General features: G+C 45.2%; 92 protein-coding genes (2 of these 92 running past the window's edge). 38 read left to right on the forward strand and 54 right to left on the reverse strand.

Going from position 1 to position 115343, the window contains the following annotated elements:
- The 3 genes in view from J4N44_RS07065 to J4N44_RS07075 are tightly spaced (at most 55 nt apart) and all read right to left on the reverse strand, a layout consistent with a single transcriptional unit that may run on beyond the window.
- On the reverse strand, positions 1-312 hold the 5' end (the start) of the coding sequence (locus J4N44_RS07065) for an Hsp70 family protein (RefSeq protein ID WP_252045008.1). 2499 nt of this gene lie to the left of the window's left edge; 312 of the gene's 2811 nt are visible here — the first part of the coding sequence; its start codon is at positions 310-312; its stop codon lies beyond the left edge, outside the window.
- A gap of 55 nt (positions 313-367) precedes the next feature.
- A complete protein-coding gene (locus J4N44_RS07070) occupies positions 368-2332 on the reverse strand; it encodes an Hsp70 family protein (protein WP_252045009.1) in 1965 nt (654 codons plus the stop codon).
- Positions 2332-2964 (reverse strand): DUF2760 domain-containing protein, encoded by a 633-nt coding sequence (locus tag J4N44_RS07075; protein ID WP_005434042.1) that lies wholly within the window; start codon positions 2962-2964, stop codon positions 2332-2334. Before J4N44_RS07075 ends, J4N44_RS07070 begins: the two co-directional genes overlap by 1 nt.
- A gap of 287 nt (positions 2965-3251) precedes the next feature.
- Here J4N44_RS07075 and J4N44_RS07080 point away from each other — a divergent pair, with 287 nt between their 5' ends.
- Both J4N44_RS07080 and J4N44_RS07085 read left to right on the forward strand, forming a co-directional pair.
- Entirely contained in the window at positions 3252-4793 is a 1542-nt protein-coding gene (locus tag J4N44_RS07080) for a sensor domain-containing diguanylate cyclase (RefSeq protein ID WP_045488391.1), read from the forward strand.
- A gap of 82 nt (positions 4794-4875) precedes the next feature.
- On the forward strand, positions 4876-5406 hold the full coding sequence (locus J4N44_RS07085; protein ID WP_005451835.1) for a 3'-5' exonuclease: 531 nt from the start codon (positions 4876-4878) through the stop codon (positions 5404-5406).
- Between the two features lie 203 nt (positions 5407-5609).
- On the opposite strand, the gene J4N44_RS07090 is transcribed toward J4N44_RS07085, so the two are convergent.
- The 3 genes from J4N44_RS07090 to J4N44_RS07100 form a co-directional block, all read right to left on the reverse strand.
- Complete coding sequence (locus tag J4N44_RS07090; RefSeq protein ID WP_005451837.1) at positions 5610-6050, reverse strand: tellurite resistance TerB family protein; 441 nt, start codon at positions 6048-6050, stop codon at positions 5610-5612.
- A 143-nt stretch (positions 6051-6193) separates the two neighbouring features.
- On the reverse strand, positions 6194-8134 hold the full coding sequence (locus J4N44_RS07095; RefSeq protein ID WP_252045010.1) for an alkaline phosphatase D family protein: 1941 nt from the start codon (positions 8132-8134) through the stop codon (positions 6194-6196).
- Positions 8135-8156: 22 nt separating this feature from the next.
- Positions 8157-8507, reverse strand: coding sequence for a VC1380 family protein (locus J4N44_RS07100; protein WP_005451841.1), 351 nt, complete (start codon positions 8505-8507; stop codon positions 8157-8159).
- A gap of 290 nt (positions 8508-8797) precedes the next feature.
- Between J4N44_RS07100 and J4N44_RS07105 the strand changes: the two genes are divergently transcribed.
- The 6 genes from J4N44_RS07105 (at position 8798) to J4N44_RS07130 (ending at position 15787) form a co-directional block, all read left to right on the forward strand.
- Entirely contained in the window at positions 8798-10111 is a 1314-nt protein-coding gene (locus J4N44_RS07105; protein ID WP_252045011.1) for a MipA/OmpV family protein, read from the forward strand.
- A 522-nt stretch (positions 10112-10633) separates the two neighbouring features.
- Positions 10634-13081 (forward strand): DmsA/YnfE/YnfF family dimethyl sulfoxide reductase, encoded by a 2448-nt coding sequence (locus J4N44_RS07110; RefSeq protein ID WP_199450091.1) that lies wholly within the window; start codon positions 10634-10636, stop codon positions 13079-13081.
- Positions 13081-13710, forward strand: a complete 630-nt coding sequence (locus tag J4N44_RS07115) for a DMSO/selenate family reductase complex B subunit (RefSeq protein WP_005433785.1) — start codon at positions 13081-13083, stop codon at positions 13708-13710. Before J4N44_RS07110 ends, J4N44_RS07115 begins: the two co-directional genes overlap by 1 nt.
- Entirely contained in the window at positions 13710-14561 is an 852-nt protein-coding gene (locus tag J4N44_RS07120) for a dimethyl sulfoxide reductase anchor subunit family protein (protein ID WP_005451844.1), read from the forward strand. Before J4N44_RS07115 ends, J4N44_RS07120 begins: the two co-directional genes overlap by 1 nt.
- A gap of 130 nt (positions 14562-14691) precedes the next feature.
- Positions 14692-15303, forward strand: a complete 612-nt coding sequence (locus tag J4N44_RS07125; protein ID WP_252045012.1) for a TorD/DmsD family molecular chaperone — start codon at positions 14692-14694, stop codon at positions 15301-15303.
- Entirely contained in the window at positions 15290-15787 is a 498-nt protein-coding gene (locus tag J4N44_RS07130; RefSeq protein WP_069687060.1) for a 4Fe-4S binding protein, read from the forward strand. The genes J4N44_RS07125 and J4N44_RS07130 overlap by 14 nt, the downstream gene beginning before the upstream one ends.
- Positions 15788-15842: 55 nt before the next feature.
- On the opposite strand, the gene J4N44_RS07135 is transcribed toward J4N44_RS07130, so the two are convergent.
- A complete protein-coding gene (locus tag J4N44_RS07135) occupies positions 15843-16427 on the reverse strand; it encodes an FMN-dependent NADH-azoreductase (protein WP_005451854.1) in 585 nt (194 codons plus the stop codon).
- Between the two features lie 196 nt (positions 16428-16623).
- Between J4N44_RS07135 and hrpA the strand changes: the two genes are divergently transcribed.
- From hrpA to J4N44_RS07150, 3 genes are all read left to right on the forward strand, one after another.
- Positions 16624-20640: an ATP-dependent RNA helicase HrpA gene (hrpA, locus tag J4N44_RS07140; RefSeq protein ID WP_026000101.1), complete on the forward strand. Its 4017-nt coding sequence runs from the start codon at positions 16624-16626 to the stop codon at positions 20638-20640.
- Positions 20641-20853: 213 nt separating this feature from the next.
- A complete protein-coding gene (locus tag J4N44_RS07145; protein WP_005451857.1) occupies positions 20854-21333 on the forward strand; it encodes an outer membrane beta-barrel protein in 480 nt (159 codons plus the stop codon).
- Positions 21334-21528: 195 nt separating this feature from the next.
- Entirely contained in the window at positions 21529-22044 is a 516-nt protein-coding gene (locus J4N44_RS07150) for an outer membrane beta-barrel protein (RefSeq protein WP_009698056.1), read from the forward strand.
- A gap of 91 nt (positions 22045-22135) precedes the next feature.
- Here J4N44_RS07150 and J4N44_RS07155 read toward each other — a convergent pair whose 3' ends face one another.
- The 4 genes from J4N44_RS07155 to metA form a co-directional block, all read right to left on the reverse strand.
- The gene (locus J4N44_RS07155) at positions 22136-22543 is read right to left on the reverse strand and encodes a hypothetical protein (RefSeq protein WP_005451861.1); all 408 of its coding nucleotides are present in this window, start codon (positions 22541-22543) and stop codon (positions 22136-22138) included.
- Positions 22527-24104: a S41 family peptidase gene (locus tag J4N44_RS07160; RefSeq protein ID WP_252045013.1), complete on the reverse strand. Its 1578-nt coding sequence runs from the start codon at positions 24102-24104 to the stop codon at positions 22527-22529. Before J4N44_RS07160 ends, J4N44_RS07155 begins: the two co-directional genes overlap by 17 nt.
- A 305-nt stretch (positions 24105-24409) precedes the next feature.
- Positions 24410-25138: a type IV pilus biogenesis/stability protein PilW gene (pilW, locus tag J4N44_RS07165; RefSeq protein ID WP_009698053.1), complete on the reverse strand. Its 729-nt coding sequence runs from the start codon at positions 25136-25138 to the stop codon at positions 24410-24412.
- Positions 25139-25286: 148 nt separating this feature from the next.
- Positions 25287-26228 (reverse strand): homoserine O-acetyltransferase MetA, encoded by a 942-nt coding sequence (gene metA, locus J4N44_RS07170; RefSeq protein WP_005451864.1) that lies wholly within the window; start codon positions 26226-26228, stop codon positions 25287-25289.
- Between the two features lie 583 nt (positions 26229-26811).
- Between metA and J4N44_RS07175 the strand changes: the two genes are divergently transcribed.
- From J4N44_RS07175 to J4N44_RS07185, 3 genes are all read left to right on the forward strand, one after another.
- Entirely contained in the window at positions 26812-27213 is a 402-nt protein-coding gene (locus tag J4N44_RS07175) for a DUF6559 family protein (RefSeq protein WP_009698050.1), read from the forward strand.
- A 306-nt stretch (positions 27214-27519) separates the two neighbouring features.
- Positions 27520-28200: a hypothetical protein gene (locus tag J4N44_RS07180; RefSeq protein ID WP_230850146.1), complete on the forward strand. Its 681-nt coding sequence runs from the start codon at positions 27520-27522 to the stop codon at positions 28198-28200.
- A gap of 153 nt (positions 28201-28353) precedes the next feature.
- Positions 28354-28686 (forward strand): DMT family transporter, encoded by a 333-nt coding sequence (locus J4N44_RS07185; protein WP_005451868.1) that lies wholly within the window; start codon positions 28354-28356, stop codon positions 28684-28686.
- 95 nt (positions 28687-28781) lie between these two features.
- On the opposite strand, the gene J4N44_RS07190 is transcribed toward J4N44_RS07185, so the two are convergent.
- Entirely contained in the window at positions 28782-30209 is a 1428-nt protein-coding gene (locus J4N44_RS07190) for an APC family permease (RefSeq protein WP_252045014.1), read from the reverse strand.
- 613 nt (positions 30210-30822) lie between these two features.
- The gene (locus J4N44_RS07195) at positions 30823-31452 is read right to left on the reverse strand and encodes a LysE family translocator (RefSeq protein WP_009698046.1); all 630 of its coding nucleotides are present in this window, start codon (positions 31450-31452) and stop codon (positions 30823-30825) included.
- A gap of 481 nt (positions 31453-31933) precedes the next feature.
- Between J4N44_RS07195 and J4N44_RS07200 the strand changes: the two genes are divergently transcribed.
- From J4N44_RS07200 to J4N44_RS07215, 4 genes are all read left to right on the forward strand, one after another.
- Positions 31934-32872 carry a LysR family transcriptional regulator gene (locus tag J4N44_RS07200; RefSeq protein WP_009696983.1) on the forward strand — a complete coding sequence of 313 codons (939 nt, stop codon included), beginning with the start codon at positions 31934-31936 and terminating at the stop codon, positions 32870-32872.
- 242 nt (positions 32873-33114) lie between these two features.
- Entirely contained in the window at positions 33115-34062 is a 948-nt protein-coding gene (locus J4N44_RS07205) for an LpxL/LpxP family Kdo(2)-lipid IV(A) lauroyl/palmitoleoyl acyltransferase (protein ID WP_009696982.1), read from the forward strand.
- A 104-nt stretch (positions 34063-34166) separates the two neighbouring features.
- A complete protein-coding gene (gene thpR / locus J4N44_RS07210) occupies positions 34167-34697 on the forward strand; it encodes an RNA 2',3'-cyclic phosphodiesterase (protein WP_017188111.1) in 531 nt (176 codons plus the stop codon).
- Positions 34698-34746: 49 nt separating this feature from the next.
- Complete coding sequence (locus J4N44_RS07215; RefSeq protein ID WP_017188110.1) at positions 34747-35319, forward strand: hypothetical protein; 573 nt, start codon at positions 34747-34749, stop codon at positions 35317-35319.
- Between the two features lie 91 nt (positions 35320-35410).
- On the opposite strand, the gene J4N44_RS07220 is transcribed toward J4N44_RS07215, so the two are convergent.
- Positions 35411-35848: a MarR family winged helix-turn-helix transcriptional regulator gene (locus J4N44_RS07220; RefSeq protein WP_017188109.1), complete on the reverse strand. Its 438-nt coding sequence runs from the start codon at positions 35846-35848 to the stop codon at positions 35411-35413.
- Positions 35849-36051: 203 nt separating this feature from the next.
- On the opposite strand from J4N44_RS07220, the gene J4N44_RS07225 reads away from it, so the two are divergent.
- A complete protein-coding gene (locus J4N44_RS07225; protein WP_005451880.1) occupies positions 36052-36354 on the forward strand; it encodes a DUF3861 domain-containing protein in 303 nt (100 codons plus the stop codon).
- Between the two features lie 131 nt (positions 36355-36485).
- Here J4N44_RS07225 and J4N44_RS07230 read toward each other — a convergent pair whose 3' ends face one another.
- The 8 genes from J4N44_RS07230 to J4N44_RS07265 all read right to left on the reverse strand — a co-directional run bounded on the left by J4N44_RS07230 (position 36486) and on the right by J4N44_RS07265 (position 44861).
- Positions 36486-37964, reverse strand: coding sequence for a carboxypeptidase M32 (locus tag J4N44_RS07230; protein WP_009696978.1), 1479 nt, complete (start codon positions 37962-37964; stop codon positions 36486-36488).
- Between the two features lie 236 nt (positions 37965-38200).
- The gene (locus tag J4N44_RS07235; RefSeq protein WP_017188108.1) at positions 38201-38869 is read right to left on the reverse strand and encodes a response regulator transcription factor; all 669 of its coding nucleotides are present in this window, start codon (positions 38867-38869) and stop codon (positions 38201-38203) included.
- Positions 38870-38976: 107 nt separating this feature from the next.
- Positions 38977-39849 carry a hypothetical protein gene (locus tag J4N44_RS07240; RefSeq protein WP_222325463.1) on the reverse strand — a complete coding sequence of 291 codons (873 nt, stop codon included), beginning with the start codon at positions 39847-39849 and terminating at the stop codon, positions 38977-38979.
- Positions 39839-42322 carry a fimbria/pilus outer membrane usher protein gene (locus J4N44_RS07245; RefSeq protein ID WP_252045015.1) on the reverse strand — a complete coding sequence of 828 codons (2484 nt, stop codon included), beginning with the start codon at positions 42320-42322 and terminating at the stop codon, positions 39839-39841. Before J4N44_RS07245 ends, J4N44_RS07240 begins: the two co-directional genes overlap by 11 nt.
- Positions 42306-42992, reverse strand: a complete 687-nt coding sequence (locus J4N44_RS07250; protein WP_009696975.1) for a fimbrial biogenesis chaperone — start codon at positions 42990-42992, stop codon at positions 42306-42308. Before J4N44_RS07250 ends, J4N44_RS07245 begins: the two co-directional genes overlap by 17 nt.
- Before the next feature lies 1 nt (position 42993).
- Positions 42994-43698 carry a fimbrial biogenesis chaperone gene (locus J4N44_RS07255; protein ID WP_252045016.1) on the reverse strand — a complete coding sequence of 235 codons (705 nt, stop codon included), beginning with the start codon at positions 43696-43698 and terminating at the stop codon, positions 42994-42996.
- A 76-nt stretch (positions 43699-43774) separates the two neighbouring features.
- Positions 43775-44269 (reverse strand): hypothetical protein, encoded by a 495-nt coding sequence (locus tag J4N44_RS07260; protein WP_005451888.1) that lies wholly within the window; start codon positions 44267-44269, stop codon positions 43775-43777.
- Positions 44270-44357: 88 nt separating this feature from the next.
- Entirely contained in the window at positions 44358-44861 is a 504-nt protein-coding gene (locus J4N44_RS07265) for a hypothetical protein (RefSeq protein WP_223295806.1), read from the reverse strand.
- Between the two features lie 403 nt (positions 44862-45264).
- Between J4N44_RS07265 and J4N44_RS07270 the strand changes: the two genes are divergently transcribed.
- The 5 genes from J4N44_RS07270 (at position 45265) to J4N44_RS07290 (ending at position 52156) form a co-directional block, all read left to right on the forward strand.
- Complete coding sequence (locus J4N44_RS07270; RefSeq protein WP_252045017.1) at positions 45265-45900, forward strand: LysE family translocator; 636 nt, start codon at positions 45265-45267, stop codon at positions 45898-45900.
- Entirely contained in the window at positions 45900-46466 is a 567-nt protein-coding gene (locus J4N44_RS07275; protein ID WP_005451891.1) for a hypothetical protein, read from the forward strand. Before J4N44_RS07270 ends, J4N44_RS07275 begins: the two co-directional genes overlap by 1 nt.
- Before the next feature lie 691 nt (positions 46467-47157).
- Complete coding sequence (locus J4N44_RS07280; RefSeq protein ID WP_045488420.1) at positions 47158-47928, forward strand: efflux RND transporter periplasmic adaptor subunit; 771 nt, start codon at positions 47158-47160, stop codon at positions 47926-47928.
- Complete coding sequence (locus tag J4N44_RS07285) at positions 47925-50972, forward strand: efflux RND transporter permease subunit (protein WP_252045018.1); 3048 nt, start codon at positions 47925-47927, stop codon at positions 50970-50972. The genes J4N44_RS07280 and J4N44_RS07285 overlap by 4 nt, the downstream gene beginning before the upstream one ends.
- Before the next feature lie 212 nt (positions 50973-51184).
- Complete coding sequence (locus tag J4N44_RS07290; protein WP_005451897.1) at positions 51185-52156, forward strand: TAXI family TRAP transporter solute-binding subunit; 972 nt, start codon at positions 51185-51187, stop codon at positions 52154-52156.
- Positions 52157-52253: 97 nt separating this feature from the next.
- Here J4N44_RS07290 and J4N44_RS07295 read toward each other — a convergent pair whose 3' ends face one another.
- The 4 genes from J4N44_RS07295 to J4N44_RS07310 form a co-directional block, all read right to left on the reverse strand.
- On the reverse strand, positions 52254-53024 hold the full coding sequence (locus J4N44_RS07295) for a sulfite exporter TauE/SafE family protein (protein WP_252045019.1): 771 nt from the start codon (positions 53022-53024) through the stop codon (positions 52254-52256).
- Between the two features lie 153 nt (positions 53025-53177).
- Positions 53178-54704 (reverse strand): tripartite tricarboxylate transporter permease, encoded by a 1527-nt coding sequence (locus J4N44_RS07300; protein WP_005451899.1) that lies wholly within the window; start codon positions 54702-54704, stop codon positions 53178-53180.
- Between the two features lie 20 nt (positions 54705-54724).
- Positions 54725-55219 carry a tripartite tricarboxylate transporter TctB family protein gene (locus J4N44_RS07305; RefSeq protein ID WP_005451900.1) on the reverse strand — a complete coding sequence of 165 codons (495 nt, stop codon included), beginning with the start codon at positions 55217-55219 and terminating at the stop codon, positions 54725-54727.
- Between the two features lie 230 nt (positions 55220-55449).
- Positions 55450-56424: a tripartite tricarboxylate transporter substrate binding protein gene (locus J4N44_RS07310; protein WP_009696966.1), complete on the reverse strand. Its 975-nt coding sequence runs from the start codon at positions 56422-56424 to the stop codon at positions 55450-55452.
- Between the two features lie 284 nt (positions 56425-56708).
- Between J4N44_RS07310 and J4N44_RS07315 the strand changes: the two genes are divergently transcribed.
- Positions 56709-57107, forward strand: a complete 399-nt coding sequence (locus J4N44_RS07315; protein ID WP_199449777.1) for a GFA family protein — start codon at positions 56709-56711, stop codon at positions 57105-57107.
- A gap of 158 nt (positions 57108-57265) precedes the next feature.
- Here J4N44_RS07315 and J4N44_RS07320 read toward each other — a convergent pair whose 3' ends face one another.
- Positions 57266-57715: a GNAT family N-acetyltransferase gene (locus tag J4N44_RS07320; protein ID WP_005451904.1), complete on the reverse strand. Its 450-nt coding sequence runs from the start codon at positions 57713-57715 to the stop codon at positions 57266-57268.
- A 92-nt stretch (positions 57716-57807) separates the two neighbouring features.
- Positions 57808-58293 (reverse strand): type II secretion system protein, encoded by a 486-nt coding sequence (locus J4N44_RS07325; RefSeq protein ID WP_009696964.1) that lies wholly within the window; start codon positions 58291-58293, stop codon positions 57808-57810.
- A gap of 281 nt (positions 58294-58574) precedes the next feature.
- Here J4N44_RS07325 and J4N44_RS07330 point away from each other — a divergent pair, with 281 nt between their 5' ends.
- Positions 58575-61721 carry an HD domain-containing phosphohydrolase gene (locus tag J4N44_RS07330; RefSeq protein ID WP_252045020.1) on the forward strand — a complete coding sequence of 1049 codons (3147 nt, stop codon included), beginning with the start codon at positions 58575-58577 and terminating at the stop codon, positions 61719-61721.
- A 26-nt stretch (positions 61722-61747) separates the two neighbouring features.
- On the opposite strand, the gene J4N44_RS07335 is transcribed toward J4N44_RS07330, so the two are convergent.
- The 19 genes from J4N44_RS07335 to J4N44_RS07425 form a co-directional block, all read right to left on the reverse strand.
- Complete coding sequence (locus J4N44_RS07335) at positions 61748-62464, reverse strand: protein kinase domain-containing protein (protein WP_252045089.1); 717 nt, start codon at positions 62462-62464, stop codon at positions 61748-61750.
- A gap of 2 nt (positions 62465-62466) precedes the next feature.
- Positions 62467-65856, reverse strand: coding sequence for a type VI secretion system membrane subunit TssM (tssM, locus tag J4N44_RS07340; RefSeq protein ID WP_252045021.1), 3390 nt, complete (start codon positions 65854-65856; stop codon positions 62467-62469).
- Positions 65853-67106 (reverse strand): type IVB secretion system protein IcmH/DotU, encoded by a 1254-nt coding sequence (gene icmH, locus J4N44_RS07345; RefSeq protein WP_252045022.1) that lies wholly within the window; start codon positions 67104-67106, stop codon positions 65853-65855. Before icmH ends, tssM begins: the two co-directional genes overlap by 4 nt.
- A 6-nt stretch (positions 67107-67112) precedes the next feature.
- Positions 67113-68444: a type VI secretion system baseplate subunit TssK gene (tssK, locus tag J4N44_RS07350; protein WP_252045023.1), complete on the reverse strand. Its 1332-nt coding sequence runs from the start codon at positions 68442-68444 to the stop codon at positions 67113-67115.
- Between the two features lie 26 nt (positions 68445-68470).
- Positions 68471-68953: a type VI secretion system lipoprotein TssJ gene (gene tssJ / locus J4N44_RS07355; protein WP_005451918.1), complete on the reverse strand. Its 483-nt coding sequence runs from the start codon at positions 68951-68953 to the stop codon at positions 68471-68473.
- A complete protein-coding gene (locus J4N44_RS07360) occupies positions 68953-69891 on the reverse strand; it encodes a type VI secretion system-associated FHA domain protein (RefSeq protein WP_045416614.1) in 939 nt (312 codons plus the stop codon). The genes tssJ and J4N44_RS07360 overlap by 1 nt, the downstream gene beginning before the upstream one ends.
- Before the next feature lie 3 nt (positions 69892-69894).
- A complete protein-coding gene (locus tag J4N44_RS07365) occupies positions 69895-70698 on the reverse strand; it encodes an ABC transporter substrate-binding protein (RefSeq protein WP_217706692.1) in 804 nt (267 codons plus the stop codon).
- A 12-nt stretch (positions 70699-70710) separates the two neighbouring features.
- Complete coding sequence (gene tssH / locus J4N44_RS07370; RefSeq protein WP_252045024.1) at positions 70711-73314, reverse strand: type VI secretion system ATPase TssH; 2604 nt, start codon at positions 73312-73314, stop codon at positions 70711-70713.
- A 57-nt stretch (positions 73315-73371) separates the two neighbouring features.
- The gene (locus J4N44_RS07375; protein ID WP_252045025.1) at positions 73372-74310 is read right to left on the reverse strand and encodes a type VI secretion system baseplate subunit TssG; all 939 of its coding nucleotides are present in this window, start codon (positions 74308-74310) and stop codon (positions 73372-73374) included.
- Positions 74311-74322: 12 nt separating this feature from the next.
- Positions 74323-76074, reverse strand: a complete 1752-nt coding sequence (gene tssF, locus J4N44_RS07380) for a type VI secretion system baseplate subunit TssF (RefSeq protein WP_252045026.1) — start codon at positions 76072-76074, stop codon at positions 74323-74325.
- Entirely contained in the window at positions 76067-76489 is a 423-nt protein-coding gene (gene tssE / locus J4N44_RS07385) for a type VI secretion system baseplate subunit TssE (protein ID WP_252045027.1), read from the reverse strand. The genes tssF and tssE overlap by 8 nt, the downstream gene beginning before the upstream one ends.
- Positions 76489-77883, reverse strand: a complete 1395-nt coding sequence (locus J4N44_RS07390; protein WP_252045028.1) for a type VI secretion system contractile sheath domain-containing protein — start codon at positions 77881-77883, stop codon at positions 76489-76491. The genes tssE and J4N44_RS07390 overlap by 1 nt, the downstream gene beginning before the upstream one ends.
- Positions 77884-78114: 231 nt before the next feature.
- Positions 78115-79593 (reverse strand): type VI secretion system contractile sheath large subunit, encoded by a 1479-nt coding sequence (gene tssC, locus J4N44_RS07395; protein WP_005426542.1) that lies wholly within the window; start codon positions 79591-79593, stop codon positions 78115-78117.
- Positions 79593-80096: a type VI secretion system contractile sheath small subunit gene (gene tssB, locus J4N44_RS07400; RefSeq protein ID WP_005443648.1), complete on the reverse strand. Its 504-nt coding sequence runs from the start codon at positions 80094-80096 to the stop codon at positions 79593-79595. The genes tssC and tssB overlap by 1 nt, the downstream gene beginning before the upstream one ends.
- A gap of 20 nt (positions 80097-80116) precedes the next feature.
- Positions 80117-80638, reverse strand: coding sequence for an Hcp family type VI secretion system effector (locus J4N44_RS07405; RefSeq protein ID WP_005443647.1), 522 nt, complete (start codon positions 80636-80638; stop codon positions 80117-80119).
- 32 nt (positions 80639-80670) lie between these two features.
- On the reverse strand, positions 80671-82140 hold the full coding sequence (locus tag J4N44_RS07410) for a type VI secretion system protein TssA (RefSeq protein ID WP_252045029.1): 1470 nt from the start codon (positions 82138-82140) through the stop codon (positions 80671-80673).
- 201 nt (positions 82141-82341) lie between these two features.
- Positions 82342-82644 carry a PAAR domain-containing protein gene (locus J4N44_RS07415; RefSeq protein WP_005426629.1) on the reverse strand — a complete coding sequence of 101 codons (303 nt, stop codon included), beginning with the start codon at positions 82642-82644 and terminating at the stop codon, positions 82342-82344.
- Complete coding sequence (locus J4N44_RS07420) at positions 82641-83249, reverse strand: DUF6931 family protein (protein ID WP_252045030.1); 609 nt, start codon at positions 83247-83249, stop codon at positions 82641-82643. The genes J4N44_RS07415 and J4N44_RS07420 overlap by 4 nt, the downstream gene beginning before the upstream one ends.
- A complete protein-coding gene (locus J4N44_RS07425; protein ID WP_252045031.1) occupies positions 83249-85231 on the reverse strand; it encodes a type VI secretion system Vgr family protein in 1983 nt (660 codons plus the stop codon). Before J4N44_RS07425 ends, J4N44_RS07420 begins: the two co-directional genes overlap by 1 nt.
- A gap of 134 nt (positions 85232-85365) precedes the next feature.
- On the opposite strand from J4N44_RS07425, the gene J4N44_RS07430 reads away from it, so the two are divergent.
- The 8 genes from J4N44_RS07430 to J4N44_RS07465 all read left to right on the forward strand — a co-directional run bounded on the left by J4N44_RS07430 (position 85366) and on the right by J4N44_RS07465 (position 96136).
- Positions 85366-86256 carry a hypothetical protein gene (locus J4N44_RS07430; RefSeq protein WP_005426534.1) on the forward strand — a complete coding sequence of 297 codons (891 nt, stop codon included), beginning with the start codon at positions 85366-85368 and terminating at the stop codon, positions 86254-86256.
- Between the two features lie 277 nt (positions 86257-86533).
- The gene (locus tag J4N44_RS07435; RefSeq protein ID WP_009696948.1) at positions 86534-87253 is read left to right on the forward strand and encodes a GntR family transcriptional regulator; all 720 of its coding nucleotides are present in this window, start codon (positions 86534-86536) and stop codon (positions 87251-87253) included.
- A gap of 12 nt (positions 87254-87265) precedes the next feature.
- The gene (prpB, locus tag J4N44_RS07440) at positions 87266-88162 is read left to right on the forward strand and encodes a methylisocitrate lyase (protein ID WP_009702732.1); all 897 of its coding nucleotides are present in this window, start codon (positions 87266-87268) and stop codon (positions 88160-88162) included.
- Between the two features lie 120 nt (positions 88163-88282).
- Complete coding sequence (prpC, locus tag J4N44_RS07445; protein WP_005443640.1) at positions 88283-89425, forward strand: bifunctional 2-methylcitrate synthase/citrate synthase; 1143 nt, start codon at positions 88283-88285, stop codon at positions 89423-89425.
- A gap of 132 nt (positions 89426-89557) precedes the next feature.
- Positions 89558-92167 carry a Fe/S-dependent 2-methylisocitrate dehydratase AcnD gene (gene acnD, locus J4N44_RS07450; protein ID WP_252045032.1) on the forward strand — a complete coding sequence of 870 codons (2610 nt, stop codon included), beginning with the start codon at positions 89558-89560 and terminating at the stop codon, positions 92165-92167.
- Between the two features lie 23 nt (positions 92168-92190).
- Entirely contained in the window at positions 92191-93378 is a 1188-nt protein-coding gene (gene prpF, locus J4N44_RS07455; RefSeq protein ID WP_252045033.1) for a 2-methylaconitate cis-trans isomerase PrpF, read from the forward strand.
- Between the two features lie 240 nt (positions 93379-93618).
- A complete protein-coding gene (locus tag J4N44_RS07460; RefSeq protein ID WP_252045034.1) occupies positions 93619-95499 on the forward strand; it encodes a propionyl-CoA synthetase in 1881 nt (626 codons plus the stop codon).
- Positions 95500-95659: 160 nt separating this feature from the next.
- Positions 95660-96136 carry a GNAT family N-acetyltransferase gene (locus tag J4N44_RS07465; RefSeq protein ID WP_252045035.1) on the forward strand — a complete coding sequence of 159 codons (477 nt, stop codon included), beginning with the start codon at positions 95660-95662 and terminating at the stop codon, positions 96134-96136.
- Between the two features lie 113 nt (positions 96137-96249).
- Here J4N44_RS07465 and J4N44_RS07470 read toward each other — a convergent pair whose 3' ends face one another.
- Both J4N44_RS07470 and J4N44_RS07475 read right to left on the reverse strand, forming a co-directional pair.
- Entirely contained in the window at positions 96250-97296 is a 1047-nt protein-coding gene (locus J4N44_RS07470; protein ID WP_252045036.1) for a Solitary outer membrane autotransporter beta-barrel domain, read from the reverse strand.
- 759 nt (positions 97297-98055) lie between these two features.
- Positions 98056-98997, reverse strand: a complete 942-nt coding sequence (locus J4N44_RS07475; RefSeq protein ID WP_033007670.1) for a CorA family divalent cation transporter — start codon at positions 98995-98997, stop codon at positions 98056-98058.
- Between the two features lie 428 nt (positions 98998-99425).
- Between J4N44_RS07475 and J4N44_RS07480 the strand changes: the two genes are divergently transcribed.
- The gene (locus J4N44_RS07480) at positions 99426-100859 is read left to right on the forward strand and encodes a bifunctional NUDIX hydrolase/phosphatase PAP2 family protein (protein ID WP_114320900.1); all 1434 of its coding nucleotides are present in this window, start codon (positions 99426-99428) and stop codon (positions 100857-100859) included.
- A 54-nt stretch (positions 100860-100913) separates the two neighbouring features.
- On the opposite strand, the gene J4N44_RS07485 is transcribed toward J4N44_RS07480, so the two are convergent.
- A complete protein-coding gene (locus J4N44_RS07485) occupies positions 100914-101723 on the reverse strand; it encodes a Cof-type HAD-IIB family hydrolase (RefSeq protein ID WP_009696940.1) in 810 nt (269 codons plus the stop codon).
- Positions 101724-101887: 164 nt separating this feature from the next.
- Here J4N44_RS07485 and queE point away from each other — a divergent pair, with 164 nt between their 5' ends.
- Both queE and queC read left to right on the forward strand, forming a co-directional pair.
- Positions 101888-102538 (forward strand): 7-carboxy-7-deazaguanine synthase QueE, encoded by a 651-nt coding sequence (gene queE, locus J4N44_RS07490; protein ID WP_029789727.1) that lies wholly within the window; start codon positions 101888-101890, stop codon positions 102536-102538.
- 14 nt (positions 102539-102552) lie between these two features.
- Positions 102553-103251: a 7-cyano-7-deazaguanine synthase QueC gene (gene queC, locus J4N44_RS07495; protein ID WP_005451968.1), complete on the forward strand. Its 699-nt coding sequence runs from the start codon at positions 102553-102555 to the stop codon at positions 103249-103251.
- On the opposite strand, the gene J4N44_RS07500 is transcribed toward queC, so the two are convergent.
- The 4 genes from J4N44_RS07500 to J4N44_RS07515 all read right to left on the reverse strand — a co-directional run bounded on the left by J4N44_RS07500 (position 103208) and on the right by J4N44_RS07515 (position 107760).
- On the reverse strand, positions 103208-105175 hold the full coding sequence (locus tag J4N44_RS07500) for a GGDEF domain-containing protein (RefSeq protein ID WP_252045037.1): 1968 nt from the start codon (positions 105173-105175) through the stop codon (positions 103208-103210). The genes queC and J4N44_RS07500 overlap by 44 nt on opposite strands.
- A gap of 191 nt (positions 105176-105366) precedes the next feature.
- On the reverse strand, positions 105367-105720 hold the full coding sequence (locus J4N44_RS07505; RefSeq protein WP_005451971.1) for a DUF2750 domain-containing protein: 354 nt from the start codon (positions 105718-105720) through the stop codon (positions 105367-105369).
- A 106-nt stretch (positions 105721-105826) separates the two neighbouring features.
- A complete protein-coding gene (locus tag J4N44_RS07510; protein WP_005451972.1) occupies positions 105827-106447 on the reverse strand; it encodes an OmpA family protein in 621 nt (206 codons plus the stop codon).
- Positions 106448-106449: 2 nt separating this feature from the next.
- Positions 106450-107760, reverse strand: a complete 1311-nt coding sequence (locus tag J4N44_RS07515; protein ID WP_009696936.1) for a TolC family outer membrane protein — start codon at positions 107758-107760, stop codon at positions 106450-106452.
- Between the two features lie 404 nt (positions 107761-108164).
- On the opposite strand from J4N44_RS07515, the gene J4N44_RS07520 reads away from it, so the two are divergent.
- A protein-coding gene (locus tag J4N44_RS07520) for an Ig-like domain-containing protein (RefSeq protein ID WP_252045038.1) crosses the window boundary here: on the forward strand, positions 108165-115343 show its 5' portion. Its footprint extends 7797 nt past the window's final position; 7179 of the gene's 14976 nt are visible here — the first part of the coding sequence; its start codon is at positions 108165-108167; its stop codon lies off the right edge, out of view.

Genomic DNA, 115343 nt, shown 5'->3' on the forward strand with positions numbered 1-115343 from the left:
TACCTGACGTCCTTCTACCTTTGCGCCTAATTCACGAGCCCATTCACCCACGATCACATTACTAATGTCGCCAGATACAGGTTCGTTTTCCCAAGGAAGTGTCAGGTCAGAAGGGGATATTTGACCAATCGCAGGGTGGTAGCGGAAAGAGGGCAGCAGTGGCTTACGAACCACTTCACCCGGACCAATCAATTGGTCGATGTCGAATAGGGATACTTCGGATTGTTCAAGGTTGTCGGTGATTTCACAGTACGCCACCACAGTGTTTGTGGTGCCAAGGTCAATACCAACAAGAAAACGAGGAGATGCCATACAAACCTTCGTGTATTTAAAAACGGCACCCGATTGGATGCCGTTTGATTTCTATTTATTCTTCTTCGTTTGAGTTGCTTTTCGCGTCTTCGCGCACATCGAACTCAACATGCCATTTTTGACCGTTATCAGCGGCAATGGCTTCTAAGTAAAGCGTACCAAGCTCTGTCACGCGAGAGGCTAGGGTTACCGGAACCACTTCACCTTCACGGCGACCTTCAGATACTGGCAGCGTTACTTGGATTTCTGGAAGCTCTTCAAGCTCTTCTGGTGCCCAGTAGTCTAGGTGGGTACCCGCTAGGTCATCACGACGAACCGTTGAGCCGAAGAATTGGAAGTTAACTGGCTGACCGATGATCAAACCAAACTCTTGGCTTGGTACGTCAACGCTTGAACCTTCTTCCATACCAAATGGCGCAACACAAAGTGCTTCCATTGGAGGCGCCATACCCGGAATCGCTGGCATTGCACTTTCGATACCCACGTAGTACGCCGAAGCAATACCACCACGGATGCGAACGCCTTGACCACGACGTACAGAGCCGTAGTAAGCCGCACCGCTAGCAACCGCAAGGTCTAGATCCACACCTGTTAGGCGTTTTGCCATTTCTGCATCTGCTTCAATTAGCCATTCGTTGATCGTGTCTTCTAGACGAGTTGCTAGAAGTTTCGATTTCAGAACACCACCGTTGAATAGGATTGCGGTTGGCTTGATGAAGTCAGCCGATTGCGCGGCATCCGCATCTGGCATACCAGGCATGTTAGCGAATGGGTTGAAATCTTGAGCCGCTGCTTCGCCGCCATTTCCTGACGCAGAAAGAGCATTGGCTTGCTTAGACAAGAACGCTGCAATGTGACGAGTAATGCCTGCATCTTGTGCGTAAGGCAGACCCATTTGCGTTAGTGCACCACGGTTACGTTGAACAGGGTGGTCAGTAATCGCAACTTGAGGGAAGAAGCCGTCAACTAGTGTTTGTTGTACTTCTTCTTGAGTCAGTTCTGTTTTCAGCGTTGCGCCAAGCAGTTTAGAACCACGGCTTGGTACTACGATTGGCACTGACTGAAGTTCGCTGTCGTTCAATAGCGCTTCTTTCGCGTCACGACATGCGTGCGTCATTGCCTGAACTTGCCATGGCTGTAGCTCTTTGCCTTCTTGCGCTAGCTTCATCTTCAAGCGGTACGCAAGTGCAAGGTCCATGTTGTCACCGCCAAGTAGGATGTGTTCACCTACCGCGATGCGGTTCAGAGTTAGGTTGCCGTCGTCTTCAGTTACTTCAACCAAAGAAAGGTCGGTTGTACCACCACCGATATCGACCACAAGTACGATGTCGCCAACTTCAACTTCGTCGCGCCATTTGTCGTTGCTGTTATCGATCCAGTTGTAAAGCGCAGCTTGTGGCTCTTCTAGAAGTGTTAGGTGCACGAAACCAACGTTGCGTGCTGCTTCTGCAGTTAGGTCACGAGCAGCAGGATCGAAAGAAGCAGGAACCGTAATAGTCACGTCTTGATCGGCAAGGTTGTGATTTGGATTTGTGTGATTCCAAGCGTCTTTTAGGTGCTCTAGGTAAAGCTCTGTCGCGCGAAGAGGGGATACTTTTTCTACTTCCTCTGGGCTACCTGCTGGCAGGAATGCATCACGGCGGTTCACTCCAGCGTGGCAAAGCCAAGATTTCGCACTTGCAACAAGACGAATTGGTGTTTTTGAACCTAGGTTACGTGCAATTGCACCAACTAGAGCTTTTGGCTCGCTCGACCATGGAAGTACGCGTGATTGCGGGTTCATTTCGTGTTCGTGTGGTTGGTAAAGGAAAGAGCCTAATTGGCTACGAGTCTCTACCGTGCCCGGCGCAGTCAACTGCGGGATAGGCATTACTTCAACGCGAGCGTCTTCGTCGTGAGTATCAACAAAAGACATGACACAGTGTGTTGTACCTAAGTCGATACCAACACTGAATTTAGGCGTCTGTTGAGTTTCAACAGACGCTTCTTGAGAATGGTTTTCTTGGTTCATGTGTTCCATTACAGCTCAACCTCAGCTGGAGCGATCACAGATGCATCGTAGTTCTCAGCCAGTTTAGGCAACGTCATTGATGTTGCCTTCCAACCTTTGTGAACTAGCGTGCCGTTGAATGGCGCGCTGCCTGTTACGTTGCCAGTTAGGCGGATTTCTTGTGGGTTGAAGCCTTCTTCAACCGTAATGCGAGTTTCTTCGTCTTCGTTACGAACGTGCGCTAGCGTCACGTAGTCGTTCAGTACTTTCTGACCGCCAGTGTGGATTACGCGAGCGGCTGCGCCGACTTCTTCATCAGAGAATGACGTTAGGTCTTCTTTTAGAAAGTCAATCAGACGAGCTTCTTGTTGCATGATAGAAAGCAGCTGCATTGCAGAGTCCGTTGACGCTGTCGCAAGTTTTGATTCAACTTCTACAACACGCTCTACGACTTTCTCAACTTCCACTACTTTTTCTACTTCAACGATCTTCTCAACTGGTTTCTCAACCTCGACGATTTTCTCGACTGGTTTTTCTACCACTTTCTCAATCACTTTAGATTTACGAGATACTGCGATCAGAAGAAGCAAAACGCTCGAAGCCGCTAGACCTGCGTGAAGCATATCGAACGTTTGAGGAATTAGGTTCAAATCAATGTTCATGACATTTTTCTCTTTCTATTGATTTATTGGCGCTTAGTATTGGCTCACACATGTTTACTAAAGAGATCGGCTTTGCGACCTGCACCAAGTTTAGACATTAAAATGATGGTGGATGGTAGCATATTCAAGGCTTAAGACTGTAATAATTCGTGAATATACCGCATGATTAGCATGAAAAATCAACGATTAGATGGGGACGCAAACGTTGTTGCTTGATGTTTACCCACATGTGGCGCAGTATTTCCATCATTATCGAAGCATGACACGCAAAAAACGTGGAACAGTAAATGACATATAGCACGGCTCAACAGAGCATTTTCAAACGGTACTCTGCTTCTATTGTAGCTTTTATTGCAGTCGTTATTGTCACTGCGGGCATGGTTGGTGTCGCTTATAAAATACAACAGCGTTACACCATGACCATTTTCGATACCCTGGCAGATCGCCAAGCGGAATCTCTTAAACTGGCAGTAGAAAACGATCTTGAGTTCATCGGCGCTGGTGCAAACTTTTTCCATTCCGTTGATAAGTCATACTGGACACAATTTCCTTACTACGCAAAACAAGTCGTCGAAAGTTCACAGAGCTTGGTTGGCTTGCAATGGATGCAACGTGTTGAACCAAGTGAGCTCGACGTCTATTTGGCGAAAACTCGTCAAATTTTCCCTGATTTTGACATCTTTACAGTACCGAAAGATGGTGAGAAGACGTTTGGTTACATCTTGAAAGACCAAGCTCCTGCATACATAGCGACTGATATTTATCCAAGAACTGAAACTAACTTGTCTTTGCTTGGCTTTTATTCTTCACGTTTGCGTTTCGAACTGATCCTAGATGACATTATTACCCACGATCGAGCCAATATTTCAGACAAAGTCCGATTACTTCAAGACGGATACGACAAGTCATTAGAGAAAAGTGGTCTGTTGGTTTACCACCCGGTATTTAGCTATGACAAACACGAGCTACTTGGTGTCGTTGTTGGGGTAGTGCGCAGTACTGTCTATTTTGATCAATTGATTACCAAAACCGCGACGGAATTGGATATGTCTGTAAAAGTTGAAGACAAGGGCTTTGATGCTTACGACGACCCTCTATTGTTCAAAAGCTCAAACTGGGATGAGCTGCACGGCAAAGTTATTAGTCGCACGATTCAACTGCCAAATCGCGAATGGCGTGTTGAGTTTAAGCTGTCTGAATCCGTTTCGGCGTGGGAGCGTTCTGTCCTTTATGGGACCGGTATTGCGGGTTTAGTCATTGCTATCTTGATCAGCTATATCGTCAATCTTCAATCACGTGAAAAAGAACGTCTTGCGGTGATGCTTGATAACAAAACGGTTGAGCTAAAACGCATGGCGGAGTTGGATCCATTGACCCAATTGCTTAACCGACGCGTATTTAACGATAACTTACTGCACTACATTAATAGTGGCGTTGAGTTTTCTTTAGTGGGTTTCGATATTGACCGCTTTAAAGTGATTAACGATAAGTACGGTCATTTAGCCGGAGATGAAGCGTTATTGCACGTAACCAAGCTTGTGAATGCTAACTTGCTCGATGGTGATCGTTTCTACCGAGCAGGTGGCGATGAGTTCTGCATTTTATCTAGAGTGACGGACAAGGAAGAACTAGCCGCCTATCTGGAGAAGTTGCGCGGTATTGTCGCAAGTTCGCCATTTGAATATGAAAGTACACCGATCATTTGTTCTTTGAGCATTGGCGCTGCGGTACATAACAACGAAGATCCTGAGAGCTTATTCCATAAAATGGACGTGCAACTTTACCAAAGTAAGAAAAATGGTCGAAACTCTGTATCGATCGGCGATTAATTCAGCGAGCAAATTCGAGTTTTGAGATTCGTTACGGTAGAATCTCACGCTTTCAAATTTACGTTAGGAATCAAGACAAACTATGAACCATAACCGTATCGTCTGCTTCGATTTAGAAATGTGCTGCTGGAATGAAAACGGCGTGGGTCGTACAGGCGAGATCATTGAAGTTGGTTTGGCGGAAATAGATTTGTCGAAAGGTGAAATCGTTAAGCGCGCGCAATACTACGTGAAACCTGAGCATGATGAAGTGTCCCTGTTTTGTGCAGAGTTAACTGGCATCACACCACGTAAGATTGAAAAGCAAGGTCGACCATTAGAAGAAGTGCTTAAGTCGATGCTAAAGAACTTTGGTGGTCGTAATAAGATCTATGCTTCATGGGGGCGCGATGATCTTATCTTGCTTGAAGAATGCCAACAAAAGGGCATTGACGCGCCATTTACCGAGTTCATCAACTTAGCGACGTTGTACCGAATCCAAAACCGTCTTAAAGATAAGCGCATTGGTCATAAAGCGGCGCAAGAAGCAAAAGGCATTGAGTGGGAAGGTCGCCAGCACTCGGGCTATGTTGACGCTTACAACTTGGCGAAACTAGCACTGACCATGCTATAAGTTTCTGTTTTCATAAATCTTTCATTGGATTTCAGTCTGCGCGTCATAAGCCAGTACTAAGTTAGTTTTAAATAACAACAATGTTGGCTAGTCTCTTGCGGAGATGACGATGTTTGATTCGACCTAATCCAGACTAGAGACACAAAAAACGCGCTCATGTAGCGCGTTTTTTATTGATTCTTACTGTTTATGGAGACTGGGCTTCACTGAGATTGCAATTTCGCTCGAATAAAATCGCTGTGGTCTACATAGAGCAGCTCCGCTGTTTTGCGAATTACGGCATCTTCCAATGGGTCAATTTCACCGTCAGCGTACGCCACTTCCCACATACTCTTGATCAGTTCATAGCGGGTTTCTTGTGAAAGCTCACGCAGTTGGGACGTAAAGTCATAAAGGGAAGTCGACTCACTCGATCTGTTTTGAGCCTGATTCAGTAGGGTGTCGGTCTCTTCTTCTGTTAGGGAAAGCAATTTCATGATCAAAGAGCGTTTGGTTGCTTGCTCTCTTTCATCGATTTGATGGTCCGCACCAGCTACTTCACAAAGCAAACATGCTATCGCCATATTGGGTGACAGTGTGTTGGATTGGCTAAGGTCCGAGCCTTCTATAAGTTGTTTAAATAATGAAGTAAGCGAATTAAACATGTTGAGCACCAAGCTGTTATCTATTTATTTAAGATGGTAATGGTTTGAGCAAATCTCAAGGTCTTGATTGAATTTGATCAAGATCTCATACGATTGAGATGACATTTTTGCTCAATACAGTATTTGACCGCCAAAAAGCGGATTTATTCCTCAACCTTTGTAGGCGGGAAATGTATTGAATCACCTTCACCAGTTAAAATACTGATATTGCTTGGCTTTCCGTCCTCATCCAATCTCAGCTCGCCAATTGCACTTTGGTTCACTAATCGGTAAAAATTGTGGTTACTTGGCGCACGCTTAAAAATCTTCAAACGCTTACGTTTTGTGAAGAAGTTTAGCGGTGAACGGGGGCTATAAAGCAAACGGTCCATGGCATCACACGCTGTCAGCAGTTGCGCTGGGAACTGGTTCTTGATCCCACTACATGTGATTTGATAGATATTTGGACTATTGCGACGGAAACGCAACTTGATGTCATAAGCGAAAGAGTAGTGCACATCACCAGACAGAATGACAAAGTTAGTCGGGGTTTTGGTGTGAGTGAAAATACTGATCAAGGTATTCGCACTGCCTGGATGCGCCATCCAGTTTTCTGCGTCAATCAGCAACGGCTGACCAAAACTGGTCATGATGCGTTGCAATGTTTCAATAAACTTCACACCAAACATGGGTGCGGCAGAGACGATGATCACTTTGTCTTGATGCATCAGCTCTTGTTGGAACTCAATCAAGGCTTCCCAATCCATCAAACCCGATGGTTTATTCATGCGTGATTCTGAACGCCAGCGGCGAGTACGTGTATCCAAAACAACTACTTTCGGTGACGTGTGGATGGTGTAATGCCAATCTTCGAATCGATATAGGTATTGGATGAAGTCATCTTGGTACTCTGAAGTCAGTTCTTCAAAGTAACGACGAGCGTGCTCCATAAAAGGGGCGTTAAATTTTTCTGGCGCGTTACCCCAACCTTGGCACAACCAATAAGCGATCAGACTGTTGCCGATGATTCGGCGCGAGAAGAGATTTTCAGTCGCTGCTTTTTCCCAGCCAACCGTTAGGTTCCAATCGTCGGTGACGTCATGGTCATCAAAGATCATGTAGGTCGGTACGTGAGCTAGTAAACGCTGAACTTTATCTAACCCTTCGACAAATGCATTGATGTGAACTTTCTCATCGCGCCAATGTTGTTGCCATTTCGGCTCTAAAGCTTTTCCGCCGGTCGTGAATTTTCTATCCAATAAACGTTCACGATTGACTAATGTCCAAGGTACTGGAGACCAAACGAGTAGGTACATCGCAAAAAGCTCGGCAAAGCTGATGAGGTGGTTTTCACATTCGCGTGAGCTAAAAATAGGTTTGCCACGATGCGGGAAGAGCTTGGTGAGTATGCTTCCATCGTCAACATAGTGGGGAAGAATGTTATCCCTGCCATAAAAACAATCTGGGCTTTGATACAGCTCTTGCGTGTTTTTAATTGGCGCTTGGTCGAACTCTTCATCAGGCAAGCCTAATAATTTGACCAATTGTTCAATGGCATCAAGCATCGGACCTGCGACATGATCGGCATAGATTTGGTCGCCGCTCATGATGAGCATATCAGGGCGGTCTTCTATCGGTTGGCTAGCAACTTTTGCGTCAGCTTGGACCAGAGTGTCTTTACTAAAATGATGTGGGTTACGACAAGAGCCATGCAGAACATAATCGGCTTTTTCACTGATTAGGAATTCGACACCTTGCACTGAATCTGTGTCTTCACCGTAGACCAATTGGGGCATCAATTCGGTCAATAAACCGGATTGAGTATGGAGTTGATAACGCAATGCTTTATGGGTAGGAAATTCGCCTTGTAACGTCAGCATGCAAACCCAAGCACGTTTGCCTACTTGCAAAAGATGTTCTGCTGATACGGGCTTGGAATAGTATTGTTCACCAGTGTTCGCATCGCTGATTTCAACCAAACCTTCGAGAGGTTGCGTGGTCACCAACCAAATATTCACTTCCGTCGCGGTAACTTTTCTTAAAATTGGACCGGCAACAACCAGAGGAAGGGAGGAAAGTTCGTTGGTATTGAGCGATGTTGGCAAAGTGGTACCTTACTATTCTGGATCAGTGTTCTGAGTCTTCTTCGAGTATTTCGATAACTTGTGAGCTGCTAAGTTCATGTCCCATCAGAAATAAACCTAACATTGCGTCGGCTTTTGAAGCATTGTCGCTGTCTTCATCGAGAATTTGTTGTAGGCGAGTTCGAATCAAGTCAATTTCGTGCTCAACGAAGCCGCGACCTTCTTCTTCACCCTGACCATCTTCCGGTGCATTATCGAAGTGTAAAAACAGCATATCACCATCGAGTGTGGTGTTTTCCAAGCGTTCTGGTAGCCATTCTTCACCCATCACGATATCGGGGTCGCTACCTTCCGGCAAGTTGTTGATAATGGAGATGAGTTCAGATGCTTTCACGATTAACTGCGGCTTTGATCATTGGTTTTCTATTGTATCGGCGAATCTCGCAAAAATCTAAATCTCATTGACGAGAGAAGAGAGAAATTTGACCGTTTCCCGTTTGATTGTGTGCAGAGTAATCAACTTAGCCAAAAGTGCAGTGTGTAGGAGGTTAACTTATTGCCAGTGTTAACTGGTAGGGCTTGCTCTTTGGTGTATAAAGCAAAATTTTCACGGATAGGCGGGTAAAGTCAGATATACTCTTTCTCATTCGAGACCTTCTCAAATAACAGTGACATAGAGGAACTATGAAACACGTATTAACAGTATCGCTGGCATGTTCTGGTTTATTGCTTAGTGGTGCTGCTTTAGCGGAGTCAAAAAACGCAGAGCAAGAGTGGGGGATTGCAGCGATGTACCGTACTGCTTCAATTCCATTTTATACTGCCAATGACGACTCAACAGTGAGCACGTTTGTGCCGATGATGTTCTTTGAAAACGAGCATCTCTACATCGACGGTATCGAAGGTGGGGTGTTCTTGTATGATGAGAGTGACTCCGATTGGCGTGCAAGTGCGATTATGCGCCTGCGCTTTGTAGATATCCCGAAGTCCATTCAAAATGCCTTCGAAGGGGATCGCGTCGATTTTGGTGGTCAGATTCGTTACAACTTTGACGAAAACTGGCGTGCTGAATTTGAAGTGATGGCGGATGACGAATTCCAGTTTCATTCTAACTACCGAATCGCTGCTAACTATGAGTTTGGCGATTGGGAATTAGAGCCCTCTTTTACAATTCGTTATAAAGACGCCGACTTCAATAGCTCGTACTACTCATTCAAAGACGCGACGGGAGAGAAAATTGGTGCGGGTATTGATGCTAACTTAGGTATCAAAGCACGTTACCACGTGATTTCTAACTTGTATCTCTTGGGGGAAACTAGCGTTACTCGCCTAGACAGTGAAGCATACCATAGCCAAATCGTAGAAGACCGTTACCAAGGTGAAGTCTTTGTTGGCTTTGGTTTCTTCAACGATAAAGGCAAAAAACGTAAGTCTGATTTACGAAATCGCCCATATCTAAGAGTCGCACACGGTTGGGCTACGCCTTCTAATATGGGGGACATCTTCAAACTTAATGCCAAGAAAGATGAGTACAATAACCAAATGACCTCTTTCTTCTACGGGCACCCATTGACGGATGAGTTGTTTGGCTTACCTTTGGATATTTACCTAACGCCAGGTCTTGTTCATCACTGGTCTTCTGATGTGCAATCCTCCAGTACCGAATATGTTGTGGCGATTAAGGCTTACTACACCTTCAATTGGCCGACGAAGTGGCGATTTGGTGTGGCAGAAGGTATGTCTTACATCGATAATATTACTTACATAGAAGCAACAGAAATGGAAGAGAAGGGTTATACGCCAAGTAACTTACTTAACTATTTAGATTTTTCAGTTGATGTGAACGTTGGCGACCTGTTCAACCAAAAAGATTGGGAGAACATGTGGGTGGGTTACTCATTGCATCATCGCAGTGCGATTTTCGAGAACGCTTCCCAGTTTGGTCGCATTAAAGGCGGGAGTAACTACAATACGATCTACTTCCAGTACGATTTTTAATCTCAGCTCAAAATAAATACCAAAAGCCTCATATTGACATGAGGCTTTTTTAATTTTATTAATTGGTAATTATTCTTATTCCCATTCTTCTGTATTTGTATTTTTTATTTATTTAATTCAAAAATCATTTTTATATTTAATCGAATTGACATCCTTCTGACCTATTAATATTCCATTAATAAAAAAGCTCGAAATGAAATATAAGATTACGTTTAATCGTTTTTATAAATTGATGGGGGTCAAACTTATTAACCATTAAATCTACAAGGATATCGATAGTGGTAGCTCGTCATGCCTTAGTTGCTCAAGGCTTATGCGTTCTGGCTTAATTAATGGTTTTGTAGAAATGTTATTTTGATTTGCTTTGTGTATTAATCAAAATGAAATTAGATATTTTCAATGAATGCCTATTTTGAAAATACAATCTCTATGTCATTTATTTCTAATGAGTGTTCTTTCCCCACTTATAGCCATTAATTAAGCGCCACTACCAAATTCAAAAACGTAATTTAGGAAAAAACCATGAGTCAAAATGGTAAGTTTAATATTACTCGGCGTGATGCTTTAAAGGGTGGTTCTGCACTTGGCGCTTTAGCGTTAGCAGGAAACGCACTTTCTCTCCCGTTTGCAACTAAAGCAGTTGCCAAAGAAACGCCAGCGAAACCAAATGAAAAAATTGTCTGGTCGGCATGTACCGTTAACTGCGGTTCGCGTTGTCCGCTTCGTATGCACGTGGTCGACGGTGAAATCAAATGGGTAGAAACCGATAACACGGGCGATGATGTGTATAACCACAACCATCAAGTTCGTGCTTGTTTGCGTGGTCGCTCTATGCGTCGCCGTGTTTACTCGCCAGACCGTTTGAAATACCCACTTCTTCGCGTTGGTAAACGTGGTGAAGGTAAGTTTAAACGCATCACTTGGGACGAAGCCTTTGACCTCATTGGTGACAACCTGAAACGCATCATTAAAGACTACGGCAATGACGCGGTTTACCTAAACTACGGTACGGGTACCTTGGGTGGTACAGTAACTAAGAGTTGGGATCCAAGCGCGACGTTGGTTGCACGTATGATGAACCTGTGTGGTGGCTACCTGAACCACTATGGTGACTACTCAGCAGCGAACATTGAATGTATGTCTGAGTACTTCTACGGCACTTGGGTAGACAACAACTCGATTGACGACGTACAGAACGCAGATCTTTGTCTGATGTTTGGTAACAACCCTGCAGAAACTCGTATGTCGGGCGGTGGTCAGGTTCATAACTACGTGGACGCAAAAAATATCAGTCACACACGTACGATCTGTATCGACCCTCGTTACACCGATACTGCCGCGGGTCGTGAAGACCAATGGGTACCAATCAAGCATGGTACTGACGCTGCACTGATCGCTGCTATCGCACATGTATTGATTAGCGAAGATAAAGTCGACCAAGACTTCCTTGACCGTTACTGTGTGGGTTACGACCGCAAAACTCTGCCAGCGTCAGCGCCAGAAAACGGCAGCTACAAAGATTACATCATGGGCACAGGTCCGGATGGTATCGAGAAAACGCCAGAGTGGGCACAGCCAATCACCGGTATTCCTGCTGATGTGATTTTGAAACTTGCGCGTGAAATCGGTGATGCAAAACGCATTTACATCACCCAAGGTTGGGGTCTACAACGCTCAGCAAACGGTGAGCAAGCGTGTAAAGCGATCATGATGCTGTCTCTGCTTCGTGGTCAGGTTGGTCTACAAGGTGGTGGTACTGGTGCTCGTGAGGGTAACCATTCTTACCCATTCCAACGCTTCCCTAAAGTACCAAACCCGATCAGCGCTTCCATCCCAATGTTCCTTTGGACAGACGCGATTTACCGCGGTACAGAAATGACAGATCTGACCGACGGCATCAAAGGCGTTCAGAAGCTACAAAACAACATCAAGTTCATCTGGAACTACGCAGGTAACTGTCTGATTAACCAACACTCAGACATCAACCGCACACACGACATTCTTCAAGATGAAAAAGCGTGTGAAATGATTGTGGTGATCGACAACCACATGACGTCTTCTGCGAAGTATGCCGATATCGTACTGCCAGACTGTACAACGTCAGAACAATCGGATTTCTGTATGGATGGTGCGGCGGCATCAATGCCTTACTTCATCTTTGCAAGCCAAGCGATTAAACCTCGTTTCGAATGCAAGCCTATCTACGACATCATGTCTGGTGTGGCGAAGCGCATGGGCGTGTTTGATGAGTTTACTGAAGGTCGCACTCAAGAAGAGTGGCTACAGTGGATGTACGCTCAGACCGTTAAACAGAACAACGATCCAAACCTGCCGTCTTACGATGAGATGAGAAAGCAGGGCATCTACAAGAAGCAATTCGACCGCCCATATGTGGCGTTTGAAGACTTCCGTCGTGACCCAGAAGCGAACCCACTACCATCGCCATCGGGCAAGATTGAAATCTACTCAGAGACGTTAGCGAAGATCAACGAAGAATGGGAGTTGGATGAAGATGAGTCCATCAAGCCATTGCCTGAATACGTATCGACGTTCAACGGCTGGGATTCACCAGATCGTAAAGAGTACCCACTTCAGTTAACGGGTTTCCACTACAAAGCTCGTGCGCACTCTACGTACGGTAACGTGGACATCCTAAAAGCAGCGGCACCACAGGAACTTTGGATTAACCCGATTGATGCAGCGTCACGCAACATCGATAACGGTGACTTGGTTAGCGTGCGCAGCAAGTTCGGTGAAATGAACGTTCGTGTAAAAGTAACCCCACGCATCATGCCGCATGTGGTTGGCTTAGGTGAGGGCGCATGGTACGCACCAAACGCAAAAGGTGTTGACCAAGCGGGTTCAATCAACGTGCTGACAACACAACGTCCAAGCCCGTTGGCAAAATCGAACCCGAGCCATACCAACCTCGTTGAAGTGACGCTAATTAAGAAAATGGGGGCTAAATAATGAGCACAGCGAAGCAGTATGGCTTTTACATTGATTCAAGCAAATGTACTGGCTGCAAAACATGTCAGCTCTCTTGTAAAGACAACAAAGATCTGGGTATCGACCGCAATTTCCGTCGTGTTTACGAATACGTAGGCGGCAACTGGACGGAAGAAAACGGCGCGTTCCGTCAAAACGTGTTCGCGTACTACCTATCGATCTCTTGTAACCATTGTACTAACCCAGCGTGTACCAAGGTTTGTCCATCAGGTGCAATGCACAAGCGTGAAGAAGACGGCTTTGTCGTTGTCGATGAAAGCGTGTGTATTGGCTGTAAATCTTGTCATATGGCATGTCCTTACGGCGCGCCTCAATACAGCGAAGAAAAAGGTCACATGACTAAGTGTGATGGCTGTTACGAACGTGTCGCTGAAGGCTTAATGCCAGTGTGTGTTGATAGCTGTCCATTGCGTGCGATTGAGTTTGGTCCAATTGATGAGCTACGCGCGAAATACGGTTCAAACGCGGATGTGGCACCACTGCCAGATTCTCGCATTACGAGCCCGAACTTGATCGTGAAGCTAAATCCAAATGGTCGTCCAACCAATGACCGCACTGGTTTCCTACAGAATCCAAGAGAGGTGAAATAATGTTATACGAAGCACCATTAGTTGCCTTTACGGTTCTTGCTCAAACAGCGGTTGGCGCGCACCTAACGGTTAATGCGTTCGAGAAATTCGGCAAGCCACCACGCGTGACAGAACCTCGTATGAACATCGCACGTTTCGCTATCTTGGTTGTAATGGGATTGGGTTTCTTGTTCTCAACCACTCACTTAGGTAGTCCACTTCGTGCCTTTAACGCATTAAACCGTATTGGTAGTGCGGCGCTGTCTAACGAGATCTTAACGGGTGCAAGCTTTCTGTCTCTAGCGGGTTTGTACTGGTTGCTGACGATTCTAAAAATCGGCAGCGAAGGCGTTCGCAAAATTGTGAACTGGTTGTCTATCGCAGTTGGCGTGATTTTCATGTTCGCGATGGCGAATGTTTACCAAATCGAAACGGTACCAGCATGGTACTCACCAATGACAACGGTTGCGTTTTGGTTCACGGTCGTGACTTCGGGTCTGATGTTTGGTTACACGCTGATCAATGTGTTGGACGTGACGGCTGAGAAAACCAATCGTCGCCTAATGTGGGCTGGTGTGAGCTTGATAGCGCTGAACCTAGCGTTCTCAGTGATGCAGACGATTTACTTCGCAGGTATCTCAACGGCGATTCACAGTGGCTTGGATCAAATCACAATGCTATCTGGCTATGTTGCCGGTCACGTGCTGTTGCTTGTGGTTGCTGCTGCTCTTTGGGTATTCGCTGAGTTGTTTACCGCAGAAGGTCGTCAGAAGAACTTGCTGGTTATCGTGGCATTCGTTGCCTTGTTCGTCGCAGAGATTCTGGGTCGCAACGTGTTCTACGGCATGCACTTTACATCTGGTTTGTACTAATAACCGTTATTTGTGCTGATAACCATTATTTGTACTGATAACAATTAGCAGAGTGGGGCGAGTGTTCGTCCCACCTCTTTTCCGTTTTACTTTATCGAAGAACAAAAACACCAGTCATCAAAGGTACTTCATGCAAATTTCTCAACTTGAACCACAAGATACCAGCATCGTTCTTAAGCTGTTTGGTGCACTGTTTTACTACCAGCCAAAAGATTACCCGGCGGCAAATCTCGATACGTTGCTGAGCAATACTGATACGCCAATCGAAGCGCTCAATGACATGCTGCGCAGCTTTCAAAACGAGAGCGAAGAGGCACTGCAAATGGAGCACGATCGCATGTTTGCGGGTATTGGTGAGATGCCAGCGCCACCTTGGGGCTCGGCTTATCTGGATAAAGAAGCGGTGTTGTTTGGTGAATCAACCATTGAATATCGTTACTTCTTGCAGCGTTGTGGTTTTGCTTTGGAGTCTGACCAACGTGAGCCAGAAGACCAGATCGGCTTGATGCTGATGGTGTTAGGCATGTTAATTGAAACTGATCAACAAAAACTGGCGGCTGAAATGCTGCGCGAGCACTTGATGACGTGGTTTGGTTTTTTCAACAAGCGCTTCAAAAAAGCAGTGACTCTTGCGCCTTACTCAAAATTGTCGAGCCTTACTGAAGAATTGCTTCAATCCTTGAGTGAGCAATACCAAGTCGTTGTACCAGCAAAAAGAGATTACTCGGATGCGCCAGTCTGAATCGGTTGATCTAAGCAAGCGACGTCTGTTTTCATTTCGTCGCGCGCCAGTAGAGCAAGCTCAAGAGCCTCGTGTTAAAGCGAGACCGCCTTATGCGGTGGAAGAGTCGATGTTCACTCGGCTATGTGATGGATGCGGAAAGTGCGCTTCTGCATGTCCAAGCCAAATCATAGAAATGGTTGATGGCGTTGCCGCGTTAGACATCAGTTACTCGGCATGTGATTTATGCGGCGCGTGTAAGTCGGCGTGCCCTACATTAGCGCTTTCAAACCAAACAGAGTCTACAGGCTTGATAGCAACTATCTCGAACAGCTGCGAAAACTTATACGGTTATTGCGGCAGTTGCGAGGACAGTTGCCCTTATGATGCTTTGCAATGGCAAGATGATGTCAAACCTAAAATTGACGCCGCCAAGTGCAAAGGTTGCGGACAATGCGCGCAAAGCTGCTACAACAGCATGATCAGCTTTGACTTAAAACGATAAAAAAGGGATTGGCGCGAACCAATCCCTTTTTGTTTGTATTCAATGCTATTCAATCTTACGCCAAGGTTGCCAATTGGCTTTGCGCGTCTGAAATGCCTTTCGCTGCTGCGTCATCACCCATGTTTAGCGCTTCTGCGTAAACAAACTCCACATCCGTGATACCAACAAAGCCCAATACTGTGCGTAAGTATGGAGTCATGCTGTCGGTTGGGGAGTCTTTATGAAGACCACCACGAGTGGTGACTACGATTGCCTTCTTACCTTCAATCAGACCTTGAACGCCGTTTTCTGTGTATTTGAATGTCACGCCAGCACGAGCAATCAAATCAATCCAGTTTTTCAGCTGAGTTGGAATCGTAAAGTTGTACATTGGTGCTGCGATAACCAAAGTATCTGCTGCTTTGATTTCTTCAATTAAGGTATCAGATAGGTCAACCACCGCTTGTTGCTCTTGTGAAAGATCTTCTGTTGCGCGAAGTGCTGTCGCAACGGAAAAGTCTAAAACTGGCAGTGGATTTGCAGCTAAGTCACGAACAGTTAGCTTATCTTGGTCTACATTTTTGATGAAGTCTTCAACCAGTTTGTTTGATTGAGAGTAATCGCCAAGGATGCTTGATTTAAGAGCTAGTACACGAGACATATGGATTTCCTTTAATAAGTGCTTTCGGCTATGTGATGCATTATAGGCAATGCTCAGCGACTCAAAACCTGATGGATTCGCTTAAGTTGTTCGAAAAAATTGAATGATTGCCGGATGCTGGTTTCCGTTATCTTGTTCTAGCCCTTATGTGCTACAATCCGCGCAGTTTTATGTAATGAAAAGAATAGGAAACGCTTTGACTTCGTCACAGCCCCCAAAAAAAAATCCCGCTGAAGAGCAAGCGGCACCGTCAAATGGTGCGCAAAATGCCAAAGCGAAGCAGGCTAATGCATCTCAAGCACAAGCTTCTCAGAATGCTGCGCCTCAGGCTCAAGTAAATAACGCGGCGTCACTACGCAAGGCACTTAACCAGTGCATGATGCGTGACCGCTTCCGCTTGAGTAAACGAATCTCTGGTGCAAGCAAAATCAAAAAAGACGCAGCACGTAATGCTGTGTTTGATGAAATCGCATTAGACATCGCCAAATCCATGATGGTTGTGGAGCAACGTAGTAGCTACAAACCAACGATTGAATACCCTGAAATCCTGCCAGTTAGCCAAAAACGCGACGACATTGCGAAAGCGATCGAAGAGAACCAAGTGGTTATCGTTGCGGGTGAAACCGGTTCAGGTAAAACCACTCAGCTACCAAAAATCTGTGCTGAGCTTGGTCGCGGTAAATTCGGTCTGATTGGTCATACTCAGCCTCGTCGTCTTGCGGCGCGTTCGGTTGCAAACCGTATTGCTGAAGAGATGGAAACCAAGCTTGGTGAGTTTGTTGGTTACAAGGTTCGATTCAACGATCAGATCTCTGAAAATACCCAAATCAAATTGATGACGGACGGTATCTTGCTGGCTGAAATTCAGCATGACCGTTTCTTGAATCAATACGACACCATCATTATCGATGAAGCGCACGAGCGCAGCCTGAACATCGATTTCATCTTGGGTTACTTGAAAGAACTGTTGCCACGTCGTCCTGATCTGAAAGTGATCATCACGTCGGCAACCATCGACCCTGAGCGTTTTTCAAAACACTTCAACAACGCACCAATCATTGAAGTGTCAGGTCGTACTTACCCAGTAGAAACGCGTTACCGCCCACTAAGTGGTGATGACGATAATGATCGTGACCAACTTGAAGGTATCTTCGAAGCGGTAGACGAACTGTGCGATGAAGGTTTAGGTGACATTCTGATCTTCATGAACGGTGAGCGTGAAATCCGTGATACCGCTGATGCACTGTCTAAACGTAATCTGAAGAGCACGGAAATTGTGCCACTTTACGCGCGTTTGTCGGCGGGTGAACAGAACAAGATTTTCCAACCTCATGCTGGTCGCCGAATTGTACTGGCAACCAACGTAGCAGAAACCTCGTTGACGGTTCCTGGCATCAAGTACGTTATCGACCCGGGTACGGCGCGTATCAGTCGATACAGCTACCGTACTAAGGTTCAGCGTCTTCCAATCGAGCCAGTTTCTCAGGCGAGTGCGAACCAGCGAAAAGGTCGTTGTGGTCGTGTGGAAGAGGGTATCTGTATCCGTCTGTACTCAGAGGAAGATTTTGAGTCACGTCCGGAGTTTACCGATCCTGAGATCCTGCGTACCAACCTAGCGTCGGTTATCTTGCAGATGACGGCACTTGGTTTGGGCGATATTCAAGCCTTCCCGTTTGTGGAAGCACCTGACAAACGTAACATTCAAGACGGTGTTCGCTTGTTGGAAGAGCTGGGTGCAATTAACGCAGAAGCGAAGGACCCGAAAAAACGCCTAACCAGCATTGGTCGTCAACTTGCACGTCTTCCAATCGACCCACGTTTAGCGCGTATGGTATTGGAATCACCAAAGCAAGGCGCATTGAAAGAAGTGATGATCATCGCGGCTGCATTGTCGATTCAAGACCCGCGCGAGCGTCCAAGTGACAAGCAGCAATCATCAGATGACAAACACAAACGTTTCTTCCATGAAGACTCAGATTTTCTGACGTTCGTGAACCTGTGGAATTACATCCAGAAGCAGCAGAAAGCGCTGACGGGCAACCAGTTCCGCAAGCAATGTAAACAAGATTACTTGAACTACTTGCGCGTGCGTGAGTGGCAAGATGTGTACTTCCAAATTCACCAGTCGATGCGTGAAATGGAATTCAAACTGAACGATGAGCCTGCGTCTTACCATGGCGTACACAGCTCAATCTTGGTCGGTTTGTTGTCACACATCGGTATGAAAGATCAAGAGAAGAATGAATACCAAGGCGCGCGTAACGCTCGGTTCCATATCTTCCCTGCATCAGGTCTATTCAAGAAACAGCCTAAGTGGATCATGTCTGCTGAGTTGGTGGAAACCTCAAAACTTTGGGGTCGCATCATTGCTAAGATTCAGCCTGAGTGGATTGAACCATTAGCGAAGCACTTGATTAAGCGCAGCTACAGCGAGCCGCATTGGTCGAAGAAACGTGCAGCAGTCATGGCACACGAGAAAGTGATGCTTTACGGCGTGCCAATTGTACCGAAGCGTTTGGTGAACTACGGCAGTATCGATCCAACCGTCAGTCGTGAGCTGTTCATTCGTAGTGCGCTGGTGGAAGGTGAGTGGGAAACCAAGCACGCGTTCTTCAAGCAAAACCGTAAGCTTCTTCAAGAAGTGGAAGAGCTTGAACACAAATCTCGTCGCCGTGACATCTTGGTGGATGACGATGAACTGTTTGATTTCTACGACCAACGCGTTGGCACTGAAGTGGTCTCTGGCAAACACTTCGATACGTGGTGGAAGAAAGCATCGAAAGACAACAAAGAACTGCTGAACTTCGAGAAAGAGATGCTGTTCAAGGGCGATGCAAGCCACGTTACCGATTTGGATTACCCGAACTTCTGGCATCAAAACAACCTGAAACTTAAGCTGAGCTACCAGTTTGAGCCGGGTGATGACAGTGACGGTGTGACGGTACACTTGCCGCTGCCGATCTTGAACCAAGTCGAGCCTGCGGGTTTTGACTGGCAGATCCCAGGTTTACGCCATGAGCTTGTAGTGAGTTTGATTAAATCGTTGCCGAAGACAGTGCGTAAGAACTTTGTTCCTGCGCCAAACTACGCCGATGCTTTCTTGGCTCGTGCAACACCGATGGAAGCGCCGCTGCTTGACTCATTAGAGAAAGAGCTGCGTCGAATGACGGGTGTAGAAGTTCTGCGCGAAGATTGGAATATGGATCAAATTCCGGAGCACTTGAAGGTGACTTTCCGCGCGGTTGACCATAGAAATCGCAAGTTGAAGGAAAATAAAGACCTTCACGAATTGAAAGAGAGCTTGAAAGACAAAGTTCAAGAAACCCTTTCAAAAGTAGCGGATGACGACATCGAGCAAGAAGGTCTGCATACGTGGAGCTTTGGCGAACTACCTAAGGTATACCAACAAAAACGCGGTGGTTACGACGTTAAGGCGTACCCAGCGATTGTGGATGCCAAAGACAGTGTTGAAATCAAACTGTACGAGACCGAATACGAACAGGTCACGGCAATGCAAGCGGGTCAGCGTCGTCTGATCTTGTTGAACGTGCCGTCGCCAATTAAATACCTGCACTCTAACTTACCGAATAAGTCGAAGCTGGGTCTGTACTTTAACCCTTACGGTAAAGTGTTGGATCTGATTGATGACTGTATCGCGTGTGGTGTCGATAAGCTTATCGAAGAGCAGGGCGGTTTGGTTTGGGAGCCAGAGAAGTTTGATGCACTGAAAGAACACGTTCGTGCTGAGCTTGGTGATACGGTGGTGGACATTGCACAGCAAGTGGAAACCATCCTGACGACCGCTTTCAATATCAATAAGAAGTTGAAAGGCAAGATCGATTTCACCATGGCGTTCGCATTATCGGACATCAAAGCACAAATCGAAGGATTGATCTTCAAAGGCTTCGCAACAGAATGTGGTTGGAAACGTCTGCCAGATATTCTGCGTTACATGCGTGCGATTGAGCGTCGTATGGAGAAGCTGCCGATCGATCCAAACAAAGACCGTTTGCACATGCTGAAAGTGGAATCCGTTACGAGTGACTACAAAGAGCTGCTCAACAAAATTCCGAAAGGTATGGTGATTCCAGAGAACGTGAAAGAGATCCGTTGGATGATCGAAGAGCTTCGAGTGAGCTTCTTTGCTCAACAATTGGGCACGCCGTATCCGGTTTCTGATAAACGAGTCAAAAATGCGATTGATGCTTGCTGATCGATCAGTACAATAGCGGCAGTTTTTCTTGTGGGGTTTACTGACTAATCAATTGTTTGTCCAGTGATAGACGCGATTGGTACAGTAATTGCAAATATTTTCCCACAAGTGTTTTTAAGTCATAAGGGAGGCAATGGTTCGCCTCCCTTATGTTTGCAGTACCAACCTCTGCGTGACGCAGAAGTGGGTAATAATAAAGAGTAAAGGTTGATGATGAAGAAAACTCTATTGGCAGTGGCACTTCTAAGTGCTTCTTCTGCAGCAATGGCAGATTCATGGATTTATGGTGGTGCTTCTGTAGGTCAGTCTGACTTCAAAGGTGAAACAGACACGTCTTACTCTGTGCACGTAGGTACAGGTATCCTGCCAATTATCGGTATCGAAGCAGGTATTACTCAGCACGGTGAATTCAAGATTGCAGGTCAAGAAACTAAGCTGACTTCATACTATGCAGCGCTTAAACCAAGCATCGACTTCGGTCCTCTGCACGTTTACGCGAAAGGCGGTATTCACCAGTGGGATAAGAAAGTATCTGGCGGCAAAGATGACGATGATCTAGATCTAATGTACGGTGTAGGTGCGGAATACTTCATTTTCGGTCCTATGTCTGTTGGCGCAAGCTACATGAACTACACAGCGGGCAAAGACGACATCGGTACGTTCTCTCTAAACGCGACACTGCACTTCCTATAATCGGCGAGTCTTTCGAAGGTTTGATAAACACCGGCAATATGCCGGTGTTTTTTTGTCTGTAAATCACACAAATAGACATTGAACAAAAATTATTCGTTTCTTGACCTTAAAACCATCAATCTTTCGCATATAGTAATTACCTGACTATGCATCACGTGATGTTCCGTTCTGGAATCGAACAGGAAAGGTATAACTATGAAAACAAAACTCTCGTTATTGGCTTTGGCGCTATGCTCATCTTCCGCGTTTGCTGACTCTTGGATTTATGCTGGTGGTCAAATCGGTCAGTCTGATATCGACAGCGAAAACGATACGACTTATGGCGTACATGTGGGTACTGGCATCTTGCCGCTCATTGGTCTCGAAGTGGGTTACTTCAACCATGGCAAGGTAGATTTAAATTTAGCGGGTAGCCGTGGTGATGTGGATCTCTCATCCTTTTATCTAGCGGCAAAACCAAGTATCGACTTTGGTCCTCTGCACGTTTACGCGAAAGGTGGCATCAACGCCTTTAACGTTGAATACAATGGCAACTTAAGCAACCTAGATAAAGACGATGGTGTGTCTTACATGTATGGTGTCGGCGCAGAGTACTTCTTGTTAGATAACATCTCTGTTGGGGCGAGCTATCAAGCTTTTGGTGTTGATATCAATGGTGACAGTGACACCGTAAGTAGTATCACGGGTAACGTGACTTTCCATTTCTTATAAGCGAAACAGTGGGAAGTGCTTCAACGTATTTGAAGGCTTAGAACGAAAAAAGCACGCTGGTACGTACATGAGGTAACAGCGTGCTTTTTACTTAGTCCTGAATCGGATTTGGTCGACACTGTATGTTGGTCAGAGGAATAAACTTATCGCTCTTCTCGTAATACACTCCGCAATCTTCACCTCGTAGTTGCAACGTATATTGATCAGGCAACTCGGTTTCAGCTCCGTTCAATGACACACCTTGTTCATCCATTAATTGTCCAGATACGATCAAAAGATGAGAGTTGGTTTCAAACGTATTTGACGCGATCTTGGGTGGAACTTGATTGCCTTGAATCGTAGTTATTGCGCGCTGAATCTCCGTTACTGTGTCACCAGAAGTCTTGATGCTCAATGCGTTCACCATATCATCGTTGTTACTTGATGATGAGCAACCCAATAGCATCACACTCATACCCGCTCCGGTAAGCAAGGTCATTGTTTTAGTTAATGTTGACATGAATAGCCTCTTGTCGAAGTGGATCAATCCCTTGATTAAGTGGAGTACCACCTAGCATTGGCATTGCTCTAGGAGCAGGAGCCACTGAAGGCGCAGCAGGGCAGTTACCTGTCGCCATATAGTTGAGAGCGGCAGAAAGCATACCTTCAGAGATATCACCTAACGGTGCATTCATGTCATCTGCCACAACACAGCCTTCCACTTTGTCATCTATACCAATATTAGACGATACAAGATTTTTTGCCGTAGGGATGAAGCCATCTGCAAAATCACCAAAGCCTTTTGCGTTGATCGATTTAAACTGAATAGTGTAGTAAACGCTGCCACAGTTTGCTTCAGGCGAAAACCCGTAAGGTTTACCAGTGGTCGTTGTTCCGATTTGAATTACGTCGACATCGATACCACGAAGTGCGTTGATCAGAAGCTCGCTGGAAGACGCTGTGTTGTCGGTGGTTAGGACATAAACACGTTTGGCGCTTAATGTCGGCAAAGATTTGCTTGTTAATCTGCGTGTCGCCCAGTTAATTTCTTTATCAACGAAATTGTAAACTTTACCGCCTTGACCTGACTTTGTGATTTTGTCGTTGTAAACCAATTGCCCAAAGACTTGATTCTGATTTGCCCCCGATAGCATGTAACCGACTTGTGCCGACTGCCAAATCAAACCGCCGCCGTTGTAACGTAAATCCATCACGACTTCGTCGACATTCGACGAAGACAGGCGATTAAACGCATTTATTAATGGTTGTTGAGCTGTTGCTTCGAATGCGTTGAACTGCATATAGCCAACCGTCTTATCTCCGTAGTTGAACACTTTAACGTTTTTAACCGGAGACGTTGCTACATCTTGCGCTTTGATGGTGACAACTTTCACAGCACCGTTCTTATCAAGAAACGTAAAGGTGTAGTCTTGATTGTTATTTGGAGAGAATAGGGTGTTGTTGATGTAATCAACGTCGGTTTGAAGTGGTGAATTAACCACGTCGACGTGATCAATCTTAATCAGTTTGTCGCCGCGCTCGACACCTTTAAGAGCGGCAGGAGAGTTGTCTTCGGTGTAGGCAATTCGAATATCTCGTGGCTCTGTCCCTTGAATAAACTTCCAATTAAAGCCAAACCCAGACACTAAACCAGATTGTTGAGATTTCATGAAAGCATCATAAGAACGAATGTAGTGAAAACGGTCTTTCTTTTGACCCGTTGCGGTTCTTGCTGGCGTTACTAGCGACTTAAAGTAATCGGAAACAGACGCATAGTTGCTTGGATTATTATCTGGAATTTCGTCATACCATAGATAGGTCTCGTGGCTGAAAGCGCGTAAGAACATTTTTTCGTACATGCTTGAGCCAGCTTGGTCCGGGTACGCTTTGCCTGTGTATGGATCAATCCCCGTCCTTACGTTATTACATTGATTGGCATAGCTACTTGCTGATTGAGAAAAATCGCCTGCTGTCCAAGCCGCGCTGCTGGCAGTTGTCGTGCCGTCTCCACCACCGCCACAACCCTGTAACAGTAAAATAGGGAGAGCTGCCAATACTGCTGTGTTTTTATACTTAAACATGGTTTCCCTTACATCTGTGTTAATTGTATACATAAGTCATTCGCGTTGAGCCAAGGATCTTGAGGTCGCTTGGATATAAACATTGACCTTGTATATAAATTCCTTTTACTGAGGCTTGAATGTATAAATAACTGGTTGCATACCGCAAATGGGAATCATCGCAATGTGGGGACGATCACACTCGTTTATGTTGGAAAATCAACGAGCTTCTGTGTGATACAGAAGCTGCTGAATGAAAGGGAGATCGTTATTCTGAGAGGTGGGTGGATGAATGACTCAGGGCGAAGTATAGAGTTCACTACCCATCAAGACATTCTGTCCAATTGGTACTGATATTTCTTTTCTAACGCTTCGTTTCCTGCTGCACGTTCGAGTTCTACCATGAGGCGAAGGGAAGGCTTTTTAACACCGTACATTTGGTTAAAGCGCATTAAGCGAATTCGCGCATCGGTGTAGTTGCCACTATCGATTTCAAGTTTAGCCAGTTGAAGAATAGACTTAGGACGGTGAGGGTCATGATCGATTGCGCGAGTGAAATAGTATTTCGCCTTTTCTACATCGTCTGACTTAAGCGCACAAAAACCGGCGTTCTCATAACTTGCAGGGATAAGGTAGTAATAAGGCTGCTCAATTGCACGATTAAACATTTTGTCGGCTTGTTTGTACTCCCCTTGTTTACAAAGGAATGTGCCGTAGTTATTGAGTACGTTTCCGTTCTTCGCGTTTTGGCGTAATGAGCGTTTGTACATTTGTTCCGCTTTGACATCTTCTCCGACAGTTTCGTAATAATGCGCCATCGAGAGTTGTGCACGGTAATAGCTAGGTGCATGGGTTAAAGCTTGTTGAAGGTTATCGTGAGCACGAATCATACTTCCGCTTTCAAGGTAACCTAGACCTAAAGCGATACGTGATTCAGCCATAGCGACAGGATCTGCTTTAACGACAGGGCTTTTACCGTCTTCATTTACGGTCACACATCCCATCAATCCCATCTGTATGACGAGAACTGCTGCACCAAGCTTTACGATTTTCATTTATTTTTCCTGCGTCCCTGTTCCACAGAGCATGATATGAATTACAGTGCAAAAGCCTAATGAGGAAAAATTACTATGCGATCAGGTTAGCAAACTGATACAAAAAAGCCGCCAGTTGGCGGCTTAGTTCACATTCTAATTCAGCGACTTAATCGTCTTTTGTAAATGCATCTTCACTGAAGTGGTCCAGATCATAAGGCGTTTGTTGGTAAACGCAGTAGTTAAGCCAGTTAGAGAATAGTAAGTGACCATGACTACGCCAACTCGCGCATGGCGGATTATCTGGATTATTATTTGGGTAGTAATTGATTGGAATTGCAGGTTCCATGCCTTCACCCAGATCGCGAATGTACTCGTTATGAAGAGTATGGGAATCGTATTCAGGATGACCGGTCACAAAGACATTACGTTTGTCTTTGGTTGTTGCCAGATAAACGCCAGCAACATCAGATGTCGCGAGAATATCAAGATCAGTGTGCTCTTCTAAAAACTCCGGTGAAAAATCTGCATAGCGAGAGTGCGGCGCTAAAAATGTATCATCGAAGCCTCGTAAAAGGGGATGGTACTGGTGGTGAATGTTATGGTGATATACACCGGACAGTTTTTCTTTACGTGTTTTCTTTGGCAAGTTGTAGAGAAGCTTCAAACCAGCTTGCGCTGCCCAACACACGTAAAGAGTCGAAGTGACGTGGTCTTTTGCCCACTCCATAATGGTTTTCAAGTGGTCCCAATAGATGACATCCTCGAACTGAACCAAGCCTAGCGGCGCTCCCGTGATGATAAGACCATCGAAGTTTTTACCTTTTACCATCTCAAACTGGCGGTAGAAGGTATCAAGGTGTTCAGTCGGTGTATTCTTGCTTGGACGATTGTCGATTCGAAGTAGCTCAACATTAACTTGCAAAGGGCTATTGGAAAGTAGGCGAAGAAACTGCGTTTCGGTCTCAATCTTTTTTGGCATCAAATTGAGAATAAGCACTCGCAATGGACGGATTTCCTGACTCGCCGCTCGACTCTCGCTCATCACAAAGATGTTTTCTGTCCTTAATACATCACTAGCGGGTAATTGATCTGGAATTCTAATTGGCACGGCTTTCTCTCCCTAAGCTTAACTTTTTAGACGTCTATACTTCTAAAGCTAACGTAATTGCTTGCGGATGTCGACATGAAATGTGACTTTGAGCGGGATTTCTTTTCATATGGCTATGGCTCAACCTCAGCAGAAGCTTGCGTTGTAAACCCAAGTGACTCGTTGCCGATTCTTGACTTAGACCCACTAGACCTTTAAATCGCCGCCGCGTCTACAAACCAAGTCATTCTCTCGGAACCTAGCATTTAGAGATTACTTGGGTATACATCTGAGCGATGACAAGAAATCGATAACTCATCTTGATACATCTAGTGGCGAATAATAAGACACGCTATGTTCCATGACAGCTGATGAAATTTAGCTCAGTGCTGTCAGGTCATGTCGATAAGAAAACACAAACTACCAACTGTGATTGCTGCAAGATTTCTGAATACATTTTTGTGAAACACAGAGCGTAGAGTTTGAAGGCAATTATGAGATCGAGTTAGTATAATTTTTGAACCCTAATACTAAAAACACGAAAGGGTTCACCAACTCGTGCTTATGTACACAGTTTGGATAATCATCGTCAGCGGAGGATATCATGTTCGGTATTTTTAAGAGAAAAGAGACCATTCAGAGCATCGCACATCAAGTTCCTAATGTTTTACTTAGAGAGTTTGGCGATAAGAACAGCTACTCACCAGATGAAGTTGATAAGGCGCTATTAGAGCTAGGTCATGAGAAACATCGCGATATGACGCGCTATCAATATGCGTATGGGATGTTTACTAGTCTCGCGAGTTACGAGCAGTTGGGCTTAACGCAAGAGCTCGGTAATTATGGGCACTTCCAACGCGAAGTCGGTAAAATGTTGTTGAATACACCAGAACCTATTGATATGCATATTTACTTTGAGCTTGCTCAACAACATCACTTAAGTGGCGGTCAAGCCAATGTTGGTAATGAAGCCAATGTCGTCGATAGTGTTGATGGCGGTTATTAGTACGATCATTTCAAATTCATTTCCTTGCAGGCTTTCCACACCATTCAGAGCAGAGCTAATAGCGGTATTTCGATGAGCGGGCACAAAGTTCCGAGTGTTACGCTCACTCAAGTTCGTTAGAAGGTACCGTCAAAAGTCCGTAATCTCCTTTTTTAGCTAGCGTATTTTTAGTTTTTCATGCGTGTCTGTGTGCATATTTTGACGTTGGTCAAAAATGTGCCAGTTTCTCTCTCGCTTATATTCATCTTGTCCAATACTAATCTGAAGTTGGCTTTCAGTTTTGGAACAAAGATCATGGAGAGGGATATGCAAAGGTGGCTTAGCGCACTCACACTCGCGGGATTAGCGGGATGCAGTTTGTCTAATGAGATTTATATGGAAGGACGAACTCTTTACTTTAACGGTGAGATTACAGCAGAGAAAGTAGCAGAGGCAATTGAGTTAGCAAATGTTCAACCAAATGGTGTGGTTGCCATGATGATTGACAGTGACTCTGGTGAATATCGTCCTGCTATGGAACTTGGACGCTGGGTTTATACCAACCAAGTCCATTTGATCGTCAATGGTACATGTGCGTCTGCCTGTGCGAATTATGTATTAACCGCAGCACCGAGCACCTTAGTGATGAAAGGCTCTGATGTACTTTGGTTTGGCGGTGCCATGCAAGATGAATGGGATGTCGATGGCTTTGATCAGAAAGAGCTTGAGCAATGGCAACAGTCGCTCAGCTTATGGCGTCAACATGAGGACGCGTTTTTCGCCTTGGTTGATGTTAACCCTAAGATCACCATGTTTGGTCATATGAATAAACGCGAGAAATTACACAAAGCAGGGTGTGATATCGACGATGCGGCGTGGATGTACCATATTGATGATATGCAAAAGCTTGGACTGAATAATATCGTTTATGCAGACCCAGACGCTTTGATCACAGCACGGAAAGATGCACCTGGTTGCGTCATCAATTTGGAAGATTCTGACTTTTGAGTGTGATTATTACACCTGCGTAAATGTGAGTTGCATCACTTTTTATAGCGCGCTGACGGATTTTGATTATAATGCGCCGCTCAGAGATTCGATATGTCATCGAGTTCAGGTTAATTGAGCGTTGATTGCCTTATGTTCAAAATGCTTGTTTCTATGCCTCCATTGGTTGCGTTGTCTATTGCTATCGTGTGTGAGGTGATTGCAACTTCTTCTATTCCTAAAACTGAACAGTTTACCAAGTTGATGCCAAGTACCGTGGTTATTATCGGTTATGGCATCGCTTTCTTTCTATTGTCTGTCACTGTGAAAAGTATGCCTGTTGGTCTTGTGTACGCAATTTGGAGTGGGGCAGGCATTGTTCTTGTTGCTGCGGTTGGCTACTTCCTATACGGACAAAAGCTCGATCTTGCAGCTATCGTCGGTATTGGTTTTATTCTTACTGGCGTAATGATTGTGAACTTGCTGTCTAAGACGGTCGGTCACTAATCCAAAAGTTTATCAATAAAAAAGCCGCGAATGATTCGCGGCTTTTTGTTATCTGAAGAAACACTTTTTTGCTATCTAAAGAAACATTGATCAGATTAATTCGCCATCGCTTCAATCAATTGACCTTGTTGGCGACGCTTACGGTTGCGGTACATCACCGCTGCAATTGCTGGCAAGCTGAAGGCGATAAAGCCAAGAATCAAAGCGTAAGCACCAGTTTGAGCACTAATGCCTGCTGGTACATCGAATGAAACGAAGATAGTTACTAAGCAACTGACCAAGCCAAGTGTTGCGACTAACATCATACCGAACTTGCCGCCAGGCACGCGGAATGGACGTTCAATATCTGCATGTTTACGGCGTGATACCAAGAAGCTTACGAAGATACAGATGTACATCACCATGTAGAGCTGAGTCATTAGAATATTCAATAGCCACATGCCTTGGTTCACGTTTGGTACCAAGATAAACACCAAAGAAAGCACACTCACAATCGCACCTTGTAGCAAAAGAAGTGGAACCGGCGCTTGGTTCTTATTTTCTTTTGATAGCGTCAGTGGCATGAAGTGGTCTTTTGCGGCGACGTGTAGGCTCTTGGTTGGTGCAATGATCCAGTTGTTTAGGCTCGCTAAGCTGCCAAACACAATGGCAAGTGCGATAACTGGCAGCATGAATGACATGTTCAAATCATCAAAGAACGCTTTGAATGCCAGAATTACGCCCTCGCTCAAGCTGGAATGATCGCTGGATACTACGGAAGAGATGGAAAGTGAACATGCAGTCAAAGAGACTAAAATCAACACAGTTGAAGCAATCAGCGCCTTAGGGTAAGTCTTTTGCGGATTGTCGACTTCACTCGCGTAAGACGTGGTTATCTCAAGTCCTGTTAGAGAAAGCACAACTGCTGTAAAGCCTGCACCAATACCATCTTGCGAGAAATCCGGTAGCCAGTCAGACGCATGACGCAGGGAGATATGCGATTCACTAGGGTTGCTATAAGCCCAGTAACCGCCCAAGCCGATGATCAGTAGGATAGGGAAGATAAGCCCCAAAGTGCCAAACACATTGGTGATGAGCGAAGACAAACGCAAACCAAAGATGTTGACCAAGGTCAGAGCCCAGAAAATCACGTTAATCATGATCAACATAAAGATGTTGTTTTGTGCCAGTTCAGGGAAGAAAGGATACGCACCAGTCGCGACGATGAATGAAATGAGCGGTGGGTAGTACACAATGTTCTCGGCATACTGATACCACACGGTCGCAAAACCAAAGTTTGGACCTAACGTCTCTTTACCCCATAAATACACACCGCCTTGTTGCGGATAAGTGGTACTCAATTCTGCACAAACTAATGCGGTTGGAACGAAGAAGCAAAGACCAGCCAATAGAAAGAAAGAGATGGCGTGACTACCAAATAAGGCGGCACCCGGAATGTTCCTTATACTGTCGACGGACGTAACCGTAATCATGATGACAGAAAAGACACTGAGTTTGACGGCGGATTTGGCGATATTGCTCATTCGATACCTTTAATGATCGAGCCACGAGTTCTGGATGCGAACCCGCGTGCTACAAGTAAGACCGGCGTATTGTAGGGCTGCAAGAATCTGTGGGTATATAGCCAAAAATGGTATGTATTTACCCAAAAATGAACCGAAATCTCGGTGGCTTAATCGTAATCAATTTAAACGTTTGCTCTGGTCAAAAAACACAAAATTGAGTTAAAAAATGCATATTAATAAATGTGTTTATAGCGAATTATTTATTACCGAAAATATGGAAATTTAGCAGATTTTTGCCAATGTTTGACTCTCACCTTGGGGGAAGGTCTAGATTGGATACGACCAACAAGTTGTAGAAGATGGAGAAAATGATGGGATGTTGTAATCAAGCACCAAAAGGTGGCACCGGAAAACTATCGTATTTATTAGGTTTAGTAGCAGCACTGTTTGTTGTGATCTTATTGTTGGCTGCGGTATTTGGCTAACATAAAAAGACACCGAACGCACGTTGTTGAACCAAGTCGTGCTCTTTAAATAAGCACTTCGAGGGGCTTAGGTGTAAGTTAAAACGGTATAAAATAAAAACACGCCAAAGAGCGTGTTTTTGTTCGTTCAGAAAAACTCGTTGTGTCTAAAACCGAGTATTTGCTAACCCTACGCCGAAAGAGATAAATAATGCACCGCTAACGTAGTTCAACCACTTGCTGGTTTTCGAAGAAGTAAGCAGTACTTTCAATTTCGTTGCGAAGAAAATTACGAATAAATACCAACTTGCCACAATACCTGCTTGCAGTGCTCCTAGAATCATACTCTGCTCAAGAATATGTTCTGGTTGTACAAACTGTGGGAAAATCGACAGATAAAATAGCACGATCTTCGGGTTAAGAAGGTTAGTGAGTAATCCTTTCACAAAGGCTTGTTTAAGAGTTTGTTCTTCAACTTTACGATCGAGCTTTAACTTCTGGTCAGCCAGTTTAAGACCGCTTTTTAGGTTGTTGATCCCCAACCAAACCAAATACGCAACGCCCATCCATTTAAGAATGTTGAACGCCAATGCCGATTGAGAAAGCAGCAAGCTCAACCCTTTTGCGGATACAAACGCATGAATCATAAAGCCAAGTGCCACACCAAGGATGTTAGCAATGGCAAAGCGGCGGCTCTGCGTCAGTGCAGTAAACAGTATCAACAAGGCATTGGGACCTGGAATTATCGCTAGAAAGAAAACAATTCCGCCGAAAGCCAACAAGGTATCGAGGTTCATGGTTATTCCAATAGAAAGGTTACACGCTGTTTATACACCTGCTTGTGTTTAAAAACAAACGACTATACCCAAGTAACTTCAAGATGCAGGATTCAGAGCGTTGTCATTGATTCGAGAGTAAGGAAAACAACGCAGTGTAATAGCCAGCTCTTTCCAAGTTGTTTGACGCAGCAATCGGGTCAATGACACGCTCCCAAAGGGCACTCTTTGCAAATAGTAAGGGCCTTGGCTTGTATACTTTGTTGCCGATTCTTGATTTAGACCCACTAAACCTTTAAATCGCCGCCGCGTCTACAAACCAAGTCAGTCTCGCTGAACCTAGCATATCGAGGTTACTTGGGTATATCAGAATTCTATTTGGCAGAAGGGGCAATGTAGATCAAGTAGGTTAACTGACTTAAGTAAAAGTGAGTTTTCAAACATGCTTATCTTTTCTAAAGCATTATAATCAACAGAAAATTATCAAATAGGATTAGATAATATGTTGCTTGAAGATCTGCAAGTCGTGCTCAAAGTCGCTGAGTTTCGGAGTATCACTGGGGCTGCTACAGCCCTCGATATGAGAACAGCAACGGCCAGTGCAGCAGTGAAAAGGGTTGAAGCTTCTTTAGGTGCGGAGCTATTCGTTCGTACTACACGCCATTTACGTTTGTCCAGCGCCGGCGAACGTTACCTTCCTCAATGTGAAAAAGCGCTAGAGATGTTAGAACATGCAAAGCAGAACATGCGTGAGGATCTCGATATCATTGATGGAGAGGTGCGTATTGCGCTCTCTTCTGATTTAGGGCGCAATTTGGTTACGCCATGGTTGGATGAATTCATGGATAGCTACCCAAAAGTCACATTGCGAAGCAACATCAGTGACAGCAACATAGATTTTTACCGTGATTCGGTTGATATGGCGTTGCGTTATGGTGCGCCCACGGATTCCAGTATGTATGGTTTTAAAATCTGTAACGTACCTCGATTATTGTGCGCTACACCCGAGTATCTCAATCTCGCAGGAACACCGAAGCATCCGCAAGATTTAGCTGAGCACAATGGGTTGCTTTATCAGTTGCACGATACGTTGCAAGATGTCTGGGGGTTCTCTGATGGCAGTGCTGAATACAAAGTGAAACTTAAAGGAAACCGAGCTTCGAATGACGGAGACTTAGTTCGACGTTGGTGTGTTTCAGGCAAAGGATTAGCCATTAAGTCTTGTCTAGACATGTCGCAGGACTTACTGGATGGCAAGGTAATGAATGTCATGAGTGAATATAAACCGACGCCGACGGAGCTATGGTTAATTTGCCCAAGCCGGCAGTCTATAACGCCAACGGTAAGGCTACTTAGAGATCTGTTTAGAGAGAAAACAAACGCTATTCTGTCTGAATTAGTAAAAGAGAATGTATTAGATAGCGAAGTTTTAAAACTCTAGTCTTAACTCGTCGCCTTTTGTAACCACGAAAGGCGGCTTTTTTGTGTCCATTCGACGAAAATCACGACCTTTATGTTCAAGTTGATAGGTCTGACCGCAATATCGGAAAGTTCTTATTGTGTGTTGTGTTAAAGAGCCCTAGAATCCGCGCGCTTTAGTTTTTGTAATAAGCACAGCCAATGATTTTAATCTCTATCATTGTTTTTAGAACTTTATAGGCGAACTCGTCTGATGACACATTCATGAATAAGCATACTGCACCAAAATTCAAGGCAGAATTTCTGGCTCCTCGCTACTGGGGCACATTGATCATTATCGGCATCATGTATCTTTTTAGTCTCCTCCCATTTCGTGTTCAACTCGCGCTAGGAAGCGGAATTGGTCGTCTTGCTATGCGATTAATGAAAAAGCGACAAGTCACGATCAAACGTAATTTAGAACTATGTTTTCCAGCGATGAGTGAACAAGAGCGTAATGCGATTTTAAAAGATAACATCGACAACGCAGGTATTGCCTTATTCGAAACCGCGATGGCATGGTTCTGGTCGGATAAACGCGTGAACAAACACGTGACAATTGAAGGTATGGAGCACATCGAAGCGCTTGAGAAACAAGGGAAGGGCGTATTAATGTTAGCGGTTCACTCAATGAACCTAGAATTAGGTGCTCGTGCGTTTGGCATCAAAAAATCTGGTTCTGGTGTTTACCGACCAAACAACAACCCCTGTTTTGACTACTTTCAATACAAGGGACGCTCTCGTTCGAATCGTACATTGATCGATCGTAAAAATGTTAAGGGCATGCTTGAAGCACTCAATACTGGTCATCGTGTTTGGTACGCACCGGATCATGACTATGGTACGCGTCGCTCGACGTTTGCACCTTTGTTTGCAGTAAAGCGTGCATGCACTACGACAGGAACAAGCTTGCTCGTCGATTCAACAGACTGCGCAATAGTACCATTTACCATGGTTCGTGGTAGCGATGGTCACTATACATTGACCCTTCGTGCTCCTGTTGAAGGTTTTCCGAAAAATGCCCCAGACCAAGCGGCAGTGTTTGTAAACAAGATCGTAGAACAATCGATCATGGCATGTCCGAGTCAATATATGTGGTTGCACCGTCGTTTTAAGACACGCCCTGATGGTGAATGCTGTTTGTATAAACCTCAACTTGCACCCGCAATGTGAACACCAAGCCCAGACGTTTGTTCTAGGCTTTCTTTTATCTGTTGATTCATTTCCATAGGCTTGTTTGCCACAATATGGATATTCTGGCTTTAAGGACGTTAATGATGAGATTGTTTTTTGCAATGACGTTTGACGATGCAAGTAAGTCAAAGCTCAAACTGATTCAAGATAAGCTGAAGCAAAAGGGAATAGAAGGGCGTTATACCCGAAAAGACAACTTCCATATTACTTTGGCGTTTATTGGTGAATCGACCAACGAGGAAACTCAGCAACTCACAAAGATTCTCCACACAGTCACGCCTTCTTGCGATCAGATTGTCGTCGATCATCTCGGCACGTTCCATCAAAGTGGTAGACAGTTAGCTTGGCTAGGCATCAAGAACAATCCCGCCATAGCAGAACGACAAAATGCATTAATAGAAACTCTAGAGCACCATGGGTTTGTGACAGAGTCACGCACGTACGTCCCCCACATTACATTAGCTCGACATGTCGAAAAACAAGCCCCTTTGGATGAGGTTCTTATTTCACCGCTAACAATACCAATTTACTCCATCGCATTGATGGAAAGTAAAACGATAGAGGGGCAATTGAGCTATCAAGTTATCGAAGAAGTCGCTTGTTCATCTTCTTGATGATGTTTATGTTATTAAAACTGTCAGCAATGGAGTAAGGAGGTAAGTAATGGAAATACTCGACTATCAAATGGATGATGCTTCGATACACGCACTAAAGCGCATTGTAGGATTAGAATGCAAGTTAATGACAAGTTTTGATAATACGTGCCTTGAATCAGATCCGGTGACAAGCTTATCTCCATTGTTTTTTCAGATGCCTACTGGTTTTGTTGAGCTAACAAATGAGTGGCACACAAGCCCCCAAGGTCATGACTTTCATTTGCCAGTAGCAAGGTTTGTCGATGAGCTGAATCCACAAGAGGTAAAGCTGACACAGCTTGAAGGCGTGAGGTTTTGCGAAGAAGCTAAAGTGATCGAGTGTATCGACGTCATTCGATTACGCAGCCGTAAAGCAGTAAAAGAAAATTTGGCTGATAAAGCGTTTGTCCCTTCTTCAGAAGTTGTTATCTACGACTATGGGCTCAACATTATGTTTGTTGATGGCACTTGTATTGCCGTAAAAACGGAAGATGATTCGATCTTGGGTGAGTGGCTTATTTCTAATGAAGCAATTGAGCCGTATCACCTTGAAGATGTTTACCAAGAAACATTAGAAATTCGTAGCCGGATAAGAGCTTAATTGGAGAGAGCAGCACGCGTTGCTCTCTTATTCAATCACGATCATGGAAAATAACCGCTAATACTCATAAAAGTTTGGAGGCTACGTGAGTTTACTTGCTGTCTTTTTTCGCTAAATTATCAGCTAACTTACCTGCAGTAATCTGAAATGCGGCAAGGTCGTCGTCCGACACATCTAGCGTCATCTTTTGAAAGATCTTGGCGTCGACCGTTTTGATCTTCGCTAACACATCATTGCCTTTCTCGGTGGTCAATAAACATTGGCTGCGCTTATCGTCTGGGTTTGGTGTTTTCTCAATAAAGCCTTCTTCAATCAATGTTTTAATTAAGCGTGTAACCTGCGCTTTATCTCTATTTAAGAAGTTCACTACATCCATTGCTGTGCAAGGTGACTGCTTGCTGATGATTTTTATAACGCGCACATGCATAGGTGCGATAGGGAGTTCTAGTTGCTCTATTTGCTCGTGCAGTTGACGCTTCAAAGCGTGTACGAGTTGGAATAGATTATCCAGCGATTTTGGATTCGACATGTAACACTCCAAGTGAAAGTGGTTGACATTATCAACTAAATAATTATAGTTGACATTATCAACTTAATTGAAAGCAACTTCAAGAGCTAGAATTGAATAACAGAATCCTTAGCAATGGTGTTGATGACCATAACATCCGTGACCATCAAACCAAAGATTGAACGCTTTTTAACAAGCTGATGAATTTTGATTGGAGAAATGAGATGAGAAAAGACAACTGCTACCGCATCACCATTGAAGAAGTAAATGTTGAAGAAGGGTGTGAAGCAAGAAGCTTGAGTTTTGAAGTTCAAGATCGTGAAGACATGCTAAACATTGTTGAGAAGCTTAATCAGGGCAGTGGATTAGAGCCAACTGATGCGACTCGTGTTGGTGTAGCGCTTCGCCTGCTGGGACCCGTGATGATGAAAGATCGTAAACATCCGTTGTTTATTGACTTTATGCCGCACTTTAGAAATTTCATGCAAAACTTGAAAAGCACAGTGAAGCGTCAACAAGCTCAATGATCGATTTTACTGTGTTTTATACCCAAGTCATTCTCGCTGAACCAAGCATCTCGAGGTTATTTGGGGATAAATTTAAAACTAATAAAAAGGCTGGTATTTCACCAGCCTTTTTGGTTTTTCAAAAGCAAATCTTACTTACCAAGATAACGGCTTTCTAAGTGTGCTTTAAAGTGTTTCGCGTTTAATACATCGCCTGTAGCTTGGCTTACCAAGTCGTCAGTAGACAACAAGCTGCCTTTACTCCAGATGTTATCAGATAGCCAAGTGAAGATTGGGGATAGATCTCCAGAGCGAATCGCTCCATCTACATCAACCGTTTGCTTCATTGCAGCCATGAATTGAGCTGCATACATTGCACCGAGCGTGTAGGAAGGGAAGTAACCAAAGGCACCGTCCGTCCAGTGAATGTCTTGCATACAGCCATTCTTGAAGTTACCTTCTGTTGACAGACCTAAGTAAGCCTTCATCTTCTCATTCCACAGTTCTGGAACGTCAGTGTGCTTAATAACGCCATTCATGAGATCGCGTTCAATTTCGTAACGCAAGATAACGTGAGCAGGATAAGTCAGTTCATCAGCATCGACACGGATGAAACCTTTCTCCACGTGAGTGTAGATTTTCGACAAGTTGTCTTGAGCAAACTCAGGACCTTCGAAATGGTTAGAAGCCAGACGAGCAAGGTGTTCAACAAAGGCTTGGCTGCGACCTACTTGCATCTCGAAGAACAGAGATTGAGATTCGTGGATACCCATTGAACGAGCTTCACCAGCCGTAGTGCCTGCTAATGATTTTGGCAGACCTTGCTCGTAACGCGCGTGACCTGTTTCATGTACGATGCCCATCAATGATTGCACGAACTCTTTTTCGTCGTAGCGAGTGGTAATACGAACGTCAGTAGGAACGCCACCACAGAATGGGTGAACACTTTCATCAAGACGACCATGTTCGAAGTCAAATTGAAGCAGCTTCATGACTTCCAGCCCCAATGCTTTTTGTTTTTCAGCCGGGTAATGACCGTTCGGAAGCAGGATGTTGTTGGCTTTTTGCTTCTCGATGGCTTCATCAATCATTGATGGTAACCATGTTTTTACGTCCGTAAACAACACGTCTAGAGACGCGGATGTTGTGCCTGGTTCGTACAGCTCCAGCATGGCATCGTAAGGTGATGTGCCAGCAGCTTCTGCACGAATTTGAGCTTCTTCTTGAGACAGTTTAACGACTTCTGCCCAGTTTTTTTCGAAACCAGCCCAGTCATCATTTCCACGTTGGCTACGCCACGCATGTTCACACTTAGAACCTGCGAGAGATTGCGCTTGTACTAAAGATTCAGGCAGTAGATTCGCTTGCTGCCAATCGCGTTTCATTTCACGCAGTACGGCTTGATCTTGCGTTGATAATGACTCTTCTTCTGCTTGTGCAAATAGATCACCTAAATGAGGTTGAGTCATAAGAGAGTGAATGTGGACATTAAGTTCTGCCATTGCATTAGAACGGGCTTCCGCACCGCCTGATGGCATAACGGCAGCTTGGTCCCACCCTACGATGGAGGCTAAGTGACCAAAGTTAGAGACTTTTTTTGAATGTTCGACGAGTTTTTGAAATGCGCTCATGTGACTACTCTTTGTTATGTTCTTTCCTTAAACGCCCCAAGCGGGGTCCTTGAACGTACTGTTCGAATCCCTCAGCACCGATGCAGAAAAAGTGCCGCATCAAGAGAATGCCGATAGAGAAGTGTTGCTAATTTACTATTTATTAACAACCAATGCAGGTCTATTGTGCACAAATTCAGACACTTGTACACCTAACCAAAAGGAGCGTTGAGAAACAAAGCTAGAGTCAGCGATGGCTAATGTTCTTGAGTTTCTTGCCTAAGAGGGCGGCTGAATTTTTGAATGGCTTCCTTACGACAGCTAACGTTGAGTTTTTTGTAAAGCTTGTAAACATGGGTTTTTACCGTGCTCTCCGCAACAAACAGGGCGTCAGCAATTTCTAAATTTGATTGTCCCTGAACAATACGATCGAGGATTTGTTTTTCTCTTTTCGTTAATGTGTTGCTGATTTCTTGAGAGCTGATGGCATAAGGTCTGAAATGAATCAGCATTTTTGCCATCAGTTTTCGAGGTAACCATAATTCGCCACTTAAGACGGCATCGATACAGCGAGTTAAATGCTCTATTGGCGAATCTTCATAAAGTACGCCTTTGAGATTGAGACAAGAAAAAAGCCGAAGATCAGAGCCCGTTTTCGGTACGTCATAAACCACTAAGTCGGTGTTTTTTGTTTTGAGTGAGATGTAGTCAGACAGTGGTCTTTCTTCCAATAAATAGTTAGAAATCAGAACAACGTTGTAGCTGGACAAGTTAATTTCGTCGTCTAAGCAATGGATGCTTTTACGGGTAAGTTTGTTTTGGGGGTTCTTTTCCAACTCTCGGCGAATAAACTGGTTTTGAATACAGTTTTCACCAATAAGAAGGATGTTAGATTCTAATTCATTCCTACGCGTCCCCATATTCATAACTAGCCCCTATATAATAGTTTTGTACTAATAATATTGATAATGTAATCACCTTAGTCTAGGGGTATAGTGCTCGCCACTTTTCTCTGTTTCAACTTTGCGACTGCCTAAGGTTGTTGCGAAAGCTTAGGTTCAATTGAGATCTGGAGCACATCGTTGTAGGTACCTCCCGGTTTATTTAGCGTATCGCCGATGATAAATTTCATGTTTTTTGCGTGTCCCTTAGATGGCGTATTTTCGCTGACTCTAGCACTCGCCTGATCTAGGTTAATTTGCTTAGAATCCAGATACATATCGTAGCTAATGTCCCATTGGGTGTCCGCAGATTTGTGTCGGAGCGCACCTCGGTTTGTTGATTCAAAAACCAAGTTATATCCGGCGTTACTTTGAATCCAAAGTTTGGGCGCGGATGTAACTACTTTATTAGATTGGAGTATTCCCATATCCAATTCGTAGTGCTGTTGAGTCAAACCATAAAACTGTATTTTGGCCATCGGCAAAACAGTGACTGCGATATTTGTCACAGCCGGTAAAACATATTCGTTATTGAGCAGTTGTTCGGTTAATACTGTCGCTTCGAGCTTGCCTTGATAAATACCTGAGGCGAGCCATTGTTGAGCCGGATAACGTATTTGAAAGGTGATATCAGCGTTATTCTCTGTTAAGACGACATGCCATTGATTACCTTTTTGGTAACCGTTCCCGCCTTGCCATTCGAAAATTAACTGGGCATTGGCTTCTCCTTTTAAAAAAGAGTCACCATCATCAATCTCTAACTTGACCGGAATTTGGCATTGTTCGCCTTCAATATTGGCGCGCAGTCGATATGTCGAAATGAGTGTGTATGCACCAGAGGCAAACACATCATAGCGTGCCTGCGTAGAAGCAGGTTCGACACTTAAGTTACTCATTGAGCAAAGAGAACCCGCTAATGTTGGGGGAGCAAGCAATATTAGAGTGATAAAAGGTTTAATCCACATAAAGCTCTCCTAATCTGATTAAAACATTGCTGCGTTCATCTAAAGTGATCACCACAGTCTGTTTTTCTTTTGTGTCGAGTGTGAGTTGGTATTGACCGGGGCGTAAGCCGGAGATTGCAAACAAGCCATTTCGATTAGTAAAGAATTCGATGGGCTGTTGGGTTTCGCTACCCAAATAAGTCGCCAGGCCAGCAATGAGTGGGATAGGGCTGCCAGTATGTCGATCGAGTAATGTTCCCATTACGGTTAACACAGAATCTGAGCCAATCTTGAGTTGGTAACCGCGTTTGTAGCCAGGATTCAGCCAAAATGCCCCGTCACCTAAATCGTAACCGGGCGGTAGGCTCTCTACGTCATAACTGATCAATTGAGGGTTGTAGGCAACCAAGTCCGGTATCAATACATTGGATGCGCTATGGCTATATACGCGGGCGTTTTCACCGTCTAGAGTTGGATCGATATCAACATTGTTTTCTTCCAAGCTTGGGTGCTTAGACACCACTGCAAACGCTTCACGGACTGGGCGTCCAACTGTGATTGAGGAACCAGCAAAGGCAATCGCACTACTGACTTCTACACGCGTACTGTGGTTTCTTATATCTTCGTTCAAACTCTCCATACGCGTAGCGTGGTCAGCGATAACTTGAAAGCGGTTGGCAGAATAGTTAACGCCAAGGTCAATGTCAGCGTCGCTGTCTCGGCTGGTAACAACAGAAGCATAGCCTGACATGCCCCCAGTATTACCTACATTATTTTGATAAGTGAGGTCTAGTGCTGCTTGATCGACCTCACTGTTGTAGCGGCTGACTAATCGTGTCGAATCGCTTAATGGCCAGCTTAACGTGAGAGACGTATTCCATTCATCTGAACCGATGTCGTTGTTCTGATAGTTGACCCTTGCGCTCCATGTCGCAGGTGTCGAGAAGAACGAACCGGACAGGCTAGGGCTAACTGACCAATAATTCGCAGCATCTTCAGTGCCAGAGCGGTAATTGACCGTCATGGCTGCACGTAAATCGTCATTAATATAAAACGCACCAAACGCCGAGGCATAGTGAGTGGTTTGGTTGAGAGGAGAGTCGATAGTGTCGTAGCCTTCTACGCCCGCGAAGTTTTCCGATTGGTATTCATAGAAAACACTTAATTGTGGTTGCCAAGGGTTGTCATCATCAAATTCTGCATCGAAAGCGATGCGAAATGCTTGCCCAGAATCGAGAGTGGGATGATGGCTTTGAGAGGCGGACAGTTCGGTGACACCTAGTGAGCTTGCAATTAAAGCCGTCCCACCATATTGGTACAGGTCTTCACGTTTTTGACCGTTTACGCCTAGCGTAAGCCATGGCAATACACCAACATCAAGATAACCATGTATCAATTTTTGATCGGTTTGATAATCGAGCTCGTTGTTATTGACCTCTGACGGCACGCCCGCCATTAAACTGTACTCAAACTCTCCGCTGTTAAGAAGGTCATTCCCCGTTGCGACAGAAAATTGAATTCTTTCGGTTTGCCCAGAAGAGTCGGTGAGCACCAATTCGACATCGTTAGTACCTTGTGCGAGAGGGATATCACTCAAGTTATAGCTGCCTGCGCCCAGTGTCAGCCTCTGAACGACAATGCCATCGATAACAACGTCGACATTCGAGGTGCGTTGCAATGTAAAAGACTGATTGGCTTTAGGGCGCACGTTTCGAGTAGGAATTAAAGTAAAGTCACGTGTGATACCGATTCCGAGGATGTCGGTACCATCTTGAAAGCTCTTGCCAGAGTTAAACATATCACCCAATACAAGGCGCGTTCCTTGTGAAGGAAAATCATAGTTTAAGCGCGTGCCGTGGCGGTAATAATCTGAGTCTTGAGACGAGCCATTTTCAAAGGTGGCTTCGTATTCAAGGTTTGCAGAACCTGCGTTTAAGCCCGATTCAAATCTTGTACTGTAAATACTTTGTCGGTCATTTTGCTCTGCTATGGTCTGAGTTTCATTCGCCGATGCGGTGACATTAACATAGCCACTGAAAAAGCTGGGTTCAGAATAATTAAAATGTTCATTGTCTTCAGCTAACGATATTTGTCGCGTGACGCTCAATTCGTTAGGAACTGAAATGATGCATTCTAGGGTGGATAAATCAAAGGTAAGCCCAAGCCCGGCACGTCGAAAGTCTTCTTGAGATAAGGTCTCTGAATGGGCGTCTCGTAATTTCTCTAAGGCTGACTCGGCGACAGATGACGAAAGTAGGGCGATGGTACTGTCTTTCGGTAAGCGAATCTCGTCATCAGCGGTAATGGTGACTTGTGCCTGACCCAAGACGCTGTCACTGATTTTTAAAAGAGAGGATAGCTCGATATCTCGACCTGTTGGATTAAGCACAACCTCGCGTGCCCAACTGATGTTGATTTGAGCGATACATAAAATCGTTAATAAAATGAATAGGAGCCAAACAGCACTGCTCCGACGCTCATTGCTCTCTTCCATGATATTTTCCTACTGGGATTGCTTTCCGTGAACGCAGGGTGAAGGTAGAAAATGGTGGCAAAAATTGGTCACCGACTTGTTGTTGGAGCGAGTAATTTTCTGTCGCTGTTAACGGCTCAAAATACAGTAGTCGAGAGTAGGTAAAGCGTTCGCCAGTATTACGAATAACCAATTGTCCGGCATCAGACACTTCCAAGGTGACGTCAGGTTGTTGGTTGTTGGAGTACACATGAAGCAGTGCGTTATAATGCACTTTAATTTTGACTCCGCTCTGCTGCACAGGCAAAGCTCTACTTTGTCCATTAGCACCCGTTAAATGAGCTTGCGTAAAGCGTATAAAGTAGCTAGAGGATGTTTTTTGTACAGAAGGATCAAGCCATTGAATACGAAATACTTGCTTTGAGTTCGGTGCTAACATTGCTGCTGGTGGAAAAACCAAAAGTGCGTCGCTATTTAAAGCTTTGGTTTCATATTGACCATTTTTCTTAAATACTAGCTGATGAATACTTACTTCTAGCGGCATTTTTTCTGTTGAATTATTTGTCACTATGATCTGTGATGTTGTATTTCTATCTGTGTTCAATTCAAATACAGTCGGTGAAATAATGATTGCATTACAAAAACCACTAAATAATAACAAGATTAGACATGTTATAGATTGATAGAACATGTTATTTATCCTGCTCTATTTCTATCGACAAATCTGACACGTCAAACCCTTTCAATGGTTTCATTTCAAAAAATCGTGTTGAATGAGGAAGTACAAGTGTGCCTGCGATTAACTTACTGATATCTAATCCTTTTAGGTATTTAGAATTACTGCCATCCGTTAAATTCCAATTAGTATTCGTTAGCCTGCCATAACTATTACCATTATTCTCTACTTCAACAATCCATTTGCTTCCTTTTTGTTTGACACTTTTTATATCTAAGTTTGCCGATGTATTTTTGGGCTTAACATTAATTAATGTATTGAATTGAAGTAATAACCCCATCTTAGCGCTTTGTTCTTCGCCACGGGCTACTTCAACCTGCTTAATGGAGACACGGTATGCTTTTGATTCAGAGATTGAAGGATCACCCAAATAACGAATCATGACCGATTGAGAGCGACCTGGCTCTATGATTGCGGTTACTGGAATAACGAGCAATTCATCGTCTGCGGGTTTTGTTGTTTCTACACCTTGCTCATCCATGGTCATTGAAAAAGGATAGAGCTCAACAGTTAGGGGTACTCGGGATGTATTGTCGATACGCATCGACATTTGGGCTCGATTGCCTATGGGTTCAATCTCAGCAACCATAGGTTCAACCTTGTATGCGTTAGCGTAAGAACAAAATAAAAATGTTGCGACTAGGATAATCCATCGAGTCATGTTGAGCTCCATCAATGTCAGCTTGGTATGGCTGTGTAGAAAGGGAGGCTATACGCTTAGCCTCCCGGAGGGGAACTTAGTTAGAAGTCACGTTAACGGTTAGCGTATCTGAGTAGCCACCCGCCCATGTTGCCACTTCTGTTGTTTGTACAGTCAATGTCGCATCAACACCAGATGCTAGACCCGAAGAACCTGGGTATGACAGCTCACTAGAGACATCGTTTAAACCCGGACCACCAGGTGCATTTAGATCAAATGATGGAAGACCTGTAGGCGCAAAAGTTGCGGTATAAGTTAGCGCGAAATCTTCGTCATCATCCGATTCAAGACCACCTTCAGAACTGGTCAAAGAAACGGTTGCACCATCGACATCGTTACATTTCATATCCAGATCGATAGAAACAGTTTGTTCTTGTGTTACATCACCAAAGTCGAGCAATTGAGTAGCAAGCCCTGATACTTCACATACTGGAGAAACATAACCCACTAATTGAACATCACCCGGACCTGCGTGAACTTGCGAACCGAAAATTGCTGTAACAGCCGCTGCACAAATCGTAAGTTTTTTCATAAAAAGATTCCTTTAACTTGAGAGATAACATACATGTTTAGCCCAAATCCCACCGAGCTAGCCTTTCTCTGTATCGAATACAGAACTCCTAGTTGATGACGCTGTTAATTGAGGGGAATACATCAATTTCAATCACGTCTTCGTAATAGCCTGCGTATAGCAAGCGGTCTTCTAGTGTTATTCTAATTTCTCCTAGTGCCGAGAAAGGAATAACACCTGAACTGTCAAAGCGTTTTTCAGAGAGCAAATCAATGCTTTTTACTTCTTCATGAATATTTGCTTTGTTAATGTTGATTTCAAATAAATACTCGAATGGTGGAATATCATCTCTTTTATCCAATTTTAGTCCGCCATTTTTTGAATATACGCTTACGCCGAGTGGTTGGTTGCAATATATGTCCAATGGTAGTGTTTTTATATTGCTGTCTGACAAGTCGATTTTCTGACCTGACGTGAAATTTATCTCACATCGGTCTTCTAATTTGCCAACAAGATTCATCGTTAAGGTATTTGCGTTACTAAATAGTGGCGCAAATATAAATAACCAAATTGCGATCATCAGGCAGCAATGAAAAAGAAGCATATATCCCATTTGCACACCAACTTTCGTTTATTTTGTGTTGTTGAAATAAACTATAATTCCTGATGGAAATAGAAGAGTAGTAAAGGAGGTTGATCGTTTTTATAAAAGTTGTAGAAATAGTAGTAACTCTCTTTATATAAGAAAGACCTTATACTCAAGTAACCTCGAGATGCTTTGTTTAGCGAGAATGACTTGGTTTGTAGACGCTACGTTGTTTTCCTTGACCTCGAATCAATGACAACGTTTTGAGCTCTGCATCTTAAAATCATTTGTGTGTATGCTTATTAAGTGCTTTTATGCGTATGGCTTTGTACGTTATGTGATTTTCAACGATGTTGATCACAAAAGTTGCTTGCGAATTGCGTGGATTGACGGTATTGATGGGTAATGCACAATCACTCACTACAAGAATATGGATATTTTGAATTTTGAGGCGTTCCTCATTGCCATCACTATTTTGACGCTTACACCGGGATTGGACACAGCTTTGGTGATTCGTAACACCAGTCGTGCAGGTCTTAAAGATGGTTGTACGACAAGTTTAGGTATTTGTTTCGGTCTGTTTGTTCATGCATTTTTCTCTGCTATAGGCATCTCTGCTGTTTTAGCTCAATCCGCTGAATTATTTCAAATGGTGAAAATGGTGGGTGCTGCTTATTTGATCTGGCTTGGATTAAGTAGTTTGAGAGCGTTAATGAAATCGAATGGCGGCATTGCTGTCTCTGAACAGACCCACCAAGCGTATAGCGGTAAACGCTCTTTCCGTGAAGGCTTCTTATCTAATGTGCTTAATCCAAAAACGGCAGTGTTCTATTTGGCGTTTTTACCTCAGTTTGTTAACCCAGAAGGTTCTCCATTAATGCAATCTATGCTTATGGCGTCTATTCACTTTATGATTGCGATGGTTTGGCAATGTGGTCTGGCTGGTGCATTAAATTCCGCGAAAAGCTTGTTAAAAAATGCAAGTTTTATGAAATGGATGGAAGGGGCAACTGGAGCGGTACTGGTTGCACTTGGTGTTAAATTACTTGTAGAAAAACCAGTCTAATGCACTCACTTGTTCGAATTCTAATTATCCTGATCGCTTTTATTGCGGCGCTTGCTGGTATTGTGGCTTGGAAAACCATACCTCAGCTTCACTTTGTTGAAAAAGGCATGCAATGGAACTGGCATTGGTCTTACTTCGAACCATTTTCTAATGGTATTCAAACCACACGTACTCAAGATACTAAACAGCTTTTATTGAGGCGCGTCTATTTGCAAGATTCCACCGTCGTCTTTGTCGGTACGACCTTAGACAACAAATTCGAAATTGATGTAGTAAATCAAGCGTCTTGTGAGCCAAAGAGCAGTAAATGGGTGTCAGTTTCAGTCAATGGTCAGCCGATGTCGCATGTACCAATGGTGTGCGAGAAGACCGGTGAAACGTACATCTATCGATTTATCGGCAATAAGCTAAGAACGCTTGAGTTTGGTATTGACGATAGCTTTATTCGTGAAGATTTTACATTGTGGCCGATTTCAGAGATAAAAGCAGATCAGTTCAAACAGCAGCACTCTGCATTTTTCAATAAGAAAGATGGTGGTGAAGATCATCAATGGCTCAGAGATTGATGCGCTATACCTAAGTATCTAGGAGTGACTTGAGTATAAATACAATATGATGAAATGAGAAAGAGACAAGTCGATCGGCTTGTCTCTTTTTTTATAGCCAAGCATCGCGAGGTTATAGAGGTATACCCAAGTGACTTCAAGATGCTAGATTCAGAGCGTCGTCACTGATTCAAGTTCAAGGAAAACAACGAAGCGGAATAGCAAGCTATTTCCAAGTTGTTTGACGATGAAATTGCTTCAGTGACACGCTCCCGAAGGGCGAGTTGCCTTGGTTCGCATGCTTCGTTAACAATTTTCGATTTAGAACCACTAGATCTTCAAATTGTTGCCTCGCCTTCAAACCAAGTCATTCTCGCTGAACCAAGCATCTCGAGGTTACTTGGGTATATATCAAATCATGGTTAGTTTCTCTCGACAGACCTGCAACGGTTTTGATTGAACGAAGTACTAACAAATCAGAAAGGACTCCCTCGATTTAAGTAGTTAAACGCTTCATTCAGGACTCACTTTTTTTCCACACCTCCACTGATAATTTATATATCAAGCATCAATAAATAAGAGCGTTAATCGTTTGCTGTACTTCTGGTTAATGCCTTAGTAAACACTAAAGGCTTGTGTGTTCCTGTCAGTGGTGACTTGTCGGAGGAACGGTTACACAAGTCATTTGGTTCATCGGAAATGAGATAACTAAATGAAAAAAAGATCCGTACTAATTCCTTTATTTCTTTTATCAAGCGCTGCTCATGCAGCGAGCGATTACGTTGTTGGTCAACTGATTCCTGAAAAAAGTGTTGTGGTAAAAAGTGAAGTCGTCGGCGTGGTGGATTCTTATCGTTACGATAACGGTGACTCTGTGACTCAAGGGCAGGAGCTATTGTCTCTGTCCTCAGAAGATTATGCATTGAGTTTGGACTTAGCCCGTAACGAGTTAGAGGTGAGTCGTGCCGAGTTAGATATTCAAGAAAAGCAATTAAAGCGTTATCAATCCTTGCTGACCAGTAATGGCGTCTCGGCAAGTGACGTGGACAACCAAATTCGTGTAACCAACATTGGTCGAGCTCAATTCAACGTAAGTAATACACACTACAAAATCGCCGCACGAACGCTGGATAAAGCCTCTCCGAATGCACCTTTTGATGGGGTGATTACTAATCGCTCTGTTGAGTTAGGGCAGTTTGTTTCGGTGGGTGATGCGCTTTTTACCATTGCAGATATGGAACGATTGAAAGTACGTTTTCACCTGTTAGAGATTGATTTCAATAAGTTCAGCAAAGGCGAGAAGGTTAAGGTCGAAGTGCCTTCTGTTGAGCAGACGTTGGACGGCACCATCACTTTACTTTCTCCTGCTTTCCAAAACAGTGAGCCGGGCTTCCTTGTTGAAGTGACGGTAGAAAACGCTAACGGCAAGCTTAATCCGGGCATGGAATCGTACGTGTATTTCAATGATCAGGAGGCTATGTGAATTTCTTCTTAGATTTGCTCTCTCACCGAAAGTTTGCGTCTAAAATCCTGACCATTTTGATCATCAGCATTGGTGCCCTTACTGCCTACAATCTTCCCCTTGCTGAGAAGCCTCGATTTGACTTAGGAAAAGGCGATATCGTCACGGTTTATCCTGGTGCCAGTGCGAAAGATATTGAAAGCAACATCACCAGTAAAATTGAGAAAGAACTGCTGTCCATTTCGGGCTTGAAAGAGTTCACCTCCACGTCGGAAACTGGCGTCTCAAACATCAGTGTGGTGCTGGACAGCAATGTCTCTGATCCGAATGCGGTTTACCAAGACATTCGAGATGCACTGGCAAGGGTAACGGATTTACCTACTGGTGTGACCGAAGCGCCGACGTTGTCGATCAAAAAATCGTACAGCTTGGATTTCATGGTGGTCGGCATCTCTGGTGATGTTGATTATAAAGCACTGCGAGATAAAGCCAAAGACCTAGAGTTGGCTTTGCGGCGTGTTGAGGGGATTGGTGAAGTTTACACCGTCGATTTGCGTGCTCCGGAGTTCTTAATCCAACTCGAACCGATTTCTTTGAGACGTTATGGCTTAACGTTGGATCAAGTGGCGGCATTGATTGCAGAGCGTAATACGCTGATCAGCGGTGGTCGTCTGGAAACGTTAAAGAACAACCCAGAACTGATGACCTCTGCCGAGCTGGATAGCATTGAAGAGCTACGTGAAATGTTCATCTCATTCAGCCCGAATATTCAACTTAAAGACGTTGCAGGTCTCATTGAGGATGGGTTTGAAAAAGGCGAGGTTTATGGCTCAATCAACGGTAATAAGAGTATTCTTTTTGACTTAAGAACTAATGAAAGCGCGGACGTTATTAGCACTTCTAACGCGGTGAAAGCTCTGATTGCAAATCAGCAAAAACTGCTCGGTGACAAATACACTATCGCCATCGGTTCTGATTTGTCTGAAGACATCCAAGAGAAAGCGCGCATAGTGCAAGACAACGGCTTGGTTGGACTTGGCTTGGTGCTGATCACGTTGGCGCTTTTCCTTGATAGACGCATTGCATTTTGGGTCGCGGTTTCTATTCCCGTATGTATCTTCGGCACGCTGGCTTTGCTGCCTCCTTTCGGGCAGATTCTGGATGTGTTCACTATGTCCGCCTTAATTTTGATTGTCGGAATTATTGTCGATGATGCCGTGGTGGTGAGCGATAAAATCGTGGCACTAGTTGAAGAAGGTTATCCAGTTGATAAGGCGGTCTCGCAAGGTGTGAAGAGTGTATTCCCAGCGGTCCTAGCGAGCATTTTATCGACCATGATTGCCTTCATACCTTTGCTCTTCTTACCGGGAAACAGCGGTAAATTGGTTTATGTAATTCCGCTTACGGTCATTATTGCGTTGTGCTTTTCGTTTATCGACGCGCTGTTCTTTATTCCTGCCCATTTAAAAGGCATTTTGAGTAAGAAGAGTCAGGTAAAGAAAAAGCCATTTTTAGATTTAAGCGCACTGAATCGTTTAATTGAACTTGTCATTCGAAACAGCAAAGTAGCGCTGCCATGTATTACCGTAGTGATTCTGACTTTAGGAGCGATTTCATATAAGAGTTTGAGCTTCTTGTTCTTCCCAACAGACGGCGCGTATTTGATAGAAATCAGTGCTGAATCGAATCCAGAGTTAGATTTGGATGACGTCTGGAAAGAAACACAACAACTCGAAGCGCTGATCAAAAGCACTGAAGAAGTGAATTATTGGTACGGCGAAGTGAGCTCACCAAATAGCTATTGGGTGATTTCATTAACACCACCAAACAGCCGAACAAGAACCGCAGAGCAAATCGTCGAAGAGTGGGAAGAGAAAGCAACGCAAATTACAGGGTTGGCTCAAATTGAGTTCGATATTGATGGCGGCGGTCCTCCGGTAGGACGTCCAGTGGACTTGCGTGTCGTTGGCGGTACGGATGAAGGGCGAGAAAAGCTTGCTAATGATTTGACGGCGTACATTGAATCATTGGAAGGGACGAGCCGAGTACGACGTGATTTAAATGCACCAGCACCACAGATTCAAGCTGAGCTGCAACATCACTGGCTCAAGTACTACGGCATCAGTGCCAACAAAGTTGGGGATATCATTAAGTTTGCGATTGACGGTCAACGCGTGACGCGGATCTTTAATGGTGAAGAAGAAGTGTACTTCCGAGTCGCTTTAGAAGAAGACGACAAATCCTTAAAAGAACTGGATAACATTTTGGTTCGCGCCAGCAATAACAAGCTGGTGCCATTAAGTGAGCTGGTTCGATGGAGAAATGCCGATGCAGAAGCACAAATCAAACACTTTAATGGAGAGCGAGTGATTCGTGTCTCGTCAGGTGTCGATTCGACCGTGACTGATCCGGTTGCCGTTTTTGCTGCGGTTCAAGAAGCCTTTGCCAATAAAGAATACGGCGGTGCCTCTATTATTGCGACAGGGCAGATCTTAGAAACACAAGAAGCGCAGCAAGGCTTTGTCATCGCGATTAGTGTGGCGTTTATTGGCATTGCGTTGCTTCTGATTCTTCTTTTTGACCGAATGCGCGAAACCTTAATTGTGTTGACGGTGATTCCTTTTGGCATCGCTGGTGCGCTGTTTATTCTGTTCTTACATAATCAGGTGCTGAGCTTTTTCTCCATCATCGGGATGATTGCCTTGATTGGTATTATGGTAAACAACAGCTTGGTGCTGATTTGGCACTTCAAAGAACACGAAGCGGAATGTAACGATACCAACTTGCTGGAGTTTGTAATTCGTGGAACGCAAAGCCGAGTGAGACCAATCACCTTAACCACAATCACAACCGTTGCAGGTCTTATCCCGCTTGCGTACGGCTTGGGTGGTTACGATAACTACATGTCACCGATGGCGCTGGTGGTTGGTTGGGGCTGCGTGATCTCGATGATCGTCACGCTTACCGTGATCCCATCCATTTACCTATGGACACACAGGAAAGGAAATGAAAGTGCATCCGCAGTCAATGACAGCAGCGAGGAGAGAACCCTAGCGACCGACTAAGTACTATTGAAATACCGGACAGCCCGCAGTTAAATTCTGCGGGCTTTTTGGTTGGGCTAAAACTAAAGTCGAACACGGTTCATAATTGCTTACCGATCAATGCCTTTTGCTGCGTGGTGATAATTCTCAGGATGTGATCTTAAACGTTATCAGTTTGTTAACGATTGCTATACTTACCAAGCCATAAACAAAGGAAAAAATAAGGACGTTCAATGTTAAAGCTCAAGCAAATTGCTGTCGCGGCTTCTCTGGCTGCACTAAGTACAAGTTTTTCAGTTTCTGCTAAAGATACGTTCGTAACCATTGGTACGGGCGGTGTAACTGGCGTGTACTACCCGACGGGTGGTGCAATTTGTCGTTTGGTGAACAAATCACGTGCTGATCATGGCATCCGTTGTTCAGTAGAAAGTACCGGTGGTTCTATCTACAACATCAATACCATTCGCGCAGGTGAGTTGGATTTAGGTATCGCGCAGTCGGACTGGCAATACCATGCTTATAACGGTACGAGCAAGTTTGAAGATAAAGGACCATTCAAAGAGCTTCGTGCGGTGTTCTCTGTACACCCAGAACCGTTCACCGTTGTGGCTCGTAAAGACGCTAACATCAACACGTTTGATGACCTAAAAGGCAAACGAGTGAACATTGGTAACCCAGGTTCTGGTCAGCGCGGCACCATGGAAGTGCTAATGAAAGAGTACGGTTGGACGAATGATGATTTCAAGCTGGTATCTGAACTAAAAGCATCAGAACAGTCAAAAGCACTGTGTGATAACAAGATCGATGCGATGGTTTACACAGTCGGTCACCCAAGTGGTGCGATTAAAGAAGCAACAACCTCGTGTGACAGCAATATCGTAACGGTAGCCGGTCCACAAGTTGAGAAGTTGGTTTCTGATAACAGCTTCTACCGTATCGCAAACGTACCGGGTGGCATGTACCGCGGTTCAGAAAGCGATGTACAAACCTTTGGTGTAGGTGCGACGTTTGTTTCTTCAACGGCCGTGCCAGACGAAGTAGTTTACAACGTAGTGAAAGCGGTATTCGAAAACTTTGATGATTTCCGCCGTCTACACCCAGCATTCGCCAACTTGAAGAAAGAAGAAATGGTGAAAGATGGTCTATCTGCGCCGCTTCATCCAGGTGCTGAGAAGTACTACAAAGAAGTGGGTTTGATTAAGTAATTTCACTTAGAACTAATAAAAACGCCATCGTAGTTTGCGATGGCGTTTTTGTTTGTGAGCAATGAGTGCTTGGCTTTGGTTATATCGTGGTATTGAGTTAGGCATAGACATCTACGAAGAAGTAAATGGTAATCGCGATAGAAGAGAGGGCAACGAAGCCTTTTACATGACTAGGATTCAACTGGCGAGATACTCGCGCTGCCAAGTAGCCGCCAACTAATGTGCCAACCATTACAACGCTGCCTTTGGTCCAATCGATCGAACCGTTAGCAACAAAAATTACGATGGCAATCAGGGAAACACAGGTCGAAACCAGCAGCTTAAGCCCGTTCATTAAGTTGATGTCTTGGTGCCCTGCAACCACTAAATAACTTAATACGATCACGCCTAGTCCGGCATTGAAGAAGCCGCCATAAGCAGAGACGCTAATCAAAAGAAGACTTAATGCAATCACACCCAGAATGCCGGCGTGTTTGGTCTCTTTGGTCAGAGATTTAATCAACGCGGTCATGCGTGAGCCAGTTAAAAAGAGCACGGTTGCGAATAAAAGTAGCCATGGAATAGCTTCAAGAAAAACAGATTCCGGCGTATTTAGCAGAAGGTAAGCACCGACTGCACCACCAATCAAACTGAAAGAGATAGTGAAAGCGAGTTCTTGCTTGTTCTTCATGATTTCTTCGCGAAAACCGATTGCACCACTGATGTAACCTGCGCAAGAAGCATAAGTATTCGTCGCGTTCGCCATGATGGGAGGCACGCCAACCGCCATTAATGCAGGGAAGGTAATGAAGCTACCACCACCGGCGACGGAGTTCATGATCCCACCAATGATGCCCGCAGCAAACAAGAGAGCAAATTCCAGCAGCATAAAAAGTCCTTTTTTGTTCTTATAGTTTTTGTTTCTGAACGATTAACACTACGCAACTCACCCAAAGAAATAAAGTAGCGATTAGTCCAAGAAAAAGCCACCGCAGAGGGTGGCTTGGTTTCAAAGGTCTATCTTGAGGGAGAGATAGAATGCTTATTGCTCAACTTTCACTGGTTGCGCTTTAAGCTTTTGAAAGAGTTTTACAAACAGTGGGCTGCCAAGTACCAATACTGCAAGCACTGTGAATGTCAGTGTGATTGGGCGTTCCCATAAGAAGCTCAGTTCACCGTCGGAAATCATCAATGCACGACGCAGGTTTTCTTCCATTAATCCACCAAGGATAAAGCCAAGCAACAGCGGTGCGAGAGGGAAGTTTGCTAACCTTAGTGCGATGGCAGCCATTGCCACAAGTAACATCACAAACACGTCCATGGTGTTGAAAGAAACCAGATACACACCCGTAATGGAGAAAAACAGAATCATCGGCAACAACACGGTTCTTGGTACTGCCAACAGCTTTGAGATGTATGGGATCAGCGGTAGGTTAAGAATCACCAACACAATGTTGCCGAAGTACATGGAGATAATTACCGACCAGAACACATCTGGATGTTCAACAAACAGACGAGGACCTGGTTGAATACCGTAAGCGATTAATGCTCCTAGCATGATTGCGGTTGTACCAGAGCCCGGAATACCAAGAGTCAAAAGAGGAACGAAAGAACCACTTGATGCCGCGTTGTTCGCTGACTCCGGAGCCACCAAACCTCGAATGCTGCCTTTACCAAACTGCTCTTTTTTATCCTTTGGAGCAAGGTTACGTTCCATACCGTAACTTAAGAAGGCGGCGATGGTTGCACCTGCGCCCGGAAGCACACCAGTAAAGAAGCCAAGAATTGAAGAGCGAATAGAAACAGGCGCTACTTCTTTGATTTCTTCCTTGGTGACTTTCATCGAGCCAATGTTGCTCAGCTTATCTTGTTCCTCATCACGCGTATCTTCAGAAGGCTTCAAAATACCCATCAACGTTTCACCAAGCGCAAAGGTCGCCATCGCCAACAATAGGAAGCTAAAGCCATCCATCAAATCCGTTAGACCAAAGGTGAAGCGTTCGACACCGACGCCTTTATCAATGCCGACTGTAGACAACATCAAGCCTAGAATGGTCATCATCCATGCTTTTATTACTTGTCCTTTGCCAGCGAACGCAGCCACTGCGGATAAGCCAAGAAGCATTAGCGCAAAGTAGTCAGAAGATTGGAAGCTTAACGAGACGTTAGCCAATGCAGGTGCCGCCACAAGCAGCATTATTGCTGAAAGCGTGCCACCAGTGAAAGAAGAGTAAGCCGCCAGTGCAAGTGCTTTACCTGCTTGTCCTTTCTGCGCCATTGGGTAGCCATCAAACGCGGTAACTACGGTTGAAGAACAACCCGGTGCGTTGATAAGAATAGATGAAGTTGAACCACCAAATACCGCACCATAGTAAACACCTGCCATCAGAATCAGACCCGAAGATGGATCCAAACCATAGGTGATAGGAATCATCAGAGCGATGGCAGAAATAGGACCAAGCCCCGGTAGCATGCCGATAAACGTACCAACAAAACAGCCAACAATCACCATCATGATGTTCATTGGCATCACGGCGGTGGATAAACCTTGTAGAATTCCATCTAACATAATTCAGTCCTTTCTTTTGACTACCAGATGGTGAAAATCAGACCAGGCTCAAGGTAGATATCCAGACCTTGAGTGAGCAACAAGTAAAACGCGATAACGAACGGGAATGAGGCTCCAAACAACACCGATTTACGTCGTTCGCCAAGAAGGTAAAAGCCCGCAAGCAGGAAGAATCCTGTCGCTAATACAAAGCCGATGTAAGTCAAACCCAGACCATAAAGCGCCATCAAAACTAAAAAGGCGATAAGCAATTTCCAGTTGAATGACATCACAGCGCCGCTTTGTTTATCGGGCTGACCAGTGACCAATAGCATTAGCGCTAAACCAATCCCGACGTAGGTCAGAATGGTCGGTAAAGTGCGAGCCGTGAAGGGTTCGTATTCATCCCCGGGAAAGAGAGGGATTTGTGTAGTTTGGTAGCCATAGCATAGGCAAAACAACAAAAAGATCATCGCGCCAACACGATCGCGGCACAGCAAGTTCTCTTTGGTAAAAATATTGGTTGAATGAGACATATCCAACTCCTAGAACAACAGGAAAAGACCGTATATGGGCGTTAATGAAGAAGGACCAAGTCATTAACAATTAAGCGCATCGCTGCTAGTCGAGTTACTTAGTGTTTACCAATCAATAAACAAAGGAGTTTTTACTTGTCGAATATCGACAATGCCCATATACGGTGAAATTAGAGTGCAAATACAGCGGGGCTAGGGATAGCTAACCCCACAAACTCGGATGGGAGTTATTACTTTTTAAGGAAACCTAATTCGCGCATTAGATCGCCCATTTGCTGCTCTTGCTCTTCTAGGAACGCGAAGAACTCTTTATCCGCTTTGTAGTTGTCAATCCAACCATTGCGGTCACGAACAACTTGCCATTCGTCCGTTTTGTACATCTTGGTCAGAGCTGCGTTCCATTCATCGAGTTTGGCTTGGCTCGTGCCAGGAGCGGCAAAGAAGCCACGCCAGTTCGCGAACACAGTCTCATTGCCATATTCTTTAAGGGTAGGGATGTTTGGCGCTGCGTCCAAACGTTTCGGTGCCGTAATCGCCAGTACTTTTACCTGACCAGATTTCGACATCTCTAATACTTCGCCAAGACCGGTTGAAAGCAATTGTGTTTCGCCAGACAGAAGCGCTGCCATTGCTTTGCCGCCAGCGTCATACGCGATGTAGCGAACTTTACGCGCGTCAAAACCTTCGCCTTTAAATGCAGCTGCGACGACAAGGTGATCCATCGAGCCACGAGCAGAACCGCCAGCGATTTTTACTTTACGTGGGTTAGATTCGAAATCTTTGACCACATCTTCCCATGTGTTGTACTTCGAATCCGCGGAAGTCACGATAGCGCCGTAATCAGCAATCGTCGCAGCTACTGGCGTGAGATCCCGAAAAGATTGTGGGAAGATACCCGTCAGTGAACGAACAACGATTGGGGTTGAGTTCACCATCAACGTATCAGGTTGGCGCTCAGCGGTTTCGATGAGGTGTGCAATGGCTTTACCACCACCGCCACCAGAGAGGTTTTGGAAAGAGACATTTTCAACGATGTCGGATTTAACCAGTACATCACCTGTACCACGAGCCGTCATATCCCAGCCACCACCAGCACCACCAGGGATTAGAAAGTGGATTTTTTCAACATCAGCAGCAAAAGCGTGGAAAGAAAATGAGGCTGCAATGATGGATGCGGCGAGCGTTGGTTTGAGTACCTTTAACATGTTTCACGTTCCTTATGTTGGTGACTCTCTTGTTTTGAAGAGTCTTATTATTTGTTCTCCTAGCAAGGTAGGGTGACTCGCTAGTGATGAGTTAAAGGTTAATAAGGTGTTAACGTGATGTCTCTAATGCGTAGATAAAGAGAATATTGAGCATAAACGACGTTTTGTTCATAAAGTTCACGCAAATATACTCATCAAAGAATGTGGTGAAAGACTAGGTTGGTCACATCAATGGAGTGTCTAAAACCGCCATAATGATGGAGGTTGAATAGGGAGGAATAGAGATGAAAGGAACATGTTTATGTGGCGCTATTGAAGTGACCGCACCTCAACACAATGAAGTGAGCTTTTGTCATTGCGATATGTGTCGAAAGTGGTCAAGTGGGCCTCTGCATGCGGTGCATTGTGGTCCCGGTGTGACATTTAATGGTGTTGAGCCCAAACGCTATCAATCATCCCAATGGGCAGTACGAGGTTTTTGTGGTGAATGCGGCACGAACATCTATTACCACTTGTTGGCAACAGATGAATATATTCTTTCTGCGGGATTATTTAATGAGCCAGATTTCAAATTGAGCTTAGAGATCTTCACGGATGAGAAGCCTGCGTACTATGATTTGCAGCCACACAGCAAGAAAATGACAGCTCAAGAAGTGTTCGACCAATATGCGCCAGAAGAGTAGATAAAATGAAGTTTCTCTGGTTAAAGGTTTTACTGACAGTAGCGGTATTTGCAGGTTTATTTTTGATTGTCTATGAGCAAGTACAAAGTGGTGTAAGTTGATCATTAAAAGCCGAGTATTAACTCGGCTTTTCGCTCTTTGCTCATGTGCTCGTTTGATTACTTAAGCATGTGAACATAGTTATAAAACTCGACATCTCGTACGTAACCGTGTTTCTCATACACGGATTGTGCGGTTTTATTATCAATACCAGTGCTTAACATAACAAAGGCAGAGTCGGTCTCTTTTGCCAGTTGGTCCGCTTGTTCCAATAAGCGTTCACCAATCCCTCGTTTTCTCTGTGATGAATCCACATACAAATCGTACAGAAGCCAAATCTTACGCATTTCTAGCGAACAGAAGAGTGGATAAAGCTGCGCAAAACCGAGCGTCCGCCCACTTTCATCCGTTGCGTAGTACACGACTGATTCTTCATTCTCAATACGAGCTTTGATAAAAGACTCTGGGTCTTTACCTGAAACATCGACTTGATAAAACTCAAGATATTTTAGGTAAAGAGGAGAGACCTTTTTGACATCAGAGACACCTGCTTTTTTCACGACGATCATAATAAAACCTTAAGGGTATATAAGACATTAGCTAGCATACGCCGATTGAAGAATAAGATTTCGTAGTAATCTAATCTCTCTAAAATGGAGCTCTAGCAATAGTCGTAAAACTTTGTGATGGTTAACTTATTCGTAGTTGCAGTTAGACTCGTAGCGCCGTGAGATGGGCGGCTGATACTGAGGAAACAACCTGACTCTTTTATCTGTTCAGGTGACTTTTCCTTGCCTAAGTAAATAAGTAATGACGGTTTCTCGGTCGGTCCGATATTGGCAAGGTTCAACCCTTGCACGCCCATCGCTTTCTCTACATTGAAATCATCCAACGCTAGCGTTCCCAATCTGACATAAATGTTCAGTTCTGACAGTTTTGCTAACGGCATTTCTGCGACACCTTGACTCTTAGCGTGTGTCATCATCTCCTGGTTGATGTCATGAAATTTGTCGATAAAAGATTCCAAGCTGTTGAGTCGATCTTGACGTTGCTTCTGCATGATTTGTGGTGCTGAAAACAAACTTATTATGGCTAAGAGAATAAGCGCTACAGTAACTTCGGTTAAGGAGAATCCTTTTTGCTTCATAGATATTTCTTACAGATAGAGGGGGCATACAAAAGAAGCGTAATGTTAGCGAGCTAGGTGCTTAGGATAAATTTGAGATGACCGATTATTTCAACAGTCGAAACCTATGAAAGAACTGAGACTGTGGTTGCGATAGTGGTACTTGCCGATGAATAACCTTTTGGTCGCTCCTTGTGCAAGTCTATGAAAAATATGTACTAGACTTGATATTAATATGCCTCAAGTTGCCAACATAGGTAGCGAATTTTCTTGTCGTCAATGCCATTGGAGGGCGTTATCGCGTGAAAACTAAATCAGGTTCTCCTCGTAAGTTTTCGATTAAGTTCACCGTCGGAAGTCTCTTCATATTTGCTACTGCAGTGACTGCGTTACTCGGGGTTGGTATGCAATACTACTTTGGTAAGCAGATGTCAGAGGAACATATTTTGACGCGCTTAACCATGACGGCTAAAGACGTCAGTAACCATATCCATCAAATTGATGCGAGTGCAACAAGTAGTGCTGGGATACTGCGGAGTGTAGCTGATTACAGTGATACACAATTTAGTGAAGATGAAATTCAGCACGTATTTACCCAAACCTTGATTGATAATCCTGTCTTTTACAGTATTTACTTTGCGAATCAGGAAGAGTTCTTCTTTCAAGTAGTTAACTTGGAATCTTCTTCAATTGTTAGAGGAAAAATAGGAGCGGCACCTGATGAACGTTGGGCGGTTATCAAAATTGTGGGAGAAGGCGAAGAGCGAACAAGATATTCCTTATTTTATTCAGAGTCGCTTGAGCTGGTTCGTACTACAAAACAAACTAGTAACTTCTATCCATCTCGGAGACCTTGGTTCGACAATGCCTCAAAAAACAGTGTCTACAAGACCGACCCCTACTTATTTCAGCATTTAAAAATCACCGGTCAATCCTATTCTGTTCGCAGTAATAAAGGCGCCGTGATCGGTGTCGATACCGTGCTCTCGTCTCTGAGTGAGAAAATCACAGCGACTGAACTCGGAATGAAAAAAGATGATGGCGTAGAGTCGTTCATTTTTAACAATCGAGGTGAAGTGATCGCTTCAAGCATCAACGTATTTCAAGAGGTTGAAATTCCGACATCGCCACCGTTAACTTTAACAAAAGAACAGCAAGCATTATTGAATGATAAAGAGTTTGTTGTGTCCAACCAGAATGATTGGGGACCATACGATTATACCGAGAGTGGTGAGCCTGGTGGATATGCTATCGATGTTTTAAAACTCATCGCTAAGAAAACGGGCATGGCAGTGGAGTTCGTAAATGGCTTCAGTTCTGCAGAATTGGTGAAGAAGTATCGCAATGGCGAAATAGATATACTTCAGCCCGTGCTTGGTGCTCCCTCTGAATTTGGTCTCAAGAGCCATCCGATATTTTACGGACAACTGGCTATCGCAGCCAAAATCGATATTCCGATGCCCGTTTCTCTAACTGAACTCACGAACCAAAAAGTGGGCGTCGTCGCTGGCTTTGGAATGAAGGAGTGGTTACTCGAACGTTATCCGACACTCAATATTGTTGAACAACCTAATCTCGATTTAGCAAAACGAGCGTTGCACATGGGGGATATTGAATACCTTGTAGACAGTTACCTAACCATGGTCGAGATGAAGCGACTAGTGAAAATTACCAATATCCATGTGACAAAATTGACGGAATCACCTCTGGAATTTTCTGTGTTCATGCAAGATGAAAACAGTGGATTGATGCAAGTTGTCAATCAGGCAATCGACAGTATTACACCAGAACAACAATCCGCGTTGGAAGAGAAGTGGTTTAAACCCCATCAATGGCGAGGCAGTTTTGCGCCTTATCCAGAAGTCTATGAGCTAGCAACCCAAAAAGACAAACACGACACGATGAACAAAGTGACCATTGAGGGAGAGCATCGATTTCTCTATATCACTAAGTTGCAATCTACTCGTGGAACAAGTGACTACTTTGCGGTGTTAGTTTCCGAGCAAGTCGTGACTGATGCTGTCACCAGTCGATTGTCCAAGGCTATTGCGTTTACCTCTATCGTGATGGTCATCTTATTTCCATTAGCATGGAAGGTTGGCTCACCTATTGTGCGTCCGATTCTGGCGCTTCGAAAAGAAACCATCAAAATCAAAAATCGAGAATTTGACCAATTAGCATCGGTAGAAACGCGTATCAAAGAAGTTTCTGACTTGTCTGACTCAGTTACCGAAATGACGCAAGAGATTCAGCATCACGAGCAACAGCAAGAAGAGTTTGTTGAGGCCTTTATTCGCCTTATCGCGCAAGCGATCGATGACAAGTCTCCTTATACTGCGGGGCACTGTAATCGTGTCCCAGAAATTGGCTTGATGTTGGCAGAGGCCGTAGAGAAGTGCGACACCGGTAAGTTCAAAGATTTTAAATTCAACAATGACGATGAACGACGTGAATTCCGTATCGCGGCTTGGTTACATGACTGTGGCAAGATCACCACGCCAGAACACATCGTTGATAAAGGCACTAAGTTAGAAGCCAACTATAACCGCATCAATGAAATTCGCACTCGTTTCGAAGTACTAAGACGAGATGCTGAAGTGGAAATGTGGAAGTCGATATCTACTGGTGAACTGTCAAAAGAAGAGGCGCAAGCCAAGTTCGACCAACGAGTTGCGCAGTTGGATGAAGACTTCCGATTTGTTGCCAACGCCAACGTGGGTGGTGAGTTCATGAGTGACGATAAGATTGAGCGCATTAAACAAATCGCCCAACAAACTTGGTTGCGTCACTATGATGATCATCTTGGTCTTTCTCCATTTGAAGAAATGATTAAGCCAAAATCTGAGGTGACACTACCTGTGGTTGAAAACCTTTTGGCGGATAAGCCTGACCATATTATCGAGCGCGTTCGCCCAATGGAATTTGCACCAGAGCATGGCATTAAGGTGCAAGTGCCAGAGCATCAATATAACTTGGGTGAAGTGTACAACCTGACGATTTCCCGCGGGACGTTAACACCAGAAGACCGCTTCAAAATTAACGAGCACATGATCAGTGGCATCAAAATGCTCGGGGCACTGCCATTCCCTCCGGAGTTAAGTAACGTACCGCGTTACGCTTCGACTCACCATGAGACGCTGAAAGGCACAGGCTATCCGCGTCGATTGAGTGCAGAAGATTTATCAACCCCAGAACGCATCTTAGTGATTGCGGATATCTTTGAAGCATTAACGGCGGGAGATCGACCTTACAAAAAAGCCAAGCCAGTGAGTGTTGCGGTCGACATCATGTACAAGATGGCACTGGACGAGCATTTGGATATGGACTTGTTCTTGTTGTTCTTAGAAAGCGGGGTTTACCGTGAATATGCCAACAAGTTTATGCCAGCCGAACAGGTTGATGAGGTAGATATTGAGAAGTATCTGAAGTCCAAATCATCAGACGCGTAAGCCAGAGAGCTTAGAGCGTTTAAACCCTACAACTTCAGAGAGTGGCGCATTCGTTGCCACTCTTTTTGTATCAGAACTTGGTAGCGCGTTGGTAGCTCAACGTTATTAGGAGGAGGTAGCAGTTCTGCCGCTTCTTGTAATGAGAGACCTGCAAAGGGATGTTGATCGTGACAACTGAGCAAGGTTATTGCTAAGGCATAGAAATCATCGTTCTTGCTTGCCTGACCGATACGCAGAGAGGGGCGGGTCGCACTATAGGCTCGGCTAACGGTTGTATGTGTATGCTCTCGGTATTTAGCATCAACTCGAATCACGCTGCCAAAGTCGATAAGCCGAACTTGGTTGTTTGACGTCACGATGACGTTATGTGGCTTGATATCGCCATGCAGATATTTCGTTTTGTGTAGATTGAGCAAAGCGAATTCAAGCTTGGTTATTATATCTTGAGGTAATAAATCAGGTTCTATTGCGTTAAGTGTTTTGCCTTCCAGATATTGACTCATTAACCAGTCGCCGTGGTTTTGCGAGCCATAACCATGAAAGTTCGCCCAGTAATCCGACGCGTATTTGGATAGAAAATCCGCTTCCGCCATCAAAGCCCGTTTTTCAGCTAAGCTGCGCGCTACCTTGATGACCACCGTGCCATAAAGTTTGTGCTCGCACTGAAACACGTTTTCGCTCAAAGGCGCTACATAAGTAACGCCACAGGCTCTAAACAGGGTTTGATTGGCGAACGTGTTCATCACTAAATGCTCGCAGGTAAAACAAAGCCGGCAAAGAAATTTGGTACGAACGGATTGTTCTGACCTTGAGTTTTAATCGTTAAGCGAACCTTATCGCCATTGTAATCAAACTCAAGTTGGGTACTTTGCGAAGAGGTTGAAGTGACGCGCGGCTCAATCAAGCGGAACCATGCCCAACTGCCTTTAAACTGCTCATTGGCAATCGGCGTTGCTTGTTTTTGTAGACGCACCGTTAGTGCATCTTGCGCGACAGAATCACCTTTCCAGCTTTGTTGTGTCCACAACATCGGACCGTGTTGATAGGTGAAAATCGGTTTTTCAGCCCGAATGGAAAACTCAGTCAGTGCCGAGCTCATCTCTGTTGGTTTCATCTGGAATTGAATCGCGACGTTTTTCGGGTCAGCTAAAAACAGGGCAGAGCGAATGTCTTTGGCTTTATCAAACATCAGCCATATCGCAGGATCTAATGCAAAGCCAGTATTTGGCAATAAGCCGGACATAAACGGCGCTCGTTGCTCTGTCGAAAAGCCTTTCAACATGGTTTGATAGAAGGTGTCCAACGTGCCATCGGTCTTGAAGAAGGCAGCAACATCCGCCGTGCTTGCGTCGCTGTTGGCACTTTTCTTAAACGGGTAGAAAGCCGCGATGGTGTTTTCATAAGGCTGGTAGACTTCGCTGTTCCACATACTATTAAGGTATTGGTGAGCTAAGTTCATCACCAACTCATTAGTTTGCACTGTCACGTAGTCAATCACTTCACCGGATAGCGGTGGCTGGGAATCGGTCAGTGACGCCAACTGCGCGACCGGATTTTGCGCTTTTAAACCTGCAGATAACGTTTCGTACGCCACTTTGTCTGGTGTGTTGGATTTGTAGAACTGATCAAGCCATTTGGCAGTGTTAGCGAAACCTTCCAGAACGGAATCTATTGGCTTCTTACCTTGATCATCTGGTGTCACTTGTTTGTGGAAATCATTAAACGTCAGGGTGATTTGTCGAGCGGATTCTTTCTTCTCGTTGTCTTGCGCAGCATCGGCAATCTCTTCATCGGTTTTCTTCTTCGCATCTTTTGGCTCAGGTAGAAGAACCGAAGTGTAGTTGCTGATGGTGGTAAACAGCTTAGACATTGGGTTGTTTGAGGCATTGTTGAGTACGTTCAAGCTGGCATTTAACTGCTCAGAACCAGAAATGGTTTTCACCTCGATGCTGTTAATAAAATCGCGCCAGTAATTGATGTAATCGTTTTGGTACATGCGTTTCAAATCGTGGCTGATTCGATGCATCTCTAGCGCACTTGGTGTTTGCCCTGCGATGCCTTCATAAGCGGATAACGCTTCGATAAGAAGAGGAGATTCCACCGAAAGATCCAGCTCGTTAAAGCCTGTCGGTGTGTACAAGTAAGGAACGAAATAACCCACGTAGCCAGGTTTGAATTGGTATATCTGGTTGAAGTTGGAGCCAAGTTCTTTACGCACGTCGATGCGTTTCTCGTACGCATGATCATTCAAAATGTGTTGGTAGAGTAGCGTCTCGATATTGGATTGATTGATGACTCGCTTTGCCAACCCTTCAAGCTCTTGATTGGCGGTTGTCGCCACTAGATGCTGGTTAAACACATCGTCGAGCAGCACTTTGAGCTGAGCTACATTGGTTTTGTCCGCTTCACCTTGATGCTCTAAGTTTGCCAAAAAGTAGCTCTTCAACTCTTCAATGTTGGTGCGATTTTTATCAAACAACAGTCGATAGTCGTTCAGCAATTCGAGTGTTCTGGCTTGGTCTTCCAAGTTCACATACACATAAAGGTCATTCTCAATGGTATGCGCCATAGAAGGGAGTAAAACTTGTTGTAGCTCTTTGGTGTAAGCCGCTTCAACTTCTGGTTTGATGGTCGCATTCGGTAGGAATGGCAATGTATACCAAGGTTCAGGCTCCTGATATAGCGCGTAAATGCGATGCATGGTGTACAAGTTTGGAATGTTGCCCACCAAATCTTCTTTGCTGTATGGCTGTGCTGCGATCGCTTCTTTGTAACGCTCTAACATGCCATCGGCTTTGGCTTCACGATTGGTTTGATAATCGAAGTCGAGCTTGAGAATCGTCAGTGTACCAATCAATAAACCGAGCCAAATTAGGGTGTAGGCGGTTTGGCTGAACCACAACCAATTCTCTTTATGTCGGTTAACCCCAACTAAAGTGTTTTCATTTAACACAACATGAGACATCAAATGCTGAGCAAACAAGGTTTGTTGAACAGGCATTTGTTGGTGTTGCTGATATTGCTCATTGCCGAGGGATTGATTGACCACATTCGCCAGTAAATCATGCTGTGCGAAATCACCGCCACTGTGGGTAAAGTAGAAGCCGCGGAAGTTGAGCCCATCTGTGTATTGGTCACCTCGGTGCAAGCGTTGTAAGAAATGCCACAAATTCTGTTTAAGCAGACCAAATTGGTAAGGTGCCCCACAAATGGCATTGCGGAAATCTTGGTTGAGCTGTGCTCCCAACGCGTTGCTCATGTTCGAGATTAACTGACCGATGAGGTGGTCGTATTCGTCATTGAACCAATCGGCATCAATGCCACCATGTTTTTGCACTGGGCTGGTGGCGCCGAACACTTCATTGCGTCTCGCCTCATCAAACGCAGAAAAGAACTGACAGAAATCGCTCACTTGACCCATGTTGGTTAGGACATTGTAGACAGGTAGGTTCAAACCAAATGAACGATTGAATGCTTTGATTTGCGATTTCAATTGGTCGGCTTTTTGTGAAAGGGTTTCACTATTACCTACTAACTGTTCAATTTCTGTGGTTAGCAACAAGCCGTTAATCGCTTGTCTCGGGCGCCATTTATTAAGGCATTGGCACAGTGTTTTTAAGTAAAGCGGTTGCTGATCGTCGCCCGTGCTGACGGAAATGAGAATTGAGTATTCACTGAGCCAAAATAGAATCGGAAACTCAATGTCGTTACCAAAGTCATCCACCTTATAAGCTTCGTAACCCATCTGCGTGATGATGCTTTTGTCTTTGCTCGGGTTGTCGCTGAGTAAGACATAAATCGGCTGATCGTAACGGCTGGTTAAGCGCTTTTTACGTTTTTGTACGCCGAGCATTTTCTTGAAGTGGAAGGCGAGTAACTTGGAGCGTTTGATAATTAGTGCACGTTCTTGGTCTTGCTCAAGACTCTTTTTCACCTTGCGGTTGATTAACCAAAAGCAAAGCCCAGCAGAGAGCAGTGCCATAATGGTTGTCGTGATGACGCCTGTCCATAAGAAATCAGGATACGCAACAAACCAAGTCAGTAAGCCGCCTAAGATTGCCAGAAGCAGAAGGGTAACAAGGCTCCAAATGATTGCCTTTTTTCTTGTTGGTGTGTTTGGGTTGTCTTGCGTCATTGTGACTCAACCTCGCTTTGTTTGTTTTTGTTATGCACCACTAAGCCGTTGACGTTGGCATTCTCTCGATACCAGTTATTGATGGTTTTCGCTTGTTCTGAGTTGTCACATCGAACAATGACGCGAACGTATGAATTGATGTTATCCGCGACAGGTTGATAGTTGGATGTCGGCAGTTGGGCGATAAAATTCTCGGCGTTTTTAAGGTTAGAGAAGGTCGCAAGTTGCACCAGCCAATCAGTGTCCGCTGCAGGGTTTGTCGTTGGATTGCTCGTTGTTTCTGGCGTCAAAGTTTTCGCTTGTGGCGTCACGGCTTTTGATTGGCTCGGGACTGGACGAGGTGGTTGAGTGGTGTTTACCGCGACTTTATTGCCTTTTAAATCGTCGTCAGTGCTGACATAAACGATGTCTTCCGCACGACCAGATTCAATATAGCGTTGGCTGTACTCACTAAGCTGGACAAAATCTCGTGCCCGCTGTGGTTTGGTTTTGTTGTACCAGAAATAGGTCAGAGCAACACTCAAACCAATGATAGTTAGGAAAAATAATGTAGTGACAAGGTAACGTTTTTTGCGCGTTGGTTTACGTGTTTTAGGCACCGAAACCTTAGTATGGCAATAGATTCCACCGGCTTGTCGGTATTGACTTAAAATCTGCTCTAAGCGGTAGGTAAAACTCTTTAGCTGTTCGCTGCCCGTTTCACGGTACTGACCTTTAAACCCGATATTGAGAAACAGGTAAACCACTTCTAATAAGTCGATCAGCTTGTGCGGTTGGCGCGCTGCTTTCTCTGCCACAGTAAAGAAAAGCTCACCACCGTTGCGCATACCAAACAGTTCACTGAGTAAGGTTTTGTTCTCCCATCCGCGTTTTTCACCCCAATCGGTGTAGACAATCAATTCATCCAAAACCACGGCATACAGGAAACAGAGCTTGTCGATCACGGCGACTGGGTAGGTCAGCTCGGCGCCTTTGGTTTTGATCTCATTAATAGAAGCCACCAGTTGATGCCTGAGCGTAGTGATGTCTTCGGGCTCCGGCAAGGTGTTGATCTTGAGCGTGACAGCCAGTAACTCAGAACTGATGTTGATCAGCTGATTCTCGGCTTTGTCGAAATGATGCAAGAACCCAATATTGGCTTGCGCAGCATTGACCGAATGCCACTTTACGTCTGGCATGTCGGTGTCTTTACTCACGAAGTCGTTTTCGCTGCTGTCCCAAACTAAGGTGTCTTCATCCAAATAGTTCATAACTTACTACCTCAGTGCGTACAGCATCACTTCTAGGTCGCCAACACGTGTATCGACGTGCAGCGCCAGTGCATCGCGGTTTTCAATCATTTCTAACCAATTGCGATCTGACGTATCCACTTCAAAATACGCTGTACCTTGCATTGGTTTTAGTTCACTTGGCGCAACAGGAAGCGGCGTCAGCTGAACGCCAGAAAGGGCATTACGCACAATCTCGACAATCTTGTTATTGCTGCTCAGTTTGGCTGCCGCAGGGAACAATTCGTTAAGCTCGGTGCTGCTTATATTGGAACGGACACTGAGAACGAATCGGCGATCGGACAGGTTGTGACCATCTTTTACCAGAGTGCGAAGCAAGCGGCGTCGTTCAAACAACGAAGTGTCGAACGCAAACTCAATCACAGAGTCTTGTTGAACCAACGTGAGCATATTGCGCAAATCCGAAAAAAGCGGGTTAAAGCAATCGTACAGACGATGGAAATCCAACGGTTGGCAAGGCTCTGGGATCGCAGGTGTGGACGCCATGACTTGCGCTTCAAACTTGCGTAGCTCCAAATAAAGCTGATGGGTTTGAAACTTTGGATTCGACAAAGATAAATCAAACCACGGAAGCCAAGTGTTGAGTGTTTGCAGCCACAGGTAATCCTGCATCATCGACTGTGGGCTCTTTTGCCCTTGTCCGGCTTGAATACGTTTGAGCAAGCTGGTGGCACGGTTAGAGGTGAGGGCATGAATCTCTTTCAAACGCTCAACCAATAACTGTGATGCACCATAATGCAAACACGCAGGAATAAAGGAACGGTCTAGCATCACTTCGCCCGTTTCGCTGCATTCCAATACTTTGGCGAAAGGAATCAGGGTAAAGCCCGAAGTGTCTTCGCCTTCTAGTTTTATCGCTATATTGAGCTGTGCGACGTCTACCTCAACGCTGGCATTCTCAGAGGTTGAAGTATCAAACACATTGATGGTGCGTGTGAGATAGCGGCTTTGTTCCGATTCATCATTGGCGTAATCATTATTGCCTTGCAGAGAAACAGGCAGCGCTAAGTAAGCCATTTTCTCAATCGTACCGTGCGGCACATCTCTGGCGACTTCGCGTTTCAGTTCGAAATGCGTGCCATCTGGGAACAAACCCGCGCTAGAAGAGACGGAAAGCTTGCCAATTTTAAGTAGATCGTGATTGATCACCAAGTCGGTCACACCATAGTAAGGGGCATAACCAGCAAGCGTTTCGACGTTTTGTCTGACGTAGTTTTGTGTGTATCTGTCTTGTTGTTGAAAGTGTTGTGGGGCAATGAACATACCTTCTTGCCAAACGACTTTTTTATATGCGTCCACGTGATTTCCCTATCTACTGAATCGAGTTAAAAGACATCCCACCAAGGCGAATCTGGTGTCACGGTTTGTAATGCTGCTTTGTTACCGCTGATCTTTAACTGGATATATTGTTCTTCTTCCTGAGGCGTGGTTGTCACTACCGTCGCCGTGCTTGCATCGTATTCGGCAAATTCCACCAATACGCCGATGTATTGAGTGGTCTTGTTGATGTCTAAGGTTTGTTTGCTATTGCTGTCTGGCATCACCACGGGCAGAACTTGTTTCGACACCAAGTTTGCGCCTAATAGGCTCACGTCATCGTTATACAAATCGATAAACGGCAATTGCTTAAACTGCTGGGCATCGGTCAGTTGATACAAGCGCACTACCACAGGATTGGTACTGTTGTTAACGCTTGGGTTAATTGTCTTCTCGGCGCTTACCGCCAATTGATATTGCGTCACAACCGGTGTTGGGTCGGATGAACATCCCACCAAAGCGAAAGCTAGTAAACTAAGCCAAATCTTCATCAGCTTTCCTCGCTTTGCTTTTGCATGTTTTCCATAAACATCGCTTTAAATTGACGGCGAAAATCACCGTTGTCCTGTCGATGTTGGAAGTGTTTGCGGTAGATTTTCCAATACTTCTTGTCTTTGCTGCTGAACAGTCCACCAGACACAAATTCGCTAAATTGATTCTCTAGTTGGTTCGGCGCGAATTCGTTGAGGAACTGATCGAGCGTTTTGTCCAACGCATCAAACAAAGCATCATGTGCAAGCGGTGGGTTGCGAAGGTATTGTTGATTCTTCTCGGTAATCGTAATCAGCTTTTCGATGGAGGCTTCTAGCTCTGACGTTGGAAGGTGGTCTCCCGGAAGATACTCAATCTCCGTAGAACGCTCCATTGCTTGCTGCTGTTTCGACACCTCATCCACTTCAAAGTGATCCGCCAGTTCGTCATCGTCGATGTCTTCAAACGGGTCGGAGGAGAAGGGGTCATCGCTCATTACATTTTGGTGAGAGTAATGAACTTCCGATTTCACGGGTTCGACGATTTCACCCTCGTCTAGAAAATCGACATTGTCTTCCAGTTGCAGGTCGAACTTGGTCGCAAAGAGGTCATCGGATTGCTCTTCGACAGGCGCTTTGCTCGACGTGAGTGTTGATACCAACATTGAATAGCTTTCGATCTTTAAAATGTCGCCATCGTTGAGTGGGTAATCTTTATCTCTCACCATGGCTTTATCGTTGAGGCGAGCCGGGTTCTTGCCAGTACTCTTCACCAAATAACCCGTGTCAGTGAGACGAATTTGTCCGTGGATACGCGAGATGCGTTTTGATTGATCGGGCAATGCCACTTCACAAGAAGCAGAACGCCCAAACTGCCCGCCAGACTCGGGCAGATAGATGACTCTTGAAGTCACCACCTCTTCAGAGGGTACAGAAATCAAATGTATGCTGATCGCCACTTGTTATCCCTCGCATTTAGCCAACGCTGTGTTGAAAGCGGTTAAGAAACCAGAATATTTGTCCAAAAAGCGGTTAGAGAAATACACACCCATTGGCTTGGTTTCGAATACTTGAGAATAGAAGTAATCGCTTGGAAGAGAGGCTTGGCTGATTTCCGTATGGAACACTCGTTCATCTTCCAGTGCGACGTCAATTTCTCTTTGTTTTAAAAGCCTTAGTAAAACCTTAGCATCTCGTGGCTGCTTAACGACGTTGTATCCATTACGTTTCAGCCAAAACCATGTGCTTGAGCCAAATTCTGCCGAGAACTTAAGGTTCAACTTTGACAAATCATCAAGCTTAGGCTTTACACCGGGACCAAAATACCAACGCAACTTTTGCTCGGTAATAGGAGCAGACAACGTTGCATAGCTGTCGTGCTCTCTGGTTTTCGGCGAGACGAAAAAACCGTGCTGTTGACCACTGTGTACGTGGAGCTGTGCGTCAGACCATTCCGTCATGGTCAGTTGGTAAGGTTGTCCCATTTCGCCCAGCGCGCATTTGACGCGGTTGAGCGCAAACCCATCCATGTTTTGATTTTGGTGAGTTTGGTACGGTGCCCATTTGTGGGTCGCAAGCAGTAATCGGTCGGGACCAATCCAAACTTGCGCCCATGCTTCAAACGAGAATAGGGCACCAAGCAAAATAAACAGCGATGAAACCAGCTTGGTTATTTTGCGGAAAAAGCTCACCCCACAGCTGACCGCCGCCTCTTGAACAAGTATCGAGGTGGTGACGAGATGGGGTGAATGTACGCTTCTAAACATCATGATTCGTTACTACTGAATATCCAGGTCAAAGCCCTGTGGCGTCGACGCTGCGGTCACCGTCACTTGGCTAATCGGTTGTTGTGCGCTCAGACGCGCGATGCATTCTTCAGCCAACTTCGGCATCAAAGAGCGGTTAATGATTTGCTCAACCGCACGACCACCTGTCGTAGGGTCGGTATTTTTGCTGACAACCAAATCCACAAAACCTGCATCCCACGTAAAGCTCGCTTGATACTGTTCTGCCAGTTTTTTACGAATGCGGTTTAGCGCGATTTCGGTGATCTTCGCCAGCTCATCATCGTTGAGTGGGTAATAAGGCACGATGGTAGTACGTCCAAGGAACGCAGGTTTGAAGTAGCGTTGTAGATCGGGACGAATCGCTTCAAGCAGTTCATCGTTGCTGATGCGTTCGGCGTTTTCATCACACACATCGCAAATCGCTTGGTCAGCGGCGTTGGAAGTCATGATGATTAAGGTGTTTTTGAAATCCACCGTGCGACCTTCGCTGTCTTTGATGTGTCCTTTATCGAAGATTTGATAGAAGAGGTCATGAACGCCCGGATGCGCTTTTTCCATCTCATCCAAAAGCAAGACAGAATAAGGATTGCGGCGAATCGCCTCGGTTAACACGCCACCTTCACCAAAGCCAACATAGCCAGCAGGCGAGCCAAGTAACATGGAGATTTTGTGTTCTTCTTTAAACTCGGTCATGTTGATAACCGTGAGATCGTTGCTGCCTCCGTAAAGCTGCTCAGCGAGCGCCATGGCGGTTTCAGTTTTACCGACACCACTTGGACCACACATCAAGAACACACCGATTGGTTTGCGATTGTCGGTTAAGCCAGCACGCGAGATTCGAATCGCTTTTGCCAGTTCTTGCTTCGCCACGTTTTGACCGATAACACGCTTATCTAGCTCTGATTCTAGTGATAATAGGCGAGCGATTTCATCACTCATCATGTTGCCGACGGGAATGCCTGTCCAACCGGAAATGACTTGAGCAATGGTCGCATCGTCCACCATCGCATTAACTAACGGTTCTTCGCCTTGAAGCTCACGTAATTGGTCGAGAAGGGAATTCAACTGGCTTTGCTGAGCTTCGTCTGGTGTTTCGCTTTCTGTGATGCTTTGTTGAAGCGCTTTAATCTCATCAACCAAAGTAATCTCTTGCTCCCAACGCGTTTGGTAGCCCGCTAATTGAGATTGGTTGGTGGTGATTTCTTGCTTCAATTCGGCAATTTCTTCTGCGCCTGTGCCGAACAAATCAAACTCTTTCTCTAAGGCAGACTGCTCGTTCTGTTGATAACGAATGGTTTGCTCTAACGCTTCAATCACTTCTGGTTTTGCACCTTGAGTTAATGCAATACGCGCACTGGCGGTATCGAGCAGGCTGATCGCTTTATCTGGCAATTGGCGAGAGGGCAAGTAGCGAATGGATAGGTTAACCGCGGCATCAATAGCGGATTCAGTGATAAACGCGCCGTGGTGCTTTTGCAACGAAGCCGCAATGCCTCGCAGCATCTGTTTGGCATCTTCTGCGTTTGGCTCTTCTACCGTGACGACTTGGAAACGGCGGGTCAAAGCAGGATCTTTCTCGAAGTACTTTTTGTATTCTGCCCATGTTGTTGCGGCAATGGTTTTGAACTCACCACGCGCAAGAGCTGGCTTCAATAGGTTGGCTGCATCATTTTGTCCTGCTGCACCGCCAGCGCCGATCAGCGTATGTGCTTCATCAATAAATACAATGATTGGCACATCGCTGTTTTTCACTTCGTTGATGACGTCTTTCAGGCGATTTTCAAATTCACCTTTTACGCTCGCGCCTGCTTGTAATAGCCCTAAATCAAGCGAATGGAGTTGAACGCCTTGCAGCGCACTTGGTACTTCATCTGCTGCGATTCTCAGCGCTAAGCCTTCAACGACAGCAGTTTTACCCACACCCGGCTCGCCAACAAAAATAGGGTTGTTCTGACGTTTACGACAAAGAATGTCGATGGCTTTTCTTACTTCAGAATTACGCCCAGAAATCGGGTCGATATTGCCTTCAATCGCTTGTTGAGTCAGGTTGATGGTGTACTTGCTTAGTGCGTCGTTCGCGCTTGCAGTGTTTGCGGCTGAACTTGCTTCACCTGCGCTTTGTTGTGTTGCTCGCTTAACCGGCGTTTTGTTGATTAAGCCTTGCAGGGACTCGGTCGACACGTTCTGTAGTGATTCGAGATTGTTGCTCGATACGCCTATGACGTTCTGCTGCAACAGCGCTTGAACGAGATGCAAGCTGATGATTTCACCATGACCATAGTTAACGGAGGCAATCATCCAAGCGTCTTTTAGAAGTTCGGTCAGTGCATGGCTGAGCGTTGGTTGGCTGTCCTGTACTTTTGGTAAGCGCTCGATGCGATTTGCCAGTTCACTAGCAAGTTGATCTTGGTTGATCTTCTGACTTTCAATCAGAGTTAAGTGCGCGTCTTGCTGATTCAATAGCGTGAGCAGCCAATGTTCCGGCTCAATGGCAGCAACGCCTTGGTTCATAGCTGCACCCGCAGAAGCTTCCAATGCACGTTTTAATTCTGGCGATAACTTGGCGACTAAATTTGTCAGCGTTACTTGTGTCATAACCTTATCCTTGTCTTTTGCGCGATAACCTTCTTTGTCGTCGCGGTGTCTACCTAGCTATTTCAGAAGAATCCGAATCCGCTCTGTAGGTTTACGTTCTGGGGCGAGGCAATCCACTTCACCCAATTTCGCGGCTTGATCTGGTTGAGCAGACAGCCTTGGTTTTTCGAGATACGCACGCTTAACGTTGAGATAAATAGAAATCGGCGTGGCGTCTCGTAAATAATGTTGAATGAGCTGGCGCATGTGGCTCGCCAACTGAGTATCTCGATGAATTTGATGCAGTTCTTTGCGGTTGGCAGGCTGGATACTCACCACCAAATGTTGGTTGTAAGTCATGCACGTTTTGCCAATGAGGAAACCTTGTCCGATTCCGCTGTTGTAGTCGTCTTTCTGTCCCAAACGGGTAAGAGAACTTGCTGGTAACTGACGACGTTCATGGCTCTTAGTCGACACATCGATTTGGTAAGGGAAGTAGTCGTTAAGGATCTGTTCTAACGTTTCTAAGTTACGATGCCCTTGAGCGAACAACAGTGAATACTGGAACAGCGCGCCGTGTTCGTGTTTCAGGTTCGCCAGTTGTTTGAGTAGGTCGGTTTTTTCTTTTGCTAGCTCTTTCTGCACCAAGAGGTGAGGAGCGAGTTCTAGCTGTGCGGCAAGTTCAAAATGGCGTTGATTAAAGACGTCTAAAAAGTCCTTAAGTGCGTGATCGTCGTTATGCAGTGCAAACAACAATTCCTCATAGATGTAGTTTGGGATAACCCCTTGTGCGCCAGATAGTGCTTGCTGCGCAATACGAACCTTGGCGCTGTGGTCACTGAACGAGAAGTATTGAATATCGTCGGCATCACCATGAGGCATGGCCTCTGCTTTGAGTTCTAACTTCAGCTTATGTCCAGACTGTTTTGTAATTTGCATCAGCAATCGCATTGCTTGAGCAAAGTCATACTCATGTGGATTCGCTTTTAAATCGTTAATCAGTGAAATCGACATCATCTATCTTCCACGCTACATCGAGCGTTGGCTCCCGTGGATTTTTGGATAACGCCTCGCAATGCCATCTTTGCCATAAAGACGAATTGTGAGCTGAATGTAGCGATCAAAACTACAGAACTGTTGGAAGAAGCGATTCAATACATCGGTGAAAGTCAGATAGTTGCCAGACGTATCGAGAGTGATTTCAATCTCTGTGCCCGGAGAGAAGACGTTCTTGCCAAGAATACGCATCGATGAAACTTGCGAGCGCACTTTAACTGACTGAATCATCTGAATTTCATCGCTCACCAACTGATTGCGGCTACACAATTGCAGCATTTGCTTGAGCTGCTGAGTAGGATCTTCAGAGTGTAAAAGTGACGAGAAGTTACTGTTCAGTAGCCCGATAAATTGCCAGTGCATATTGGCGTCAGATTCACGTTCTATCGGAGCCGACGGCGGGTAGAGCGAATGAAAATCACCGGGTAAATCGATTGGCTCTAAACATGTCATCTCACCACTGATGGTGCATGCTTGTTTGCCATTGGTACAAAGAAGGCGAGTGCCATAGAGTTTGTTGAATTCGAGCTCCTGGTTGGCGTTTAGGCTGATCGCCAATCGCAGTTCACCAGTGGAATCTTTGCGGCTTTGCCAGTAATCACAATGTGGGTCGCTTTGGTAACTGTCTTTAAACAGTGGTGTCAGCAGTTTTTGCCCGCTCGACGTAATCTCAAACACATCCAAAATGTCGACCACTCGAATCTCGTTATCGGTATGCGCATCGGCATTAACGGGAATGGTGAGGCTGCGTTGGTCATAACTGGTTGGTTCGCCCGTCTGCTCGAATAGGTTCACCGCAGGCACGACATTGAGCTTAAACACTTGATTATCGAAAAGACGGATAAACTCCATCGGCAAAGAGTGCATAAACAGGTTTAACACCACCGTTGAACAATCATGTTGCTGACACGCTTCACCAAAGCCTTTAAGACGGAAGAACTGACGTTTCTCTTTGAAGAAGAAAAATTCATTCATCAAATGGTAGCCAGAAAATTGATTGCCTTTTTGTGGCAGAAATTGAAACTGCTTATCGCTGATTCGGCTCTTTAGCTGATCGGCAGCTAAGACAGCGTGATTCTCACCATTGATGTCGGAAATCGATATTGCACGCGCTTCACTGAGCAGCAGTTCAACCAAGGAATCCGCATTGTTCTCGAAACCTTGAACGAAGAAGTCGAGATCTTCTAACGCTAATTGACTGAAGTGCACATCATCATCGCCAGTAGACAGAGTGAGTTGAATAACGGCGGTAGTTTGTTCACTACCTTGTGGGCGATTGAAGTCAAAAGGTGCGCTGCTTGCCTTGGTGTCAATCAGTGCAAATGGTGTCGTTTTGAGTTCATCCGTTGTGGTGAATAAACATGTTTTGCCTTGTGACTCGGAAGAAAAGCGTGTGCCTTTTGGAAGCGTCGTGCTGTCAGTGGAAGGGGCATCTGTGCTCATTTCTAGATACGCCACACTTGGCACAGTTTGAATGTAACTTGGGTAGAGTACGCCAAGTAATCCTTCGACAACTTCAGGGATTTGCTCAGATAGACGTTTTTCGACGTTGGCATTCAGTAGTGCCACGCCATCCAATAAGCGGGCTAAACTCGGGTCTTCGATTTGTCCCTGATGGATATTGAGACGTTGTGCGTGTTCTGGATGTTCAGAGCCAAATTGACCGAGGGCTCGACGGACAAAAGTCAGCTCTTGCTCGTAATAACGCAGTAGAGGATCACTCATACAAATCCTCCTTCATATCGGTGGTCATGTCGCTTAATGAAATCTTGGAATCAAAAATCAGCTCTTTTTCGCCCTGTGCCGTTTTGGATTTGGCGACGATATTGAAAGCGATGGTGTTTTCTCCCGCTTTTCGCTCAACCAGTTCAACCATGACTTGGCTAAGGCGTGGCTCGAAATGTCGAATGTAGTTTTCTAGTTTGAGGGCTAATTGCTGGTGGTCGAGACTAGCACTCAACAGGTGCACATCCTCGATGCCAAAACGGTAGTTAGAGCGCTGCACTTCGGTTAATCGATCATCAATGCTCATCAGTGACGCTTCCGAATCAAACAGGCGAGTCAGGTGATACTTGATGTCCTCGATATCATCTCGACGAGTCGTAGGGGCTGTTTGCACAAAGGTACGCCAAAAACTCATTACGCCACCTCATCCAATTCTGTTGTCAGCACCACTTCGCCACTGAAATGGTCGTATTGATACTGCGGGACGATACGCAATGTACAGACGAAATTGCCCGGATGATGGTCAGAGTCGCACACGCTGATCTTTGCAAAACTCAATGGGTATTTTGATAGGGTTTCTTCATTGGCGTACGCGACGTTACTAGAGAATTTTTCAACCCATTGGGAGAGGAACAACTCACACTCAGCCGCTGTTTTGAAGCTACCGATCATTTCGCGTACTTGTACTTTGAGATAATGTGCAATACGGCAAGACATCAACGAGGTTTGGATTTGAGTGAGGACTTTCTCGTTATCAGACTCGCTGTTGTGCCAAATCGAATTGTTACCATTGAAGTAAAACTTATCGCTCAAAGGGCTCTTAGTAAGAGGGATAAAACCACTTCGACTGTAGAAGGTCGACAGTTGCCCAAACAAGGTCACTTTGGTTTGTGGTTGAATCAGAAAATGGCTATCGCTTTGGCTTTGATTGACCACGGCACCTTGGTTGTTGTCGTTCCAACGAGATTTCAAGAAGCCAAACCAACTCACCCGTTGATGCTCTCGCATAATGGTGGATACAAACGCAAAGCCCGCATTGCCCCAAAGCCCGTTTTGCTTCTCGTTGTAGATGAATCCCACTTTGGCGTTTTGATAACGTGTACGCATACACATTTCTGGCATCACTAAACCGACAAAACGCGCAGAGGACTTACTGCGTAAGGACTGCCACGATTGGTAATCAGGACTAGCAAGGATCTTCTCGATTCGGTTGATGTCAGACAGCCAGTCTGCGCCGGATTCGACAAAGAAATCGCGATTAGGAGCAAACAGCATTGGGCATAACGTCGCTTCACCCAAGCGGCTTAATAGCTCCACAGTGAACAAATCATCGTAGTCAGATTCGAAATCCATATCTGCCGCGATAGGTTGTGTGAACAGCAAGCAACCGAATGGATGTCCGCCTAAGGTGTTTAACTCTTGGTTGCCGATCTTGTTGTATAACTCGGACGTTTTGGTGCTGTAGGCTTGATTGACGTCGGAAGACACTTCTTCCCAACTCATATTGAGAAGCTTGAGTTGAGTGCGTTGGTAATTAACGGGCAGGGTAGCTAAGCCTTGAAGCCCTAGCCAATTGGTTTGCAGTGCCTCAAATTCTGGATGATGCAATAGCTTATCCATTTGATTCGAGAGCTTATTGTCAATCTCTGCAATCAAGCGCGAAACATGTGTGATAAGCGCGTCTGAACTGTCTAGCGCGGAGCGAGACACTTGAGACAGTAAAGAGAGCGCCTCTTGTAAAAAGTCGCTGTCTTTATCGTCTAGCTGTGTAAATTGGGTCTGCCAACCTGAGTGATAAATCTTACTCATACTATCCTTGTGACCTAAATCGAATTGGCTTGGTCGAAGCATCCTACTTCGACCAAGCTTTATCGTGCGTATACCAATCGTAGTAAATAACTGGTCGTTCTAGCTGGTTATAACGCTCGATAACTTCGTTTAAAATTTTGGCTGTAGAATAACTACTTACCGAAAATTTTAGCCTTGTTCTCAAGCGTTATTCCTGCGCTAACTCTGACCACTTACTTACTGTGATCGGTATTAACCTGGGATCTTCGCTACCATACGAACCGACGTAGTCAGCTCTTCAAGTTGTAGCCAAGGTCTTAGGTGAGCAACAGCTGAATACGCGCCCGGTTTACCCGGTTGTTCAACCACTTCAATGCGAGACTCCGCCAACGGCGTTTTCGCTCGTTGATCGTTACCAATTGCACCTGCGTTGGTGTATTGATCGATCCACAGCTGAAGTTCACGTTGAATGTCTGGCGCTTCTAGGTTTGAGCCTAGCTTGTCGCGACCCATGACTTTCAAGTAGTGAGCGATGCGACCACTTGCCATGATGTAAGGAAGACGCGCTGAAATCGCTGCGTTTGCTGTTGCATCTGGATCTGTGTACGTCTTCGGTTGCTGCGTTGTTTGACCGCCAATGAACACGCCATAGTTTGAGTTCTTGTAGTGAACCAGTGGCAAGAAGCCTAGGTCACTTAACTCTTTCTCGCGTTCGTCGGTTAGGTTCACTTCTGTTGGACATTGCTGAACCAAGTCGCCAGCTTCGGTCTTGTACGTAAGGTTTGGTAGGTTTTCTACTTTACCGCCGTTATCCAGACCGCGAATCGCTGTACACCAACCGTACGCAGTGAACGCTTGCGTCATTTTCAGACCTAACTCGTAAGCGGCATTAGACCAAACCAACTCATCATTGCTTGATGGGTTCGGGTTGCCATCTTGGTCAGTGTTTAACTCTTCGTAGCTAAACAGCTTGGTGCCAAGACCTTTCTCACCGTAAGGAAGGCGAGCTAGTGTGCGCGGTAGTGTTAGAGTTACGTAACGCGCGTCGTCACTTTCACGGAACGAGTTCCATGCAGCATAAGCCGGAGAATCAAAACCAGCCGCGACAGGTTTGCCTTCTTCGAAGGTAGTGAAGTCATTGAACTCAAACATTTCAGCGTTTGCTGCGGCAATGAACGGAGCGTGACACGCAGCGGCTACTTCACCCATGTAACGAAGTAGGGCGACGTCTTCATCTTTTGCGCTGAACTCGTAATCACCGATGAAGGTACCGTATGGTTCACCACCTGCTGTGCCGTATTCGCCTTGGTATACCGCGTTAAACAGTGGGCTACGGTCGATGGCTGGTGCATCTTCAAATTGATCAAGCAGCTCGTCTTTGGTGTAGTCGACCATTTTGATTTTCAGTGAACGTCCTAGGTCGCTCTCTTTAACCAGCTTTTGCAGCCCACGCCATGAACCTTCTAGCTTTTGGAAGTCATTTTCTTGCATGACTTTCGATAGCTGTTTAGAAAGCTTTTTGTCGATCTCTACGATGGCGTTTTCAATCGTTTTGGTGACGTTCTTGTCCCAGGTTACTGTACCGCTTAGCGCTTGCTCTGCCAGTACAGAGAACAGTTCTTTTGTCGTGTCCGCTGGCGTTTGTGTGGTCGCTTCGATTGCACGATCCAGAAAGCTCAGCGAAGCTTCAGCCGCTTCTGCTTGTGGTTGGTTTTCAACTTCCGTCGTCATTATTCTGCTCCTTCTTTCTGGATGCCTAGCTCATCGGAAAGGGCGTTAATAGTGTCTGCGCTTTGCAGCACTTCCTTGAGTAGCTTCTCTAGATCACGAGAACGGTCCGCTTTTGAAAGCAGTACTTTGAGTTGGTTACGAGTCTCAACAAGCTTCTTGAGCGGTTCAACTTGCTCAACGATGGCTTCAGGCTCGAAATCTTTCATTGATGAGAATTTCAGACTCGCTTCGATTTGGCTGTCGTCATCAACCAAAACGTTGTCCACTTTGAGTGATAACTCAGGACCAACTCGCTTCATGACAGTATCGAAGTTGTCTTTGTCGACGTTATAGAAGGTGCGATCTTCCACGTCTTCTTTGTCTTGCTTGTGACCCGAATAATCACCGACGACTCCCACCACAAAAGGGAGTTCTTTGGTTTCTACTGCGCCATTCGTCTCGACATCGTAAGTAATACTTACACGGTTTTTGCTAACTCGCTTGTGTTGGGAGTTCAGTGCCATAATGGTATCTCCTTATTCCATTAAGAAGCTGTCGAAGTAACTTTCGCTGTCGTCGCGTCAAAGCCCACTTCAGGGCCTTTCTCGATTTTGCCGCCTTCGCCTTCGATGTAGTACGCTTTCGAAATCTCGGTGTATGTCAGGCTGAACGATTCATTTGGTAGATGACCATCCGACGCGCCCATGTTGTAGCTCGACATACGTGCTGCGCTCAGTGTCAGGATTAGGTATGGATCTGCACCAGAACCTTCACGGTTTGGCTTAGTCATCACGATCTCGATGGTTTTACCTTCACCACCTGGTGCGTATAGGAACGTTGTTAGGTAAGGCGTTGCGCCATCACAGCCTCGAGTGATGTTCACTTCACCTAGCGCGACCATGCCTTGGTCTGCGTTGTTCGCGTTACCGACGTCGATGCCAACGCCACGAACGGCACTCCAGTTCACTGTATCAATAGCAAAAAATCCATCCTTGCCACCGATCTTATCTACCGTTGCAGCACCTTTTGGTGTAGTGCCATCAATTCTCATGTAAATAGAAGCCATTTGGTTCTCCTTTGCTTATTAGCATTTATGCTTCACCACTCGAAATCGGTAATACCGCTCGACGATTGAGTAGTTTTTACTTCTGGTTGGTTGGTTGTATTAGGAGTGTCGCTTTGCTCTGACGTTGTAGGTTCAATTGACGTTGCACTTTGAGACTCCTCATTAGAGGCAGTTTGAACCTCAGTCGCAGGTGGTACGGTCGAAACCGGCTCTTGCACTGATTGTGGTTCAGGAATTCTCTTCAGAATGGTTTGTTCTAAATTGTCCATTCCTGTGAGTTGATTGATATGGTCGAGCACTTGGTTGTTGCCACCAGTCATTTCTTGGAGTAGTTCTGGTAAGCTTAGATAACCCCAACGAATTGCGCGCTCTAGCAAGAACGGAACAGGGCTGTGTGGCTCGGTTTGTTTGAAGTAGTCGGCGAGCTTTCTAAGTTCATGAAAGGCGTGGTCGCGATTGTGTACTTGAACATCGATGCTAACGGAAGGCGCTTGGATAAGGGGTTGAGTCTGTGTGGTTGAAGTGGGGGGCACAGAATCGATTTGCTGAGTAGAAGACGTTTGGCTCGTTTCTTTACTCGCTTGACCCGTTGTTTGAGCAACTGATTCCAATATGTTATCAGTCGGCTCAACAGCACTTACGCTTGGTAGTTCTATCTCAGCGGCTTGTGGTTCATCTTTTAACAGCCTAAATTTTTCGTCTAACGGCCACTTGGAAAAATTATCTTCGGTGAGGTAACGAATCGCATTTATAAGTTCAGCGATGTTTTCTTTGATGAATTTGAAACTTACTGGCGTGGCGTTAATTGGTTGGCAATGCTTCGCGATGGCTTGTTCTGTAGTATCAAGATTCTTATACGTTTGCGCCAGATCCATTAAGATGTCTTGCGTGTCTGCGCTGAAAAGGTTTTGCGCTTTAGTTTTGATTTCGCCAAGCGAACCGTTGCGCTCTGCACGTAGGTAATCTGCAAAAGTGATGTCATCAATCAAGCCGATTAACTGCAAAGGCATATACACGGCAGTTGTATCATGAGTTTCGCCAACAAGCTGTAGCAAAGGCTTCATACGGAACTCAGCACGTTCTCTCGCTATGCCAGACTCTTCTGCGCTTTTTAGTTTGTCTTCAGGAAGGAATGGATTGAGAGAGTCCCAAAACTGCTCCACGGTGCTTAGAAGAACTTGCGTTGCGTCGGCAAGGTTTCGATAGGGTGCGTCGGTGAACAACTGACTGGTGATATACCAACCTAGTAACTCCAAGTCTTTGCTTGACTGGGTGAGAGCGTGAAATGTCGCGGTACGCAGTTGCGTCCAGTTTTCATCATTACTCTCAAGTAAGGATTCATCACTGGATGCTTCGGGCGTTTCCACCAACTGGCGAAATGACGATTGCGCCGCATTGTAACTGTTTCTCAGTGCTCGATAGGCACTTCTATCGAGTTTTAGATAGACGCCACTCGGCGATCCATCTGTGATCGGTGCCAAAAGACTATCAATATCAACCATATTCAATCCATGAATTATTGTTTTATTAAGCCAGAGATAATTCCGTTCCTCTGGTTTCATAGTTTGTAAACTTCAGTCTAGTGAGGATTTTCCTAAATAGCCGATAAAAATTAACTATTTAATAAAAACTAAGATGTCGATCCAAAAAATTGGTCGGAGGAATACATCTGTCAATATAATGTCCTGATTTATAAAGGGGTTTTATCCCCCTATAAGTACAGTGGGCATTCCTGCAACGATACTTCCGCCGTGAGACGTCGTGTCTCCCATTCGGGCTGCAGGCTTATTGCTTAATAGCACGGTCGTGCTTCCCATCGCGATAGAATCCGGGGTTCCAACGCATACACAAACATCACTCACTGTGGCAGCAGGTAAGCTTCCGATCAGTACGGTTGGAGCTCCAGGACCGGTGACCGGACCACCCACATGAGGAATTGGTGGGGTTGCTGGTGTCTGCATTGGGCATACATGCATGTCAGTGATACGAGCAGCAGGTAACGTCATCGTACTTCTCCTTGTACTGCAGTTTGTGATTGGTTATCTGAAGTGCCTTGACCGCCCGCAGCAATATTCAGAGCCATGGCGATTGCGGCTTGATAGTAAGGTTTAGTTTTGTCCCATTCAGGAAGGGCGGCTGCGTGATTGATCGCTCCCGCAGTCGCTTTCGCGTAGAGAAATGGATCAGGCATAACGGGTGGAATATCTGGTGCAACGATGCTGCCAGAACCATTCCAAAATACCGATTGAGCAAGCCAAGATGGGCCGCAATTAAGTTCCAATCGATGAGAGAGATGTTCGGCTTTGCGGCGCAATTCTTCGGAGGGGGAACGCACCCAAGCCATACACGTTTCGACACTTTGTTTTTGAAGGGGTGACCATTCTTCATTGCGTTGATTTAAACACAACGCTCCCCACCAGATTGCCTCCCGTACTGGCAGAGCGTGCGTCAAAAACTGCACGAGGTCGTTGTAGAGCTCTTTGTCTGTGAGTGATTGAATTGCATCGCTGATGCTGGTCTCTTCGTCGAGCAGTGCCTTTGCTTCGTCACTGGCTTTGAATCTCGGTAGTATTTGCCCAGCCGTTTGGTATGGAATCTTCTTATATTTCATTAGTTAACCTTTACAATTGCGCCTTTTACTTCGCCCATTACGCCGCCATCAAATGTCGCTTTGAGACCCGATTTAAACTCCGCACTCAAAGAGCCTTCAGCAGAGAGCGTGGTGTCCGCTTTGATGGAAATACTCAAGCCAGAAATACTGTTTGAACTGGTTGCTTCAAGAGCGGTCGTGGTGCCAGAAACTTTGTTGGCTGAAGTGGCTTTGCTGGTGACGTTAGTCCCTTCCAAATTCAGTGCGCTGCTCGCTTTGATGTCGATATTGGTTGCTTCAATGGCAATGGATGATGAGGACAGGGTTATTTTGCTTGAGCCAACTTTGAGCTCGATAGAATCGTCAGCTTCAATCGAAATCGACTTGGCTTTTTCGCTCAGTGCTTTGGTTACGCTCAGCGAGTAGTTGTCTTCTGTCGACACTGATACCGCTTTGGTGACTGTTTGGCTTAATTCACCCTTGATGGTTTCGGTTTGGTTGTTTTCAACTTCTTGTGTCAGGTCTTTGGCTGCATGAAGGTAAAGTAATTCATTGTCTTTTTTGTCATCGAAGTAGAGCTCATTGCTCTGTCCGGAAAGTTGAGTTTTGATGCCAGACTTTGTTGTATTGGCTTCTGCGTATGGCGGAGCATTTTTGCTGTTGTAAACGCTGCCTGTGATGATTGGTCTATCTGGATCGCCATCAATGAAAGAGACCAGAACCTCTTGCCCGGCTCGCGGCACAAACTGAGCACCGTAACCGCTTCCCGCAAGCATTTGTGCGACACGAACATAACAACTGGTTTTGTCGCCACTTGCGTCTGTATCCCATTGGAACTGAATACGCACGCGACCTTGTTCGTCCTGATTAATATCGCCCGCGGTTGAGCCAGCAACGACTGCGCTTTGCAAGCCCTGAACCACTTGTTTGGAGCGAGGTTGCGGGTAGTGAGGGGTATCTTTTGGAATTACTTTCAGTCTAGTGCTGCTCTGTGCACTTTCAGTGTATTCCACTTCCATACTGATGACCGAAAAGTCACCAAGTTGCTCTTTGTCTAGATGGCTTGAGAGCGAGAAGTAAGTACCGAGCTCGAAGAGATCATGTTTTGCGCTGGCAATGACACTTTGGTAATCCTGCTCAACATACTCGATTCGACGTTTGGCAAGATTGCTTGAGAGATCTGTCATGTCCCCGCTGATACCCAAAGTCGGGTAATGCGTGTTGACGAGTTTAGTGTTGTTGGCAATGGTATTGCTGGAGGTTTTACTGCCGCTAGTGATGAGTTTCGTCTGCGAATAATCGTAGCTTGATAGCTCGACACTCGCGCCATGAAAAGCAACGGTAGGGCACCAATCTTCAAGCAAAGGAAGTGAGCCTGTCGGCGTTTCCTTCATATCAAATTTTGCAGTGCTGGCTTTATCAAATGGAGTTTGAGCGTCTTGCAAAATCATGGTGTGTGAACCACTCGCATGCTCAAAATAATAATGAACGCCTTCCTCAGCGAGCAGGCGAGAAACGAAATCAAAATCTGATTCGTTATATTGCAAACAATATTCACGCTTGGTCGAAGGCATGCTGGATATTTTATAGTTACCTTTGAAACCTGCGTTATCGAAAATATCACTGACAATTTCTTGTGTGGATTGATTTTGATAAACCCGGAAAGAATGTGTGTGTTTTAATAACCAAAACCACGGTTTAAGCGTTATTTCATATTGGTGGTTTTGTAAATTTGAATCCATTCCTAAATGTTGGATCAATGTCACAACTCCATTGTAGGAACGATTGAGTGTATTGCTGCCAGATTCGTTGAAATAACGGTTTATGGTAAGGAACTGACCTAGTTGATCTTGCATGTCAAAGCCACTGGACACCAGCATTGCTTTGATTTCAAAGGGCTCTGATAAGGCTTGCTTTATTGTTGCATTACTTATGATATGTTCTTGATTACTTGAGTCTTTTGCAGACATCAAACTAGCCGAACTGCTGTATTTATCAGCCATTGCATATCCTTATGCTTGAACTTTTCAATAATAAAAATTTGAAATATAAATACTATTATTAATCAAATTACTCAAAAAATAGCAGTATTAGATCTTATTCGCTATTCGATTTATTAAAAGAAAAGGAGTTCTTTATGGCGAGTCAAAATGCAAAAAAGATGGCAAAAGAATTTTTGCAAAATGTAGAAAAGGACAGTAAGTCATATCACAAAAGTTGGGCGAGAAAATTCGGTAATAAATACCAATCTGCAAAGAACTGGGTGAAACGTGACAAGAAAATGGTCGCGATGGATATTGCGCAAAAAGGGGTAAGGACTGGTATCGGGATGATTCCATTTCCCGGCTCGAAAGAGGGGGCAGCCCTGTTGGAAGTCGCAGGTGGTGCAGCGTTAAAAGCAGCATCTCGTAAAGCGTGGGAGGAGGGCTCAAAGAAAGGCGTTAAATCTCTTCTTAATAAAAAAATTGAATCTGCTCGCAAGCAACTTAAAACCAACTCGGTAGGAAAAGTCGATCACGAGTTCTTGGCGCTTTCTGCGCGTAAGCGTGATGAACACATTCATGCGATTCGTAAATTGGTGAAGTACGAAGTTAAGTTACTGCCAAAGCGTTCCGATGAACTCAGTTTGCGTTTATTCAAGCTTAAAGAGGCGATCAATGAATCCCGCGTGAAACTCAACAAAACCACCATGTCTTCCACATCGGCTATCGATAACATGCAAGCTTGGACGGAGTTCTTTTCTGCCATCAAAGAGGTGGAGCACTACCAAGCGAAATTGCGTGAAAGCCTGATTCAAGTGCAAGAAATCACCAAGGATGTGGAGTGGTTCTTGGCGGCTTCTGAAGCAACGACTGATCAGATGAATGCACAAAACTTACCGCAACTAGAAGAAGCGTTTGACCAGATCCGCCGCAGTTACGGCAACATCAATTCGCTGAAACAGCTGCAAGATATGATGTTGGAGAGAAACCTCGTTGAATCCGGTTTGTTGGATGAAAAAGACTTAACCTACAAACTGGTCAACTAGACAAATATGACCGTCCGTTAGCAAATTAAACTCAAATAGGGAGCTGACGTGCTCCCTTATTCTTTTTACTTGCTGAATTTATTGGGTTTTTATTGTCGACAATTTCAGCTTGCTCTTATCGAAATGAATATTTATCCACTCATAAATCACTCAATAACACTATACCTTAGTCTAAATTGTCGACAATTTTCTTGATTGTCGACAATCTGATCGTCTATTTTATGTTCAAGTTAACAAATTGTTGACACTTTGGTTTCTAAATACGAGTGCCTTGAATATGAATACAGAATTGAAAACTCGTCATAAAGTAATTGTCTCTGAGAAGGAGCATACTAAATCTGAATCGCTGACCGAATCGTTAGTGGAAGCGATTGTGAGTGGTGAAATTGAACCGGGCAGTAAAATCTCAGAGCCTGAGTTAGCCAAGAAATATCAAGTGAGTAGAGGTCCTTTACGTGAAGCCATGATGCGTCTTGAAGGGCTTGGGTTGATTGAGCGCATTCCGCATGTTGGCGCTCGTGTGATCACTTTCTCTCCGGAAAAACTCATCGAATTGTATTCCGTCCGCGAAGCATTAGAGGGCATGGCGGCAAGGCTAGCGGCTCGCTATATCACTCAAGAAGAGCTACTGAGTTTGGAAATGCTATTGTCGACACATTCCAAACATATTGATGAAGTCGAAGGATCGTCTTACTTCCACCAGCATGGTGACTTCGACTTCCATTATCGAATCATTCAAGCGAGTCGAAACAGCAAGCTTATCTCTTTGCTTTGCGACGAGTTGTACCACTTGTTGCGCATGTATCGTTACCAATCACCACGTGCGCAATCTCGTCCTAACGAAGCACTCAACGAACACAAATTCATTCTGCAAGCGATTCGCAACCGTGATGAAGAACTCGCAGAAATGCTGATGAGAAGGCACATCTCAGGCAGCCGAAAACTTATCGAATTACAGATTTTACATTCTGAAAGTAAAGATAGAGAACAAGACTAGAAGGAAATTGTCATGAGCTTATCTCCGGGGGCGAAGTTCAGACTCGCCATTGAGCAAAACAACCCGCTGCAGATCGTCGGCACCATTAACCCATACTGCGCCATGATGGCGAAAAACTTGGGTCACCAAGCTATCTATTTGTCGGGTGGCGGTATCGCTAACGCATCTTACGGTTTGCCAGATCTTGGCATTACGACACTGAACGATGTTTTGGTGGATGTAGACCGTATCACCAACGCGTGTGATTTGCCGTTACTGGTTGATATCGATACCGGTTTTGGTGGAGCTTTTAACATCGCACGCACCATCAAAGCGATGGAAAAAGCCGGTGCGGCGGCAGTGCACATGGAAGACCAAGTGGCGCAGAAGCGTTGTGGTCATCGCCCAAACAAAGCGATTGTTAGCCAACAAGAAATGGTTGATCGAGTGAAAGCGGCGGTGGATGCACGTAATGACGAGAGCTTTGTCATTATGGCTCGCACTGATGCGTTAGCGGTTGAAGGCATGGACAGTGCGATTGAACGTGCGATTGCATGTGTGGAAGCGGGCGCAGACATGATCTTCCCTGAGGCAATGAATCAGCTAGACCAATATCAACAGTTCTCGGCAGCGCTTGAAGACGCGACAGGGAAACACGTTCCAATTCTTGCCAACATTACTGAGTTTGGACAAACGCCGCTATACGGCTGTGAAGAGTTAGCCCAATCCAAAGTGGACATGGTTTTGTACCCATTGAGCGCATTCCGTGCGATGAACAAAGCGGCTGAGATGGTTTACAAACACTTGCTTGAAGTTGGCAACCAAGAAGCGATGCTTGATTCAATGCAGACACGAAAAGAGCTGTATGAGCACCTTAATTACCACGACTACGAGAATAAGTTAGACAAGCTGTTCTCGGAGGGTAAATAAGGTCAACAAAGGAAACAAACGGAAGCCCAAGAAAAGAATCTCTAATCCAATAACGTGAAACTTGTCTGATTCAAAAGAGCCCATTAAGAGAGCCAAATCAGACAGAAAAGGAGTTCAACAATGCCTCATTCTGTAGAAAAGAAAGCTGAGATAGGTGGCGCAGGTCTACGCGGTCAAAGCGCTGGAAGCACAGCTTTATGCACTGTCGGTAAAACGGGGACGGGTCTAACGTATCGTGGTTACGATATTACGGACTTGGCAAATCATGCTCAATTTGAAGAAGTGGCGCATTTGCTGTTACGCGGTCACTTACCTAATCAACAAGAGCTAGACGCGTACAAGACACATCTATTGAGCTTGCGTGGCTTACCAGCGGAGCTTAAGCAAGCGTTAGAGCTGATCCCTTCTGATGCTCACCCGATGGACGTTATGCGCACAGGTTGCTCTATGCTGGGTAACTTAGAGCAAGAAATGGACTTTGAGCAACAGCTACATGCTACTGAGCGAATGCTGGCGCTTTTCCCTGCGATCATCTGTTACTGGTATCGCTTCAGCCACGATGGCGTACGAATCAAAACTCACGATAACAGCGAAGACTGTATTGGCGGCTACTTCCTGAAACTGCTTACTGATAAAGCACCAAGTGAAACGCACAAAAAGGTGATGCACTGTTCTTTGATCCTTTATGCAGAGCATGAGTTTAATGCCTCAACATTTGCAGCGCGTGTGTGTGCTTCTACGCTTTCTGATCTTCATTCTTGTATTACGGCTGCTATCGGTACGTTACGTGGTCCACTTCATGGCGGTGCAAACGAAGCGGCGATGGAGATGATTCAAGATTGGCAAACGCCAGATGAGGCAGAAGCCAATATTCTGCAAATGCTAGAGAACAAAGACAAAATCATGGGCTTTGGGCATGCGATTTATCGTGAAAGTGATCCTCGTAATGCACTGATCAAGCGTTGGTCAGAAGCGTTATCGAAAGAGGTGGGTGACACACATCTTTACGCGGTTTCTGAGCGTGTGGAATCCGTAATGAAGCGCGAGAAAGGTCTGTTCTGTAATGCCGACTTCTTCCATGCTTCGGCTTACCACTTCATGGATATTCCAACCAAATTGTTTACACCAATCTTTGTTATGAGCCGACTGACAGGTTGGGCGGCGCACGTGTATGAACAACGCGCGAACAACCGAATTATTCGCCCAAGTGCGGATTATACCGGACCGGATCATCAAGACTGGGTGCCAATCGAACAACGCTAGCGCGTGACGCCTCTTTGTGAGTGTTGTCTTGATGGCATTCACAAGGGGCGTCTCTTTCACCGCGAATCCATTTCAAAAACAGTATCGCGGTGCGTTCAGGCACAAGATGTACACTAAAGCGGAAGCAAGCCCATGAGCATCACCACAAACATAAATACTCAATATCGTAAGCCGCTCCCGGGAACCCAACTCGATTATTTTGATATCCGAGAAGCAGTTAACGATATTTCTCCTGGAGCCTATGAAAAGCTCCCATACACCTCACGCGTTTTAGCCGAGCAGTTGGTTCGTCGCTGTGACCCAAATACGCTCACTGATAGCCTAAAACAGTTGATTGAACGCAAACGTGACCTCGATTTTCCTTGGTATCCGGCACGCGTGGTTTGTCATGACATCCTTGGACAAACGGCATTAGTCGACCTCGCTGGTTTGCGTGATGCGATTGCCGAACAAGGCGGTGACCCAGCGAAAGTAAACCCTGTGGTTGAAACGCAATTGATCGTTGACCATTCACTGGCAGTTGAACACGCAGGCTTTGACCCAGAGGCGTTTGAGAAAAACCGCGCGATAGAAGAGCGTAGAAACGAAGACCGATTCCACTTTATTGAATGGTGTAAAACGGCGTTTGAGAACGTCAGTGTTATTCCTGCGGGTAACGGCATCATGCACCAAATCAACTTGGAGAAGATGTCTCCGGTTGTGCAAGCCAAGCAAGGCATTGCCTATCCTGATACCTGTGTCGGTACGGATAGTCACACTCCTCACGTTGATTCACTTGGCGTTATTGCGATTGGTGTCGGCGGTTTAGAGGCGGAGACGGTTATGCTTGGTCGCCCGTCGATGATGCGTCTACCAGACATTGTTGGCGTGAAGCTTACTGGTAAGCGTCAACCGGGTATTACCGCCACGGATATCGTACTAGCGATTACCGAGTTTCTGCGAAATGAACGCGTGGTTTCATCTTATCTCGAATTCTTTGGTGAAGGGGCGCGAGACCTAACCATTGGCGACCGCGCAACCATCTCAAACATGACGCCAGAATACGGCGCAACCGCTGGGATGTTCTACATTGATGAGCAGACTATTAATTACCTCAAACTGACAGGTCGCGATGATCAACAGGTCGACTTGGTTGAGAAGTACGCCAAGCAAACCGGTCTGTGGGCAGATGATTTAGACACGGCGGTTTACGAACGCGTGCTTGAGTTCGATTTGTCCCGAGTCGGGCGCAATTTGGCAGGTCCATCTAATCCTCATCGTCGTTTACCTACCGCAGAGCTTGCTGAACGTGGCGTTTCTGGCGAGTGGCAAGAGAAAGAAGGCGAACTTCCCGATGGCGCGGTGATCATTGCGGCGATTACTTCTTGTACCAACACCAGTAACCCAAGAAATGTTGTTGCAGCGGGTCTGGTCGCTAAGAAAGCGAATGAGCTTGGATTGGTGCGCAAACCTTGGGTGAAGTCTTCATTTGCTCCGGGGTCTAAAGTTGCTCGACTCTACCTTGAAGAATCTGGCTTACTCCCTGAATTGGAGAAGCTTGGTTTTGGTATCGTGGCTTATGCGTGTACAACCTGTAACGGTATGAGCGGCGCACTTGACCCGAAAATCCAACAAGAAATCATCGATCGAGATCTGTATTCAACGGCGGTACTTTCTGGGAACCGCAACTTTGATGGTCGAATTCATCCTTACGCAAAACAAGCATTTTTAGCATCGCCACCTTTGGTCGTTGCTTATGCGTTAGCTGGGACGATTCGTTTTGATATCGAACGTGATTCTTTGGGTACAGACAAAGACGGCAAGCCGGTTTATCTCAACGACTTGTGGCCAACGGATGAAGAAATTGATGCTGTGGTGGGTGAGTACGTTAAGCCAGAACAATTTAATCAAGTCTACATTCAAATGTTCAAACTGAATGATGAGGCTCGCAATCCGAATCCGCTCTACGATTGGCGTCCGATGAGTACGTATATCCGTCGACCTCCCTACTGGCAAAAAGAGGGGGAGGGAGCACTGGCTAGTGAGCGAACTCTGTCTTCAATGCGTCCTCTTGCCGTTTTAGGCGACAACATTACAACCGACCATTTGTCGCCATCAAACGCAATTTTGGCAAGCAGCGCAGCAGGCGAATACCTCGCGAAGATGGGCGTGCCAGAAGAAGATTTTAACTCATACGCGACTCACCGAGGTGATCACTTAACCGCGCAGCGTGCCACTTTTGCTAACCCGAAATTGTTCAACGAAATGGTCAAGGAAAATGGCGAATTAGTGCAAGGATCGTTAGCGAGAGTCGAGCCTGAAGGCAAAGTGACACGCATGTGGGAAGCGATTGAGACTTACATGAATCGCAAGCAGCCGCTTATCGTGGTCGCGGGTGCGGATTATGGTCAAGGGTCGTCGCGAGATTGGGCGGCGAAAGGCGTTCGCTTGGCGGGTGTAGAAGCGATTGTCGCGGAAGGTTTTGAGCGCATTCACCGTACCAATTTAGTTGGCATGGGCGTGCTTCCTCTGCAATTTAAAGATGGCGTGAACCGAAAGACGCTCGAATTAGATGGCACTGAACTTTATGACGTTATCGGCGATATCACTCCTGGTGCTGATTTGGCGCTGGTGATTACTCGTGCGAATGGCGACAAGGTTGATGTGCCGGTGACTTGTCGACTCGATACCGAAGATGAAGTTCACGTGTACAAAGCGGGCGGTGTGTTACAGCGCTTTGCTCAAGATTTCCTCTCGCAATAGATAGCGCAATAACGGAGCAAGATATGGATAGCAAGATGCAAAACCAAATCAAAGTCCCGGCGACTTACATGCGCGGCGGTACGAGCAAAGGTGTGTTCTTCAACCTTGAAGATTTGCCACAACCAGCGCAAGTTGCAGGGGAGGCAAGAGACAAACTGCTACTTCGTGTGATTGGTAGCCCTGACCCGTACGCAAAACAAATTGATGGCATGGGCGGCGCGACTTCCAGCACCAGTAAAACTGTGATTGTGTCGCGCAGTGAGCGAGCCGATCACGACGTTGATTACCTGTTCGGACAAGTATCGATAGATAAGCCATTTGTCGATTGGAGTGGTAACTGTGGCAACCTTTCTGCTGCAGTCGGACCTTTCGCCATTCATGCAGGGTTGATCGACGAAGATCGTATTCCTCAAAACGGCATCGTTACCGTTCGTGTATGGCAGGTAAATATTGGCAAAACCATATTGATTTATGTGCCAATCGTAAATGGTTTCGTTCAAGAAACAGGGGAGTTTGAGCTTGATGGCGTGACGTTCCCTGCGGCAGAAATTCAAGTTGATTTTGTCGACCCTGCTGATGGTGAAGGCAGCATGTTTCCAACTGGCAATCTAGTAGACGATTTGGTCGTGCCAGATGTTGGGACGTTCAACGCCACCTTTATTAACGCAGGCATACCGACGATCTTCATTGATGCAGAAGCACTTGGCTACCAAGGCACTGAGCTTCAAGATGACATCAATAACGATGAATCTGCTCTTGCGAGGTTTGAGTCCATTCGTGCTCATGGCGCGCTAAAAATGGGGCTTATTGATTCGCTCGAAGAGGCTCAAACACGTCAACACACGCCTAAGATTGCGTTTGTTTCCCAGCCTAAATCCTATTTATCGTCGAGTGGTAAAACCGTAGAAGCAGGTGAGGTCGATATTCTCGTCCGGGCTTTATCTATGGGTAAACTTCACCACGCGATGATGGGAACCGCAGCAGTCGCCATTGCCTCGGCGGCATGCGTCCCGGGTACTCTAGTCAATTTGGCGGCTGGTGGCGGAGAGAAAGAATCTGTCACGTTTGGGCATCCATCAGGAACGCTTAAGGTGGGTGCGAAAGCCAAACAAACAGAACAAGGTTGGGTGGTTGAGAAAGCCATCATGAGCCGCAGCGCGAGAATACTGATGGAGGGCTTTGTGCGTGTTCCCTCCAATGTCTTTGAATAACACAATTGCATGGTAGTGATACTTATACCAACCACATCAATTATTTGATGGTTCTTGCTTGTTAAAACCGCTGATAACTTCGTTAAACCTATTTCTTAGTTAAAGAAGGTGTAGGTAGAGCAACTAGCTAGCTGCAATCTTTGCCTTGTTCTAAGCGGTTTTACCTACGCAATCTTCTGAACATCTAATGAATGCGATTGGTATTAAAAAGCAATGTCAGGACATACTGGAGGAAGCAATATGTCTGCATATCAAAAAGAATACCTTTGGGCACAAAATGAACCGGAAAACTTTTGGCGTGCTCAAGCTGAAAACATCGATTGGTTTGAAGCGCCAAACACCATCTTACAAGCTGACGAACGTGGGATTGAACGTTGGTTTCCTGATGGTGTATTGAACACGTCGTGGCTCGCATTGGATTATCATTGCGAGCAAGGAAGAGGCGACAAAACCGCACTGATTTATGATTCGCCAGTGACGGGGCAAAAACAAACATACAGCTATCAAGCTCTGCGCGACCAAGTGGCAAAGATCGCGGGTATGCTTTCTAACCAAGGCGTAACCAAAGGCGATCGTGTGGTCATCTACATGCCGATGATCCCAGAAGCGGCAATGGCGATGCTGGCGTGTGCTCGATTGGGGGCGATTCACTCGGTGGTGTTTGGCGGTTTTGCCCCGAATGAGCTTGCCGTTCGAATTGAAGATGCGGAACCCAAAGTCATCATGACGGCGTCTTGTGGCATCGAAATTAACAAGGTGATCCCGTACAAACCAATGGTTGATAAAGCCATTATGGACAGCCGTTGGAAGCCTGAGAAAGTCTTTGTTCTTCAACGCCCGCAGTGCGAAGCCGAACTTAACCTTGAACGTGATTTAGATTGGCTGCAAGAATACGCGCAAGCTTTGCCTCATGCGTGTGTCCCTGTGCTAGCGACAGATCCTCTTTATATTCTGTATACCTCTGGCACAACAGGGAAACCAAAAGGCGTGGTGCGTGACAATGGTGGTCATGCCGTGGCGATGAAATATTCGATGACGTCAATTTATAACATCCCTCAAGATGGTGTGTTCTGGGCAGCATCGGATGTGGGCTGGGTTGTTGGTCACTCCTATATTGTGTACGCGCCGTTGATTCATGGCTGTACAACTATTCTATTTGAAGGCAAACCAGTGAGAACACCGGACCCGGGTGCATTCTGGCGTGTTTGTGACGAATACAAAGTAGACGTGCTTTTCTCCGCGCCAACCGCTTTTCGTGCAATTAAGAAAGAAGACCCAGAAGGCGAGTTCATTAAGCAATACGACTTGTCCAATCTCGACTCTATCTTTATGGCAGGCGAACGCCTTGATCCACCAACGCTAGAATGGGTCGAAAGCAAAGCAGATAAGCCGGTCATTGACCACTGGTGGCAAACGGAGACCGGATGGGCGATCGCGGGCAATCCGACCGGTATCGAGATGATGTCGGTAAAAGCAGGCTCTGCTACCAAGCCAATTCCTGGCTATCAGGTCGAGATTCTCAACGAAATGGGCATGCCAGTAGGAGCAAATCAGCAAGGTTTTGTGGCATTGAAACGCCCATTACCACCAAGCTGTCTACCAACTGTCTGGCGCAACCATGACCGCTTTGAAACCGGTTATCTAAGTCAATTTCCGGGTTACTACGTATCGGGAGATGGTGGTTACTTAGATGAAGAAGGTTACCTGTTTATCATGGGTCGTATTGATGACGTTATTAACGTTGCAGGCCACCGTCTGTCTACTGGCGAGATGGAAGAAATCGTTGGTGGTCACCCTGCGATTGCAGAGTGTGCGGTAGTCGGTATCCACGATGAGTTAAAGGGTCAGCTACCGCTTGGTTTCGTGGTTCTCAAAGATGGTGTGAAGATTGATGATCTAACGCTAGAAGGTGAGCTGGTGGGTAAAGTGCGCAACGAGATTGGTGCTGTGGCTTGCTTTAAACATGCGCTGGTTGTGGACCGTTTGCCAAAGACACGCTCAGGCAAAATTTTGCGAAGAACCATTCGTCAAATAGCCGATGGTGAGCAATACGTGGTGCCATCAACCATTGATGATCCATCCAGTTTAGGCGAAATCGAACGAGTGCTTAAACGTGGCTAGTTAAGTACGATTTTAATTAAGCACGATCTTAGATTAGCTGCGACCAATCGTAAATATCGAAGCCTCTTGCTTTGTCGGCAAGAGGCTTTTGCATTCCTGCTTGCCTAATCTCGTGTTTAAACACACACTATATGGATTCCTGTTTTTGGCTTCTTTTCCTATGTCTACTTTTGTAATCAAACCAGCGCTTTTTGACGATCTTGAACAACTCAATGATTTGATGTTCGAACTGCATGATGAGCACCATATCCAATCTCCAGAGCTGTTTAAAACCGCAGAAGAAATCGAACAAGAAAAGAGTATTGCTCGCTATCTCGATAATCCTGAATGTTTGGTGTATATCGCTAGAGTAGAGGGTGAGATCGTCGGCTTTGTATCTGGGCATTTCTGCGAGCTTATTTCTACGGTTAGTAAACCTGTCATGATGGGAAGCGTTGATGAGCTATACGTCTTACCCGAATATCGTAAGCAAGGTACCGCGAAAGCTTTGATTGAAAAGATAGAGGCGACATTTGTTGATTATGGAGTGAAACAGATGTTTGTTGAGGTTTGGGACTTTAACCAGACAGCGATTTCTCTCTATGAGAACCAAGGTTTTGGGCATCATATTCATTGGTTAAGAAAGTCGTTAGCATAAAGCTTGGAAGTATGGTGTTTAAGGAAATGCTAACCCATACATTCAGCACAGGTGGAAGTAAGGCTATGATCAGTATCGTTTTTTACAAACCGTCAACGGTAAAATAATAGCGTTTATTTATTAAAGTAAAGCTGGATACTGCCACCTCTCAGGCTCGAACCAAAGTTTAAATTTACACCTACGCCAAAGTTGTCTACCCAATCAAAAGGTTTTGGCGAATAAAACAACCATCCTATAGAGGCTTCGTAATAATGAGGGCTACCGAGTTCATTGTTTAAATCACGCGATAAGTCGACTCTTTTTATCCCACTAAACAAAGCTTGCTTGCCGTGGTAGATGTTGTAGTAACCTGTGACTTCATTAGACAGGTACCATCCTTTCGGATTGCCTATGTTACCGTTATTTGCGCTACCCCAACTACGACCAATAAATGAATTTAATGTAGAGCTCACATGCCATTTACCCCAGTTAGTTGGTTGCGTGTACTTGGCTTTAACTGACGGCTGGATAATAGCAGACCATGCAGAAACATTTACAGCGCGTCCGTCTAGGAATTTTCCAATGATGAATGACAGAGCATTGTCGGTGGAGAAGGTGTTTTCATAACGCATGAGGTGTGCGGTAGCTCTGGTGCTAAGTGTGATCTTCTGGTTTGCTTTATGTATGTAGCCATATCCGATCGATGTACCGTATGTGCTTTCTTTTAAGGTATCTTTGCTTGTATCGAATAGTTTCAGATCATACTTCGTTTTTATCGCGAAGGCTTTAAAGGATAATTCGCGCGAATCTTCGCTATCCTCTATCTTAAAGTTGGTTGTGTAAGGTAAGACATAAACGGACTTGTTTCGCCGTTCATTGACTGATTCCTCGGTCCCAAGTTCTGAATTGGCGGTATCAAACAACGAATTGGGGTCAAAGTCTCCAATACCAAAAGCGATTGCATCGGTATCGGACAACAAGACAGCCACAGAAAAGCGTTGTTGGAGGAGCTTACTGATATCGTTGTCCAATGAGTCGGCTTGGCAAGAGGTATTGAAGATGAAACCAATGGATAGCGTGGTAGTGATTGCGAACCTACCATTTAGCTTTTTAGTGTGAGTGCTGCTTCGATTAACCGATACTTTCATTGGGTTAGATTTAGTCATCCATTTTTCTGTCATTATATGATTCAAGTTCAATGAACTATTAATGAGATCAAATGTTTTAGTTGTTGCAATTTAATATTAGGCGTAAAGATGCAGAATGCACCAGAAAAGGAAAGAGTCGTGAACACATATATATGAACTCTTTGAGAGTCGTCGTACTCTAATCGGTTGCGAGGTTCCGCAAGGTGGGATGTTATAAAGCATCTGTAAAGTCTGCTGGATGCTTACCAGCTCTTCATGTTCGTAGGCTCAATACGATAAGGATGTAAAAGAGAGGGGCTCGTACCTTATTTCTCCCCCCTTTCACGGTTGGACTGAAGTAGTTTTGATCTTACTCAACGAAGCTGGAACGCTTTTTCATAGAATGCATTTGGCTCATGTGATTAGCTAACAGGATTATTATGAATAAGAACTTGCTCAAAGCGCTGTTGCTGTTTTTCTTGATGACAGGTTCGGCTCGTGCAGAAGTTATTACTGTTGGTAGTGTTAATCCTAGCCTTTACGAAGATACCTGTCTTAGTGCTGTATTTGGTTTCTGCAGTTTCGATGTTCGAAAGCGATTGGATCTTAATTCGGATGCGAGTCGTGGAGAGATTACGAAAGCTCCATGGGGTAGGGTTCATATACATTGGCGTGCGCGCTTAAGTCACATATTCAAATAACGAGGCTTTGTTCATTCATCTTTTAATTGATGTGATACCAAGCCTCTGTATTCAAACGGTTAGGGGCTTTTTACCGATTGTACATAGTCAGCGTTTTGTGATTGTTGGATTGTTACTCATGCTTGCTAGTGAAGCCTAAGTACTTTAGTAGAATCACTTCTAGCCCAAAAATTACACCAAGAGCCACGCAAAACCATGTGAATGCCGTAGCAGAGTCTACACCAGGCATGCCACCGATATTGATGCCCAGTAAGCCAGTCAAAAAACTGGTTGGTAGGAATATGGTGGCTACTAAGGTGAATAGGTAGCTATTCTTGTTAGTCTTTTGTTCTCGTCTATGTCTGATTTCTTCTTGAAACAATTCAACCTCGCCAAGAAAGAAGTCGATTGTCTCATTGATCCGGATGATGTTGTTATGTGCAAATCGATATTGGTGTGTTCTTGTTGCGACTAACGGTACGTCAGACTCTATCAAATCTCGAATTGCGTATTGTTGTGGGCGTATAAATCGCTTTATTGATATCAGTGCTTTTTGTGCGGATATGTGATTATAAGTTGATTCATCACTTACATCGAACCCATTTAACGTGTTTTCAATAAAGTCTAAATAGGTATCAATTTTTCCATTAAGTCCATCGATTACGTGGTTTAACAAACTGGCTAAACTCTGTGGTCCCTTTTGTTCTGCGAGGGCTTCTCTGATATCCATGATTGCTCGAGATGGGGTTTTACGTGTTGAGATTAATGCGCCGTTGTAATAAAGGATTCGGATACTGAGCATGTCTTCTGGTGAAGCGTTGGCATTCATATTGACTCCGCGCAAAATGAGCAAAAAGTTCTCCCCATCTAATTGATGGAAAGAGGGGCGACTCTCGTCTGCAAGTAGATTGTCTATTGTTGCTCGTGGTATTGCGTTGAGCGATAGCCAATCTCGGATCGCGAAGTGTCCTCTTTCGCAGTGATACCAATGATTAGTTTCTATGGTGTCAGTTGAGTTTTCTTTTTTAGTTGGTCTTTCATTCGAAAAATCCCAATGTTCGATCATGAAACTCATATTTGCGTCCTTGTCATGGCGGAAAGAATATTTGCGTGTTTTCTCATAATCAGTTATCAGCAGCATACCACATATGTTTTTTTCGCAGTGTCTCTCCATGGGAATACAGTCGAGATTCCTTGTAATGAAGATCAGGGCGTAAGAGGTTATTTTATCATTGATCATAAGCGCTCTTTTGTTGTGTCATTTCTGAGAACGCGTAAAATCCATATAAATTACCCTGACGTTAAATTAATATAACTGGCAAAATTGCAGCCAATGTTTCGAGTTATGTCTGATTTCTGTCAGAATTATTTTGAAAAGTATCATTAAGTCTTTTTTGACATGTTCGCCAAATGTACAACTGGTTACTTAATTTATGTCGAAAAATATTGGCAACCCTGCCATCATGACGGTGTGATTCTTCTCTCTTTTAAAGGTTGTATTTTGTGCTGAGACAGTTGTTTTTTCTCATCCTGTATTCCATTTCACTGTTTGTTTCTCCTTTGTCTGCCGCGAATCCTCTTCCAGAAGATGTGAAAGGGGCGCTTTGTGTTGTTCGCGCAGATAACAAATTAGTATTAATCCACGAGATATTAACGAATAAAATTTCCCTTCCTGGTGGCACCATTATTCAAGGTGAATCGCCTAAACTTGCTGCGCAGAGAGAAACGTGGGAAGAAACCGGTTTAGTTGTTACTGTTGGTGAAGAGTTAGGTAGAACAGATACTGCTGTTTTCTTTGATTGTGTATCGGATTCAGACGTAATTGCGTTTTCGATGACCAATAAAATTGATGGTAATGAGTTACCTATCTGGTTTGCTCCTCATTATGGCGTTGAAGTCGCTTCTGCGATGCTAGTGAGCCCGAGTAACATGTCAGCCTCTTTGTACCGTTATCCTGAGCAGTGGAAAGATGTAGGCGAGTTCTACACTAGAGCGACTGAACAACCTGTCGTTTATGTTGAACAGTTAATTGAGTCAGCGCCCAATTTCCGTCAACTGGAGTTGTCTTGGATGATGGATCTACAGAGTTGGGTAGGTTCGCTTTCATCGAGTAGCCGTAATACGGCGTGTGAAATCGCAGACCTAATTACGAGTTTGAGCAATCCAACATTTTTGTTGTTCTTGTTTCCATTCGTGATGATGCGTTTCGATAGTCGTTTTGTATATCGGCTGTTCTTTGCTGTTACCGCAACTTCGTTGATGACTCTCGTGGCTCAACAGGGGTTCTCACTACCAAGACCGCATGTATATGTACCAATGGCAGAGTTAACTCAAAGCTTTGGCTTTAGTTTTCCAAGTTTGCCGGTAGCGGTGTGGTTTTGTGTGATGACGTTTATGTTCCAAAGAACAAATACCTTTGGTCTAAACCGAATCACATTGCTTGTTGCCCTTGTGACTTTGACCGTACTGGCTTGTAAGTTCTTCCTTGGTACTGCATTTATCCTAGATATGTTGATTGGTGCTTTGTTGGGGTCTTTGGTTGCATGGCATGTGCTCCGACTCGAAGGCAACCCCGATGTGGACGTAGACAAGTTACTGAGTTCAAAAAGTGTTTGGTTTACGATGACTGCGATTACCGCAGTGATTTCTGTCATTTGGCCGTTGCCCGTATTTACTAGCTGGTTAGCGATTCTGATTACTGCGTCAGCGCTGGTGATGACCTTCAAAGAGTCAGAAATACGTTTTGACCGTCAACAGATGTTGTTTGTGATTCTGGCGTTATTGCTGGTTGAGCAATTGTATCTTTACTTGAGCACAACGGTTTCATTTAGCGGATTTTGGTCTTTGGTGTTTAGCACCTTCCATTATCCTCTATTGATGCTGACATTTATTGTGTTAGCGAGAAAACTAACGTGTAAAAACAAGCACGCAGAGTAATAAAAAACCTCGCTTAATAGCGAGGTTTTTTAATTGGCGTTTACTTCAGATTTGTTAAGCGTTCAAAACGAATTTCTCAATAGACTTTGCTACGCCGTGTTCATCGTTGCTCTCAGCGATGTAGTCTGCGATTTCTTTTGTCTCTTCCATCGCGTTTGCCATTGCAATACCAAGACCCGCATATTGAAGCATGTGATGGTCGTTCTCGGCATCGCCCATACAAATCACTTCTTCAGCTTTGATGCCTAAGTATTCTGCGATTGCTGAAACACCGATGCCTTTATTACTTGATGGATTCAAAAACTCTAAGAAGAACGGTGCGCTTTGTACTACGGTGAATTCTTCTCTTAGATCTGACGGTAGCGCTGCTATCACTTCGGTAAGTTTGCTTGGCTCTGCAACCATCATCGCTTTGATGATGGCGTGATCATCAGAAAGTGACTCGAAGTTCATTTCAGTGACATCAAGACCATTAATTTTTGCCTCGATATCAGTGTATGGGTTGTTTTCTTCAGTAATTAAACCGTGTTCTTGACTGAATGCATGAACGTACGCCCCAAGTTCTTTTGCTTTGCGAGCGATTTTCTTTGCTGCTTTACCATCGATGATTTGCTGGTGGATGATTTCATTGGTGCCAATGTTCTTCACCATAGAACCGTTGTAATACAGTACAAAGTCTTTATCAGAGTTGATGTTCAACTCATCCAATTTGTCTTGCATACCCTCAAGAGGGCGACCTGATGCAAGTACAACGGTCACACCTGCTTCACGAGCCTTAGTGATGGCTTGCTTGTTCTCTTCTGAAATTACTTTGTCGCTGTTTAGCAACGTACCGTCCATATCTAGGGCGATCAGTTTGTACATCTTTACTTACCTTAAAAATTGGGAACTCGTGTATGAAACTACAAAAAGACCTATTTTAACAATTTATTTTTGGTTTAAATTGACCTGAGTGCGCCTCTCCATTAAGGTCTTCGCCTCGAAGTATTATGAGTTGAGTGAGTTCTACGTTGTATAAGCTAAATGAGATGTTTGAAACCATCCAAGGGGAAGGGGTTTTCACTGGTGTGCCAGCAGTTTTCGTGCGTTTGCAAGAATGTCCGGTAGGATGCTCTTGGTGCGATACAAAGCAAACTTGGTACGCAGAAGAGAAAGACCAACGCCAGATTGGCGATATCTTGGTGAAAACAGAGGACTCCCCAACATGGTGTTTCGCTTCAGCACAAGACATCGTAGCAGAATACAAAAAGCAAGGCTTCAATGCTCAGCACATTGTGATCACTGGCGGTGAACCCTGCATTTATGATTTGCGTGATTTAACCGCAGCATTTGAAGATATGGGTTGCCAGTGCCAAATTGAAACCAGCGGCACTTCAGAAGTCGTTACTTCAGAAAATACTTGGGTGACCGTGTCACCTAAAGTTGCGATGAAAGGTAAATTGCCTGTACTTAAAAGTGCGTTGGAGCGCGCAAATGAAATTAAGCATCCTGTTGGCACACAAAAAGATATCGATCATCTTGATGACTTGCTTACGATGGCCGATATAGACTCAAAAACCATCATCGCTCTGCAACCAATTAGCCAAAAGCCAAGAGCAACACAGCTTTGTATTGATACTTGCGTGGCACGTAACTGGCGCTTGTCAGTTCAAACTCATAAATACTTAAGTATTGCTTAAGCTCGGAGAAAAAGATGAAAAAAGCAGTTGTTGTTTTCAGTGGTGGACAGGACTCTACAACATGTCTGGTTCAAGCGTTAAAAGAGTTTGATGAAGTACATGCAATCACATTTGATTATGGTCAACGTCATAAGTTAGAGATCGAAGTTGCGGAAAAAGTAGCAAAAGATCTTGGTGTTGCTGCTCATAAAGTCATGGATGTAGGTCTTCTGAACGAACTAGCAATCAGCTCTTTGACTCGCGATGACATTCCAGTTTCTCATGAACTTCAAGAGAACGGTTTGCCGAATTCATTCGTTCCGGGTCGTAATATTTTGTTCCTAACGCTAGCTGGCATTTATGCATACCAAATTGGTGCTGAAACCGTTATTACTGGCGTGTGTGAAACCGACTTTAGTGGTTACCCTGATTGCCGTGATGACTTTGTGAAAGCGATGAACAGTGCTTTAGTAAAAGGCATGGACCGTCAGTTCGACATCAAAACACCGCTGATGTGGCTAAATAAAGCGGAAACATGGGCGTTGGCAGATCAGTACGATGCGTTGCAACTGGTCCGTGAAAGTACTCTAACTTGCTACAACGGCATCATTGGTGATGGCTGTGGTGATTGCCCGTCTTGCGAGCTGCGCAAAGCGGGCTTAGATGATTACCTGAATAACAAAGACACTGTTATGCAGTCGTTGATTCAAAAGCAGAAAGCGGAAGATCAATAGGCTCGTTATAAGCATCAATCACGGCATCATGCCCATTTCTTTTTGATTGATACAAAGCTTGGTCTAATATCGAATACAGCTCATCAAAATTACTAAGTGGTTTTGATGTAGAGAGATAGGCCAAGCTTGCTGTGACATTGACCGAATGACCGTCGTCTGTTTTTATCTGCTTTTCTGAGATGGTTTTGTGAAGGCTTTGAACACGAAATGGCACATCAATTTCATCCACATTCTTTAGTAACAAGATAAACTCTTCTCCTCCAATACGCCCCAGATATTCTCCTTTATTTAGTTTAGATTGAAGTGACTTACTGACTTGAGTTAGGACTAAGTCGCCTACTGGATGCCCGTATTTATCGTTAATCAGTTTAAAGTTGTCTAGGTCGAATAGTGCAAGTACGTAGCGCATATCATCTGGCGCACTGATCGATTGAGAACGGATTTTCTCGATGATTGAACTCCGATTCAGGGAGCCTGTTAACTTGTCTAAACGAGATTCCATCTTTATTTTTCGTAGAGCAAAGAGTGCGACCAACAAAACAGCGAGTAACACAAATACTACAAAGTTGTACGCTCGCTGTTGCTCGGCAAGCTTTTTAAGCTCAAGCAGTTTTAAGTTACGTTCGTTGTCAATTTTTACGAGTTGCAACTCATATTCATATTCACTTTTCGTTAGGTCTAGCGCTTCGATTGCTTTTACATTGTTGGCATCTCGGTTTGCTAACTCCAACGTTGCGTACTCGCGGTAGTGGGATAGAGCTATTTCATACTCATTCTGTTGTTGGAAGATTTGCGAGAGTAACAATTGAGATTTTGATTGCAACGCGGTCGTTGAGTTCTTGTTTGCCAACTCTAACGCGGCATTCGCGTGTTCTAGTGCTTCTTTCAACATGCGGTGTTTTAGGTAAGCGAAGCCTGCCGCCAAGTGACTTTCAGTTTGTAAGCGTTCGTTTTCGTACTCTTTGCCCAACTCTAAAGCGTTTTTAATATGGGGAACGGCGCTTTTTAAGTCACCAGAATCGACGTAGGCAGAACCAAGCCCAAGATAAGTTAGTCCCTTGCCGTATGGGTAATTCAGTTCTTCGAGTAGTGTTAGCGCATTCTTATAGTGACTGATGGACTTCTCGTAATCTTTAGATTTGTAATACATGGATGCCAAGCTATGTTCCACTTGAGCTACTTCAAGAGGTGTGGCTTCTAATTGTCGAGCAAGTAGTGCTTGAATTAGGTACTGTTCAGATTGTTCGAATTGACCTAGTTCACTCAGCAAATTACCTACATCGTTATAAACACCTGTGGGGTCGCTTTGCGCTGGCATTTCATTAATGAGTCGGCGGTACAAGCTAAGTGCAATATCGTATTCGCCACGGAAGTCGAAGTTGTTTGCGATTACACGCAGCGCAAGATCTGCAGGAATACTCTCTTTGTGGTCGTTAGTTAAGTGGTTATTAAGCGATGAGCAGAAAAAGTTAGCCTTGTGGTACTGACCCTGTTGATTGAGGGTGTAGCAAAGCTGGTAGTTCATTAACGCTTTTGTTTCTATATCTGCGCGCTGTTTAGCACTTTGCAGTAATGAGGTGAACAAGTTTACTGCAGCGTCGTAGTCACCCTGTTTGCGTTCTAACAGTGCTTGAATGTACTTTGATTCCAACTTTGCAAAGTGATTTTCCAGAAACTGACTGCTACCAAAGTAAGGCTGGTTGATATTCGACATGTATTCGTAAATCAAACCACTGACGTAAAGCTTCTCACTATTAGAGTCGGCAGTGTGGTATCTGTCTTGAAGCATGTGGAGCGCAGATTTGGAATTTGTTTTCATTGTAGCTAGATAAACAGAATGCCATTGAGTGATGCTTTGAGTGTCACTTGCGTTTGCTTGACTGCCTAATAGGAGAGACGCAAGCAAAGTAAGCAGCGTACGCATAGTGATGTAACCTTATGTTATTGCTATGTTGTTTGTTCAGTATGATATACCAATTGGGAGTGAGTCATTGTGACAAAAGCCGAAGGGTATAGATAGTGGGGTGATGAAAACTATGCGCTCGGTCGAGCTTTACATCGAAAAGGTAAGTAATAGAAAAGAAGACCCCAGCACGGTGCTGAGGTCCTAGGGAATTAGCCTACGTATAGCTTCGCTAGATCTTGAGGTTCAACCTCTTTACCTTCTAGCTGTGCATTCCAGTTTGTGCCAACAAGAACGCCGTCTTCTGCAAGAGTTAGTAGCCAATCTTCAACAAAGATATCTAGTGGGATTTCTAGTACTTCGAAATCTGCCCATTCTTCAACGTTGTGTGCCTGCGCATCTTCTTTAGATGACCAGAAAGGCATGACTTCGCTGTTTTCGAATTCAGTTGAATCGCAAGATAGCCAACCTTCTTCATTGCGTAAACCCCAAACTAGTTGGTTTTCTTTAGTTTCAGCAACGAAAAGGTCAAGGTTTGCTTGGATATCTGATGTAAGTTTGCTCATTTCAAAACTCTCATTGTTATGACGCGAGTAGGTTAACACTAAAGTGCCGATTCCAAAAGCATAATACGGTTTAACAAGGTTGAAAAACAAAAGGAGCCGAAGCTCCTTAAAGTGTGTTCTCTGGAAGGGTGGTAAATATTGTCCACTCTTTTTTAATTTCACCTTTGTAGCCTACAACAGAGGCCGTTACACGACGGTTAAGTGCGTGGCTCACTTCGTCTGTTCCTTGTTGAGCAAGGTGAGTATCGCCATAGCCAACAATTCGAACGCGATCTGGTTTGATACCGTAACCTAATAACGCAGAGCGCACTTTATTTGCTCGACGTTTTGATAGGTCTAAGTTATGAGAAGCGCCGCCTACCTTACTCGCATAGCCATGTAGCTCGATAGAGGTTGTCGGGTATTCTTTAAGAAACTCAGACAATTGGCGAATCTGGCGATGGAATACAGGGTTAATTTCATCAGAGTCGTTGGCGAACAATACACGGACTTGCATTTGTTCAGACGACTTTATGTACTCACCGCAACCATCATTGTCGATCTCTGACGTTGCCGGCGTATCAGGGCAAAGGTCCCTTGCGTTAATCACACCATCATCATCGTCATCTTGTAGGTCTGCAATTTGCTGAGCATTTGGTGTTTGCATGTATTCATACTCGTCTTCCGCAAATGCTTGGTTTGCTGCGACGATAAGACCCAACGAGAAAAGAATCTTTACTGCTTGCATAATTAGTACTCCACCTTCTGATTCCACTCAGTTGGAACATCAACGCGAAGCGCATTCAATAGTTGACCAGTCGCATTCATCACACGGTATTTGGCGTATTGTTCTGCGTACTTCGCATCCAAGTAGTCTTTGCGAGCTTCAAACAATTCGTTTTCTGTGTTCAATAAGTCTAGTAGGGTACGTTTACCAATACGGTATTGTTTTTCGTACGCAATAACTGTCTCAGAAGCTGAATCTACGTGATCGGACAAAAATTGTTTCTGTTGTTGTGTCAGATCCAGTGCGCTCCAAGAAAGGCGTAAACCTTCTTCTACATTTCGATATGCGCGTTCACGTAAGTCTTTTGCTTTGTTCAACTGGTAGGCGAAACTTTCGGCATTTGCAGAGTCACTGCCACCATTGTATAGGTTGTAACGCATACGCAGCATCGCTGTTGTTTCATCACTGTTTCCTTCGACACCAGCTGCGTCATCACGCCATGTTTGCGAAGCTTCTACGGAAACTGTTGGGTAATAGTTACCTTTAGACTGTTTGTACTGGAACTTAGCCGAATCAACATCCGCTTTTGAAATCTTAATCACTGGGTGAGAATTAAATGCCAAATCAATCGCATCATCTACTGTGTAAGGAATGAAGTTTTGATCTGCGCGAGGGAAGATAAGTCCTTGCGGAGCTTGACCTACAAGACGTGTGAAGATCGTGTGCGTATCAAACAAATTGTTCTGAGCAGCTACCAAGTTACCGTGTGCTTTAGCTAAACGAGCTTCTACTTGCGTTAAGTCCGCTGTTGAACCAATACCTGAATCTACACGTTTCTTGATATCTTGATAGATTTTCTTATGCACTTTCAGGTTATTTTCAGAAAGCGTCAGTACTTCATAGGCTTTAACGGCATCCAGGTAGACTTTAGCTACCTCTAATGCTTTATCTTGAGCATCTGCTAATAATTGGTAACGAACGGATTCAGCATCCGCTGCAGTACGGTCAATGTCGTTAAGCGTCGCTGAACCATCCCAAATAAGCTGGGTTAGCGTAATTGTCGCTTCTTTTCGCGTTAAATCAGTAGACTTACGATTACTCTCTGCTGGGTTTATCCCTTCATATCCGACGCCTGCATCTAGGTCGACAGAAGGAAGATAAGCACCGCTCGAGGCTTCATTCACATACCGCTTACTTACGAATTCATTAAACGCACTTTTGATGTCTGGGTTGCTAATAAGTGTATTTTCAACCGCTTGCTCAAGTGTTTGTCCGAAAGCAGGGCTAACGGCAAGCACACCAAAGCATATGGCGTTGGCACGAGTCCACTTCACTTTGTTTCTCCTAGATTTAGTCATGTCTGAAGGCGAGAAATTGTTCTTATAAATAGGGACAACTCTATAGGCGTCAATAATCTAACGCACAATGCTATTAACAATCAACTATGTGACTAGTTGCTATAATTAATGTTGGATAATTAGTTTTACACTTTATGAGCTGTTGTTCTAATTATTTTCTGGATAAAGATCATGTTTTCAATAGCTTAAACAGAATTGGTGCCTGTATATTTGTGATCTAGTCCCAAACAGGTCCTATATACACTTTTATAAGTAATATGTGACTCAAAAGTTGAAATTAAGTGTTAATGCGCTGTTATTGCGGAATATATTCGGGCAATATATAGCTAATAAGTATCATTGGTCAAAATGTTGACAGTATTTTTATGTCAGAGGTTTATATGGATCGTACTTCCTTAGTTCCAGTTGGTGAGCAGTTAGTCGTAATAGATTTGAATGGGCAATTGAAGGTTCTTGCCGAGAATGAGCGACCATTACCGGGCGAACTGATTGTTGCAGTCATCGAAGATGAACCACAAAAACTTCAAGTTAAAGTTGCAACAGAAGAAGACGAGCAAGACATCACTCAAGATGTTGCTCAAATTATTGACGCTCTTAGAGACGGGCAAGACCCGACATTACTGAATGAAGAGTTTGCCCCAGCTGCGGGTGAGAATGCCGGCTCCAGTTTGCAAGAAAGTGGGACTGTTGAGCGTACAGGGGCAGAAATACTTGCTAGCACTTTGTTTGAAACGACGGGTATCGCAGCACTAGGTTTGTCTGAAACTCAAAACCTATCGCTCGCGGATCTTATTTTGAACGCAGCAAATTCAGATAATACATCGCCAGCAATCAACCCTCGTCCTCCGGTTGCTGAAGATGACAGCGTTTTGACCGATGAAGACGCTTCGGTTTCTATCGATGTATTGGCTAACGACCAAGACGCAGATAGTGATTCACTAAGTATTGAATCGGCAACTGTTCCGGCAGAACAAGGCACAGTAGAGATTATTGATGGTAAGTTGATATTCACACCTGCAGAAGACTTTAACGGTGAAGCGACGGTTACTTATGTAGTAACAGATGGCGCACTAACTGATGAAGCCACGGTTACTGTAACGGTAAACCCGATCAACGACGCACCAGTGGCAGTAAACGACACTGTTACAACAGATGAAGATACCGCCGTTACTATTGATGTGCTTGCGAACGACAGCGATCCAGAAAACGATACGCTGACTATCACAGCGGCATCGGTACCAGCAGAGCAAGGTACCGTTACCATTGTGGATGGTAAGTTGGTCTTCACACCTGCCGAAAACTTCAATGGCGACGCAACGATTAGCTACACCATCTCAGATGGTCAGCTAACAGACGATGCAACGGTTGCGGTGACGGTTAACCCAGTTAACGACGCACCAGTGGCAGTGGATGACACTGTTGCAACAGACGAAGACACCGCGGTTACTATCGATGTATTGGCGAATGACAGCGATCCAGAGAATGACCAATTAACCATTACCAATGCATCAGTACCAGCAGAGCAAGGCACCGTTACCATCGTAGATGGTAAGTTGGTCTTTACGCCTGCTGAAAACTTCAATGGTGATGCAACGATTAGCTACACCATCTCAGACGGTCAGCTAACAGACGATGCAACAGTTGCGGTGACGGTTAATCCTGTGAATGACGCGCCAGTGGCAGTGGATGACACTGTTACAACAGATGAAGACACTGCGGTTACTATCGATGTATTGGCGAATGACAGCGATCCAGAGAATGACCAATTAACCATTACCAATGCGTCAGTACCTGCAGAGCAGGGTACGGTGGCGATTGTTGACGGCAAACTGGTCTTCACACCTGCCGAAAACTTCAATGGCGACGCAACGATTAGCTACACCATCTCAGACGGTCAGCTAACCGACGATGCAACGGTTGCGGTGACGGTTAATCCAGTGAATGACGCACCAGTGGCAGTGGATGACACTGTTACAACAGATGAAGACACTGCGGTTACTATTGATGTGCTTGCAAACGACAGCGATCCAGAGAATGACCAATTAACTATTACCAATGCGTCAGTACCTGCAGAGCAAGGTACGGTGGCGATTGTTGACGGCAAGTTGGTCTTCACACCTGCCGAAAACTTCAATGGTGATGCAACCATCAGCTACACCATCTCAGACGGTCAGCTAAGTGACGATGCAACGGTTGCGGTGACGGTTAACCCAGTTAACGACGCACCGACTATCGACGTCACAGCAGTTGATAGCGTGACTGAAGATGCGGTATCTACCGACACAGTAGTGGCAACACTCGTTGTTGCTGATACAGATACGCCAGCAGATGAGCTTACCGTTCAGCTAGAAAACAACACCGATGGTTACTTCGTCCTAGACGGTGATCAAGTTAAGTTGACCGATAAAGGTGTCGAAGCGGTTAATAATGACCAGCTTGACCTAACTACCTTGTCTGTTAGTGCTTCGGTATCAGACGGTGTGAATCCGAAAGCGACAGACACGGATTCTCTTGATGTCGTTCGTGTGAATGATGCACCGACTATCGACGTTACCGCGGTTGATAGCGTGACTGAAGATACGGTATCTACTGACACAGTAGTGGCAGCAGTGACCGTTGCCGATACAGATACGCCAGCGGATCAACTGACGGTTCAGTTAGAAAACAACGCTGACGGTTACTTCGTGCTCGATGGTGACCAAGTTAAGTTGACCGATAAAGGTGTCGAAGCGGTTAACAATGACCAGCTAGATTTGAATAGCCTGACTGTCACAGCGTCGGTATCAGACGGCGTGAACCCGAAAGCGACAGACACGGATTCGTTGGACGTGGTTCGCGTAAACGACGCACCAACCATCGACGTCACAGCCATCGATAGCGTGACTGAAGATGCGGTATCTACCAACACAGTAGTGGCAACACTCGTTGTTGCTGATACAGATACGCCAGCAGATCAATTGACGGTTCAGCTAGAAAACAACGCTGACGGTTACTTCGTCCTAGATGGTGACCAAGTTAAGTTGACCGACAAAGGTGTCGAAGCGGTTAACAATGACCAGCTAGATTTGAATAGCCTGAGTGTCACAGCGTCGGTATCTGACGGCGTGAACCCGAAAGCGACAGACACGGATTCGTTGGATGTGGTACGCGTAAACGACGCGCCGACCATCGACGTTACCGCGGTTGATAGCGTGACTGAAGATGCGGTGAGCACCGATACAGTAGTGGCAACACTCGTTGTTGCTGATACAGATACGCCAGCAGATGAGCTTACCGTTCAGCTAGAAAACAACACCGATGGCTACTTCGTCCTAGATGGTGATCAAGTTAAGTTGACCGATAAAGGTGTCGAAGCGGTTAATAACGACCAGCTAGATTTGAATAGCCTGACTGTCACAGCGTCGGTATCTGACGGAGTGAACCCGAAAGCGACAGACACGGATTCGTTGGACGTGGTTCGCGTAAACGACGCACCAACCATTGACGTTACCGCGGTTGATAGCGTAACTGAAGATGCGGTGAGCACCGATACAGTAGTGGCAACACTCGTTGTTGCTGATACAGATACGCCAGCAGATGAGCTTACCGTTCAGCTAGAAAACAACACAGATGGCTACTTCGTCCTAGACGGTGATCAAGTTAAGTTGACCGATAAAGGTGTCGAAGCGGTTAACAATGACCAGCTTGACCTAGACAGCCTAACGGTAACTGCTTCGGTATCAGACGGCGTGAATCCGAAAGTAACAGACACCGATTCGTTGGACGTGGTTCGCGTAAACGACGCACCAACCATTGATGTCACAGCGGTTGATAGCGTGACTGAAGACGCGGTATCTACCGACACAGTAGTGGCAACACTCGTTGTTGCTGATACAGATACGCCAGCAGATGAGCTTACCGTTCAGCTAGAAAACAACGCTGACGGTTACTTCGTGCTCGATGGTGACCAAGTTAAGTTGACCGATAAAGGTGTCGAAGCGGTTAATAACGACCAGCTAGATTTGAATAGCCTGACTGTCACAGCGTCGGTATCAGACGGCGTGAACCCGAAAGCGACAGACACGGATTCGTTGGACGTGGTTCGCGTAAACGACGCACCGACTATCGACGTTACCGCGGTTGATAGCGTGACTGAAGATGCGGTGAGCACCGATACAGTAGTGGCAACACTCGTTGTTGCTGATACAGATACGCCAGCAGATCAATTGACGGTTCAGCTAGAAAACAACGCTGACGGTTACTTCGTGCTCGATGGTGACCAAGTTAAGTTGACCGATAAAGGTGTCGAAGCGGTTAACAATGACCAGCTAGATTTGAATAGCCTGACTGTCACAGCGTCGGTATCAGACGGCGTGAACCCGAAAGCGACAGACACGGATTCGTTGGACGTGGTTCGCGTAAACGACGCACCAACCATCGACGTCACAGCCATCGATAGCGTGACTGAAGATGCGGTATCTACCAACACAGTAGTGGCAACACTCGTTGTTGCTGATACAGATACGCCAGCAGATCAATTGACGGTTCAGCTAGAAAACAACGCTGATGGCTATTTCGTCCTAGATGGTGATCAAGTTAAGTTGACCGACAAAGGTGTCGAAGCGGTTAATAATGACCAGCTAGATTTGAATAGCCTGAGTGTCACAGCGTCGGTATCTGACGGCGTGAACCCGAAAGCGACAGACACGGATTCGTTGGATGTGGTACGCGTAAACGACGCGCCGACCATCGACGTTACCGCGGTTGATAGCGTGACTGAAGATGCGGTGAGCACCGATACAGTAGTGGCAACACTCGTTGTTGCTGATACAGATACGCCAGCAGATGAGCTTACCGTTCAGCTAGAAAACAACACCGATGGCTACTTCGTCCTAGATGGTGATCAAGTTAAGTTGACCGATAAAGGTGTCGAAGCGGTTAATAACGACCAGCTAGATTTGAATAGCCTGACTGTCACAGCGTCGGTATCTGACGGAGTGAACCCGAAAGCGACAGACACGGATTCGTTGGACGTGGTTCGCGTAAACGACGCACCAACCATTGACGTTACCGCGGTTGATAGCGTAACTGAAGATGCGGTGAGCACCGATACAGTAGTGGCAACACTCGTTGTTGCTGATACAGATACGCCAGCAGATGAGCTTACCGTTCAGCTAGAAAACAACACAGATGGCTACTTCGTCCTAGACGGTGATCAAGTTAAGTTGACCGATAAAGGTGTCGAAGCGGTTAACAATGACCAGCTTGACCTAGACAGCCTAACGGTAACTGCTTCGGTATCAGACGGCGTGAATCCGAAAGTAACAGACACCGATTCGTTGGACGTGGTTCGCGTAAACGACGCACCAACCATTGATGTCACAGCGGTTGATAGCGTGACTGAAGACGCGGTATCTACCGACACAGTAGTGGCAACACTCGTTGTTGCTGATACAGATACGCCAGCAGATGAGCTTACCGTTCAGCTAGAAAACAACGCTGACGGTTACTTCGTGCTCGATGGTGACCAAGTTAAGTTGACCGATAAAGGTGTCGAAGCGGTTAATAACGACCAGCTAGATTTGAATAGCCTGACTGTCACAGCGTCGGTATCAGACGGCGTGAACCCGAAAGCGACAGACACGGATTCGTTGGACGTGGTTCGCGTAAACGACGCACCGACTATCGACGTTACCGCGGTTGATAGCGTGACTGAAGATGCGGTGAGCACCGATACAGTAGTGGCAACACTCGTTGTTGCTGATACAGATACGCCAGCAGATCAATTGACGGTTCAGCTAGAAAACAACGCTGACGGTTACTTCGTCCTAGATGGTGACCAAGTTAAGTTGACCGACAAAGGTGTCGAAGCGGTTAACAATGACCAGCTAGATTTGAATAGCCTGAGTGTCACAGCGTCGGTATCTGACGGCGTGAACCCGAAAGCGACAGACACGGATTCGTTGGATGTGGTACGCGTAAACGACGCGCCGACCATCGACGTTACCGCGGTTGATAGCGTGACTGAAGATGCGGTGAGCACCGATACAGTAGTGGCAACACTCGTTGTTGCTGATACAGATACGCCAGCAGATGAGCTTACCGTTCAGCTAGAAAACAACGCTGATGGCTATTTCGTCCTAGACGGTGATCAAGTTAAGTTGACCGACAAAGGTGTCGAAGCGGTTAATAATGACCAGCTAGATTTGAATAGCCTGAGTGTCACAGCGTCGGTATCTGACGGCGTGAACCCGAAAGCGACAGACACGGATTCGTTGGATGTGGTACGCGTAAACGACGCGCCGACCATCGACGTTACCGCGGTTGATAGCGTGACTGAAGACGCGGTATCTACCGACACAGTAGTGGCAACACTCGTTGTTGCTGATACAGATACGCCAGCAGATGAGCTTACCGTTCAGCTAGAAAACAACGCTGACGGTTACTTCGTGCTCGATGGTGACCAAGTTAAGTTGACCGATAAAGGTGTCGAAGCGGTTAACAATGACCAGCTAGATTTGAATAGCCTGACTGTCACAGCGTCGGTATCAGACGGCGTGAACCCGAAAGCGACAGACACGGATTCGTTGGACGTGGTTCGCGTAAACGACGCACCGACTATCGACGTTACCGCGGTTGATAGCGTGACTGAAGATGCGGTGAGCACCGATACAGTAGTGGCAACACTCGTTGTTGCTGATACAGATACGCCAGCAGATCAATTGACGGTTCAGCTAGAAAACAACGCTGACGGTTACTTCGTCCTAGATGGTGACCAAGTTAAGTTGACCGACAAAGGTGTCGAAGCGGTTAACAATGACCAGCTAGATTTGAATAGCCTGAGTGTCACAGCGTCGGTATCTGACGGCGTGAACCCGAAAGCGACAGACACGGATTCGTTGGATGTGGTACGCGTAAACGACGCGCCGACCATCGACGTTACCGCGGTTGATAGCGTGACTGAAGATGCGGTGAGCACCGATACAGTAGTGGCAACACTCGTTGTTGCTGATACAGATACGCCAGCAGATGAGCTTACCGTTCAGCTAGAAAACAACGCTGATGGCTATTTCGTCCTAGACGGTGATCAAGTTAAGTTGACCGACAAAGGTGTCGAAGCGGTTAATAATGACCAGCTAGATTTGAATAGCCTGAGTGTCACAGCGTCGGTATCTGACGGCGTGAACCCGAAAGCGACAGACACGGATTCGTTGGATGTGGTACGCGTAAACGACGCGCCGACCATCGACGTTACCGCGGTTGATAGCGTGACTGAAGATGCGGTGAGCACCGATACAGTAGTGGCAACACTCGTTGTTGCTGATACAGATACGCCAGCAGATGAGCTTACCGTTCAGCTAGAAAACAACACCGATGGCTACTTCGTCCTAGATGGTGATCAAGTTAAGTTGACCGATAAAGGTGTCGAAGCGGTTAACAATGACCAGCTAGATTTGAATAGCCTGACTGTCACAGCGTCGGTATCAGACGGCGTGAACCCGAAAGCGACAGACACGGATTCGTTGGACGTGGTTCGCGTAAACGACGCACCAACCATTGATGTCACAGCGGTTGATAGC

This window comes from Vibrio sp. SCSIO 43155 (assembly GCF_023716605.1).
GTDB classification, from domain to species: domain Bacteria; phylum Pseudomonadota; class Gammaproteobacteria; order Enterobacterales; family Vibrionaceae; genus Vibrio; species Vibrio harveyi.

Bases quoted from the DNA above. Each gene is read 5' to 3' on its own strand.
- J4N44_RS07070 (WP_252045009.1), bottom strand. From the start codon at position 2,332: ATGGAACACATGAACCAAGAAAACCATTCTCAAGAAGCGTCTGTTGAA.
- J4N44_RS07075 (WP_005434042.1), bottom strand. From the start codon at position 2,964: ATGAACATTGATTTGAACCTAATTCCTCAAACGTTCGATATGCTTCAC.
- J4N44_RS07080 (WP_045488391.1), top strand. From the start codon at position 3,252: ATGACATATAGCACGGCTCAACAGAGCATTTTCAAACGGTACTCTGCT.
- J4N44_RS07085 (WP_005451835.1), top strand. From the start codon at position 4,876: ATGAACCATAACCGTATCGTCTGCTTCGATTTAGAAATGTGCTGCTGG.
- J4N44_RS07090 (WP_005451837.1), bottom strand. From the start codon at position 6,050: ATGTTTAATTCGCTTACTTCATTATTTAAACAACTTATAGAAGGCTCG.
- J4N44_RS07105 (WP_252045011.1), top strand. From the start codon at position 8,798: ATGAAACACGTATTAACAGTATCGCTGGCATGTTCTGGTTTATTGCTT.
- J4N44_RS07110 (WP_199450091.1), top strand. From the start codon at position 10,634: ATGAGTCAAAATGGTAAGTTTAATATTACTCGGCGTGATGCTTTAAAG.
- J4N44_RS07115 (WP_005433785.1), top strand. From the start codon at position 13,081: ATGAGCACAGCGAAGCAGTATGGCTTTTACATTGATTCAAGCAAATGT.
- J4N44_RS07120 (WP_005451844.1), top strand. From the start codon at position 13,710: ATGTTATACGAAGCACCATTAGTTGCCTTTACGGTTCTTGCTCAAACA.
- J4N44_RS07125 (WP_252045012.1), top strand. From the start codon at position 14,692: ATGCAAATTTCTCAACTTGAACCACAAGATACCAGCATCGTTCTTAAG.
- J4N44_RS07130 (WP_069687060.1), top strand. From the start codon at position 15,290: ATGCGCCAGTCTGAATCGGTTGATCTAAGCAAGCGACGTCTGTTTTCA.
- J4N44_RS07135 (WP_005451854.1), bottom strand. From the start codon at position 16,427: ATGTCTCGTGTACTAGCTCTTAAATCAAGCATCCTTGGCGATTACTCT.
- J4N44_RS07145 (WP_005451857.1), top strand. From the start codon at position 20,854: ATGAAGAAAACTCTATTGGCAGTGGCACTTCTAAGTGCTTCTTCTGCA.
- J4N44_RS07150 (WP_009698056.1), top strand. From the start codon at position 21,529: ATGAAAACAAAACTCTCGTTATTGGCTTTGGCGCTATGCTCATCTTCC.
- J4N44_RS07155 (WP_005451861.1), bottom strand. From the start codon at position 22,543: ATGTCAACATTAACTAAAACAATGACCTTGCTTACCGGAGCGGGTATG.
- J4N44_RS07160 (WP_252045013.1), bottom strand. From the start codon at position 24,104: ATGTTTAAGTATAAAAACACAGCAGTATTGGCAGCTCTCCCTATTTTA.
- pilW (WP_009698053.1), bottom strand. From the start codon at position 25,138: ATGAAAATCGTAAAGCTTGGTGCAGCAGTTCTCGTCATACAGATGGGA.
- J4N44_RS07175 (WP_009698050.1), top strand. From the start codon at position 26,812: ATGTTCGGTATTTTTAAGAGAAAAGAGACCATTCAGAGCATCGCACAT.
- J4N44_RS07180 (WP_230850146.1), top strand. From the start codon at position 27,520: ATGCAAAGGTGGCTTAGCGCACTCACACTCGCGGGATTAGCGGGATGC.
- J4N44_RS07185 (WP_005451868.1), top strand. From the start codon at position 28,354: ATGCCTCCATTGGTTGCGTTGTCTATTGCTATCGTGTGTGAGGTGATT.
- J4N44_RS07190 (WP_252045014.1), bottom strand. From the start codon at position 30,209: ATGAGCAATATCGCCAAATCCGCCGTCAAACTCAGTGTCTTTTCTGTC.
- J4N44_RS07195 (WP_009698046.1), bottom strand. From the start codon at position 31,452: ATGAACCTCGATACCTTGTTGGCTTTCGGCGGAATTGTTTTCTTTCTA.
- J4N44_RS07200 (WP_009696983.1), top strand. From the start codon at position 31,934: ATGTTGCTTGAAGATCTGCAAGTCGTGCTCAAAGTCGCTGAGTTTCGG.
- J4N44_RS07205 (WP_009696982.1), top strand. From the start codon at position 33,115: ATGAATAAGCATACTGCACCAAAATTCAAGGCAGAATTTCTGGCTCCT.
- thpR (WP_017188111.1), top strand. From the start codon at position 34,167: ATGAGATTGTTTTTTGCAATGACGTTTGACGATGCAAGTAAGTCAAAG.
- J4N44_RS07215 (WP_017188110.1), top strand. From the start codon at position 34,747: ATGGAAATACTCGACTATCAAATGGATGATGCTTCGATACACGCACTA.
- J4N44_RS07220 (WP_017188109.1), bottom strand. From the start codon at position 35,848: ATGTCGAATCCAAAATCGCTGGATAATCTATTCCAACTCGTACACGCT.
- J4N44_RS07225 (WP_005451880.1), top strand. From the start codon at position 36,052: ATGAGAAAAGACAACTGCTACCGCATCACCATTGAAGAAGTAAATGTT.
- J4N44_RS07230 (WP_009696978.1), bottom strand. From the start codon at position 37,964: ATGAGCGCATTTCAAAAACTCGTCGAACATTCAAAAAAAGTCTCTAAC.
- J4N44_RS07235 (WP_017188108.1), bottom strand. From the start codon at position 38,869: ATGAATATGGGGACGCGTAGGAATGAATTAGAATCTAACATCCTTCTT.
- J4N44_RS07240 (WP_222325463.1), bottom strand. From the start codon at position 39,849: ATGTGGATTAAACCTTTTATCACTCTAATATTGCTTGCTCCCCCAACA.
- J4N44_RS07245 (WP_252045015.1), bottom strand. From the start codon at position 42,322: ATGGAAGAGAGCAATGAGCGTCGGAGCAGTGCTGTTTGGCTCCTATTC.
- J4N44_RS07250 (WP_009696975.1), bottom strand. From the start codon at position 42,992: ATGTTCTATCAATCTATAACATGTCTAATCTTGTTATTATTTAGTGGT.
- J4N44_RS07255 (WP_252045016.1), bottom strand. From the start codon at position 43,698: ATGACTCGATGGATTATCCTAGTCGCAACATTTTTATTTTGTTCTTAC.
- J4N44_RS07260 (WP_005451888.1), bottom strand. From the start codon at position 44,269: ATGAAAAAACTTACGATTTGTGCAGCGGCTGTTACAGCAATTTTCGGT.
- J4N44_RS07265 (WP_223295806.1), bottom strand. From the start codon at position 44,861: ATGGGATATATGCTTCTTTTTCATTGCTGCCTGATGATCGCAATTTGG.
- J4N44_RS07270 (WP_252045017.1), top strand. From the start codon at position 45,265: ATGGATATTTTGAATTTTGAGGCGTTCCTCATTGCCATCACTATTTTG.
- J4N44_RS07275 (WP_005451891.1), top strand. From the start codon at position 45,900: ATGCACTCACTTGTTCGAATTCTAATTATCCTGATCGCTTTTATTGCG.
- J4N44_RS07280 (WP_045488420.1), top strand. From the start codon at position 47,158: ATGAAAAAAAGATCCGTACTAATTCCTTTATTTCTTTTATCAAGCGCT.
- J4N44_RS07290 (WP_005451897.1), top strand. From the start codon at position 51,185: ATGTTAAAGCTCAAGCAAATTGCTGTCGCGGCTTCTCTGGCTGCACTA.
- J4N44_RS07295 (WP_252045019.1), bottom strand. From the start codon at position 53,024: ATGCTGCTGGAATTTGCTCTCTTGTTTGCTGCGGGCATCATTGGTGGG.
- J4N44_RS07300 (WP_005451899.1), bottom strand. From the start codon at position 54,704: ATGTTAGATGGAATTCTACAAGGTTTATCCACCGCCGTGATGCCAATG.
- J4N44_RS07305 (WP_005451900.1), bottom strand. From the start codon at position 55,219: ATGTCTCATTCAACCAATATTTTTACCAAAGAGAACTTGCTGTGCCGC.
- J4N44_RS07310 (WP_009696966.1), bottom strand. From the start codon at position 56,424: ATGTTAAAGGTACTCAAACCAACGCTCGCCGCATCCATCATTGCAGCC.
- J4N44_RS07315 (WP_199449777.1), top strand. From the start codon at position 56,709: ATGAAAGGAACATGTTTATGTGGCGCTATTGAAGTGACCGCACCTCAA.
- J4N44_RS07320 (WP_005451904.1), bottom strand. From the start codon at position 57,715: ATGATCGTCGTGAAAAAAGCAGGTGTCTCTGATGTCAAAAAGGTCTCT.
- J4N44_RS07325 (WP_009696964.1), bottom strand. From the start codon at position 58,293: ATGAAGCAAAAAGGATTCTCCTTAACCGAAGTTACTGTAGCGCTTATT.
- J4N44_RS07335 (WP_252045089.1), bottom strand. From the start codon at position 62,464: ATGAACACGTTCGCCAATCAAACCCTGTTTAGAGCCTGTGGCGTTACT.
- tssM (WP_252045021.1), bottom strand. From the start codon at position 65,856: ATGACGCAAGACAACCCAAACACACCAACAAGAAAAAAGGCAATCATT.
- icmH (WP_252045022.1), bottom strand. From the start codon at position 67,106: ATGAACTATTTGGATGAAGACACCTTAGTTTGGGACAGCAGCGAAAAC.
- tssJ (WP_005451918.1), bottom strand. From the start codon at position 68,953: ATGAAGATTTGGCTTAGTTTACTAGCTTTCGCTTTGGTGGGATGTTCA.
- J4N44_RS07365 (WP_217706692.1), bottom strand. From the start codon at position 70,698: ATGTTTAGAAGCGTACATTCACCCCATCTCGTCACCACCTCGATACTT.
- tssH (WP_252045024.1), bottom strand. From the start codon at position 73,314: ATGACACAAGTAACGCTGACAAATTTAGTCGCCAAGTTATCGCCAGAA.
- J4N44_RS07375 (WP_252045025.1), bottom strand. From the start codon at position 74,310: ATGATGTCGATTTCACTGATTAACGATTTAAAAGCGAATCCACATGAG.
- tssF (WP_252045026.1), bottom strand. From the start codon at position 76,074: ATGAGTGATCCTCTACTGCGTTATTACGAGCAAGAGCTGACTTTTGTC.
- tssE (WP_252045027.1), bottom strand. From the start codon at position 76,489: ATGAGTTTTTGGCGTACCTTTGTGCAAACAGCCCCTACGACTCGTCGA.
- J4N44_RS07390 (WP_252045028.1), bottom strand. From the start codon at position 77,883: ATGAGTAAGATTTATCACTCAGGTTGGCAGACCCAATTTACACAGCTA.
- tssC (WP_005426542.1), bottom strand. From the start codon at position 79,593: ATGACGACGGAAGTTGAAAACCAACCACAAGCAGAAGCGGCTGAAGCT.
- tssB (WP_005443648.1), bottom strand. From the start codon at position 80,096: ATGGCACTGAACTCCCAACACAAGCGAGTTAGCAAAAACCGTGTAAGT.
- J4N44_RS07405 (WP_005443647.1), bottom strand. From the start codon at position 80,638: ATGGCTTCTATTTACATGAGAATTGATGGCACTACACCAAAAGGTGCT.
- J4N44_RS07410 (WP_252045029.1), bottom strand. From the start codon at position 82,140: ATGGTTGATATTGATAGTCTTTTGGCACCGATCACAGATGGATCGCCG.
- J4N44_RS07415 (WP_005426629.1), bottom strand. From the start codon at position 82,644: ATGACGTTACCTGCTGCTCGTATCACTGACATGCATGTATGCCCAATG.
- J4N44_RS07420 (WP_252045030.1), bottom strand. From the start codon at position 83,249: ATGAAATATAAGAAGATTCCATACCAAACGGCTGGGCAAATACTACCG.
- J4N44_RS07425 (WP_252045031.1), bottom strand. From the start codon at position 85,231: ATGGCTGATAAATACAGCAGTTCGGCTAGTTTGATGTCTGCAAAAGAC.
- J4N44_RS07430 (WP_005426534.1), top strand. From the start codon at position 85,366: ATGGCGAGTCAAAATGCAAAAAAGATGGCAAAAGAATTTTTGCAAAAT.
- J4N44_RS07435 (WP_009696948.1), top strand. From the start codon at position 86,534: ATGAATACAGAATTGAAAACTCGTCATAAAGTAATTGTCTCTGAGAAG.
- prpB (WP_009702732.1), top strand. From the start codon at position 87,266: ATGAGCTTATCTCCGGGGGCGAAGTTCAGACTCGCCATTGAGCAAAAC.
- prpC (WP_005443640.1), top strand. From the start codon at position 88,283: ATGCCTCATTCTGTAGAAAAGAAAGCTGAGATAGGTGGCGCAGGTCTA.
- acnD (WP_252045032.1), top strand. From the start codon at position 89,558: ATGAGCATCACCACAAACATAAATACTCAATATCGTAAGCCGCTCCCG.
- prpF (WP_252045033.1), top strand. From the start codon at position 92,191: ATGGATAGCAAGATGCAAAACCAAATCAAAGTCCCGGCGACTTACATG.
- J4N44_RS07460 (WP_252045034.1), top strand. From the start codon at position 93,619: ATGTCTGCATATCAAAAAGAATACCTTTGGGCACAAAATGAACCGGAA.
- J4N44_RS07465 (WP_252045035.1), top strand. From the start codon at position 95,660: ATGTCTACTTTTGTAATCAAACCAGCGCTTTTTGACGATCTTGAACAA.
- J4N44_RS07470 (WP_252045036.1), bottom strand. From the start codon at position 97,296: ATGACAGAAAAATGGATGACTAAATCTAACCCAATGAAAGTATCGGTT.
- J4N44_RS07475 (WP_033007670.1), bottom strand. From the start codon at position 98,997: ATGAGTTTCATGATCGAACATTGGGATTTTTCGAATGAAAGACCAACT.
- J4N44_RS07485 (WP_009696940.1), bottom strand. From the start codon at position 101,723: ATGTACAAACTGATCGCCCTAGATATGGACGGTACGTTGCTAAACAGC.
- queE (WP_029789727.1), top strand. From the start codon at position 101,888: ATGTTTGAAACCATCCAAGGGGAAGGGGTTTTCACTGGTGTGCCAGCA.
- queC (WP_005451968.1), top strand. From the start codon at position 102,553: ATGAAAAAAGCAGTTGTTGTTTTCAGTGGTGGACAGGACTCTACAACA.
- J4N44_RS07500 (WP_252045037.1), bottom strand. From the start codon at position 105,175: ATGCGTACGCTGCTTACTTTGCTTGCGTCTCTCCTATTAGGCAGTCAA.
- J4N44_RS07505 (WP_005451971.1), bottom strand. From the start codon at position 105,720: ATGAGCAAACTTACATCAGATATCCAAGCAAACCTTGACCTTTTCGTT.
- J4N44_RS07510 (WP_005451972.1), bottom strand. From the start codon at position 106,447: ATGCAAGCAGTAAAGATTCTTTTCTCGTTGGGTCTTATCGTCGCAGCA.